The following is a 111,633-nucleotide window of genomic DNA, read 5'->3' on the forward strand; positions in this document are numbered from 1 at the left end:
GTCCGACAGCAGGTAGGCGTTGCCCGAAATGCGGGTCAGCCCGTCCGGGTTCGGGAAGGTCGCGACTGGGAGCTGGAAGACAGGGCGGGTCACGCCATTGTCGAACACCGCGCTGAGCACACCCGCTTCCGACACCTGGATCGAAGCGATGTTGCCGAGGACGCCGCCATCGGTGGTCGCCGCGATCATCGCCGATTCCGAACCGAACTGGCTGAGGCCGCTGATCGTGCCATTGTCGCCAAGGCCCAGGCGCAGCGGAACCGATCCCGCGCCATTGGACCAGGTGATCGCAACCGGATCGAAAAAGCCCGAGGTGTAGACGGCATCGTCCCGGATCAGGCTGCCATCGGGGTTGAAGCGCAGTTCGCCACTGGCGAGCACGCCATTGGCGGCGGTGACGTCGGTCGCCGGCTCGGCGTACAGCTCACCCTGCCACGTGTTCGCGCCGGTGCGGACATAGGCCATGGTCACGCGGTGCGACGTGCCCTGCGCGTCGTAAATGTCGAACGAGCGGCTGAAGCTCGGCTCGACCGTGCCGTTAGCGATGTCGCCCGACGCATAGGCGCCAGTGTGCATCGGCGCGGTCGACTGAAGGTTGGCGCGGATGTCGATCTTGGTCGACGGCGCGGCGGCGCCGGTCAGGTCGCTGACGCGCACCGGAGTTAGTGCCGCCACATTGCCCGTGTTGGTGAACTCGCCAAAGCTGTCGAGACGCCAGCCCTGCAGATACATGCCGGCGGCATTGCGCAGGAAGCCGAACTCGTCCGGGCGGAACGAACCGGCGCGGGTGAAGGCAACGTCATTGCCGTCCAGCGTTTCGCGCACGACGAAGAAGCCGCCGCCCTCGATGCCCAGATCGGTGGTGTTGCTCGACGCCTGCAGCAGGCCCTGTTTCGAGATCAGCGCCTGCGGAGCCGCCATCACGCCGCCGGCGGTATAGGCCGACCGGGCGCGGCCATCGCTAACCAGCGTGCGGAACTGAATGTCGTTCCCCTTGTACCCGATCGTATTGATGTTGCTGATGTTGTCGGCAACGACGGCCATCGCAGTCGCTTCGGCGCCGAGACCGGCGACACCGGCATAAAGTGCGGAATAAAGGCTCAAGGACTGTCTCCGGTTCGTGCCCCTGTGGGCTGACATGGCCATGATAGGAGAGCGGCGACCCGATCGGTCCGCAGGGGCGCGCAATTTTTGCTGGGCGGCAATTTTTTCCGGGTGCGGGACCGCGCCCTCCCCCGCCCTTCTATGATGCAGCAACGCACTAGATGAGGACGTGACGATGCTGCGAATTTCCCTGCGCGATGGCGAGGCGCTGGTGGTCAACGGGGCGATGCTGCGCGCAAAGGGCCGCACCGAACTGGTGATCGAGAACAAGGTCGCGCTGCTGCGCGGTCGTGAGATCATGGCGCCGGAAGAGGCGACGACCACCGCGCGGCGCCTCTATTATGCGACGATGATGGCGTATCTCGGCGACGATCCCGAAGCGCACAAGAACCAGGTCATCGATGAGCTGACGCTGCTGATCCCGGCGATGGCGACCGACGAGGGCCGCGCCGCATGCGTGCGCTTTGCCCGGCAGGTTGCCGAGGGCAGCTTTTACCGCGGTCTCATCACCTGCCGTGCCCTGATCGAGCTTGAAGACGCGGCCACAGCCCCGGCGAACGAAGCGGCCTGAGAGCAGACCGGTGCACAACCTGTCCTCCACCGCCCGAACGATTGCCACGCTGCCGCTGGAAACGCGCTATGGCCGCGTGACTGCGGTGCGCGGCGCGCTGATCGAGGTCGAGGGCCTGGCCGGCGCGGCACAGATCGGCGCGCGGATCGACATCGACACGCCCGACGGGATGATCCCGTCGGAGGTGACGGGCATCGAAGCCGGGCTGGCGCAGTGTATGCCATTCCGCGAGCCACAGGGCCTGAAGTCGGGCACGATCGCCTGGCTGCACCCCGGTGCGCTGTCGCTGCGCCCGTGCGACGCCTGGCTCGGCCGCATGGTCGACGGCCTGGGCCGTCCGGTCGATGGCAAGGGCGAATTGCCGCTGGGCGCCACTCGCCAGCCGATCAAGGCACCCCCGCCCCCGGCCGCGTCGCGCGCGCGGGTTGGCGACCGGATCGAAACCGGCGTGCGCGCGCTCGACCTGTTCGTGCCGTTGTGCACCGGCCAGCGGCTCGGCCTGTTCGCCGGGTCGGGCGTCGGCAAGTCGGTGCTGTTGTCGATGCTGGCGCGTTGGACCGAGTGCGATGTCGCGATCATCGGGCTGATCGGCGAACGCGGCCGCGAGGTGCAGGAGTTCGTCGAGGATGATCTGGGGCCGGAGGGCTTGGCGCGCAGCATCGTCGTCGTGGCGACGTCGGACGAACCCGCGCTGATGCGGCGTCAGGCGGCCTGGACCACGCTCGCGCTGGCGGAGCATTTCCGCGACCGGGGCCTGCGCGTGCTGTGCCTGATGGACTCGGTCACACGTTTTGCGATGGCGCAGCGCGAAATCGGTCTTGCCAATGGCGAGCCGCCCGCGACGCGCGGCTATACCCCGACCGTCTTTGCCGAGCTGCCGCGCCTGCTCGAACGTGCCGGTCCCGGCCTGCCCGGACAGGGGTCGATCACCGGACTGTTCACCGTACTGGTCGATGGTGACGACCATAACGAGCCGGTCGCCGACGCAGTGCGCGGCATCCTGGACGGTCACGTCGTCATCACCCGACGCATTGCCGAGCGCGGACGCTATCCCGCGATCGACCTGCTCAAATCGGTGTCGCGTACCCTGCCCCGCTGCTTGAACGAGGATCAGAACGCGACCCGTCTCGCCGCGCGGCGCGTGCTCGGCACCTATGCCGATATGGAAGAGATCGTCCGGCTTGGCGCCTACAAGGCGGGATCGAACGCCGAAGTCGATCGCGCCGTCGCCATCGCCCCGCAGATCGAGGCGATGCTGACCCAGACCAAGGGCGATCGCGGTCATGCCGACCAGGCGTTCGCGGATTTGGCTGCACTGGTGGAGGAAACGCATGCGCACGCCCTATGACGCCGCGCTGCGCGCGCTCGATCGCGACATCGATGCGCTCAAGACGCTGATCGTCGATGCGACGATCCGGCTGGACGAGATGCAGTCGTTGCACGAAGCACTCAGCGCCAAGATCGTGCGCGAGCGCGAACTGAGCGCAATGGACTGGCAGCTTTATGCCGAATCCTATCTCGACCGCGCGCGCGCCGAGCGCCGCCGGCTGGAGCAGCTGCGCCACGATGCCGAAGTCGAACTGACCTTGCTGCGGCGTCAGGCGGCTCAGCAATATGCGTCGATGAAAGCGATCGGCAATGCCGCCGACCAGTATCGCGCCGACGCCGAGCGCGTCGCGCAGACCGCCGAACAGGCGATGCTCGACGATCTCACCGCCGCGCGCTTTGTACGCCGCGCCCGCGACCTGCGCAGGAGCAATCGCACATGACGATCCAGACCCGTCCGCTCGGCTCGCCCGATACCGCCGCAACCGCCGCCGCGATCCATCGCAACGCGCTGGGATCGGCGCAGAAGCGTTTGTGGCAGGCCGCGATCGGGACGATGGCCCCGGACGCTGAGGCCAAGCTGCCGCAAAATCCCGACATGGAGAAGCTGGACCTCGACACCCTGCTCGAACTGTCGGGTCAGGCGACGCAGCCGCGTCCAATGGCAGCGATCCTGCACAGCCCGGAATTCCGCGACATCGACTTGCGCAGCCTCGAAGCCAGCCAGCCTGAAGCCCCCGACGCGGCAACGCTCGATCCAGCACGGCTCGGCGCCAATGCGCGCCATGCGCCGGCGCTGGAGCGCGCTGCCGAGCGCACGGGCATTCCCGCCACCGCGCTGGCCGCCATCGTCAATGCCGAGGCGGCAAAGGATTCCGCCGGCCAGTGGAATACCTATTCGCGCAACAGCCGCTCGTCAGCTGCCGGGCTGGGCCAGTTTCTCAGCCGGACGTGGGAAGGCATGGCAGAAACGCGCGGCACCTGGCTCAACCAGACGGCGCAAGCCAAGGGCTGGCTCGACCGGTCCGGACAGGTGCGCACGGCGGCGCGCGCCGAGCTGCTGCAGCTGCGCTACAACGCGACCGCGTCGATCGAGACGACGGCCGATTATGCGCGCGTCAATCTCAAGACACTGCAACGCTCGGGCGTGCCCACCGGCGAGGATCCATCCGCCGTCGCGCGAACTGCCTATCTCGCTCACCATCTGGGCGCGGGTGACGCGATCAGATATCTCAAGACCGGATTGACCGATGAACGCGCGAGCATGCTGCTGCGCGCCCAGATCGGCGGCGGCCGCGCCAGTCAGGCCATCGCCCGCACAGGCGACGCCAGCGCCGCGCACCGCGCCTGGTTGGACAATTATGTCGGCACCCGCGTGCGCCCGGAGCGCTTTGCTTAACAGCTACGTAAGAACGCAGTACCGACCAACCCTCCAGTATTTCTCCTATATGAGTAAGGAACGAAGTTGGGATGGAAGTTCCTGCCATGAGCGTCAGCGCTGAACTTATCGAACGCCTTGCCTTTGCCGGTTTCACGGACAGCCAGCGCGCGACATTGACCAAGTTCGGCCCCACGCTCGAGCGCGAGCTGCCCGGGATTCTCGACAAATTCTACACCAACCTGCGCGGCTGGCCGCAGCTGGCAGCGATGTTCAAGGGTAGCGACGCTATGCCGCGTGCCGCGAACGCCCAAGCCGAGCATTGGAAGATGCTGTTCAGCGGCCGGTTCGATGACGCCTATGTCGCGTCGGTCAAGAAAATCGGCCTGATGCACAGCAAGATCGGGCTCGACCCGCAATGGTATATCGGCGGCTACACCTTCATCCTGCGCCATTTGTTCGAGCTGGCTGCACAGAGCAGCGGACGCAGCCTCAGCCCCGCCGCCGCGCGCCGGACGGCGGAGCTGTGCACCGCGATCAACATGGCGGTGATGATCGATATGGACCTCGCCATCTCGGGCTACATTGTCGAGAACAAGATCACCTATGACGAGAAGCTCGCCCGGCTGGCGGAAGACTTCCAGGCCCAGGTCGCCGGTCTCGTCGAACAGCTGAGCGTTGCGTCGAACGAGCTGGAAGCCAGCGCCCAATCGATGACCAGCAATACCGGTCAAGCCAATCAGCGCGCGCTCGCGGTCGCTGCAGCGGCGGAACAGGCGAGTGCCGGGGTGCAAACCGTCGCATCGGCTGCGGAGGAACTGTCGGCGTCGATCCAGATGATCGCTGGACGGGTGACCGAATCCGCCCGCACCACCGAGCGCGCGGTGACCGACGCCCAGCAAACCGACCAGACGGTCCGTGCGCTCGATGAGGCTGCGGAACGGATCGGTACGGTCGTTGGTCTGATCGGCCAGATTGCGGGCAAGACCAACATGCTGGCGCTCAACGCCTCGATCGAGGCGGCCCGCGCGGGCGAAGCGGGCAAGGCCTTCGAGGTCGTCGCCGCCGAGGTGAAGGCGCTCGCCAGCCAGACCGAGCGGATGACCGAAGAGGTCGAGGCCCAAGTGCGCGAGATTCAGCAAGCGACCCGGCAAGCGGTCACGGGCCTGAGCAACATTACCGAAACGATCGGGAAGGTCGCCGAGATCAGCACGAGCATCGCGAGCGCCGTTAACCAACAGAACAGCGCCACCGCCGACATCAGCCGCAACATCCAGCAAACCGCACAGGCGGCGCATGAAGTGTCGGCCAACATCGTCGGGGTCAGCCAGGCGTCGGAAGCTACCGGAAGCGCAGCGAGCCAGATATTCTCCTCAGCCAGCGCGCTGTCGGGACAGGCCAGCACCCTCTCCGATCAGGTCCATCGGTTCGTCGATCAGGTGCGCGCGGCCTGAGACAGAATCACCGTAGATTTACCATATTGTGGAATTACGTATAGGAGCAGTTTAATCCTATTTACCGCAATCGGCGATCATTCCCCTGCAGCCGGAGCAGACATCGCGACGGCAAGACGATCGAGGGGACGATCATGTCGAACACCACTGCCGCGCTTGAAGTTGCCGTTGCCGCCGTTATCGAGAACATGGCGAAGGACGGCCAGCCGCAGACCAACCGCCAGCGCGTGTATGGCGAGCGCGCCTTCGCCCAGGTGCTGAAGCTGCTGGCGCCGCGTATCCGCCACTTCATCCGCCAGTATGGCCTTGCCGCCCATTGGGACGACGCCGAACAGTGCTGTGCGATCGGTGTCCACCGCGCGATCCAGGCCTATGACTCCGAGCGTGCGCAGTTCACGACCTTCGTCAACTGGCAGCTGCGCGGCGAACTGCAGAGCCTGCGCTTCCGGGTCATGACCGACCAGCGCCCGTCGGCGAAGAAGGTCGAGGCGACCACCGTCTCGCTCCATGCGATGAGCCTGGGCGCGGAAGGCGAGGCCAATACGCTGGAGAGCATGATCGAGGACGAATTTGCCCTGGAGCGCACCGAAGCGGCGGCCGGCGAGCATCTCGCGGTCAAGACCCGCGAAGCACTGCTCGACGCCTATGTCGATCATCTGCGCGGCGTGGCGATGGAACAGCTCAAGCGCCGTGCCCGCAACACGCGGTCGGTGCAGGTGCAGGACCCCCGCCTCCCCCGCTACCGCGCCGGTGCCGCGATCATCGATCCCGCCGAGATCGCTGAGCTGGAGGAGAAGCTGGAGGCACAGCGCCGCACCGTCGCACGCCGCCTGTCCGATGATGCCGCCGATATCGAGCTGGAAGCCGATCCGCAGGAGCGCGAACGCCAGCGTCAGGTCGCCAAGCGCGCCGCCAAGACGATCGCCGACATCGCCGCCAACGACCCGCGTTTCGGCGGGATGTTTGAACGGCCCAAGGCGGCCCCGCGTCGTCGGGCGACCGATCTTCCCGCCGCTGCGCCGGTCGGCGTACTGCCGGATCACAACGCACCGCATAATCGCCTGAGCCGCGTGATCGCGGTCGATCCGGTCGCAATCGAGGAGACCCCGGCGGTCGAGCAGGACGCGCGCGAACCCGCGCTGGTCCGCGGCACCACCCGTTCGCACTGAGCATCACCCCGTGATCCGCGAGAGCATCATGACCGCTCAGAGCAGCGCCGACGGCCTTATGCCGTTCATCGATCCGGGCCTGGACGACCTGACCCGGGAATTCTGTCACGCCGCCCGCTACTGGTTCGACCAGTCGGGGCATCTGGTCGCCGTTTGGGGCGTCGGGACCAATGGACATTTCGGGGTCAGCTGGGACCGCTGGCTGAAGCGCCAGGACATCGCCCCGCTGCGCGCCGCGCGGAGCTGTGAGCGCCTTGCCGGGCAGTTGCTCGAACGGGTGCGCCAGCGTTGGCCGCTGGGCATGGCCCCGCACAGCATCGGGCTGATCACCGATGGCAGCGGCGTTGCCGTTGCCCCCGAAGATCCCTGGCCGCTCGCGCCGGGCTGGCTCGACCGCCGTATCGCGCGTCCCGGCAGCCTGGTCGCGCTGCGCCGTTTCGATCCCGCCGGCAACTGGGCGCTGATCTCCCAGCCGTCGCGTTCAGTCGCCGCACGCCGGGCGAGCTGACCACGGCGCGGCTAAAGGGCTGGAAATATTCAGGATGCATGCTATCCTATACCAAAATGGGTATAGGAGATCGGGGCATGGACGCGCCCGTCATATTGCGGCCTGGCGTTGCTTCAGGGTCGGTCCCGATCGACCCCTATCGCGCGTTCATCTTTCCCAACGCGATCCGCGAACTGCGTCGGCGGGCCGGGTATCAGAAGCTGATCGGCCTTGCCCACCGCCTTCCGGGGCTGACCTATATCCGGCTGTCCAAGATCGAGCGCGGCGAGGTTACGGCCCGCGCGCATGAACTGACCGAAGTCGCTGCGGTGCTTGGCGTCGCGCCGGAAGCCTTGCTGGTCGATGTCGATGCACCGGGTTTCTCGATCGAGCAATGGGCAATGCCCTTCGTCAGCGCGCCGATGCTGGACCTGGAGCGCGAAGAGTTCGCCGTCCTGCTGGCCGCCGCAGTGCGCCACCTGCGCTCCACCGACCGCGCGCTGACGATTCAGGCGATCGGTGAACGGCACGGCATCGCTCCGGTCAACCTGTCGCGCATCGAAAATGCACAGCGCAGCTTTGAAGAATGGAACGCGCCGACCCGGTTGGCGATCGCCGCGCTGTTCGGTGCCCCAACCGAAGCGGCGTTGCGCGCGCGGATCGACCAGCTGCACCGCGCGGGCGATCTTGGCCCATGGATGGCATCGGTCAGCGATCCCGAAGCGCGGATGCGGCGGACACGCGAACGGATTGCGGCGTTGCGCGCGGAGCTGCGCGGCGAGGCGACCGTTGTTCCGGCCGCGCCAACCGCGATTGCCATGGTCGGCGATCCCACTGCGACCATTCCCGTCCGCGGGGTCGCTGGAGCCGATGGGCTGGTCATCGACCAAGAAACCGGTGAGCGCATCCCGCCCCCGCCCGGATGCGGTGCACAGGTCATCGCGTTGCGGCTGTGTCGCGCCACGCTCGGCGCCGGGCTGCCCGGTCAGGCAATCCTGTTCATCGACCCGGATCGTTATCCTGTTGCGGGCGGGCTTGCCGCAGTGCGCGAACCGGGCGGCTTTCGCATTCTGGCCGTCGCAGTGGGCATGGACGGCGCGCTGGTGGGACACAGCCAATCGCCGCAGAAGTCTCTGCCGCTCAATGACATGACGCAGGATGAGGTGCATGCGGTCGTCGCCGCGCGTTTCGTCTAACCGGTTGTAACGTCATTCATTATGGGTAAACTCGGTATTAGGAACCGGGTAGCGGCCGTAATGGGGGGAGCGTGGCACCAGGCCGTCTCTGGTTTCCGATGGAATCGATCCGCGGACGACTGGCCGCCAGTTGCTTCACCCTGGCCGCGCTGGTTTGTCTGGCCGGTCTTCTTGGCTGGGTCCTGAACTACCCGCCCCTGCGCACTACCCTTGTTGGCTTTCCGTCAGCCTGGCCGCCTACCCTTGCCGCAAATCTAGTTCTCGCCGTGACGCTGGTTGCCGCCAGCCTGCCCCGGGCGTTGCCCCGGCGTCGTGCCGCAGTCGTCGGAAGCGGCGTTGCGGCGGTCGCGTTGGCCCTGCTCGCGATGTCGATGTTGAGCGAGCAGGGCGGCAGCCCGGTGTCGTGCCTGCTCATCCTGCTGCTGGGAATTACCACGCAAATCCTGTTCCGCAGCGACCGCGATGGCGCACCGATCGCGGCGATGATTGCGGCGCTGGTGATCAGTTTTGCGCTGCTGATGCTGGCTGGCCAGATCCTGGCCACCGAGGTCCGCGGCGGGGCGGTCCAGCCCTGGCACATTCCGATCCTGACCAATGTTGCCGAGCTGCTGCTGGGACTCGGCCTGCTATTGACCGCGACCGACCGGACGCTGGCGGAATATCGGGCCAGCGGCGACGAACGCTGGCCGATGCCGCTGCGCGCAGTGCCGGCGCTGATGGTCGCGCCGGCCCTGGTGCTTGCTGCCGACCTGATCCTGTTCGGCAGTCCGGAGTTTCCCGAGACGACCGAAATCTGGGGCATGCTGGCGAACACGCTGATCGTCGGGTCGGTGCTGTTATGGGCGATCGCGCGGCTGACGCGTCAACGCTCGACGCTGCGCATGTATGCCGCGACGCTCGACGCCCAGCCGATCGTGATGACCGACCGCGCGGGGCGGATCATTCACTGGTCGCGGGGCTGCGCGGACCTGTTTGGCTTCACCGCCGAAGAAGCTTTGGGGAAGGTCAAGGCAGAGCTGCTGCAGACCCGGCCGGTCGAGGGGGTTACCGAAGATGCGCTGGCCGCAGACACCAGCGGCGTTTGGCGCCAGCGGCGGTGGGTTGAAACCGCGCGCGACGGCGGCAGGGTACAGGTGCTCGAGCACGCCCATGAGGTCGAGGATCGCGAGCATGGCAGCGTCACCGTGCTGTCCATCACCGACCTTGGCCCGATGCTACGCGCACAGAGTGCCATTGCGGAGAGCGACGATTGCCTACTCCTGGCCGCCGAAGCGCACAAGATCGGCATCTTCGAATGGGATGTGGCGTCGGGCAAGCTGACCTGGTTTGCGAATACGGAGCCGCTGCTGGGCGTGCCGCTGGGCACGCTCACGGACTATGCGTCGTGGCAGGAGGTCGTATTTCCCGAAGATCGCGACCTGATGGCCAAACGGCTGGACGCGGCGGTGTGGAGCAAGGCCGACCAAATCAGCCTGTCCTACCGTTTGCGCCTGCCCGACGGGTCGATACGCGCGATCGAAGGGTCGGCGCGCTGCTTCTATGACGAAGCCGGGGCGCTGATCCGCACGGTCGGCGTCAATATCGACGTCACCGACCGCGTGCAGCAGACCGCGCAGCTGGCCGCGCGTGAGGCGCAGATGCGCTCGATCCTCGAAACCGTGCCCAGCGCGATGGTCGTGATCGACATCCATGGGCGGATCCTGAGCTTCAGCCCGGCGGCCGAACGGCTGTTCGGCCACAGCGCCAATGACGTCATCGGCTCCAATGTCTCGCTGCTGATGAATGACGAGTTCGGGCTGCGGCATGACGGCTTTCTGGCCCAGTATCTGCGCACCGGCCAACGGCGGATCATCGGACGGCCACGCATGCTGACCGCGCGGCATGCCGATGGCAGCGAATTTCCGATCGAGCTGCATGTCGGGGAAGCGGTGTATCAGGACAACCGCGTCTTCACCGGCTTCATCACCGATCTGTCCGAACGGCTGCGCAACGAAGAGCAGTTGGCGCAATTGTCGAGCGAGTTGACGCAGATCGGCCGGATCAATGCGATGGGCGAACTCGCCGCGGCGTTGGCGCATGAAATCAATCAGCCGCTGTCGGCGATCGCCAACCATATCGCGACGGCCGAGGTCATTCTGGAGAGCGAACAGATTTCCGATCCGCTGCACGAGCGGCTGTTCAACCAGTTGCGCGCAACGCGGGAACAGGCGTTGCGTGCCGGCGAGATCATCCGGCGTCTGCGCGATTTCGTGGCCCGCCGCGATATCGATCTACGCGTCGAACCCGTCGAAGCCGCGATCCGCGAGGCCAGTGCATTGGTACTTGTCGGAGCACAGCGATTGGACGTATCGATAGACTATGATCTTGCACCAGAGGCGCCCTTCATGTTCGCCGACAAGATCCAGATCCAACAGGTTCTGGTCAATCTGATGCGCAACGCGCTGGAAGCCCTGCGCGCGATTGCGGCAGACCAGCGCACCATCCGCGTCGCGACCCGCAAGCTGGACGGCGACCGGATCGAATTTTCGGTGTCCGACAATGGACCAGGTCTGGCCAAGCCGATCCTCGACCGCATGTTTCTGCCGTTCAATTCGAGCAAGGGCGAAGGCAGTATGGGGATCGGCCTGTTGATCTGTCGCCGGATCGTCGAGGCGCATGGCGGCAAGATGTCAGCGGAGAATAATGAGCACGGCGGTGCGACGTTCCGCTTCACCGTTCCGGGTGGCGAGCGGACATTGGGGGAGTATTGAAGCAGAGTGTGTATATCGTCGACGATGACCAGGCGGTCCGTCAGTCGCTCCATGGGCTGCTGTCCGAGCGTCCCAATCTGGTGATCCGCGTCTTCGCCTCGGGGGATGCGTTTCTCGACAATATCGAAGCCAGCGACGGCGGCGTGCTGTTGCTCGATTTCCAGATGCCGGGACGCAACGGGATCGAAGTGATGCAGGCGCTGCAGCAACGCAGTGCCAAATTCCTGACGATCATGCTGACCGGTCAGGGCGACATTTCGCTGGCGGTGCAGGCGATGAAGGCCGGGGCGACCGACTTTCTCGAAAAGCCGTACGACCCCCACCATCTGCTCAACCTGCTTGACGAGGCGTTCACGCGGTTCAGCGAGACGAGCGGGATCGCACAGCGCCGCGAACAGGCACGCGAACGGATCGCACGCCTCTCCCCGCGCGAGCATGAGGTGCTGATGGGGTTGATCGAGGGGCGCCCGAACAAGGTCATCGCCCACCAGCTCGACCTGTCGCCGCGCACGGTGGAAATCTACCGCGCCAACATGATGGAGAAGCTGGACGTCAGCAGCCTGTCGGAGGCGCTGCGGCTGGCCTATGCGGCGGAGGTTGCGGTGCCAGTCTAGGCAGCCGGCACAGACATTCAGGCGGCCATGCGGCCTTCGCCCAATCCCTCAAGCAACGAGCGGTTGACCTCGATCAGCGGATCGATTTCTTCACGGCCCTTCATCACCTCGCTGGCGTGACGATTGACCCACAGCGCGATCGAGATGATCGACGCGCGCAACGCATCGGGCAACTCATTGCCGGGCGCTCCACAGGCGCTGGCGAACGCATCCCACATCTCGCGATTCCAGTGCAGCGCTTCCATCAGCCGACCGCCGGTATAGGCCAGGTCGCGCGCCTCCATCAGTGCCGCCGTCACGTCCCGGATCAATCGCTGTTCCGTCGCACGGGGCGTTTCGACGAGCGTGCGGGCACGTTGGTAGGCGTTGAGCGACATGCGGGTTCCTCGTTCGCGTTTACACTTATCTAGGATGGTCTTTGCCGGTCCGGTCGCGTGCGCATCGGTACCGAAAACAAATATCGAAAAGACGCGCCCCGCGTCCGCCGCCCCCCTGCCCCGCCTATAATCGACGGGACCATCACTACCGGCAGGGGACCGCCACCAACATGCTTAACGGCGTCGGATTCGTCATCATCATGATTTGCGTGTTCGGCAGCTACATCATGGCTGGCGGCAAGATGGAGGTCATTCTCCACGCGCTGCCGCATGAAATGATGGCGATCGGCGGCGCGGCGATCGGCGCCTTTCTGGTGTCCAACCAGATGGCAGTCGTGAAAGCGGCCGGCAAGGGCATCGCCAAGTCGTTCAAGGGCAGCCGCTGGAAGGACAGCGACTATCGCGATCTGCTGACGCTGATGTTCGGCCTGTTGTCCGCATTCAAGAAGGGGGGCGCGACCGCGATCGAGCCGCATCTGGATTCGCCCAAGGACAGCCCGATCTTCAGCCGCTACCCGCGCCTGATCGCCGACCATCACCTGACCGAGTTCATCTGCGATTATCTGCGCATGATGACGGTGAATTTCGAGGATCCGCATCAGATCGCCGAAGCGATGGAAAACGACATCGAGGCGCATCACCATCACGAGATGCATCCGCAGCACGCGCTGCAGCAGATGGCCGACGGCCTGCCCGCGATCGGCATCGTCGCCGCGGTGCTGGGCGTCATCAAGACCATGGGATCGATCGACCAGCCGGTCGAGATCCTGGGCGGGATGATCGGCGGTGCGCTCGTCGGCACCTTCCTGGGCGTGCTCCTGTCCTACTGCTTTGTCGGCCCGCTGGCCGCCAAGCTGGGTCAAGTTATCGAAGCGGACGGCAAGCCGTTCGTCATCGCCAAGACCGCGATCGTCGCGCATGCCCAGGGCATGCCGACCCAGGTCGCAGTCGAAATCGCCCGCCGGGCGACGCCTTCGGACAAGGCGCCGACCTTCCAGCAACTCGAAACCGCGCTCGAGGAGGCAAAGAGTGACTTCGCAGCCCAACCCGCCTGAACTGGCACCGTCGCCGGGAGGGATCATCGAACTTCCCACGCATGGCGTCACCGTGACCGCAGAAGAGCTGAAGGTGCGCCTCGTGCTCGCCGCCGACGCCCGGGACGACATCGTCGTCGATGCCGGCGCGGTGGAGAGCGTCGGTCAGGCCGTGCTGCAGCTGCTGCTGGCCGCCCGCATTGAAGCCGAAGCGCATGGCCATCGCTTCATCATCCAAAACCCCAGCCCCGCCTTCCTGGCCAGGACCGAGGCGCTTGGTCTGACCGACCGTTTGGGCCTGAGCCACCAAGAGGAACTGCAATCGTGAGCAAGCTGATTCTTACCGTCGACGATTCCGCGAGCATGCGCATGCTGCTCAAGGCGTCGCTCACCGCCCAGGGGTTCAAGATCGAGGCGGCCAATGACGGCCGCCACGGTCTGGAGCGGATGCAGGAGGTCAAGCCCGACCTGCTCATCACCGACATCAACATGCCCGAAATGGACGGCTTCGAGCTGATCGAAGCGGTACGCGGCCTGCCCGAGTTCCGCGGCACGCCAATCCTGGTGCTGTCGACCGAATTCTCTGACGAGAAGAAGGCGCGCGCCCGCTCCGCCGGCGCGACCGGATGGATCACCAAGCCGTTCGAGGCCGAAAAACTGGGAGCGGCGATCCGCCGCGTCTGCCCATGAGCGACGATATGGACGATATCCAGGCGATCTTCTTTGAAGAATGCGCCGAGGGTCTGACCGCTGCCGAGCAGGGCCTGTCCGCGATGCAGGCGGGCGACGTGTCTGCCGGCACGATCGCGGCGGTGTTCCGCGCGGTCCATTCGATCAAGGGCGGCGCGGGCGCGTTCGGCCATGTCGCGCTGACCGCCTTTGCGCACAAGTTCGAGAATCTGCTCGACGAAGTGCGCGCCGGCCGCATTGACCCGACCCCGGCAACGGTGGGCGTCATGCTCTCCGCGCTCGACATCCTGTCGGATCATGTCGGCGCGTCGCAGGGCACCGTTCCCCTGCCCGACGACAGCGCGTCGTTGGCGGCGATCCAGGCGATTCTCGACGCCGACCATTCGGCCCCTGCTCCTGCCCCCGAAGCGCCCGTGGCGCAGCCGGAAGCGGCGGTTGAAGCGGAGCCGGATCCGTTCGGGTTCGAGCCGGTCGCGGTCGCGCTGGATTTCGACTTCGACACGCCGGAAGAGGCAGCTGCCGAGCCCGAAGAGCCCGCCGCCGAAGCGGTGTGGCGCGTCGAATTCGGCCCGTCGCGCGACGCGATGGCCGCCGGGGCCGAACCGGTGCTGGTCATTCGCGAGCTGGAGGACAATGGCGGGCGCGTCGTCGCGGTCGATTGCGACACCCTGCCCCCGTTGCGCGACCTCGATCCCGAACAGGCCTATCTGCGCTGGACGATCGAACTGCCCGGCTGGACCGCCGAGGCGCGGATCAACGACGCGTTCGATTTCGTCGCGCCGGACTCGCATATCGCGATCACCCGCGTCGAGCCGAGCGCAGTCGCGGCAGAACCCGTCGAAGCCCGCACCGAGCGTCTCGACGATGCGCGTGCGCTGATCGAGCAGGTTGCGGCAGCCACCACGGCTGCGCCGACGCTGACCGCCGTGCCGTCCGCGCCTGCGCCGACGAGCGACGGTGGATCGCAGACGATCCGCGTCGACCTGGTCAAGCTCGACATGCTGCTCAACCTGGTCGGTGAGCTGGTCATCCGCAACTCGATCCTGTCCGATCGCCTGAGCGCCAAGGATCAGGAGCGCGTCGAGCTGCCCGAACTCGCCCGCCTGACGCGCGAGATTCAGGACAATGTGATGAGCCTGCGCGCCCAGCCGATCAAGCAGGCGTTCAGCCGCGTGCCGCGCATGCTGCGCGACCTGATGGCCGAGACCGGCAAGCAGGTCCAGCTGCACACCCATGGCGAGATGACCGAGGTCGACAAGGGCGTGATCGAGAAGATCGGCGACCCGCTGACCCACCTCATCCGCAACGCGGTCGACCATGGCCTGGAGAGCACCGAAGAGCGCCTGCGCGCCGGCAAGCCGCCGCAGGGGACCATCGTGCTGTCGGCCGAGCAGAAGGGCGCCCGGATCATCGTCACGGTGTCGGACGACGGCAAGGGCATCGACCGCGCCCGTGTCCGCGCCAAGGCGGTGGAGAAAGGTATCATCCCCGCCGACGCGGTGCTGAGCGACGAGGAAATCGATCAGCTGATCTGTGCCCCCGGCTTCTCGACCGCGGCGACGATCTCGAACATCTCGGGTCGCGGCGTCGGGATGGACGTGGTCCGTTCCAACGTCGAGGCGCTCGGCGGCCGCGTCGAGATCGCGTCGGTTCCGGGCAAGGGCACCAGCTTCACGCTCGTCCTGCCGCTGACCCTCGCGATCCTGGACGGCATGGTCGTCCGCCTCGCCGGACAGCGCTTCGTGCTCCCGCTCGCCACCGTGATCGAGGCGATCCGCCCCGAACCGGGCCAGGTTAGCGCGACCACGCCGGGCAGCGAAGTGATCGAGATCCGTGGCGATTACCTCCCGGTGCGCCGCCTGACCCAGGTGTTCGGGCTGCATGCCAATGAGGATCGCCCGGTGCACGAAAGCCTGGTGATCATCGTCGAGAGCGAGAGCGCCGGCCGCGTTGGCCTGTTGGTCGACACGATCGACGACCGCCGCGAGGTGGTGATCAAGAGCCTGGAGCAGAACCTCCACCCGATCCGCGGTCTGGGCGGCGCCACCATCCTTGGTGACGGTTCGATCGCACTCATCCTCGACGTCGAGGCGCTTGTCGCCCCGGCCGGGCAGACCCGCAACCTTCTGAGAGGACTGGCAGCATGAACGAGCAAGAGACCCCCGTCGACGAGATCAAGATCGTCACCTTCACCTTGGGCAGCCGCCATTTCGGCATCGACATGCGCTCGCTGATCGAAATCCGCGAATGGGCCGAGCCGACCCCGCTCCCAAGCGTGCCGGGCTATATCCTGGGCGTGACCAACCTGCGCGGCACGGTGGTGCCGGTGATCGGCCTCGCCGACCGGTTGGGCTGGACGCCGAGCGATATCCATGCGCGCTCGTGCGTGCTGGTCGTCAACATTGCGGGCAAGCAGGCCGGCTTCCTGGTCGACGAGGTCGATGACATCGTCGCGATCCAGGAAAGCGCGATCCAGCCGGCCCCGGATGTCGAGCTGCAGGAAGCGTCGGTGATCTCGGGCCTAGTCCAGATCAACGCCCGCTCGCGCGATGGCAGCGAGCCGAGCGCCCAGATGGTGCTGCTGCTCGACCTCGACGCGCTTTCGATCACCCGTCACCTGGACCTGGCCGCATAATGAGCATGTCGCTGGCGCCTGCGCCCATGAGCCCGCTGCTGTCCGACGGCGCCCCGCCGCTCGGCGACAGCGAGTTCGCGGCGATCGCGCGGATCATGATGACTGAGGCACGCATCAGCCTGCCGACGACGAAGAAGGTGCTGGTGCATTCGCGCCTGTCGCGCCGTCTTCGCGAACGCAGACTGGCGTCGTTCAAGGACTATATCGCCTTTGCCGAGAATGACGCGGAAGAGTTGCGGCTGCTGGTGACGGCGCTGACGACCAACCACACGCATTTCTTCCGCGAGAGCCATCACTTCGACCATCTGCGCGACGTGCTGATGCCGAAGCTGAAGAGCGACCCCAGCCGCGCGCCAGTGCGGATGTGGTCGGCCGGCTGCTCGAGCGGCGAGGAAGTCTACACGCTGGCGATGACGCTGCTGGGCACCGACCGCCAACAGGCGGAATGGATGCGCAACCGCGATGTACGCCTGCTCGCGACCGATATCTCCGAGCCGGTGGTCAACGCGGCAGCGGAAGGCTTCTACGCTGCCGGCGGCGTCGACGGCGTGCCCGAGGCGTATCGCAAGGCGTGGATGGTGCCGGAAGGCAATGGCTATCGTATGGCCGAGGCGGCGCGCGCGCTGGTGACGGCGCGTCCGCTCAACCTGTTCGGCGAATGGCCGATGCGCCAGCGCTATGACGCGATCTTCTGTCGCAACGTCATGATCTATTTCGACGACAGCGCGAAGGAAGAGCTGGAGGCGCGACTGGTCGATCTGCTCAAGCCGGGCGGCTACCTCTACATCGGGCACAGCGAGCGGCTGATCGGCCCGGCGGTGTCGCGGATGAAGAGCTGTGGCAACACCATCTATCAGCGCACGGACGGTGCCGCATGAGGCCCGTTCGCGCCCTGATCGTCGATGACAGCCCGTCGATGCGGGCGGCCCTGACGCGCATCCTGTCCGGCGATCCCGAGATCGAGGTCGTCGGAGCAGCCCCCGAACCGCACACCGCGCGCGAAATGATCAAGGAACTCAATCCCGATGTCCTGACGCTCGACGTCGAGATGCCGGGGATGGACGGTCTGTCCTTCCTTGAGCGGATCATGCGGCTGCGCCCGATGCCGGTCGTCATGTGCTCGTCGCTGACCGCGGCAGGCGCGGAAGTGACGATTGAGGCACTGCGCCTCGGCGCGGTCGACTGCATCGCCAAGCCATCGGGCGGCCCGGTCGAGCTTGCGCTGGGTGCCGAACAGTTGCGCGCCACGGTCAAGGGAGCAGCGCGCTCCCAGGCACGGCGCGGCCTGTCGTCAGTGGCGCCCGTGTCGCACACGCCCGCTCCGGCGGCGAGCCAGGCACCGTTCCGCGACGTCGTGATCGCAATCGGCGCATCGACGGGCGGCGTGGAAGCCTTGTTCCGCGTGCTCGGGGAACTGCCGACCGATTGTCCGCCAGTGCTCGTCGTTCAGCATATGCCGGCCGCATTCACCGCCAGCTTCGCCGCCCGGCTCGACCGCGGCTGCGCGGTCCGCGTGGTGGAGGCGACGGACGGTGCACGGCTGCAGCGCGGCACGGTCTATATCGCGCCCGGCGGGTCGCATCACATGGTGCTCGAGGGCGGCACGACCGGCCGGATCAAGCTGGTCGCCGCCGACCCGGTCAACGGCCACCGCCCGTCGGTCGATATGTTGTTCGATTCCGTCGCCAAGCTGGGCAAGGGTGCCGTCGCCGCGATCCTGACCGGCATGGGCAGCGATGGGGCGAGCGGCATGCTGGCGATGCGCCAGGCCGGCGCGCGCACCTTTGGCCAGACCCGCGAAGATTGCGTCGTGTGGGGGATGCCGCGTGCGGCCCTTCAGCTCGGCGCGGTCGAAACCGAAACCAGCCTGTCAGCCATGGCAGGTGCCATCCTCGCCGCTTCGCGCGGCAAGTATCAGGAGCGTTAAATGCCCGCCGCGTCAGCTATCCGAGTCATGGTCGTCGACGACCAGACCAGTATGCGCGCGATGATTCGTCGCGCCCTTCAGGATTTCGGGTTCAAGGACATTCGCGACAAGGCGACCGCGCCCGAAGCGCTGTCGGCGATGCGTGTCGATCGCGTCCACCTGATCATCTCGGACTATAACATGCCCGAGATGGACGGACTCGAGTTCCTGGAAACGGTCCGCAACGATTCCGTGCTCGCCAAAACCGTGTTCATCATGCTCACCGGCTCGTCCGACCGCGAGGTCGTGGCGAAGGCGGCGGCATTGGGCGTCAACAACTACCTCGTGAAGCCGTTTGCGCCCGCCGCGCTCAAGGAAAAGATCGAGCGCGTCTTCGGTGATCTGTCATGAGTGTTGCGACCGCCGGCAAGATTTCGATCATTCAGGGTGAGTTCGCCGTGATCGCGAAGCCCGACATGGTGATCTCGACCCTGCTGGGGTCGTGCATCGCCGTGTGCCTGCACGATGCGCGCTCGCGGATCGGCGGGATGAATCACTTCCTGCTGGGGGAGCCGAGCCCGGACCACAAGGTCAGCCAAGCCGAGCTGCAGCGCTATGGCGTGCACGCGATGGAACTGCTGATCAACGGCATGATGAAGGCCGGTGCCGAGCGCTCGCAACTGCGTGCGCACATGTATGGCGGCGCCAACATCATCGCCGGGCTTGGCGGGATCGGCACGGCCAATGCCGCCTTTGCGCTGCGCTTTCTGCAGACCGAAGGCATCGCCATCGGCCACAACGACACTGGTGGGACACAGCCGCGCAAGGTCGAGTTCCGCCCCTATGACGGGAAAATTCGATGCACCTATGTCGCGGAGCCGCCGCCCGTCACCGTCCCGCCGAAGATGCCGGCGCATGGCGGCGAAATCGACCTGTTCTAAAGGGGTTAGCAATGCAAGAACACAACGCCCCAGCCTCCGGAACCGACCCGCTGGTCGGCGCGCTGCACAGCGCGGTCGCCGGCGAGCTGCGTCATGTCCGCGCCATGATTGAGGAACTCGCCGAGGTGCTGGTCGGCGACGAACATTTCGTCGACCGCTATCTCGACAAGCTGCAGGCATTCGATCTGCTCGTCCAGAGCACCGAAGAAAGCGCAGCCGTGCTCGACCGTCTCGCGGCGGGGGCCTGCACGCACACCGCGATCGCGCCGGTGCGCCTGGGCCAGATCCATGAGCGGCTGCACACGGCGCTGAAGGCGGCGCACTGACCATGGCCAGCCAGGCACCCAACGCGCGGCCCATCGTGATCCGCAAGGTCAAGAAGGTGGTCGGCGGCCATCATGGTGGTGCGTGGAAGGTTGCCTATGCCGATTTCGTGACTGCGATGATGGCGTTTTTCATGCTGCTCTGGCTGATCAGCAATCCCGACAAGGAAACGCTGAAGGGCTTGGCCGACTATTTCTCGCCCGGCCCGCCGATGGTGGGCGCGGCCGGTAGTGCTGCCGGCGGTGCCCAGGCAGGCTCGGGGGGACACGGCCGCGCGAAGAATGCCGATCAGGCGCAGGCCAAGGGCGTTCCCGCGATGGACGCGCAAAGCGTCGGCACCGCGCGCGGCGGGTCGGCGACGATCCCCGACGCGACGCTGCGCGTCCTGGCGCAGGAGCTGCGCGTCTCGCTCGATGCGATCGCCAGCGACACGAGTGCCCAGCAGAAGATCGAGTCGGACGAGGACGGTCTGCGCATCACGCTGATGGACAGCGTGCGTCAGCCGATGTTCCGCCCCGGCACCGCGCAGCTCAACGATCGTGCCCGCCGTCAGCTCAACACGGTTGCCGAGAAACTCGCCCGGTCGGGCGCGCGCCTGACGGTCGAGGGGCATACCGATGGCGCGGGCGGGGACAATGAAGCCAATTGGCGGCTGTCGGGAGAGCGCGCGCTGGCCGCACGGTCGACGCTGCTGAGCGGCGGCATCACCGCTGACCGCATCGCCGGCGTCATGGCGCGCGGCGCGAGCCAGCCGCTCTACCCGGGCGAGCCCGACCGCGCGGAAAACCGCCGCATCACGATCATCGTCAAAGGCGAGTCCCCCGCCACCCCCGCCGATTCAAGCTTCAAGCTGTGAGCCGACGACCATGAAGAAGATCCTCTTCCCTCTGATCCTCCTGATCACCGGCGGTGCTATCGGAGCCGGCAGCGGCTATGCGACCAACTTCTTCCTCGGCGCGCCGGCCGGCGCCACCACGGCAAAGCCCGAACCGGTCGAGGAAGAGCCGGGCAAGTTCGTGACCGTCCCGCCGATGACGGCCCCGCTGGTGCTCAAGGACGGAAAGCTGTCAGGCTATGCCACGTTCGAAATCCAGCTGGAGGTCGATGAAAGCCAAGTTGACGCCGTGACTGCGCGCCTGCCCTTCCTGCAGCACGCGATCAACCTGCGCACGTTCAAGGTGCCGCTGGCCGCCGGCAACGATGGGATGTTGCCCGACCTCGACAATTTCCGCCGCGTGGTGATCGAGGCCGCGCGTGAGGCGATCGGCCCCGACAAGGTGCGCAAGGTCGCGATCACAAAGGCGGAGCCAGCCTGATGTATAGCGAGCACCCTGAGCGCTGGAAGACTGCGCCAACCGCGATCGACGACCGGCGTAGTGGCGGCGAGACTCGCCTCGTCACCACCCTGCTCGTCGGGCGTCTGGTGACGCCGCACGGCGATGTCGTGTGCCGGGTCCGCAACATTTCGGAGAGCGGCGCCCGCGTGGAATGCCCGATCGCGCTGGCGCGCGGCGACGCGGTGCAGCTCGAACTGCGCGGCGCCCCGCTGCTTGATGCCGAAATTGCATGGTCGCAGGGCGGGGCTTCGGGCCTGCGCTTTCTGTCCCAGGTTCCAGCAGAGGTCATTCTCAAGCCCGAGCCGTGCAAACAGGGCTGGCACAACCGCCTGCCCCGGCTCGATGCCGAATGCGGGGTGCTGGTGACGTGCGACGGTCGGCGCATCGCCGCAACGCTGCGCGACATCAATCAGCGCGGGATGCGGGTCGATGGGCTCAATCGCACGTTGACCCAAGGCACGCTGTCGGTGCACATCCCCCAGCTGGGCACGGTGAACGCCGCAGTGCGCTGGCAGCGCGAGGATGCGGCGGGGCTGCAGTTCCTGACGCCGCTGCGCTTCGAAGTCCTGTCGGCGTGGTTGATCGATCCCAGCAGCCGGTTCGGGCGGCGAACTTGAGCTAACCCGATCCGAAACTTCGGATCAGGCTGCCCGCGACCAACGCCCAACCATCGACCAGCACGAAGAAGATGATCTTGCACGGCAACGCGATCGTTGTCGGTGGCAGCATCATCATACCCATCGCCATCAGCACCGCCGACACGGCCAGGTCGATGACGAGGAACGGCAACAGCAGCAGAAAACCGATCTCGAACGCACGGCGCAGTTCGGAGATCATGAAGGCCGGAATCAACGTGCCCAGCGGCACTTCGGCCCGCGTCTTGGCGGGCTGGGCGGCAAGTCCGTTGAACAGGGCGATGTCGTCGTCGCGCACCTGGCTCAGCATGAACTTGCGGAACGGCGCCGCGGTCTTTTCGAATGCCACGTCCTCGCTGATCTTGCCCTCGGTATAGGGCTTGATGCCTGCGGTCCACGCCGCCTCCAGCGTCGGCGTCATCACGAACATCGACAGGAACAGCGCCAGGCTGATGATCACCGGATTCGGCGGCACACCCTGCGCGCCAAGGCCGGTGCGCAGCAGCGACAGCGCGACGACGATGCGGGTGAACGACGTCACCGTCATCAGGATGCCCGGCGCCAGGCTGAGCACGGTCAGCAGCGCGACCATGCCGATCGCCTTGCCGCTCAGGGACCCGCTGACCGCCTCCAGCGCCGATCCCCCTGCCCCGTCGCCGCCCGTTGCGGCCGCAGCCGTCAGCGGGGCAAACAGCAGGACAGCCGTAAGGCCGTAGCGCAACAGCTTAGGCATGACGCGCGATCCGGGCATTGGCGAAGCTGTGGAACCGTTCGAGGTTGCTGAGGAATGCGGTCGATCCGGCGGTGTCGCCGCCGTCGCGCGCTGCGTCGAACGTCGCGACCGGTTCGGGCTCGACCAGCGCCGCAAAGGCGGGCGCGGCCTTGGGCGCAGGCGTATCGATCACGCGCAGCGCCGGGGCATCGGTGCGTGCCTCATGCAGCACGACATTCCCCTCCGGCGCCATCAGCACGAGATGTTCGACATTGTCGCGACGGACGAGCAGCAGCGAGCGCTTCTGATCGACGGTCAGCCGCTCGACCACTTCGAGCCTTTTGTCCGGCGCGCCACCCGCGCCGAGGCGTCCGGGCAAGCGAATGTCGAAGCGGCGGACCGCCCACAGCGCGCCGGCCAGCAGGCCGAGCACGATCGCGAGCGCGCCGAACATGCGCAGCAGGGCAAGGATCGTCATGCCACGGCACTCGCGGGCAGGACTTCGGAGATTTCGATCGACATATGCTCGCCGCTCACGATCACACGGCCCTTGGCGACCAAGGTATCGTTGACATAGATCAGCGTCGGGTCGGCGTCGGTGCTGTCGAGCGCGACGATCGCGCCGCGGCTCATCTTCAGCACCTGTCGGATCGGCAGCCGGGTGGAGCCCAGCACGATCGACAGTTCAACCATGATATCGTTGAGCACGGCGTTCCCCTGCGTGGTCGTCATACCGTGTTTATAGGGGGCAGATTTTGCCCCCGGTCCGACCGACCCGGAAAAACTTGCCTATAAGAAAGCTGTCGGGGGCAATTCCTGCCCGCCGCGCCGGATTTGGGATCATGGACCTCAAAACTGCCGTCTCTGTCTCCGCCTCGGGCTTGCGCGCGCAATCGCTGCGGATGCGCGTGATTGCGGAGAACCTCGCCAATCAGAGTTCGGTGTCGCAGACGCCGGGCGGCGACCCTTATCGCCGCCGTGTGGCAACTTTTGCCGCCGAGGTCGATCGCGCGACCGGCGCGACCAAGGTGTCGGTCAAGGGCGTCGCGACCGACAAGTCCGCATTCCAGCGCGTCTACCAGCCGGGCAACCCCGCTGCCGACGCCAAGGGCTATGTGAACATGCCGAACGTCAACGGCCTCGTCGAGACCGCCGACCTCAAGGCCGCGCAGCGTTCGTACGAAGCCAATCTCAGCGCCATCGAAGCCGCCAAGGGCATGACGATGCGCACCATCGACCTGCTGAAATAAGGGAAGCATCCATGTCCATCGGAGCACTTGACGCCGCCACCGCCTATGGCCGGGCCGCCGGCGTATCGCCGCTCTCACGCGGTCCCGGCATTGGTGGCCCCGGCGCGACCGAGGCCCCGGCCGCGGGCGGCTTCGGCCAGCTCGTCCAGGGCATGGTCGGCGAGGCGTCGTCGAGCCTGAAGGCCGCCGAAACCGCTTCGACGCGCCAGATCGCCGGTAAGGGCGACCTGATCGACGTGGTGACCGCGATGGGCGCCGCCGAAGTCGCGCTCGACACCGTCGTCGCCGTGCGTGACCGCGTCGTCAACGCATACTCCGAAATCATGCGGATGCAGATCTAGGCCCGCGCGATGGACGCCAACTCCGCCATCGAACTCGCGCGCGCCGCGCTGATCCTGACGCTGACCGTCGCCGGGCCGCTGCTGTTCGCCGCGCTGTTCACCGGCCTCATCATCGGCCTGCTCCAGGCGCTGACGCAGATTCAGGAACAGACGCTGACCTTCGTGCCCAAGATCATCATCATGGGGATCACCCTGCTGCTCAGCTTTCCGATGATCGGCGGCGCACTCGGCGACTTCATGCGCGTGCTGAGCGACAAGATCGTGCAGGGCGGCTGACCGCAACATGATCGAAGACCTGCCGCTGCACGCCACCGCCTTTCTGATCCTGTTCGCAAGGGTCGGATCGGTGCTGATGCTGCTGCCGGTCTTTTCCGAAGATGCGGTCCCCGCGCAGATACGCCTGTTCGCGGGCCTTGGCATGACGCTGGGCCTGTGGAGCTTCCTGTCGGCCAAGGTGATCCCGATGGCCGATGTCACCGACATTCAACTTGCGGGTATTCTGGTCGCCGAACTCGTCGTCGGCATCGCGCTCGGCCTGATCATGCGGATCATGTATCAGGCAATCTCGATCGCCGGGTCGCTGATCAGCCTGCAGATCGGCCTGACCTCCGCGATGGTGTTCGACCCCGGCCAGTCGGGCCAGGCACCGATCCTGTCAAAGTTCGTCGGCGTTGCCGCCGCGGTCGTGTGCTTCGCGATGGCGGTCCACCATCTGTGGCTGGGCGCTCTGATCAAATCCTATGGCCTGTTCCCGGTCGGGGTCATTCCGAACACGCAGGATTTTGCCCAGCTGGCGGTGAAGGTCGCGGGCAATTCGCTCGCGCTCGGCGTATCGCTCGCCGCGCCGCTGCTGGTCTATGGCATCGTCTTCAACACCGTCCTCGGCCTGGTCGCGCGCGTCGCGCCGGCGCTGCAGGTGTTCTTCATCGCCCAGCCGCTCAACCTGTTGCTGGGTGTCACCATCACCGCCGCGACGCTGGGGGCGACGCTCGTCACCTTCGCGAACAGCATCGCGACGTGGCTGAACATGGGCTGGAGCTGACGCGATGGCCGATGAGTCGGAGGACAAGGACTCCAAGACATTCGCCCCGTCCGAAAAGCGCATCGAAGATGCGCGGAAAAAGGGCGATGTGCCGATGGCGCCGGAGATGCGTCAGGCGGCGATGTTCGTCGGCCTGATCATCGTCACCGGCGGCCTGGGCGCACAGGCAGCGTCCGCCATGGCCGGATCGCTCGCCCGCATCTGGGGCCGCGCCGACGACTTCATGTTCACCCCGGACGGCGCGCAGGTATTCGGCGGATATATCCTAGCCGAGCTGGCTGCTGCGTTGCTGCCCTTGCTCGGCGCATTGTTCGGCTGCGCGCTGATCGGTGGCTTTGCTCAGGGCCGGCCGATGCTGAGCTTCAGCCGCATCACACCCAAATTGTCGAAGATCAATCCGGTGTCGGGGCTGAAGCGGATGTTCGGCGCGCAGGGGCTGTTTGAATTCGCCAAGACGCTGGCCAAGCTAATCGTGGTCGGCACGATCGGGACGATCATCCTGTGGCCCTTCCTGCCGGGTTTCGAGACGATGGTGGGTGTCGGCCCGACGACCATCGCCGATCTGTCGCAACAGATGATCATGAGCGTGCTGACCATCGTCGTGGTGCTGGTCGCGGTGATCGCGGGCGCCGACTTCGTCTACCAGCGCTATAGCTGGACGAAGAAGAACATGATGTCGCTCAAGGACATGAAGGACGAGCACAAGGAGCAGGAGGGCGACCCCAAGATCAAGGGCAAGATGCGCCAGATCGGCCTCAAGCGCTCACGCCAGCGGATGATGCAGGCCGTCCCCTCCGCCACGGTCGTCATCACCAACCCGACCCACTACGCCGTCGCACTGAAATACGACCATGGCGCAATGAACGCGCCGATCGTGGTTGCCAAGGGCACCGACGCGATCGCGCTGAAGATTCGCGAGATCGCGACCGCCAACGGCGTGCCACTGGTCGAAAACCGCCCGCTCGCCCGCGCGCTGCACGCCAGCGCGGAGATCGATCACCCGATCCCGCTGGAACATTATCAGGCGGTGGCCGAAGTCATCAGCTATGTGATGAAGCTGGCGAAGGGCGGACAGTAAAGGCAGGTTCGACAGGCACCGGACCGGAAAAATCGCCGATCCGCGCTGTTAACCATGTCCATTCAGAATCTGAATCAAACGGTGCGGTCGTGCTTGGCCAGTTCGACGCGCACGCGCAGTTCGATGTCGCGCGCGATTTCAGCGAGCTCGGGATCGTCCGGCATTTCGAACAGCGCGGCCCATTGCGACAGCGCGTCGAGTGCCGCCGCGTCGGGCAATCCCTTGACCTGCGCGGCGTGCAGCTGCTCGAGGATCTCGAGCCCGCGTGCCGCCGGGCGTGCCTCATGCCGGCGCTTGTCCTTAGGCGTTTCCAGCGCTGTCGCGGCGGCAAGCAGCACGTGAACCGTGGTCGCAGCCTGCAGCGTCGGGGCCGCCTGAGCCCCCTGTCGCGGGGCTTCGGGCATCTCCATTTTCGGGATGGCCAGGCGCAGGGCGGCGTCGGATTTGGACAGCGCGCTGAGCACCATCTGCACCGGCATCGGAACGCCCTCGATCCGCACTGCTTCTCTTCTCCACGAAGACCGGAACGGCCTTCCTCTTTCTATAAGAGGATTAACGGCGTTCCGGAGACGATGGACAGGTTTATGCACATTTTGAGGTTCCTGTTGCTGGCTTTGGTGCTGGCCTTGCCCGGCACCGCCGCCGCAAACAGCGCGCATCGCATCAAGGACATTGTCGATATCGAAAATGTCCGCCCCAACCAGCTGGTCGGATACGGCCTGGTCGTCGGCCTGCCCGGCACCGGCGACCGCACGCGCAACACGCCCTTCACCGAGGAATCGATGCAGGCGATGCTGGAGCGGATGGGCGTCAATGTGCGCGGGTCGCAGCTCAAGACGATGAACGTCGCCGCCGTGTCGATCACCGCGACCATGCCGCCCTTTGCCCGCGCCGGATCGCGGATCGACGTGACCGTATCGGCGATCGGCGATGCCACCAGCCTGCAGGGCGGCACGCTGATCGCGTCTTCGCTGCGCGCGCTGGATGGCGAAATCTATGCCGTGGCCCAGGGCCAGGTCTCGGTCTCCGGCTTCAAGGCGCAGGGCGCGGCAGCGAGCATCAGCCGGGGCGTCTCCACCTCGGCTCGCATCGCCGATGGCGCGATCATTGAGCGCGAGGTGCCGTTCGCGCTGCGGAGCGCGACCAGCCTCAAGCTGGCGCTGAAAAACCCCGATTTCACCACTGCGAACATGATTGCGGGCACGATCAATTCGACCTTTGCCGGCACTGCCGAAGTACTCGACCCCGCCACGGTCGAGTTGAAACCCGGCCCCGGCTTTCCCGGATCGGTGGTCGATCTGGTCGCCCGCATCGAAAACCTGCCCGTCACCGTCGATCAGCCAGCCAAGGTGATCGTCAACGAAGCATCGGGAACGGTGGTGATGGGCGCCAATGTCCGGATCAGCCCGGTCGCGATCGCGCAGGGCGGCCTGACCATCAGCGTCGCCGAAACGCCGCAGGTATCGCAGCCAGCACCGCTGTCGCAGGGGCAGACCCAGGTCGTTCCCCGCACCCAGGTCACGGTCGATGACGGCACCGGCCGTTCGCTCGGCACGCTGGGCGGCGAAACCTCGCTCGCCTCGCTCGTCGCCGGCCTCAACGCGCTCGGCGTCAGCCCCCGCGACCTGATCACCATTCTTCAGGCCGTGAAGAGCGCCGGCGCGCTCCAGGCCGATATCGAGGTGCAGTGATGAGCCCCCTCTCCACCCCCGCCACCGCCACGACCGGCGCCGCGCCGAACATTCCGACGCCAAAGAGCAAGGAAACCGCGCAGGCGTTCGAGGCGACCTTTATCGGCCAGATGACCCAGCTGATGCTGGAAAGCGTCGAGGAGGGTGAATTTTCGGGCGGTCATGGCGAACAGATGTTTCGCGGTGTGCTCGCCGAAAATCTCGGCACCGCCATCGCGGCGAAGGGGGGCATCGGCCTAGCCCCGGCCGTGATGGACCAGATCATCAAGTTGCAGGGGGGCAACCCGCATGGAAACTGAGCTTCTCGACCTGTTTCGCTCGCTGGCGTCGATCAGCGAGGAGGAAACGATGCTGCTGGCGCACGGCCGTCGCGGCGAGATCGCCGGGCTGGTGCAGGCCAAGACCCGACTGGTCGGCGCGGTCGATCATGAAGTGGCGCGGCTCGACCGGACCAACCCGGGCTGGCGCGACACGCTCGCCCCCGAGACGCGTTCGGAACTTGGCGAGCTGGCCGCGCGGCTGCGCGACATCTGCGCCGCCAATGGCGCGGCGCTCAAGCGCCAGATCGATCTGTCGAATGACATGATGGCGGAAATCGCCGCCGACGCCCGCCGCCGGCGCGGCACGGGCAGCGGAGCCTATGGCGCATCGGGCGGCCTCGCCTTTACCGGGATGGCGGTGCCGATCTCGGTCAACGCAAGCTTTTGAGGGCGGGCCTCGCCCTCGCAGTGGCAGTGCCACTGGCAGTACCGGTGGGGGCATCGATCATGCCCCCGCCGGACGGCGCGATGCTGATCGCACCCATCGTCCCGGTCCGACAGGCCGAGATGATCGACTGGATCGCGCGCGCCGACGCCGGACTGATCGGCACCGGGCCGCTGCCCGGATCGCTGGTTGTCATCGGCAAGCGCGACACCGTGGTGCGCGAAAGCTGGCGTCACGGCGCGATCGTGCTCGCCGCACGACCGCAGAGTTGTACTGGAAGGAAGAGTTGGGATGAGTGAGTTGACGCTGGACGGCATTCGCAAGGCGGGCCTGACGCTGGTCATGGCGGTCGCGGGGGTCCTGTCGGTCGCGGTGCTGGTCGGCATGCTGGTGACTGGCGCGGACGGAGTCGTGACCGTCGCGCTCGCCCTCGCCGCTTTACTCGCCTACCCTAGCTGGCTGTGGCGGCGCGGCGAGATCGACAGCACTGCGCGCATCGCTGCGAGCATGGCACTGGTCGCGATTCCGGCGGTGATGCTCTACGCGTTTCGCGGCATGGCGTGGCAGGTCGACCTGCACATGGCTTTCTTTGCCGCGCTCGCGATCACGGCGGTGCTGTGCGACTGGCGCGCGATCATCGGGGCCACGGTCGTCGTCGCGGTCCACCACCTGTTGCTCGGCATGGCGGTCCCCGATTGGGTGTTTCTGGGGGAAGCATCGTTCGCGCGGATCCTGCTGCACGCCGTGATCCTGCTTGGCGAGGCCGGGGCGCTGGTCTTTATCTCCGCGCAGGTCGTCGCACTGCTCGACGCCATCGCGGACAAGGACGCTGCGCAGCGCGCGACCGAAGCGGCGATCACCGCCGAGCGCGAGCAGCGCATGCGCGAGCTGGAGAGCGCATCCACCGCCCTTGCACGCGGACTAGAGGGCTTGAGCCGCGGCGAGCTGCATCACCGCATCACGGGCGCGATGCCAAGCGGCTATGCGGCGATCCAGGCGCACTTCAACGAGGCGGTCCAATCGCTGCGCTTGCTGGTGCAGGCGGTGTCGAGCGGCGCTCTCGAGCTGGAAAACAACTCGTCTCAGATCGCCCAAGCGGCGGAGGATCTGGCAGCCCGCAGCGAGCGCACCAGCGCGCGGATCGACGAGGCCTCCGCCGCGATCGGTCAGATCGACGCGCGGCTCCGCGATGGCAACGGCACCGTGCGCGAGACCGTCGCGCGCGCCGATGAAGCGATCACCAGCGTCCGTCGCGGACGCGGCGTCACTGACGATGCGGTCCAGCGCATGGAGCAGGTGGCGGAAAGCGCGGCCGGTATCGACGCGGTGATCGAGGGCCTCGACAAGATCGCGTTCCAGACCCGCGTTCTGGCAATGAACGCAGCGGTCGAGGCCGGACGCGCCGGGGAAGCGGGACGCGGCTTTGCCGTTGTCGCCGACTTGGTCGGCCAGCTTGCCATGCGCTCCGAAGAAGAGGCTAAGCGCGCCCGCGAACAGCTCACTTCGACCCAGGATCAGGTCGCCAATGCCGTGACCGCGATCGGCCAGGTCGATGGCGCGCTCAACGGGATCGAGCAGGTGGTGGAGGGCGTCCACCAGCTGCTGAATGGCCTTGCCCAGGATTATGGATCGCACGCCGGCGCGTTGACCGAGGTCAGTGCGGCGTTTGCGACGCTCAACGAGTTCACCCAGCAGAATGCGGCGATGGTCGAGGAGAGCAACGCCGCCGCCCGCGCGCTGTCGGACGAGGCACGCGCCTTGGCTCGGCTGACCGAGCGGTTTGCGCTCGATGACACGCCGCCGCTGCGCCGGGCGGCCTGACCCAGCGCGATTGCCAACGAAAAGGGGGGGCGTCCCGGCCGGGACGCCCCCCCTTTTTTAACGCGCGGCGCGTGGCGTCAGCCGCCGCCCTTGCGTCCCAGCGCCGACTGCATCAGCCCCTGGCTCTTACGGTATAGGCTGGTCATCGCGGCGAAGTCCGCCTGGACCTGGCCCATTTTGAGCAGCTGATCTTCGAGCGTGACATTGTTGCCGTCGGGCTTGGTCTCGCTGGTGTCGGCGTCGAGCATGACGCTCCCCGCCGAGATCGGCGCGCGCGCGCCGAGCGCCGCCATGCTCCCGGTCAGCTGGACCCGTGGCCGCGCGATCGATGCGCTGCTGTTCCCGGTGTTGATCAGATCGCTGAAGTCGGGTGCGCGCACGTCGCGCGCCTTGAAGCCCGGCGTTTCGCTGTTGGCGATATTCTCCGAAATCACGCGCTGGCGTTCCGAGAGATGCTTCATGTTGCGGGCAATCCCGCCGATCAGATCACTCATGCTGTCAGAACCCTATGGATGTCGACGGACCCGAGGCGAGACGGCTGAGCGCCGCCTGATAATTCGCCATCTGGGCCTGTTCGCGCGCAGTGCTCCCGCCGCCACGCGCGCCTTCGACCAGTGCCTGTTTGCCATCGTCCCAATAGAGCGAGCGGTAACCCGTCTGCGCGACCGAGAGGGCGGACTTGAGCTTGGCGAGCGCGGCGGTCGCCGACTTCTGGTCCGCGATCGCCAGACCCGGATTGAGGCCCAGACCGAAACTGCCGCCCGGACGGACGCGCGGGGCGTCCTTGTCGATCGGATCATAGCCGGAAACGCGTGCCGCCGGCAGGCCGAGCTTTTCCAGCGCATCGCGACCCGCCGGTCCGGCGACGAACTCGATATCGATCCCCGCCTTGGGTGAGACCCGCAGCTGCGCGCCATCGTCCTTCTTGGGGGTGGTCACCAGCGCCTTGGATCCGGTGATCTTGCGCACCTTGTCGGCCAAGCTGGCCAGCGTCTCTTCCTTGGCGATGGTGATCGTGCGGAGCGGGCCGCCAGCCACGCGCATCTGGAACGTATCGCCTTCGCGCAGGGTGGACCCGGTGGTCAGGCGCAGCGAGCCTTCCGGCGTCGCGACGCCGCGACCAAGGCCGAGCGCGTCGACCTTGCTCGACCCGCCATCGGAAGCGGCGACGCGAACCGGTTCGGTGCGCAGGGTGGGCTGCCCGAACTGGCTGATCTTCTCAATCCCGCCGCTGGCCGGATCAAGCCGTGCAACGAAACCGTCGGTCGGGCCGACGCGCGTGCTGCCCAGGTCGCCGGTCGTGCGACCGCCGACGTAAAGCTTGCCATTGCTGAAGGCGAGGCTGTCCACCTGTTCATTGCCCGCCGTACCGAGATAGGTGGTGGCCATGCCGCTGCCGTCTGCGGCGAGGCGCATCACGAACCCGTCGCGTCCGCCGGTAATGCTGTTGACCTGCGTCCCGGGCAGCGCCGTGAGCGTCGTGCCCCCGATCGCGATCGATCCGTCGGACGCAATCGCGATGGCGCGCGCGTCGGCAGTGCCCAGATCGACGGTATCGAGCACCGTACCGGGGCTGGCCGGATCGAGGAAGCGCAGCTTCGACGTCGCGCCCTCCTTGGTCAGCGCGGCGAGGCGACCGTCGGCGGTCATCGTCATCGCCGTGATGCTCTCATCGCCGCTGGTGCCGGGCAGCTTGACCCGCTGCGTCACCGCGCCGGTTCCGTTGAGCCGGGCGACAAACGCGTCGCCCCCACCCTGCGCCGCGCGCCCGCCGACCAGGATCGCGCCGTCATCGGCGACGGCGATGCTCGTGGCGCGGTCATCACCTGACGATCGGATGCGGCTGGCGAACATCTCGTCGCCATTGTTAGCACAGCGGGCGACCAGCATGTCGGCGTCGGCATTGGTGCCGCCGAAATTCCCCGACACGGTTCCGGCCACGACGATGTCGCCATTCTGGGCCACTGTCACGGCAGCCCCGGACGCACTGTCGGCAGCGCCCAGCGCGCGCTGCCACACGACATTGCCGACACTGTCCATCTTGGTGAGATACAGGTCCTGCGTGCCCGCAGCGCGCAGCTCGTCGAGATCGCCCGACGCGGTGCCCACGACATAGGCAAAACCATCGGCATCGGTCGCAACCGCATCGGTGGTTGTCGCCACCGCCTTGGTCGTCAGCCGGTCCTTGGCCTCGATCGTCGCCAGCGTCTTGTTGGTCATCGCGGCTTCGGGATCGTCGATCCGCAGCACACGGGCGGCGGTCGGCGTTTCCAGGCCAGTGCGGCCGGTTGCGACGATCAGCGCATCGGGGGCATCGACCTGATCGATCGACACGCTTTCCAGCCCCTGACGGTTGATGCCCATCGTCCAGCCGTCCTTTTCGGTCTTCTTCGGCTCGAACGAGGCCTTCCATTTGGGCGCAGGCGTTCCATCGTCATTGAGCACGATATTGCCGCCGGCATCGCGCAGCGGGATATTGGCGATCGCCTGATTGACGAGGTTGGCGACGCTGTCGAGCGTCGGCGGTTCGGGCAGCGAGCCCAGATCGATTACCACGGTATCGACCGAGCTGCCGCGCTCCAGCGTAACCCGGAAGCGTTCGGTCCCCGACATCTGCGACAGCACCTCGTCACGCTTGGCCACGACGCCCTTGCCCGACACGCTCACCGTCAGCCCGCCTGTGCCCGGCGCGACGACCGTGCTCTCGGCACGGCGCACCGGCTGGCCGAAGGACAGCTCCAGCTTGTCGGACGGCGCAGTGCCCATATAGGTCTGCAGGTCCGCCAGCCCCTTGGCGAAGGTGGCGGCGAGTTGGCCGCGTTCGGTTGACGAGAGGCCCGGCTTGGCCGCACTTTCGGCAAGCACATTGAGGCGGTCGAGCGCTTTCCACGTAGTGAAGGCCGATTGCACATCGGTCGGCAGCGCGCGCACGCCGGTCAGCGGCTTGTCGATGATCGTCGCAAGGCGGCGGATCGTGGCGATCTGGGTCGAGATCGAACCGGTGGCACCGGCCTCGCGCCAGGGAGGGGTCGTTTCGGGCAGGGTGAACTGAGCCTTGGCCTCACGCACGGCCTTGCTTTCCACCGTCAGGCCCGCGCCCGAGGTCGAATACCAGCTCGTATCGGCACCCAGCAGGGTCAGCCCCGCTAATCCCGAATTGATGTTCATGTTCCTGTCCTCACGCGACCGGGAACCCCCTTTCCTGTCCATAATAGAGGGGTCGTGCGCGAAACCGACGGGTTAACCACGAATAAATGCAGGGGAACTAGACGATGATGATGACTCCGGTCGCGGAACCGCCAGAATATAAGCGGCTGAACCAGCGGGAGCGCGCGGCTGCGCTGATGCTTGCGCTGGGCCAGGAGCATGGCGCCCCGATCTGGGAACAGCTGTCGATCGACGAGGTCAAGGAGCTGTCGCAGAGCATGTCGCAGCTCGGCCGGATCCCGTCGAACCTGGTCGAATATCTGCTCAACCAGTTCCAGGTCGAAATGTCGTCGATGAGCTCGTGCCACGGCTCGTACGAAACGACCGAACGCCTGCTCAACAGCGTGCTCGACGCCGAACGGGTGAAGGAGATCATGGAGGATATCCGTGGTCCGTCGGGCCGGACGATGTGGGACAAGCTGTCCAACGTCAACGAAGGCGTGCTCGCCGGATACCTCCGCAACGAATATCCGCAGACCATTGCCGTGATCCTGTCCAAACTCAGGTCGGACCATGCCGCACGCGTGCTCGGCGCACTGCCCCGCGACATCGCGGTCGATGTGGTGCAGCGGATGCTGCGCATGGAAACGGTGCAGAAGGAAGTGCTGGCACAGGTCGAAGCGACGCTGAGGACCGAGTTCATGGCCAATTTCGCGCGCGCCCAGCGCCGCGATCCGCATGAGGCAATGGCCGAAATCTTCAACGCGATGGACCGCTCGACCGAGGAAAGCATGCTCTCCGCACTCGACGCGCGCTCGCCCGATGCGGCTGATCGCATCCGTTCGCTCATGTTCACCTTCGAGGACCTGGGTGGGCTGCTGCCAGCCTCGATCGCGGTCATCGTCCGCCAGGCCGACAAGCGCCAGATGGCGCTAGCGCTGAAGGGCGCGCCGGAGAATATCCGTTCGCTGTTCTTCTCCACCATGACCGAGCGCTCGGCGAAATTGCTGCGCGAGGACATGGCGTCGATGGGGCCCGTGCGCGCGCGCGATTGCGAAGAGGCGCAATCCGCCCTTGTCCGCCTCGCCAAGAACCTCGCCGATATGGGGGAGATCGTGTTGGTCGATCCCAAGAGCGACGACACGATGATCGTCTAGGGGACGGCCGATGGACCTTTCGTTCAGCACCAAGCCGTTCGGCTTCGACCGCGTGTTCACCGCGCCAAAAGCCGCGCGCACCGTCGAGCACGACGACACCATCTCGCTCGTCATCAAGATCGAAGCGCTCGAGGACGAGCTGGCGCATCTGCGCAAGATGCAGAATGAGGAGCTGGCGCGCGCGCGTGCCGACGCGTTTCAGGCCGGGCTCGACGCCGCGCGCTCGGATCGCGAGACCGCACTGCTCGCCGCGATGGACGCACTGCACTCCGAGGTCGAGGGCATGGTCGAGGACCGCGCCGGCTTCCGCGCCGACACCGCGCGCGAGGCGGCCGAGCTGGTGCTCGCCGTCGCCCAGCATCTGGCCGGCCACCCGCTGCTCGCCTCCCCCGCGCAAGCAATCGACGACGCGATCAGTCGCGCTTTGTCACAGGTCGCACGCGGCACCGAACTGATCGTGCGGGTCCATCCCGACATGGCCGAGCAGATCGAGGAGCGGATCGCGACGCGTCAGGCCAATGACCGCCGCCGCCTGAACCTCCACGTCACCCACGACCCCTCGCTCGCCAGCGGCGATGCACGGATCGAGTGGGACGAGGGCGGTCTGACGCTGGATCGTGCACTGCGCGAGGAAGCGGTGCTACGCGAACTCAACAATCTTTTTCCGGTCGACGACGGTCCAGCCAAATGATCCTCTATTAATAGCGTGTCGGACGGCCCGGCTCCCCTGCCCGGCCCCCTCCGCAAATCGGCGCCCCCGGACTCCCCCGTCCGGGGGCGCTTTTGGTTTTACGATCCAGCAGCTGGATCGGTGCGGCACCGGCCCGCTCCCCTAACCCGGCCACCCATAGGATGCTGTCGCTGGATGTCCGGGTGGGAGAGCGGTCCGGTGCCGTAGAACTCCACTCGGCAATTTTTTCCCACCGGCAAAACCTGCCGTCGGCGCGGCATCTATAATTGACCTGAGGAACAGGCAGTTCCGGTTGGTTGATAGGGTGCCGCTTGGAGCAGGTTAAAGGGCTGATCGCGCAATTGGGGGCCAAAAGGCTCATCATCATGGGCGGCGTCGCGGCATTGATCATGGCGGCGCTGGCGATGGTCGCGCTGCGTGGCGAGAACACCACCATGGGGTTCCTCTACACCGATCTCGACCCGTCGGCCGCCGCGGCAATCTCCGAAAAGCTCAAGTCGCAGAACGTCCCCTTTGAACTGTCCGCCGACGGCACCGCCGTGATGGCGCCCGTCGACAAGCTCGCCGAGCTGCGCATGGCGATGGCGGGCGAGAAACTGGGCGGCAAGATCGGTTATGAGGTACTGGACGAGGAACAGCCGTTCGGCGTCTCCGCCAGCCGCGCCAAGATGAACGAGACGCGCGCGATCGAGGGCGAACTGGTCCGATCGATCCAGAGCCTCGACGCCGTGTCGGGCGCGCGCGTCCATATCGTGATGCCCGAACGCGCGATGTTCGCTGCCGAGGCACGCCCCGCGACCGCATCGGTCACAGTCAAGACCAAGGGCCGCCTGCCGGCCGAGACGATCCAGGCGATCCGCTACCTCGTCTCGTCCGCAGTCCCCGAATTGTCGCCCGAATCCGTGTCGATCGTCGATCAGTCGGGCGCGTTGCTCGCGCGCGCCGGCGAACAGGGCGCGGCGGGCGGCGGCAGCATCGACGAACGCCAGGCGCAGATCGAGGCGAAGATGCGCGAAGAGATCATCGCGCTGCTCGAGCCGATCGTCGGCCAGGGCAAGGTCCGCGCCGAGGTCGCCGCGCAGATCGATCGCGATGCGACGCGCGAAGAATCCAACGTCTATGACCCCGACAAGCAGGTCATTGCGCGCCAGGTGACGGTCGAAAGCGACGACCAGAGCAACGAGAATAGCGGCGAACAGGCCGCGACCGTCGGCAACCAGCTGCCCGAAGCGCAGCAGCAGCCGGTCGGTGCCAATGGCGGAGACCGGCGGCAACAGGCACGCAAGGAAACGTCGGAAGACGTCACCTATGCCAACAGCGCCACCCGCAGCGTGGTGACGCGCGAACCGGGCAAGCTCACCCGTCTGTCGGTCGCGGTGACCGTCGATGGTGGCGCGCAGGGCCTGCCCGAAGCGCGCAAGCAGCAGCTGACCCGACTGGTGGAAAATGCCGTCGGCATCGATACCGAACGCGGTGACAGCGTGGTGGTCGAAAGCCTGGCCTTCGCGACCCCGGCGGAACCCGCCGACGCGCAGGCCGCCTGGTACAGCTTCTTCACTTCGGATCAGGTCGTCGGCCTGCTCAAGATCCTGCTGGTGGGCGTCATTGGCCTGATCGTGCTGCGCATGCTCCGCTCGCGCGCCAACAAGGAAGCCGAGGGCGAAGCCGGTCCGCCAATGCTGCCCAGCGATCAGAATGCCGAAATGCTGGCGATCGCGCAGCAGGCGGCAGAGGGCGACCCGGCAGCACTCAAGCAACTGGAATCGATGCAGGGAAACGGGTCGAACGTCCCGCTGCTCGACCATGATGTCCAGCTCAACAATGTCGATGGCCAGATCAAGGCGTCGCATCTGCGCAAGGTCGGCGACATGGTCGCCAGCAACGCGCCCGAAGCGACTGCCGTGATCCGCCAGTGGATGAACGCATGATGGAGACCCCGATGTCCGAACCCGGCGAACCGATCGAGAGCCACGAAAGCGGCGCGATGATCGAGACCGACGCGCCGCCGTCGTTCGAGGAATTCGCCACGGATGGCCCCGCAGCCGATACCGGCCCCGCCGGATCGCTGTCCGCCGTCAACGAGGTGCCGGTGCGCGTCCAGGCCGTACTCGGCCGCGCCCGCGTGCCGGTCGGCGAGCTGATCCGGATGAAGTCGGGCATGGTGCTGGAACTCGACCGCCGCGTCGGCGAGCCGGTCGACGTCTATGTCAACAACCGGCTGGTGGCGCGCGGCGAAGTGATGCTGGTCGACCATGCGCTTGGCGTCACGCTCACCGAAATCGTGCGCCAGGACGGCTGATCATGCAGCTTCGCCTGATGATCGTCGGTGCCAGCAGCGGCCCCTTTGGCGAGGCTGCGCGCATGGCGCAAAGCCTGGGCGCCGAGGTCAAGATCGCCGAAACGCCGACGGCCGCACTCGAACATCTGCGTGAGGTTGGCGCGGGGCTGGTGATGATCGACGTCGACAGCGACGTGCCGGGATTCATGCGCGCGCTGATCGCCGAACGCTTTGCCGTGCCGGTACTCGCCTGTGGCATCGACGCTCCTGCCGAGCGCGCGGTCGCCGCGATCCGTGCCGGCGCGCGCGACTATATCCCCCTGCCCCCCGATCGCGAGCTGATCGCCGCCGCGATCGCGCAGATGGCGCAGGCCGATTTCGCACCGATGGTGGGTGAAGATCCCGCCTGGCTGCGCGCGCTCGACTTCGCCCGCGCCATGGCCCCGGCGCATGCCCCGATCCTGATCAGCGGCGAGCGCGGCACCGGCAAGGAACGCGTCGCGCACGCCACCCACGCCGCGTCGGGCCGCTCCGGCTTCGTCACGATCGAATGCACCGGCGTCGCGCCGGAAGTGCTGCACTCCGAACTGTTCGGCCATGCCGCCGGTGCGTTCGAGGGCGCGCTGGCCAGCCGTCGCGGCGCCTTCGTCACTGCCAGCGGCGGGACGCTGTTCCTGCGCGACATCGACCGCCTGCCCGCCGCGCTCCAGCTCGACGTGCTCAAGGCAATGTCGGCGCCGGGCGCGCCCAACGTGATCGCGAGCACGCGCCGCGACCTGTCCGTCCTGGTCGACGCAGGGCAGTTCCGCAGCGACCTGCTCGCCCGCTTCGCACTGGCAACAGTGGCGCTGCCCCCGCTGCGCGCGCGCGGCGGCGACATCCGCCTGCTCGCGGCGACCTTTGCCGCGCGCTTCGCGGCGATGCAGTGCCTGCCGAGCCCGCTGATCGATCCGGCGACCGAAACGCTGCTGACCAGCTATGAGTGGCCGGGCAATGTCGCCGAACTGCAGGATGCGATGCACCGCGCGGTGCTGCTGTCGCCAGATGGCTATATCGGGCCGGAGGCGATCGTGCTGGCCGACGGGTCCCGGCTCGCGCCGCCCGCCCCGGTCGCGGGCAAGCCGGTCATCGCCTCGCTCGTCGGTCAGACGGTCGAAGAAGTCGAACGCCAGCTGATCCTGGAAACGCTGGAGCGGTGCCAGGGCAATCGTACCTCGGCCTCGCAGATCCTGGGCATTTCGGTCCGCACGATGCGCAACAAGCTCAAGGCCTTTGTCGAGGCCGGTATCGCCGTCGTTCCGGCAACCTGACGCGGAAATCACTCGATGAACGGACTCAACGGCTTCCTCTCCCGCCTCGGCAATGGTCGCGACATCGCGCTCGCGATCGGCGTGCTGGCGATCATCGGCACGCTCGTCCTGCCGATGCCCGGCTGGATGCTCGACCTGGGCCTCGTCCTGTCGATCACCCTGTCGGTGATGATCCTGATGACCGCCCTGTTCATCGAAAAGCCGCTGCAGCTGTCGGCATTCCCGACGATCCTGCTGATCGCGACGATGCTGCGCCTCGGCCTCAACATCGCCTCGACCCGCCTGATCCTGGCGCATGGCCATGAAGGCGCGCATGCCGCGGGCGGCGTGATTGCGGCGTTCGGCGAGTTCCTGATCGGCGGCGAGCCGGTGATCGGCATCACCATCTTCGCGATCCTGATCGTCATCAACTTCGTCGTCATCACCAAGGGTGCGGGCCGCATCGCCGAAGTCGCCGCACGCTTCAGCCTCGACGCCATGCCCGGCAAGCAGATGGCGATCGACGCCGACCTGTCGGCCGGCATGATCACCGAGGAACAGGCGCGCAGCCGCCGTCAGGAAGTGGAGGCCGAAAGCGGCTTCTTCGGCGCGATGGACGGTGCGTCCAAGTTCGTGAAGGGCGACGCGATCGCCGCGCTGCTGATCACCGCGATCAACGTGATCGTCGGCCTGATCATCGGCGTCGCCGTCCATGGCGTTCCGTTCGGCGAGGCGTTCCACAGCTACACGCTGCTGACCGTCGGCGAAGGGCTGGTCAGCCAGGTCCCGGCGCTGGTGATCTCGATCGCCGCCGGCCTGATGGTGTCGAAGGGCACGCAGGCGGGCAAGACCGGCGCGGCGCTGGGCGAACAGCTTGGCCGCTATCCGCAGGCGTTCGGCATGTCCGCCGTGCTGCTCGGCGCGCTGGCGCTGATGCCGGGCCTGCCGTTCCTGCCGTTCGCGATGTTCGCCGCGGGCACCGGCTATGCCGGCTGGTATCTCGCCAAGAAGACCAAGGAACGCGCCGCCCTCGCCGAGCGCATCGCGCAGGTCGAGGAGGCCGAAGCCGCCGCAGTGGTCGAGGAGCCGATCTCGCGCACGCTCGCGATCGACGCGGTGCGGATCGAGATCGGCTATGGCCTGTTGCCCATCATCAACGATGCCGCGCGCGAACCGCGCCTCGACGATCAGGTTCGCGCACTGCGCCGCCAGATGGCGACCGAGTACGGCTTCGTCCTCCCCTCGGTCCGCATCATCGACAATATGGGGCTGCAGGCGAACCAATATGTCATCTACATCAAGGAGACTGAGGCGGCGCGCGCCGACATTCGCCTCGATCGCCTCCTCGTCATCAACCCCGGCGACGGCCCCGCGGGCATTCCGGGCGAGCCGACGCGCGAGCCGGTGTTCAACCTGCCCGCTTTGTGGATCGACCGCGAACTGCGCGAGGAAGCGGGCTTCCGCGGTCTGACCGTGGTTGATGCCGGCACGATCATCACCACGCACCTGACCGAACTGGTCAAGGACAATATCGCCGACATGCTGAGCTACACCGAGGTGCAGAAGCTGTTGAACGAGGTGCATACCGACTCGTCCAAGCTGGTGGCGGAAATCATCCCGTCGCGCATCTCGATCTCGGGGGTGCAGCGCATCCTGCAGAACCTGCTGGGCGAAGGCGTGTCGATCCGCGATGTGCCGACGATCCTGGAGGGGATCGCCGAAGCCGCGCCGATCACGACCAACCTGACCCAAATCACCGAACATGTCCGCGCGCGCCTCGCCCGGCAGATTTCGGCGACCCAGTCGCGCGAGGGGGCGATCCCGATCGTCACCCTCTCGCCCGAATGGGACGCCGCTTTTGCCGAGAACATCATGGGCCAGGGCGACGAGCGCCACCTCGCCATGGCGCCATCGCAGCTGCAGGGCTTTATCGCCGCCGTGCGCGATACCTATGACCGGATGGCGAGCAGCGGCGAAATCCCGTGCCTCCTCACCAATCCGACGATCCGCCCCTTCGTGCGCAGCGTGATCGAGCGGGTGCGCCCGGCGACCGTGGTGCTGTCGCAGAACGAAATCCACGCCCGCGCCCGCGTGCGCGCGCTCGGCACGATTGGTTAAGCCATGCGACCGGACGGCACCCCGCACCTCTATGAAACGCCTATGGTGCCGAACCTTCTGCCCTTTTCCGCCGCCGTAACGACTGGCAGCGGACCGACCCCGACGCTTGGCGGGACGCCCTTGGCAGATACCGGCTTTGCCGCAATGGTGGCGCCGGAAGCCTTCCCGACGATGCAGGAGCCGCTCGGCAAGGGCGTTGCGGTGCTGCCGCTGACTGCCCCGCGACTGCTCGGCCTCAACGACGGCGTCGGCGTCGCGCCGATCGATGTCGCGCTGCCGGAGTTGGTCGAGATCGGCGATCCGCTGGCGGTGCCGGTCGTGCCGGTCGTCGAGGCCGCGCCGGTGGCACCCCAACCGATGCCGGCTGCAGCGAATGACGGCGACACGCCCGCGCTGCCAGCCGCACCGATCGTCAAGGCAACCGAGCCCGCCCCCGCGCCCGAAGGTGGCAGCGTGACGGTGACCGACGGGCCGGACAAGGCCGTGCTTTCGGTTCTGCCCCCTGCGTTCGACGCGGAAAGCGGCACGCAGGCACCGCAGGCTCCGGCCCCGATCACCAAGCCTGCACCGGCGCCTGCTGGCGTCGGTGGCACGGTCACCACGGTGGATCGCCCCGACAAATCGGCCCTGCCCCAGCCGCCGACCCTGCCCGACGCACCCGCCGTGCCGGTCGCGAAGCCGGTCGCACCCGCGCCGGTCGCCGGCCCTCAGGATGGCAGCGTCACCATCGTCGAGCCGGTGAAGAAATCGGCAATCCCGACACCCACCGGTCCGAAGACGCGCGCGCTGCCCGAAGACGGCGGCGTGACGGTGACGGATGGTCCGGACAAGGGTGTCGTCGCTCCGATCCTCGAAGCCCCGCTCGAAACCGCGCCGGTCGCCACGGCACTGATTACGGTACCCGTCACGGCAAGCCCGGTCGCGGAAGCGGTGGCGCAATCCGATGTTCCCGCCGAACCGAACCAGGCTCAGCCGCAGATCCCGGTGATCGCAGCCGTGACTGCGGCCCCGGGCGCCCCGGTGGTCGTGACCGCCCCGGCGGAAGCACCCGCTCCGCCACAAACTGAGACCGAGGCGCCCGCCGCCGCTGCCCCGGTCGCGCTGCGCGTGGTCGAACCTGCCCCCGCTGAGATCGCGAGCGACGCGCCCGCCGATGATGGCGCGTTCGACACGCTCGTCACCGCCAAGAGCGACGCCGAGACCGATGCGCTGAAGACCACCAGCGACACCGGCGGCGATGCGATGAACCGCGACGGCAACCGCCAGTCGACGCCGCAGCCAGCTGCACCGGCTCCGGCAGCGGCTCATGCAGCAGCGGCGACGCTTCCCGCCTTCGATCCGCTCGCAGCTGCCACCGCTCATGGCGCGACGCACACGGCTGATCCCGCCGCCACCGAACACCGCGCCCGCGCGAGTGCGATCGGTGAGGATGTCGGCATCGCCATCGTCCGCCACGCCGATAGCGGATCGGGTGACGTGCTCGTGATCCGGCTCGACCCCGCCGAACTCGGCAAGATCGAGGTGCGGCTGCGCATGGACGAAGCGCGGCAGCTGAGCGCCGAGGTCACCGCCGATCAACCCGCGACGCTCGACCTGCTGCGCCGCGACTCCGACAACCTCACCCGTGCGCTCAACGATGCCGGCTTCCGCGCCGACGATCAGAGCCTGCGCTTCGACAGCCGTAGCTTTGGCCAGAGCGACCAGCAGGCCCAGCAGGGCCGCCGCATCGCCAGCCGCGCCTATCTGAACGATGGCGATGTCGCCAACGCTCAGTCCACCCCCACCCCCGTCCAGGTCCGCAGCTCGGGCCGGGTCGATCTCGTCGCCTGAAGGAGCCGATCATGGCCGTCGACGCCGCCTCCGCCGCCACTGCCGCGACCAACACCAATTCGACCAACGCGCTGGGCAAGCTCGCCACCGACGCGACGATGTTCCTGCGCCTGCTGACGACGCAGATGCAGAATCAGGACCCGCTCGATCCGATGGATACGTCGGAATATACCCAGCAGCTCGTCCAGTTCTCGCAGGTCGAACAGTCGATCCAGCAGAACGCCTCACTCAAGTCGATCCTGACCGCGCTGACGTCCGACAATCTGGTCGGGGCGGCGTCGGTGGTCGGCAAGGTCGCGAGCTTTGGCAGCGACCAGGCGGGCCTGACCGCGACCAGCCCGGCGCAATGGACCTATGCCACCAGCCGCCCGGCGGAGTCGGTGGTCGCGACGATCAAGAACGCATCGGGTGCCACCGTCCATACGGTCACCCTGACCGGGTCGGAAGGCGAACTGGTCTGGGACGGCACGCTGGACAATGGCACGCGCGCGCCCGACGGTGCCTATACCCTGGAAATCGCAGCGAAGGACACGACCGGCGCGAGCGTACCGGTGTCGATCTCTGCGCGCGGCCTGGTCAAGGAAGTCGCACAGGACGCGTCGGGCATGACGTTCCAGGTCAACGGCGTCTTCTACAATTCGGCGACGCTGATCCGCCTGACGCAGTAAAGCGTCAGGCCTCCCGCGCCTCCAGCATCTTGATGATGCCGGAGAAGTCCATGCCGGCATGGCCTTCGTCGGCGAACTTGCCGTAAAGCTCGGCGGCGCGCGCGCCCATCGGCGTGTCGGCGTGAACGGTTTCCGCCGCCTCCATCGCCAGCTTCAGATCCTTGAGCATCAGCCCGACTGCGAAGCCGCCCTGATAGTCGTTGTCGGCGGGGGATTTGGGGCCGACGCCGGGCAGCGGCGCATAGCTGGTCATCGACCAGCTCTGCCCCGACGAGACCGAGCTGATGTCGTAGAAGGTCTGCGGATCGAGCCCGAGCTTGCGCGCGAGCAGGAAGGCCTCACAGGTCGCGACCATGGTCGCGCCGAGCAGCATGTTGTTGCAGATCTTCGCCGCCTGCCCCGCGCCATTGCCGCCGGCATGGATCACCGCCTTGCCCATGTCGGACAGGAACAGCTCGGCACGTTCGAACGCGGCGTCGCTGCCGCCGACCATGAAGGTGAGCGTGCCGCCCGCCGCCGCCGCGATGCCGCCGGAGACGGGGGCGTCGACCGCCATCAGCCCCTTGGTCGCCGCCGCATCGGCAACGCGGCGCGCGGTATCGACGTCGATGGTCGAGCAATCGATCAGGATCGCGCCGGTATCCGCCGCGCCGAACACGCTGTCGGCATAGACCTGTTCGACATGCTTGCCGGCGGGGAGCATGGTGATGACGGCCTCCGCCCCCTGCGCCGCTTCCGCCGCGCTGGCGACGGGCAGGCAACCGGCAGCCTTGGCGCGGGCCAGCGCCTCTTCACTGAGATCATAGGCGCGCACGTCATGCCCCGCCTTCGCCAGGTTCGCGGCCATGCCGCCGCCCATATTGCCGAGACCGATAAATCCTACGCGGGCCATTGCGGCGCTCCTCTCATTTTCCGTCACCCCAGCGAAAGCTGGGGTCTTCTGCCGCACGAGACCCCAGCTTCTGCTGGGGTGACGGCAAGGCTATTTACCCGTCCAGTTCCCCGGACGCTTCTCGACAAACGCGGCCATGCCTTCCTTCTGGTCGGCGCTGCCGAACAGGCCGTGAAACAGCCGGCGCTCAAACTGAACGCCCTGCGCCAGCCCGGTTTCAAACGCAGCGTTGACCATTTCCTTGTTCGCCAGCACTGCCAGCGGGGCCATCGATGCGATCGTCGCGGCGGTCTTGAGCGCTTCGTCGAGCAGTTCGGCGGCGGGAACGATGCGGCTGACAAGGCCGGCGCGCTCCGCCTCCTCCGCGCCCATCATGCGGCCGGTGAGGCACATTTCCATCGCCTTGGCCTTGCCCACCGCGCGGGTCAGGCGCTGCGATCCGCCCATGCCGGGGGCGACCGCGAGCTTGATCTCCGGCTGGCCGAATTTGGCGGTGTCGGCGGCGAGGATGAAGTCGCACATCATCGCCAGCTCGCACCCGCCGCCCAGAGCGAAGCCCGAGACGGCGGCGATGATCGGCTTGCGCGTGCGGGTGAACTGGTCCCAGCCGGCGAAGAAGTTGTGGCCGTACATGTCGGCGAAACCCTGCGCCTGCATCTCCTTGATGTCGGCCCCGGCCGCGAACGCCTTCTCGCTGCCGGTGAGCACCGCGCAGCCCTGTGACGGGTCGGCGTCGAATGCGGTCATGGCGGCAAGGAGTTCGGACAGGACTTCGCTGTTGAGCGCGTTGAGCGCCTGCGGGCGGTTGAGCGTCACCAGCGTGACGGCACCGCGCTGTTCGACGAGGATGGTGTTGTAATTGCTCACGAAACGCTCCGGAAGTTTACACTAGCTTTACACTGTCGCCGATGTTTGGCGGTTCAGACTGTTCGGTTCGATTCACGGCGATCGCACGCGCCCGCCACGGCAGCCGCGTTCGCACAATGTTCTGCCACGAACGCCATGTTGTAGGAAAGCCCCAATCACGCCGGGTTCCATGCCGCATCCTCGGGCAGCGGGGCGAAGATCTGGTCGATCAGATGGTCGCTCACCCCATCTGGCGTGGCGGGATCCCAGCGCGGGTGGTTGTCCTTGTCGATGATCAGCGCGCGCACGCCTTCGATGAAGTCGTGGCGCTGCACGACGCGGGTGGCGACGGCATATTCCTGCCGCATCTCGTCCTCGAAGGTCGGCATCGTCGCGCCATCGAGGAGGAGTTTAAGGCTGACCTTCATCGATTGCGGGGATTTGCCCGCGATATCGGCGCGCTGCTGCATCGCCCATTCGCCCGGATCGGCTTCGAGCGCGGCGATGATGTCTTCGAGGCGATCGCTGGCGAACAGGCGATCGATGGCGTCGCGGAGGGCGAGGATGCCGGCCTCGGGCGTCGGCGTGGCGAGATCGGTCAGCACCGCTTCGATGGCCTGCGGATCGGCGAGGATGCGCGCCTTGGCATCGTCGAGCCGGTCCGCCGCCAGATAGTGGGTGGCCAGGCCGAGCGCTACGCACTCCGCCCCATCGAGCCGGTGGCCGGTGACCGCGAGATACTGGCCGATACGACCCGGCAAGCGCGAGAGATACCAGCCGCCGCCGACGTCCGGGAACAGGCCGATGCCGGTTTCGGGCATCGCGAACTTGGTATTCTCGGTCGCGACGCGGTAGCGCGCGGGCTGGCTGAGGCCGACGCCGCCGCCCATCGTGATGCCGTCCATGAACGCAACGATCGGCTTGGCGCAGGTGAACAGCGCGTGGTTCATCTGATATTCGACGCGGAAGAAGTCCCGCGCCGCCGCGCCATCGTCCGCGCCGCTGGTGGCGAGCATGCGGATGTCGCCGCCGGCGCAGAAGCCGCGACCCTCGGCATGGTCGATCATCACCGCTTCGATCGCAGTGTCGCTGCGCCACGCAGTCAGCGCGTCGAGGATCGCGGCGCACATATCGGTGTTGAGCGCATGGATCGCCTTGGGCCGGTTGAGCCGGATGCGGCCGACCTTGCCCTCGACGGAGATCAGGACGTCTTCACTCATTGCCGCACCAGTTCCCGGCCGACGATCATCCGCATCACCTGATTGGTCCCTTCCAGAATCGAATGGACGCGCAGGTCGCGCCAGAAGCGTTCGATCGGGTAATCCATCAGATAGCCATAGCCGCCATGCAGCTGGAGCGCGCGGTCGACCACCGACGAACCGGTGTCGGTGGCGAAGCGCTTGGCCATCGCGGCGAACTTGGTCTTGTCGGGGGCGTTGGCTGTGACCTTGGCGGCGGCGAGGTAGAGCAAGGCGCGTGCCGCCTCGAGCTCGGTCGCCATGTCGGCGAGCATGAACTGGGTGTTCTGGAACTCGGCCACGGCGGTGCCGAACTGCTTGCGGTCTTTTGTATAGACAATTGCCTCGTCGAGGCACCGCTGCGCCCCGCCGAGCGAACAGGCGCCGATGTTGAGGCGGCCGCCGTCGAGGCCCATCATCGCGATGCGGAAGCCCTCGCCTTCGCCGCCGATCATGTTTTCGACCGGCACGCGGACATTGTCGAACATCACCTGCCGCGTCGGCTGCGCGTGCCAGCCGAGCTTGCGCTCGTTCGCGCCGAAGCTGACGCCCGGCATGTCCTTTTCGATGGCGAGGCAGGAAATGCCCTTGGGGCCATCCACGCCGGTGCGGACCATGGTGACGTACAGCTCATTCTCACCCGCGCCGGAGATGAACTGCTTGGACCCGTTGACGATGAAGTGATCGCCGTCCCGCTTCGCCGTGGTCTTGAGCGCGGCGGCGTCGGAGCCGGAGGACGGCTCGGTCAGGCAATAGCTGGCCAGCCAGTCGGCGGTGACGAGCTGCGGGAGATATTTGTCCTTCACCCCCTGCGACCCGAAGCGGTCGATCATCCATGCGGCCATGTTGTGGATCGAGATAAACGCGCTGGTCGCGGGGCAGCCATAGGCCATCGCCTCCATGATCAGCGCGGCTTCGAGCCGCCCGAGGCCGATCCCGCCGCTTTCCTCGCTGACATAGATCGCGCCGAAGCCGAGTTCGGCGGCGGCCTTCACCGTCTCACGCGGGAAGATGTGCTTCTCGTCCCACTCCGCCGCATGCGGGGTGATCGCGTCGGCGGTGAAGCGCTGCGCCATCTCCTGAATCGCGCGCTGGTCGTCGGTGAGGTCGAATTGCTGGTCCATCATTCTCTCTGTCTGATCCTGTCGGAGGAACGCCGCGCCGCGACGTGCAATCCGGGTGGCATCAATCGGGGGTCGTCACATGAAACTTCGTCTGCTGCTCGTCGCGCCGCTGCTGCTCGCCGCCGCCTGCACCTCGGCAGAGGGGCTCAATACTTTTGCCGCTGGCGTGTGCGAACAAAGCGCGACCTGCACCGTGCGCGACCAGACGCCGCGCTACGGATCGCCGCAGCAGCGCGCGGTCGAGGATGTGATGCGCGGGCGGCAGGAGCCGATGTAAGTCGATACTCACGCAGTTTCCCTCGCTGATGTGCTGCGAGGCTTTCCAAGCCACTCGGGCTTCAGAACCGAAATTAGGCCGAGGACACATCCTGAAGCCAACGCAGCCATCCAGAGGTAAAAGCCGGCATCAAAGCGTTCGATCGGATACGGCGTCGGAGCAGTCCCGTTTATCCAAGAATCCCGAAACAGATTTTTGAAGAAGATTGACGAAACAGCCAACATAAGCATCCAAGAAACCTTAGGATAACCTTCCTCGTCCCAGATTATCAACATCAAGAAAATCAATGCGGGATTAGCAACCCAATCATATTCCGCCATCAATATTCCCATCCATCCCCCGACGAGGACGAACAGACCGGGGCCTATAACTTGCTGCTCACCCCCGCCGACGTGAGCGACATCGAAACAAAGGGAAAGAGCCCAGAGCAGCCCGACAACGGTGACCAGTAGCCGCCGCCCTCGCTTACCCAGATCATGCTTCAAAAGGGTCACTCCGCCTCCCCCAGCACCCGCCGTGCAAACAGGGGGTTGGCGATGCGCAGGTCGTTGCGGTCGTACCAGCGTGGTGCGGGGAGACCCTTTTCCCATGCCAGCGCTTCGATCAGCGTGCCCTGCGCAAACGGCGTGTCGGGGGCGGCGTCGCGGAGCGGGTCGGCATAGGCCTCGTCAGCGGTGATGATGGTCCAGCCCCTGGCCTTCAGCGCCTTGACCAGATCGCCGATGAACAAGGCGGCGATGTCGGTTTCGTGGAGCAGCATGACGTGGGCGGGGGAGCGGCCCAGCGTTTTGACCGCGAGTGCGTCGTAGAACTCCGCCGCCTCGACATGGCTTTCGACATAGAGGTCGCGCAGCGCCTTCATGTCGATCGGCTTGCCGGCCTGTTTCGCGGCGATGGTCAGGCTTTCGATGTTCCAGTCCGAGGATTCCGCGGTGACATAGCCGTTGATCAGCCCGCGCGCCTTCAGCCCAGCGCGGATCGCATCGCGCTTGACCTTGTCCTTGCCGCCCTCGTCGAGGAACGGAAAGCGGAACCACGGGCGGTAGCCGGGGCGCGGCTTGAGCCAGGCTTCGGCGCGGTCGAGATCGGCGAGATAGGTGTCGGCGTCGGTGTTGCCGAGCTTGGGGTGCGACCAGCTATGGTTGGCGAGGACATGGCCCGCCTTCACATAACGGTCGAGATTGGCGATGCCGTCGCCATGGCCGGGCTGGCCGATATTGCCGGGGTTCACGAAGAAGACCGCCTGTTTGACGCCTGCGCGCTTCAACGCGGCGGTCAGCTTCTTCGCGCGGTCGTCGGGGTCGAGGAACGCCCCCGCCCCGCGCGGCGCGTCGTCGAAGCTGAGCGCGATCCGCTTCTGCGCTGCTGCGGGCAGCGCGAGCAGCAGGCAGGCGAGCAGGGCCGCGACGATCCTCACTGGATGCTCGCCCCTTGCATCACCCGCTCCTCGAACAGGCGGTCGGCGACCGGGCCGTCGGTGCGGTCGTACCAGCGCGATCCTTCCAGCCCCTTTTCCCAGGCGAGCATCTGGATGCGGGTGCCGTTGGCGAAATCGACCTGCGGCGTGCGGCGGGCGATCGGGTCGTCGAACGCTTCGTCGGCGGTGACGATGGTCCAGCCGGCCTTGCGCAGCGCCGCGACCATATCGGGCAGGAACAGCGCGGCGAGGTCGGTTTCGTGGAGCAGCAGCACCTGTGCCGGGTGGCGACCGGTGGCGCGGAGCGCGAGGGCGTCGGCGAACTCGGCCGCGCCGACATGGGTTTCGACATAGAGGTCGCGCAGCCGCGCCATGTCGATCGTCCGCCCTGCCCGCTTCGCCTCGATCGTCAGCCGCTCCATGTTCCAGTCATAGCCATCGGCGGTGACATAGCCGTTGATGAGGCCGCGCGCGGTGAGGCCGTCGCGCACCGCCTGCGCCTTTGCGGCATCGCTCCCGCCCTCGTCGAGGAAGGGGAAGCGGAACCATGGGCGATAGGTCGGGCGGCCGCGCAGCCACGCCTGCGACTGGTCGATATCCGCGAGGTAGAACGCCGCGCTGACCCGCGACAGGCCGGGATGGGTGCAGGTGTGATCGGCGAGGACGTGGCCCGCAGTTTCATAGGCGCGGACCAAAGCGCCATCGCGCTCGCTCTGGATCCTACACGGGTTGATGAAGAACGCGGCTTGCCGCACGCCCGCCGCCCCCAGCGCCGCAATCAGCCGTGGTCCGCGCTCCTCCAACGTCAGGAACGCCCCGGCCCCGCGCGGGGTGTCGTCGAAGGTGATGGCGATGCGCTTGTCCACGCGTTCAGGCTCGTTCGCCGACAGCGCCAGCGGCGCGGCCCACGCGATGCAGGTCAGCGCCGCGACCGCCACCATGATTCGAAACAGCCAGACCATCGCGCATCCCCTGCTGCGTGCAGGAGATGGTTAGCACGGACTTAAGCGATTCTCGAACGCGGTGACGCATCCGCATCATCCCATGGTGGGAATGACGAAGGCATTGGCGGCGTCGCCGACCCCGCCGTCCGGCCAACGCTGGGTGACCGTTTTCACCTTGGTGAAGAACTTGACCCCCTCCATGCCGTGCTGGTTGGTGTCGCCGAACGCGCTGCGCTTCCACCCGCCGAAGGTGTGGTACGCGACCGGCACCGGGATCGGCACGTTGATGCCGACCATGCCGACATTGACGCGCGCGGCGAATTCGCGCGCAGCGTGGCCGTTGCGGGTGAAGATCGCGACGCCATTGCCGTACTGATGGTCGCTCGGCAGGCGCAGTGCCTCCTCGAAGCTGTCGGCGCGGACCATCTGGAGGACCGGGCCGAAAATCTCTTCCTGATAGCTGCGCATCTGCGGGGTGACGCGGTCGAACAGGGTCGGGCCGACGAAGAAGCCGTCTTCATGCCCCTGCAGCGTGAAGCCGCGCCCGTCGACGACCAGCTCGCCGCCCTCATCGACGCCCATCTGGATGTAGCTTTCGATCTTTGCCTTGTGCGCGGCGGTGACGACAGGGCCGTAATGCGCGTCGGCATCGGTCGAGACGCCGACGCGCAGCCCCTGGATCGCGGGCAACAGCTTCTCGCGCAGCGCGATCGCGGTCTTCTCGCCCACCGGCACGACGACCGGGAGCGCCATGCAGCGCTCACCCGCTGATCCGAAGGCGGCACCGGCGAGGTCGTTGACGACCTGATCGAGGTCCGCGTCGGGCATGACGATGCCGTGATTTTTCGCGCCGCCCATCGCCTGAACGCGCTTCCCCGCCTCGACCCCGCGGCGATAGACATAATGCGCGATGTCGGACGAACCGACGAAGCTGACCGCCTTGATCTCCGGATGGTCGAGGATCGCGTCGACCATCTCCTTGTCGCCCTGCACGACCTGAAGCACGCCGTCGGGCAGGCCGGCTTCCTGCATCAGTTCGGCGAGGCGCACCGGGACGCTCGGGTCCCGCTCGCTGGGCTTCAAAATGAAGGCGTTGCCGCAGGCGATGGCGACGCCGAACATCCACATCGGGATCATCGCCGGGAAGTTGAACGGCGTGATGCCCGCGACGACGCCGAGCGGCTGGCGCATCGAATAGACGTCGATGCCGGGGCCGGCGCCCTGGGTATATTCGCCCTTGAGCACATGCGGGATGCCGCAGGCGAATTCGATGACTTCGAGGCCGCGCTGGATATCGCCCTTCGAATCCGCAATCACCTTGCCATGTTCGGAGCTGAGCAGATGCGCCAGTTCGTCCATATGCTTCTCGACCAGCGCCTTGAACGCGAACATCACGCGCGCTCGGCGCTGCGGGTTGGTCGCGGCCCATGCGCCCTGCGCGGCCAGCGCCTTCTGCATCGCGGCTTCGAGATCGGCCGGGCTGCCCAGCGTCACCTGCGCCTGTACCGCGCCGCTATTGGGGTCGAACACGTCCGACCGGCGCGTGCCGGTGCCGGCGGTTGCCGCGCCGCCGATGAAATGGGTGATCTTGCGAACTGCCGTCGCCATGATGCCTCTCCTTGTTGCCGCGCTCATGCACCCGCAACACCGCCGCGAGCAACCCAGAAAGTTTCAATCGTTACCGGTTCGCGACCAATGCAATCGCTTCGTCGATCACGGCATAGACCCGTGCCAGGTCATCGTCGGTGATGCTGTAGGGCGGCATCACATAGACCGTGTTCCCCAGCGGTCGCAGCAGCACGTCACGCTCGCGGAAGAACGCCATCAAATGCGGGCCGAGCGCAGACATATAGCTGCCCGTGCGATCCTCCAGCTCCATCGCGACGATCGTGCCGATCTGACGGAGGTTGGACACTTTGTCGCGCAGCGGCGCACTGAGGTCGGTCTGGCGCAGAACCAGCCGGTCGATGCGTTCCAGCACAGGCTCGTCGCGCCAGATCGCGAGATTGGCGACCGCCGCCGCACAGGCGATCGGGTTGGCGGTGTAGCTGGACGAATGGAAGAACATCCGCGACCGGTCCTCGGACAGATGCGACGCGAAGATCTCCTCGGTCGCCAGCGTCACCGCCAACGGAAGCGAACCGCCGGTCAGCCCCTTCGACAGGCACAATAAGTCCGGCACGATCTGCGCCCATTCGCACGCGAGCAGCGCGCCGGTGCGGCCCCATCCGGTCATCACCTCATCCGCGATGAACAACACGCCATGCGCGGCGCAAATGTCGCGCATCGCGCGCAGCACGCCGGGCAGGTAGATGCGCATGCCCCCCGCCCCAAGAATCATCGGCTCGACGATCAGCGCGGCGGGTGGCGGCGATTGTGCGCAATATTGTTCGAGCGCCGCCATCGTCTGCGCCTCCTTCCCGCGCTCCGGGAAGGGGATGACGTCGACGTCGAACAGCAGCGGCGCGTAGCTCTTGTTGAACACGCCGCGCGCGCCGACCGACATGCCGCCGATCGTGTCGCCGTGATAGCTGCCCTCCATCACGATGATCCGGCTGCGATCCTCGCCGCGATTGGCGAAATGGCCGAGCGCCATCTTGAGCGCCACCTCGACACTGGTCGATCCGCTGTCGGAGAAGAAAACCCGGGTCAGCGCGGGCGGCATCATCGCGACGAGTTCGCGCGCCAGCGTTTTGGCGGGTTCATGGGTCCAGCCGGCGAAGATGAGCTGATCGAGCTTTTCAGTCTGCGCGCGGATCGCCGCCATGATGGCGGGGTGGCAATGGCCGTGCGTCGTCACCCACCAGGAGGAGATGGCATCGATCACGCGGCGGCCATCGGCGGTGTGCAGGATTGCGCCCTCGGCATGCGTGACCAGCGGCACCGGCTCGTTCAGGCCATGCTGGGTGAAGGGGTGCCAGACGGGCGACGTCATGCGATCGGCCCGAGATCAAGCTGCGCCGCCGCCGCGCGGAGGCTGTCCGGGGTCAGCGGGTCGAGGCGCGGCAGGCGGCCGAGCGAGGCGACGCGACCCATGGCGCAGATCGTCGCCTGGCTATCCGGGACTTCATCGCCCGAGAACAGGATACCCGCGACGGTCACGCCACGCGCGCGCAGCACTTCGATCGTCATCAGGCTGTGGTTGATCGTGCCGAGTGCGGTCCGCGCGACGATCACCACCGGCAGCCCCCAGCGCGCGAATAGATCGGCGTAGAGCAGGTCGCGGGTCAGCGGCACCAGCGCGCCCCCCGCCCCCTCGACCACCAGCCGCCCGGCGGGCGGGGTGAGGCGCGCGGGGTCGATCGTGACGCCATCGATCTCCGCCGCGCGGTGCGGGGAACAGGGGGTTTCAAGGAAATAGGCTTCGGGCAGGGTTTCCACGCCTGCGAGGCGCCCGACCGCCTCCCGGTCGCTCTCCGCATCCTCGCGCCCGGCCTGGACCGGCTTCCAGTAGGTTGCGCCCAGCCGCCAGGCGAGCGCCGCGGATGCGACGGTCTTGCCCACTCCGGTATCGGTGCCGGTGACGACGATCATGCCAATGCCTCTGCCAGTGAATCAATGTCTTGCGCGGTGACGTTCAGCGTCAGCGTGATGCGCAGCCGAGCGGTGCCGGGGGCGACCGTGGGCGGGCGAATGCCGCGCACGTCGAAACCGCGCGCCTGCACCGCCGCCGCGCGCGCCATCGTCGCCGCATCGTCGCCGATGATCAGCGGCAGGATCTGCGTCCCCGTCGGCGTCACGCCATGCGGGCCGAGCACCGTTTCGGCATGGGCGATCAGCGCATGGAGCCGCGCGCGCCGCTCCGGCTCCTCCGCCACGATGCGCAGCGCCGCGCGGACTGCGCTGGCGAGCAAGGGCGATGGCGCGGTCGAAAAGATGAAGGGGCGCGCGCGGTTGATCAGGAAGTCGATCAGCACGCGGGGGCCGGTGACCAGCGCGCCCTGACAGCCCAGCGCCTTGCCGCAGGTGTGGAGTGCGACGACATTTTCCGCGCCCTCCAGCTCCTCCGCAAGTCCGCGTCCATGCGCGCCCCACACGCCGGTGGCATGCGCCTCATCGACCAGCAGCATGGCGTCATGCCGCGCCGCCACCGCCGCCAACTCGGCCACCGGAGCGCAATCGCCATCCATCGAGTAGAGCGTTTCGAACGCGATCCATGGCGTCCCCGTCCCGCCCTGCGCGCGCCAGGCGCGGATGGCGTCGTCCACTGCCTGCGGATCGTTATGCCCCGCCGCCACCGCCGGGGCGCGGGCGAGGCGCAGGCCGTCATGCATGCTGGCATGAATCATGGCGTCATGGACGATCAGGTCGCCCGGCTGCGGCAGCGTCGCGAGCAGCGCGACATTGGCGGCAAAACCGGTGGCGAAGTAAAGGCATGCTTCCGCGCCAAACAGTGCGGCGGCGTCAGCCTCCAGCGCCGCAATCTCAGGGTCGTTGCCGCGCAGCAGGCGCGAACCACCCGATCCCACTGCGACACCACGCGCAACCGCATCGGCCACGGCATCGCGCAGCCGCTGATCATTGGCGAGGCCGAGATAGTCGTTGGATGCAAAATCCAGCCCGGTGCGCGGGCTGAGCGACCGCAGCCGCCCTGCCCGCTCCAGCCGGCTCAGGTCGTCGCGGTGAAAACCTGCGGTCATGCCGCTCCCGCACGGGCGAGCAGCGCCTGCGCCTGCTTAAGGTGCGGGGCGTCGATCATATTGCCGTCGAGTTGCAACGCCCCCGCGCCCGGATTGGCGGCGAAGGCGGCAACCACCGCCTGCGCATGCGCGATCGCGGCTTCGCACGGGGTGAAGGCGGCGTTGATCACCGGCACCTGCGCCGGGTGGATCGCCATCATGCCGGTAAAGCCGTCACGCATCGCCCGCGCGCAATAGGCGGCGAGGCCGTCGAGGTTGCGGAAATCGGGATAGACCGTCTCGATCGGCGCAACCCCGGCGGCGTGCGCGCCGAACAGGGTCAGCGCGCGGATCATCTCGTATGGCGGGGTGTAGCGCCCGTCCGCCTCACGCGAGGATTGCGCGCCGATCGCGGCGGGCAGATCCTCCGCGCCCCAGGTGATGCCCGCAAGGCGCGGCGAGCAGCCGGCATAGCTGCCCAGCCCAAAGATCGCGGCGGGCGTCTCGGTCGCGATCGGCAGGATGCGCGCGGCCAAGCCAGCGAGCATCGCGTCGAGCGCGGCGACATCCTGCCCGCTCGCCGATTTGGGCAGCACGATGCCATCCGCACCGCGCGCGGCGGCAAGGTCATCCTGCGTCATGCCGCTGTCGAGCGGGTTGATGCGGACCCAGAGCGCCGGGCCGCCATGCTGCTTGGCGAGGAACGCCGCCACCGCCGCGCGCGCCTCCCCCTTGCGCTCCGGCGTCACCGAATCCTCAAGGTCGAGGATCAGCGCATCGGCACCGCTGGCCAGCGCCTTTTCCATCCGGTCGGGCCGGTCACCAGGGACGAACAACAGCGAACGCAGGCGCATCGGGGATTCCTCTCTCGTGTCCCGCGCCATGCCTTTGCCGCGCGCTGTCTGCAAGCGCAGCCCTTGCAGACATGGCACGGTAACCCTAGCCTCGACCTATGAGCGAGCAATCGAACATGCCGCCTGCCAAGCGCTGGCCTTGGTGGCTTTACGTGATGGGTGCCGCATTAGGTGCCGGCGCTTCGCGCGTGATGTCAGCATTTTGGTCCAACATGAGTGCGGCGGGCCGGGAGACATTCATAGGCATCGCTGCGATTATCATCGCAGGAATTCTCTCCTACGCTGTCTATCGCTTCATCCGTACGTGGTAGAGAAGAAGGCTCGCTAATCGCCCAATCCAAGCTGTCGCGCAGGAAACCGCCCACCTACCGCACCGGCCGTTTCTCCAGCTTCCGCGCCAGTGTGCGGCGATGCATCCCCAGCCGGCGTGCGGCTTCGGAGATGTTAAAGTCGGTCTCGACCAACGTCTGGTGGATATGTTCCCACTCGACCGTCTTGATCGATGAGGTGCGGCCATCGACCGGGGCGTCGACATCGCCGTCGACGCGGGCGAACGCGGCCTCGATATCGTCGGTGTTCGACGGCTTGGCGAGATAATGGTTTGCGCCCAGCTTGATCGCCTCGACCGCGGTCGCGATGCTGGCGAAGCCGGTGAGGACGACGATCTTCATGTCCGCATCGCTCGCCCGCAGCGTCTGCACGCACGCCAGCCCCGATGCGCCGCCGAGCTTCAAATCGACCACCGCGAAATCCGGCGCATGGTCGGTCAGCAGCGCCGCGAGCTCGTCATGGTTCGCCGCCCATAGCACGGTGTAGTCGCGCCGCTCGAACGAGCGTTTGAGCGTCCGCGCGAACGCCTCGTCATCCTCGACGATGATCAGCAGCCGGTCGCTCATCGCGGTGCCGCCATCGCCAGCGCCGCGAGCGGGAGGATGATGCGCACCCGCGCGCCGCCGTCCAGCCGGTTCTCCGCGCTCGCCTCCCCGCCCAGCTTGCGCAGGACGTTGACCAGCAGGAACAGGCCGAGCCCCCCGCCCGGCTTGCCCTTGGTCGAGCGATAGGGCTGGCCGAAGGTGGCGAGGATTTCGGGGGCGAAGCCGGTGCCGCGATCGGCGATCTCGATCACCAGCGCGTCCCCCTCGCGCAGTGCCGTGAGGGTCACGGTGCCGGGCGAGACCTCGATCGCATTGTCGATGACGTTGCCGATGACCTGGCGCAGCGCGGGGTCGGACACGATGGTGACATCCGCGCCGAAGCGGTCGTCGAAATCGAGCGTGCCGGGGAGCAGGCTGGCGCGATAGTCCGCGACGATTTCGGTCAAAAACCGGCGCACGCTCGTCACTTCGGGCGCCACGCCGCGCGCCTCGCCCGCCGACATCAGGATGCCGCTGACGATTGCCTTGCAGCGGCGGACCGCGCCGTCCATCTCGGCCAGTTCCTGCTGCAGCTCGACATCGTCCTTCAGTCGCGGCATCGCGCGCCAGTCGCCGATCGCGACCGACAGCAGCGAGAGCGGCGTGCCCAGCTCATGCGCAGCGCCCGAGGCGAGCAGGCCCATACGCACGATATGATCCTCCTCCGCCGCACGCTGGCGGACGGCGGCGAGCGCGGCGTCGTGGCTGCGCAGATTGCGGCTGATCTGGCCGATGAACACCACCAGCAGGACGGCGATCAGCACGAAACAGACGAACCCGCCGAACAGGTAGAGATTGACCGGATCGACCGGCAGATCGGCGGGCAGCACCAGGGGCGTCGGATCGAGCGACAGGATGCCGAGCGCGATCAGCGTCGCGGCGACGATGGTCCACGGGTAATGCGGCCGCAGCAGGACTGCGCCGAGCACGATGTGGAGCAGGAACAAAGCCGCGAACGGGTTGGTAATGCCGCCCGACAGGCTGAGCTGCACGGTCAGCGCGCCGACATCGAACAGCAGGGCGGCGGCCAGTGCCCCGTCGCTGAAGCGCGCGCCGCTGGCGATCAGCACATGACTGGCGATGTTGAGTGCGGCGAGCGTGGCGGTGGACATCAGCAGCTGCGTCATCGGCAGGTCGATGCCGAGCGCGAACTTGACCACGGCGACAGTAACGAGCTGTCCGCCCACCGCCAGCCAGCGCAATTGCGTGAGCAGCAGCATGTTGCGTCGCCCTGCATCCGCCGGCTGAAAGGCGGGCTCAAGGATTTGCCGGTTCACGAATCCTTGTTGGGCGCAACCGCCGCTTTGCGCAACACCAGCCAGATGGCGCCAAGCGATAGCAGCGCCAGCGCGAACCAGGTCAGCGCATAGCCCAGATGATTGTCGGAGAAGCGCAGCACGGTCAGCCCGCCACGCGGCCAGCCACCCGGATTGGGCGCGGCGTCGGCGTCGATGAAATAGGGTGCGGGGTTGCTGAGGCCCCGCGCGGCGGCGATCGCGGCGACGTCGCGCGAATACCAATTGTCCGCTGCGGGATCGTTGCTGCGCAGGAAGCCACCGCCCGGCTCGGTCACGCGGAGCAGGCCGGTGACCGTCACCTGCCCGGCCCCATTCCCCGCCGCGCGGCTGGCCGGATCGCGCCGCTCGGGGGGCACGAAGCCACGATTGACCAGCACGGTGAACCGCCCGGTGTCGAGCGGGGTCACGACCCAATAGCCGCTGCCCAGATCGCTGACCGCGCGGACCAAAGTCTCGCGATCGTGCAGGAAGCGGCCAGTCACCCGGACGCGGCGATAGGCGTCGGCCTCGGCGGTCACCGCAACGCCCGGAGCCGGGGCGGCGACCGGCCCGGCGGTGCTGCGCGTTGCGACCGCCTCGATCAGCGCATGCTTCCACGCCCACCGCTCGAGCTGCCAGATGCCCAGCGCCACGAACCCGGCCGCGAGCAACAGCAGCAGCGCCGCAGGGACGGCGCGCCGGAGCTTCACGGGACCTGCTGCTCCAGATGCTGCGGCATCATGTTGCTGTTGAGATGGTGCATGACCCACAGCGACCCGGCGAGCATGATGAAGATCACGATGACGGTGAACACGAGCGAGGTCAGCGTCCAGCCGCCTTCGGACTTGGGATTCATGTGCAGGAAGAAGATCATGTGAACGATGATCTGCACCACCGCAAAGCCCATGATGACGGCTGCCGTCACCCCCGGGCTGAGCGGCATCGTCATCACCAGCCAGAACGGGATCGCGGTCAGGATCACCGACAGGACAAAGCCGATCACATAGTCGCGCAGCGTCGCGTGCGGCAGTTCGGCAACGGCGTGGTGCTCGTCATGATGCGCGCTCATCACAGCATCCCCATCAGATAGACAAAGGTGAAGACGCCGATCCAGATGACGTCGAGGAAGTGCCAGAACATGCCGAGGCACGCGACCCGGCGCTGATTGGCGGGGATCAGGCCCGTGCGCCCGAGCTGCACCATCAGCGTCACCAGCCAGATCAGGCCGAAGGTAACGTGCAGGCCATGCGTGCCGACCAACGTGAAGAAGGCCGACAGGAACGCGCTGCGCTGCGGCGTCGCGCCCAGTTCGATCAGGTGGTGGAACTCATAGAGTTCGATCCCCAGGAACGCCGCACCGAACAGGCCGGTGACGGCCAGCCAGCCCTGGGTCGCGCGAACCTTGCCCAGCTGCATCGACAGCATCGCAAAGCCATAGGTGATCGACGAGAACAGCAGCATCGCGGTGTTGAGCGCGATCAGCTTGAGGTCGAACAGGTCCTTTGGCCCCGGACCGGCGGCGAAATTGCCGCCGAGCACTGCGTAACAGGCAAACAGGATCGCAAAGATGAGGCAGTCGCTCATCAGATAGATCCAGAAGCCCAGCATCGTGCTGTGCCCCTCGGGGTGCGGATGCTCTTCCAGCTCGTAAAAGACGGGGGGCGTATTGGGGTCTGCGGTCACGGCGGTCATGCGGCGGCTCCGGCGGCCAGCTGGCGGGTGCGCGCGTCCTCCACCGCGGCGACGGTCGCCGCCGGGATGTGGAAGTCGCGGTCATAGTTGAAGGTGTGGATGATCGCGGTCGCCAACAGCGCGACGAACGCCGCGATCACCAGCCACCAGATATGCCACACCAGCGCGAAACCGATCACCAGGCTGATGCCCGACAGGATGATCCCCGCACCGGTCGGGCGCGGCATATGGATGTCGCGGAACCCCTCGACCGGACGCGCGGCGTTGCGCTTCTTCATGTCGTACCACGCGTCGAGGTCGTGGATGCGCGGGGTGAAGGCGAAGTTGTATTCCGGCGGGGGCGAGCTGGTCGCCCATTCCAGCGTGCGACCGTTCCACGGGTCGCCATCGACCTTCAGCTCCTCGCGCTTCCAGATGCTGACCGCGAACTGGACCAGCATCGCGAAGATGCCGACCGCGATCGTCGCGGCGCCGATGCCGGCGATGATGAACCAGATCTGCAGGCTGGGATCGTCGAACACCCGCATCCGGCGCGTCACGCCCATCAGGCCGAGGATGTAGAGCGGCGCGAAGGCGAGCCAGAAGCCGACGACCCAGCACCAGAAGGATACCAGGCCCCACTTCTTGTCCAGCTTGAACCCGAACGCCTTGGGCCACCAGTAATTGATCGCCGCGAACAGGCCGAACAGCACGCCGCCGATGATCACATTGTGGAAATGCGCGATCAGGAACAGCGAGTTGTGCAGCACGAAGTCCGCCGGCGGCACCGCGAGCAGCACACCGGTCATGCCGCCAATGGTGAAGGTCAGCATGAAGGCGATCGTCCACATCATCGGCAGCTCGAACCGGATGCGCCCGCGATACATGGTGAACAGCCAGTTGAAGAGCTTCGCCCCCGTCGGGATCGAGATCACCATGGTGGTGATGCCGAAGAAGCTGTTGACGCTGGCCCCCGACCCCATGGTGAAGAAGTGGTGGAGCCACACGACGTAGGACAGGATGGTGATGACCACCGTCGCATAGACCATCGAGGTATAGCCGAAGAGCCGCTTGCCCGAGAAGGTCGAGGTGACTTCGCTGAACACGCCGAACAGGGGGAGGATCAGGATGTAGACCTCAGGATGGCCCCAGATCCAGATCAGGTTCACGTACATCATCGACGATCCGCCGAAGTCGTTCGTGAAGAAGTTGGTCCCGGCGTAGCGGTCGAGCCCGAGCAGCGCGAGCACGGCGGTCAGCACCGGGAAGCTGGCGACGATCAGGATGTTGGCGCACAGCGACGTCCAGGTGAACACTGGCATCTTCATCAGGCCCATGCCCGGCGCGCGCAGCTTCAGGATGGTGACGATCAGGTTGATGCCGGACAAGGTCGTGCCGACGCCCGCTATCTGGAGCGACCATATGTAATAATCGACGCCGACATTGGGGCTGTAGGTGATCCCCGACAGCGGCGGATAGGCGAGCCAGCCGGTCTGTGCATATTCACCGACGAACAGCGACACCATCGTCAGCGCCGCGCCCGCCGCGGTCATCCAGAAGCTGAAATTGTTGAGGAACGGGAAGCTGACGTCGCGTGCGCCGATCTGGAGCGGAACGACATAGTTCATCAGGCCCGTGATGAACGGCATCGCCACGAAGAAGATCATGATCACGCCGTGCGCGGTGAAGATCTGGTCGTAGTGGTGCGCGTTCAGATAGCCTTCGGACCCGCCGAACGCCATCGCCTGCTGCAGCCGCATCATGATCGCGTCGGCAAAGCCACGCAGGAACATGATGAGGCCCAGGACCATGTACATGATCCCGATCTTCTTGTGGTCCACGGTCGTGAACCACTCCTTCCACAAATAGCTCCACAGGCGATATTTGGTGAGCAGCGCCAGCATCGCGATGCCGCCGATCGCGACCACCGCAAAGGTGACGATCAGGATCGGTTCGTGCAGCGGGATCGAATCGAGCGACAGGCGACCGAAAATCGGATCGACCGACGGGGCGGGATGCGCAATGGGATCGGACACGGGCTTGCTCAGCTTTCCGGTAGGGCGGGAATGTCGGTCATCGCGGTCCGCGCGACCGGCGGGGTCGACTGGCGCACGCGCGACAGGCCGGCGCCGGTCAGCGGGGCGCTGTCCACCGGCTTGGGATCGGGACCGGTCATCGGCACCATCGGCGTGGTGCAGACGGCGGCGACATAGCGGGTGTTGAGCGTCGGCAGCGTGCCGCGCGCGGCAAACTTGTCATAGGCGAGGTCGCGGACATTATAGGTGCCGGCAAGGCCCAGCCCGCCGCGCGCGTCGATCGCCATCATGTCGTGCATGCACATCTTGCCAGGCTCGACGCACAGGTTGACGACGCGGTCGAACAGGTTCGGCTCGACCTGGGCGAAGCGGCGCACCGGCTCCTTCTCGCTCGGCTTTTCGAGCTTGAGATAGGTCGCGCGGTCCAACGGCGTGGCATTGCCCTTTACCTGCGCCACCCAGGCGTCGAACTGGCCGCGCTCCATGCTCTTCGCGGCGAAGCGCATGTTGGAGAAGCCGGCGCCCGAATAATTGGCGGAGAAGCCGACGAAATTGCCGGTTTCGTTGAAGATGCCGTGCAGCTTGGTCTCCATGCCCGGCATCGCGTAAATCTGCCCCGCCAGCGCCGGGATGTAGAAGCTGTTCATCACCGTCGAAGACGCGATGCGGAAGCGGATCGGGCGATCCACGGGAGCCGCGAACTCGTTCACCGTCGCAATCCCCTGTTCGGGGTAGATGAACAGCCATTTCCAGTCGAGCGCGACGACCTGCACCTCCAGCGGCTTTTCGCGGTCGGTCTCCGGCGCGCCCGGTCCCTTGGCTTCGGGCGCGGCGAGCGGGCGATAGGGGTCGAGCAGATGCGTGCCGACCCAGGTCAGCGCGCCGAGGCAGATAATGATCAGCAGCGGCGCCGCCCAGATCACCAGCTCCAGCTGGGTCGAATGGTCCCAGTCGGGATCATAGGGCGCATCCTGGTTCGCCGCGCGATATTTGAACGCGAAGAACACCGTCAGCGCCATCACCGGTACGATGATCAGCAGCATCAGCGCGGTGGAGATCATCACCAGATTGCCCTGTTGCCGCGCCACTTCACCGGCGGGGTCGAGGACGATCAGCCCGCAGCCGGACAGCAAAGGCAGCGCGGCGAGCGCCAGCAGGGGGCGGAGGCGATGGCGGAATCGGACAGGGTTCTGGGCCATGATGCGCGCCTACGCCCCCGCCCCCGGCGCGCACATAGGACATTTTGTCCAATCCCTTGATGCCCATCAATGCAGCAGTGCGTTTCTGCTGCGGGAAGCCGACACTGTTCCGCATGAGTGAGTCGCGCCGCGTCTGCGGGGCAAGCCGGGAAGACTGGAATGAGCGCCGAAACCGTCCCCACGACCGAAGCCGAGCGCGATGCGCGCGCGGTCAATTCCGATGGCCCGCGGGACGGGCACAAGATCGCGCCGGGCGAGATTGCGATCGGTGTCGTGATCGGACGCACGTCCGAATTTTTCGACTTCTTCGTCTATGCCATCGCGTCGGTGCTGGTGTTCCCGTCGCTGGTGTTCCCGCATCTCGACCCGCTGCAGGGCACGCTCTGGTCGTTCGCGATCTTCGCGCTTGCCTTTGTCGCGCGGCCGGTCGGTACGATGATCTTCACCGCGATCGACCGCGCCTATGGCCGCGGAGCAAAGCTCACCATCGCGCTGTTCCTGCTCGGCGGATCGACCGCCGCGATCGCCTTTCTGCCCGGCTATGCCTCGATCGGCGTCGGATCGGCGCTGCTGCTCGCGCTGTTCCGCATGGGTCAGGGCGTCGCGCTGGGCGGATCCTGGGACGGCCTCGCCTCGCTGCTCGCGCTCAATGCGCCGGAGGGCAAGCGCGGCTGGTATGCGATGGTGCCACAGCTGGGCGCGCCACTCGGCCTGATCGTCGCCAGCCTGCTCTTCATGTTCCTGATCGCCGCCCTACCCGCGCAGGATTTCCTCGACTGGGGCTGGCGCTACCCGTTCTTCGTCGCGTTCGCGATCAACGTCGTCGCCCTTTTCGCGCGCCTGCGCATCGTGGTGACGCCCGAATATGCAACGCTGTTCGAACGGCGCGAGCTGCAGCCGGCGCCGATGACCGAAACGATCCGGTCGGAATGGCGTACGATCATCCTCGGCGCGTTCGCCCCGCTGGCGAGCTTTGCCATGTTCCACATGGTCACCGTGTTCCCGCTGTCCTGGGTGTTCCTCTACACCGAGGAATCGCCAGTCCGCTTCCTCGCGATCGAGGCAGTCGCCGCAGCACTCGGCGTCGGTGCGATCATCGCTTCGGGCTATCTGGCCGACCGCGTGGGGCGCCGCACCGTGCTGGCCGCCACTGCCGCCGCCATCGCCGCGTTCAGCGGCTTCGCGCCGCAGCTCCTCGAGATGGGCGAAGCGGGCGAAGCGGCGTTCATGCTGCTCGGCTTTGCCCTGCTTGGCCTGTCGTTCGGCCAGTCGTCGGGCGCGCTGTCGGCCAGCTTCCAGCAGCGGCACCGCTATACGGGATCGTCGCTGACCTCCGATCTCGCCTGGCTGTTCGGCGCGGGCTTCGCGCCGCTCGCTGCATTGTGGCTGTCGGCCGAGTTCGGCCTGCTCGCGGCGGGTGCCTATCTGCTATCCGGTGCAGTCGGCACGCTGGTAGCACTGTGGCTCAACCGCGAGCTTGGCCGCACGATCGACTGAGCGCGATCACGCGGCGTGGACGTTCCCGGCTTCCGCGCCGTGACTCGCGATCCATTGTGCCAGGCGCGCCAGTCGCAGCGCACTGGTGAAGACCAGCCCGATCCGCTCACCGCGAACCCAGCGGACATGCGCGCCCAGCGTGCCGATGCCGGCAATGTCGATCTCCACCCCCTGCCCCAGTTCGACGGGCAGGTCGGTTTCGACCTTTGCGCCGCCCTGTGACAGGTCGATCAGCGGCACCAGATGCCAGACCGCACCGATCCGCAACCGCGCGCGCAGCTGCGTCGTCACGCGGGGACAACGCGGCAGCTGGTCGGGGAGCAGCACATGATGGGTGTGCAAATAGTTGTGCACGTCAATCGGCGCGTCAAAGGCGATCCCCGCCTGCCCCGCCTGCGCCCAGCGCACCACCCCGCCTACGGGATCGCACACCTTGGGCTCGATCCGCACCCGCGTGCCGGGTTCGAGCGGGGCGTAGAGTTCGAGCATCATGCCGCCCGACCCGATGTTGCGGATCAGGCAAAGATGCTGCGCACCCTGATCGGTCAGCAGGCGTGCCACCTGAAACAAGGTGGTCATGCGTTCGTCAGCGCGGCGATCTTCGCCAGCGTGCAGCGTCGGATCCGACACAGTATCGACGGTCACGGGCAGTGCTCCCGCGAGCATGCGTTCACCGAAGAAAGAGTGCTCGCAGCTCCAGCTCCGGCCCTATAGCTCCCGGCAATAGGCTACCCACAACATCGCTAGCGAAGCGTCACCGGAACTGGATAAGGCCAGATTAGCGATACAACCCACGCTGCACCGGCACCGCAATAACGCGATCCGGCTTGACAATGCCGAGCAAACCCCCGATCTCGGCGCGCCTCGCGGGTGTAGCTCAATGGTAGAGCAGGAGCTTCCCAAGCTCACGACGAGGGTTCGATTCCCTTCACCCGCTCCAATCTTGCATCGCTGTCGGAATTGCCCCTACCAAGTAGCGCACTTGGGGGAGATATGACGATGCGCACGATGCTGCTGGCGACGACCGCTCCGGCTCTTGCGCACCGGCACCCCGATCCCGCCCCGCCGACACAGTCGAAGCCGGTTCCAAAGGAAGAGTTGCTCAAGCCCCCAGCCGATGCCGCCGAATATGCCGTGGTATCCGAAGCTGGGCAGCATGGCAGCCAGTGGCGCTGGCAGCTGCCGGACGGGCGCGTCGCCTATCGCTGGTCGCAGGAGTTGCGCGGCTGGATCACCGAGATGGATCAGGTCACGACCTTCGCCAAGGACGGCAGCATCAGCGCGCTGACGGTGCGCGGCGTCACCATGTCGGGCGACGCGGCGGAGGAGTATCGCGTGACGGGCGGCCGCGCGACGTGGAAGACCGCGACCGATGCCGGTGAGGCGGCCGCGGGCGGCTGGTACATCCCGGCGGGCGGGGTCGGCATCGCCTCAGCGCCGATCATCGATGCGCTCGCGGCGGCGGGCGATGGGGGGGTCGCGTTCCTCCCCGGCGGGCGCGGGCGCATGACCTTTGGCGGTACGCAGGTGATCCAGGGGCCGGCCGGACCCAAGACTGTCCAGCTCGCCTTTGTCAGCGGCATCCTGCCCTCCCCCGTCCCCGTCTGGCTGGACGACAAGAAGCGCTACTTCGCGGACATCGGGTTCATCTCGGTTATTCCCAAGGGCTATGAAGGCGCGCTCAAGCAGCTGCGCGACGCACAGGATGCCGCGACGGCACAGGCGGTGACGACCATCGCCAAACGCTTTCTCGATCCCGCTGCCAAGGCGCCGGTGCTGTTTGACAACGTCCGCCTGTTCGACGCGGACAAGGGCGTGTTCCTGCCCGACCGCGCGGTGCTGGCACAGGACGGCAGGATCGCGGCGATCGGCGCGGCAGGGTCGCTCACTGCACCTGCCGGCGCGCGCACGATCGATGGGCGCGGCAAGACATTGGTGCCCGGCATCTGGGACAGCCACCTCCATATCGGCGATGACTGGAGCGTGCTGTCGAACATGGCGAACGGCATCACCAGTTTCCGCAGCCCCGGCACCAATTTCGACCGCGCGGTCGAGGCGACCAAGCGGCGCGGGGACGGTACGCTGCTGATGGGCGAGCCGTTCATCTCGGTCATCATCGATAAGAAGGACCCGCTCGCGGCGCAAGGCGCAGAGGTGGTCAGCAGCGTCGAGGAGACGATCGCCACCGTCCGCCGGATCAAGCAGGCCGGGCTGTGGGGCGTCAAATTCTATACCTCGATGAACCCGGCGTGGATCGCGCCTGCGGCGGCCGAAGCGCACCGGCTGGGCCTCCACGTCCACGGCCATGTCCCGGCGACGATGAAGCCGAGCGAGGCGGTCGCGGCGGGCTATGACGAACTGACTCACCTCAACTTCGTGGTGATGGAGTCGATGCCGAAGGACGTGATCGACAAGGCGAATACGCGGCAACGGATGGAGGGGCCGGCGCGCTACTTCAAGGATGTCGACCTGAACGCACCGCTGATGACCGGCTTTGTCGCCGATCTGGCGCGGCGCAAGACGGTGGTCGATCCCACCATCGTCATCTTCGAGGGCATGCTGACCCAGGACGGCGGCACGCCGCATCCGGCCTATGCCCCCTATATGGGGATCATCTCGCCCGTCATCGAGCGTTCGGCGTTCACCAGCGGCGGCTATCCGCTGGTCGAGGGGCTGACGCGGGACGATTACCGCAAGAGCTATGCAAAGATGGTCGAGCTGGTCGGGCGGCTGCACAAGGCGGGGGTGACCGTGGTCGCGGGCACCGATGGCTGGGGCATCGAACTGGTGCGCGAGCTGGAAATCTATCAGCAGGCCGGGTTCAGCGCCGCCGAGGCATTACAGAGCGCGACCATCGTCCCCGCGCGCGTGGTTGGTGCCGATAAACGGACCGGATCGATCGCGGTGGGCAAGGAGGCCGACATGGTGCTAGTCGACGGCGACCCCTCGACCGAGCTGGGCGCGCTGCGCCGCGTCGTCACCGTGGTCAGCGACGGCTATGTCATGGATGCCGCCGAACTGCGCAAGGCGGCGGGGTATAGCGGGATGCCGAAGTAACGATGGCAGCGGGGGCGGGTTGCCGCCCCCGCTGAGCTCACTCCACCGTGACCGACTTGGCGAGGTTGCGGGGCTGGTCGACATCTGTGCCCTTGGCCACCGCGACGTGATAGGCGAGCAGCTGCACCGGCACCGCATAGACGATCGGTGAGATCAGCGGGTGGACGCGGGGCATCTCGATCGTCGCGAGGCAGTTGTCGCCCGCTGCGGCGATCCCTTCGGCGTCGGAGATCAGCACCACCTTGCCGCCCCGCGCCTGCACTTCCTGCATGTTGCTGACGGTCTTTTCGAACAGCGGGCCGCTCGGCGCGATGACGATGACCGGCACGTTCTCGTCGATCAGCGCGATCGGGCCGTGCTTCATCTCGCCCGCGGCATAGCCCTCGGCATGGATATAGCTGATTTCCTTGAGCTTCAGCGCGCCTTCCATCGCCAGCGGATAATCGGTCCCGCGCCCGAGATAGAGCACGTCGCGCGCGCCGGCGACGCTGCCGGCCATCGCCTCGATCGCCTCGTCGCGGCTGAGCGCGTCGTTGAGCGCGGCGGGGGCTTCGGCGAGGTGAAGGACGATCTCCTTCTCCTCCTCGCGCGTCATCCGGCCCTTGGCCTTGGCGAGGTTGGCGGCGAGCGCGGCAAGCACCGCGAGCTGGCAGGTGAACGCCTTGGTCGATGCGACGCCGATCTCCGGCCCGGCGTGGGTGGGGAGCAACAGGTCCGCCTCACGCGCCATGGTGCTGGTCGGCACGTTGACGACGGCGGCGATCGTCTGCCCCTCCGCCTTGGCGTGGCGCAAAGCGGCGAGCGTGTCGGCGGTCTCGCCTGACTGGCTGATGACGATCATCAACCCGCCCGGCTCCATTACCGGCGCGCGGTAGCGGAATTCGGATGCGACATCGATGTCGACGGCGACGCGGGCAAACTGCTCGAACCAGTATTTGGCGACCATCCCGGCATAGAAGCTGGTGCCGCACGCGACGATGGTGACGCGGCGGATCGCGGACAGGTCGAATTCGGGGATCGGAAGCGTCACTTCCTCCTCGAGCCGCTGGAGGTAGCCGCGCAACGTCTGTGCCACCACGATCGGCTGTTCGTAGATCTCCTTCGCCATGAAGTGGCGGTGATTGCCCTTGTCGATCAGCTGGCCCGATGCGCCGGAGTTGACGATCGGGCGCTCGACGGGGTTGTTCTCGACGTCATAGACCTGCGTGCCGTCGCGGGTGAGGACGACCCAGTCGCCTTCCTCCAGGTACGAGATGCGCTGCGTCAGCGGTGCGAGCGCGAGCGCGTCGGAGCCGAGATAGGTCTCCCCTTCCCCATAACCGACCACCAAAGGCGAGCCGAGCCGGGCGCCGATCAGCATGTCGGGATGGCTGCGGAACAGGATGGCGAGCGCGAAGGCGCCATGCAGGCGCGGGAGTACCGCCTTGACCGCCGCGACCGGGTCGAGCCCGGCCTCGACCTGCTCGCTCACCAGATGCGCGACGATCTCGGTATCGGTCTCGCTCTCGAACACGCGACCGCGCGCCAGCAATTCCTCGCGCAGCGGCTTGAAATTCTCGATGATCCCGTTGTGGACCAAGGCAACCTCGCCGGTCGCATGCGGGTGGGCATTGTTGGTGGTCGGGCCACCATGCGTCGCCCAGCGGGTATGCGCGATACCGACATTGCCGGGCAGCGGGTCTTCGGCCAGCACCTTGCCCAGGTTGACCAGCTTGCCAGACGCGCGGCGACGCGCGATGCCGCCATCGACGATGGTGGCGATGCCGGCTGAGTCATAGCCGCGATATTCGAGCCGCTTGAGGCCGTCGAGCAGCCGGTCGGCAACGTCGTCATTGCCCAGGATTCCAACGATTCCACACATGGGTCTGCTCTCGACTCTAAAGGGTGTAGGGGACGCGGATCCCCGGCATGTTGGCCGGGAAATCCTTGGTGTTACGGGTGACAAGGACGCGACCGCGGATCTGCGCGGTCGCAAGGATGATGGCATCGGGCGATTTGAGGCGCGGGCGCTCACGACGGAGCGCAGCTGCGCGATACGAAATCTCCGCGTCGATCTCGTCGAGGCCAAAGCGATCGACAAAAGTCATCACGTCGCGCACGGCGGCGTCGCTCCCCTTCGACAGCACCTCGATCCACGCCATCCGGCTGATCCACATCCGGGTCCCGCTTTGCGCGATCCGGCGCAATTCGTGATGCGCGGGTTCGTGGTTCAGCAGGGCATCGATGACGATGTTGGCGTCAAGGCTATAGCCGCTCATGTGCCGCCTTTGTCGCGCTCGGCCTCTGCCTTGCGCGTCAACGCCAGATAGTGCGCCCGTTCCTTGTCGTCATAGTCGTCGAAGCATTCGGGCGATTCCGCACGCACTTCTTCGTAATCATCATCCCACGGACGGGTCCATTCGGCCCGCCGATGTCGCTCATATTCATGCGGATCAGCCGCGATGCCGTGGCGCGCCCAGGCACCGAAACCGATGTCGAGCCAGTCCTTGGGCGCTTCCGACCGATACGCCGCGACCGCTTCCCGCAGCACTGCGGCGCGCGACTTGCCCTGCTCGGCCGCTTGGGCGTCGAGCCATTTGATGTCCTCATCGGGCAAATCGGCAAGGATGCGGGTCATTGATATACTGATATCATATCATGATATCATGTCAATGCGGGAACTTGCTGTCGACGAAGCTCCGCACGAATTCGACCGGGTCGGGTTCGTGGCCTTGCGCGGCGATGAATCGGGCGCGCCCCTTGGTCCAGACCTCGTTGATGGCACCGGCCATTCCTTCCGGAAACTGCATCCGCTGCACGACGATGCTGCGCCAGTCGCCGGTCGCGCCGAACAGTGCGTGGAAGGTCGGCTCCTGCGCGGCCAGCACCGCATCGCTTTCAGCGTCAAGCGCGCCGATCGCGTCGAGGACATAGGCGTCGAGCAGCTTCAGGAACGGCTTGCCTTCATAGATGTCGCTCATTTCGCCGCCTTTCGTGCCGCCATTGCCGCGCGGAAGCGTTTCGCCCAGCCAGCGCGCGCGGTCTGTTCGGGACGGACCAGCGCCAGCGCATCGGCCTCGACATCCTTGGTCACCACGCTTCCCGCACCGACAATCGCACCCTCGCCGATGTTGACCGGCGCAACCAGCGCGCTGTTCGATCCGATAAACGCCCCCGCGCCGATCACGGTCGGATATTTGAAGAAGCCGTCATAGTTACAGGTGATGGTGCCCGCGCCGATATTCGCGCCCTCACCCACCTGCGCATCGCCGAGATAGGTCAGGTGGTTGGCCTTGGCGCCCTTGCCCAGCACCGCCTTCTTGGTCTCGACGAAATTGCCGACCTTGCTCTTCTCGCCGAGCACCGTTCCGGGGCGCAGCCGGGCGTAGGGGCCGACTTCGGCGCCGGTCGCGATCTGCGCGCCCTCGATATGGCAGAAGGCGCGGATTGTGACGCCGTCCGCAACGGTGACGCCGGGGCCGAACACGACGTTGGGCTCCACCGTCACATCGCGGCCCAGCACCGTGTCGTGCGCGAACCACACGGTTTCGGGAGCGATCAGCGTCGCACCATCGGCCATCGCCTGCGCGCGGCGAGCCGCCTGCCAGCGGTCTTCCGCATAGGCCAGCTCGGCGCGGCTGTTGATGCCGATCACCTCGTCCGCATCGGTCTCGACCACCACCGCGCGGTCGCCATCGGCCAGTGCGAGCATGACGATGTCGGGGAGGTAATATTCGCCCGCCGCATTGTCGTTTCCGACCCGGTCGAGCAGCGGCCAAAGGTCCGTCGCGCGCACGGCGGTCACGCCCGAATTGCACAGATCGACCGCACGCTCCTCGGCGGTCGCGTCCTTATACTCGACCATCTTGGCAATCGCGCCGTCGGCATCGGCGATGATCCGGCCATAGGCCTTGGCATCGTCGGGCCGGAAGCCGAGCACCGCGACGCGCGGCGCATCCGCCGCTTCGAGCCGCGCCGCCATCGCCGCGATGGTCTGCGCCGACAGGAACGGCGTGTCGCCGAACGCCACGATCACCGTGCCGTCGAACCCCTCCAGCGCCTCACGCGCCATCAGTGCGGCGTGGGCAGTGCCGAGCTGCTCGACCTGATGCGCGATCTTGACACCGAGCCGCGCGACCGCCGCCTCGACCTGTTCGCGCCGCGCGCCGACCACGACGACCTTCTCCGCCGCGCCCGCCGTGGTGAAGGCGTCGGCCAGGTGCAGCAGCATCGGTTTGCCCGCAATTGGGTGCAGCACCTTATGCGTGTCGGACTTCATCCGCGTCCCGCTTCCGGCAGCAAGGATGATCGCGGCGATCGGCTTGGTCATCGAAACTGGACTCCCCTGAGCCGCGCCCCTGCCACGATCATGTTGCAATTTCCATAGCGGCACCGGCATTTGGCGCGATGACCGATTTTCCGTTCGATATCGTCGGGTTCGACCTCGACGGCACGCTGCTCGACACCAGCGCCGACCTGCTCGCCGCGACCAACCATGCGCTAGCGCTGGTGGATCGCCCCACCCTCGCGCCCGATCGGATCAGGACGATGATCGGCGGCGGGGCGAAGAACATGCTCAAGCAGGGGCTGGAGGAATCGGGCGGCTATGACGAGGAGGTCATGCGTCGGGCCTATCCTGCGCTGCTGGAGTTCTACGGCGAAAATCTGTCGCACGGCACCGTCACGTTCGCCGGGCTAACCGAAGCGCTCGACGATCTGCAGACGCGCGGCGTCAAGCTCGCCATCGTCACCAACAAGTTCGAGCGGTTCGCGACCCGGCTGGTGCGGGAGGTCGGCATCGACCACCGCTTTGCCTGCGTCATCGGCGGCGATACGATGGGGCGCGGCAATGCCAAGCCCTCGGCGGCCCCGATCCATGAGATGATCGCCCGCTGCGGCGGCGGGCGCGCGGCCTTTGTCGGCGATTCGATCTACGACATCATGGCCGCGAAGAATGCCGGCATCCCCAACATCGCGGTGAGCTTCGGCTTCCTGATGCAGCCGGTCGCGGAGCTGGACGCGGATGCGGTGGTCGATGGCTATGACGAGCTCGTGCCTACGCTCATCCGGCTGGGCGATAGCCTTTCCGCCACTTCGTCCACAAATGCTTCGCCAGCATGAGCGGCGGCATGCGCAACCAGTGGCCGCGCAGGTAAAATCCAAATTCGGTCAGCTTGCGCGTCCGCTGGCCCCAGCCGTCGCGGGCAAGCAGGCGGCGGACATAGACGCGGTCGGCGAGCGTCAGCGCGGCGCCGTCTCCGAACAGGTGCGCGGATAGCCGCAGCGACCGCTCGACCTCCCGCGTCAAGCCATGCTGCGCCGAGCAGGCCGCGAGACTGAGGTCGAACTCCACCCCGCCAAACTCGTCGCGCAGGCAGTGGATGTCCCACAAATTGCGCAATCCGCCCTGCAGATCGCCATCGGCGAACAGATGCGCCGCGGCGTGGACGACCATTCCCTCCGGCGGCAGCACCGACAGCCCATTGCCCAGCGGCACCGCGCTCGCAATCAGCGCCGCCGCATCGGGCGTCACCCGCGCGGTCAGCGGGAGGATCGTGTGGTGGACATCGATCATCCGGTCGCGCTCGCGGTGGATCAGCGGGGGCAGCTCGTGCATCCAGCGGCGATAATAGGCATCGTCATAGGGGTCGGGCTTCACCCACTCCCATCCGGCGGCGAGCAGCAGCGCCTCCGCCTCCTCGATCCGGTCACGCGGCACGAGGATGTCGAGATCGCCGATCTGTCGCCCCTGCCCCGCCGCGAGGCCGCTTGCGACAAAGGCGGTACCCTTGAGCAGCACCACCGGCATCCCGCTAGGCGCCAGCGCACGCCGCGCCATCTCCGCTTCCCACAGCGCCGCCATCCGTCCCTGCTCCGCCGCCGCGCGCGCGTCCGCCAGTACCCGCACCGCCGCTGCCGGGATCGCCAGCCCTTCTACGCGGTGCGCCAGGCTGCCGATCAGCGTCTCCGCCCGCGCCGCGCACAGCAGCTCCGTCCAGCCCGCAGCATCCAGCGCCAGCACCGACGCGGGATCGCGCAGCGCGCGGGCGACCAGCGCGCCGCTCATGCCAGATCTCCCCACAATCGCTCGACCAGCGCAATCGCACCATCCGTGTCGGGATAGTCGATCGCCCGCGCCGGCACCCCGCGCACCAGCCCGGTCAGCGCGTCGAACCCGGCCTCACCCAGCGCGACATAGTTGGTCGAGGCTTGCGTCAGCCGGACGAAACACTCGCTCGGTTCCACCGTCCGCTCGGCGACCCGATGGCCGAAGGCGGGGAACAGGATCAGCGCGGGCTTGGCCGGCGCGTCCATCGCGCCAATCGCGCGCGCGTCTGGGACAAGGTGGCGGATATCGCCCTTCGGCGTACCCTTGAGCAACGGCCCCCAGCGCGCATCGGGCAACGCCGCCTCCATCACCCCGATCGCCTCATTCTTGAGGCTGATCAGCCGCGGAAAGCCGTGCAGCATCCCCGTCGCCGGATCGAGCAGCGCGAACTCGTCCCCCATCAGCCGCCACCCCCGCGCCATCAGCAATGCCGCGAGCGTCGATTTGCCCGCCCCGCTTTCGCCGGTCATCACCAGCGCTCGCCCGTCCTTTTCCACCGCCGACGCGTGGAGCAACAGGTAACGCCGCTGGCCCAGCGCCATCTGCAGGTTCATCGCCATTTCCGCTGCCAGCACGCCTTGCGCGAGTGGCAAAGGCGCCGCCTCCGGGATTACGAAATCCCCGCCAAGATGCACCGCCGAACGAAGCCAGCGCCGCCACGGACGCGCGGCAAACAGACGCACCGTGAAATCGGGAATGCCGTCCCGGGGCTGCGGGTAGTCGCGGTAGAGATCGTCCAGCGCCGCGATCGGCGCGCGCCAGTCGCTGCCGATACGGAAGCCAACCGGGCCGATGCGGAGCGTGGTGGCATGGCGCATCAAACCCGCTCCACTAGACCCGACGCCACCAGCTCGTCGATCCGCGCGGCGAGTGCTTCACGATCCGGATCGATCAGATCGAAGCGCTCGGTCAGCGCCGCCAGCGCCTCATCCAGCGTCAATGGCTCCACAAGCAGTTCGAGCAGCTCGGGCACCGGCGAATCCACCAGATGCGTAATCCCCGAAGCGCGGTGATAGATCAGCGTGAGCGCATCGAGCGGTTCGATCCGCAGCGTCGCGGCGGGCGCGGCGCAGTACCGGCTCATGGGCACACCATCCTCGTCATCCCCGCGACAGCGGGGACCCATCTCCTGCCACACGTCCGCGCAACCCCAGCCGTGGGTCGCTGGGAAGGTCCTGGAGATGGGCCCCCGCTTTCGCGGGGGTGACGGCCAAGGAAAGGCGCATGGCGGGAATTACCCGCGCGGCATCTGAAGCGATGCGAAACAGGTAAAGCCGCTCGTCCCGCGCTGCAGCCGGCGGATGTAATTGGTATAGGCGCGGCTCTGGTCATAGGTGGTGCCGGGCAGGTTCGCGCCGTTGAGCGCCTGCTTGACCTCTTCGCCCTTGAAGTTGCGGCCGGCGGGCGGGAACGCGCCGGGCGTACCGGCCGGAACCAGCGAACCGTCGGCCGCGATGTAATTGCCCGCACGCCCGGCATCGGGCACCGGAATCTCGCAATTCAGCACCGACCCCGCGGTCTGCGCCAGCGCCGGTTTGATCGACACGATCGCCGATGCGCTGACGGCGCCCAGCATCAGCGCACGGCGGCTCGGGATGTTCGGCGATCCGTCCTTGGGGGGCGTCGTGTCGGCCATATCCGTTCTTCCCTCGCACAACGGCCTTTCACAAGTGTGAATCGCACGCATGATCGGTTAGGCAGGGGGCCATGCCCAGCCTGACCAATCCCCGCACCTTTGCCGCGCTCATCGCGGTTCTTGTCACCGCGATCGTCGCGTGGATCACCGCGGGCCCGCAAGCGGGCGGAATCGCGCTGGTCGGTGCGACCCTCGCGGCACTGATCGCCTCCCCCCCGCCCGAGGAGCCGGCCCATGAAATTCCTGGCCCCGACCCCGTCAGCACCGCGCCGGCCGGCGTCGCGGAAGCGATCGAGGCGGTATTCGAACCGATGCTGCTGGTCGAGGCGCAGCGGGTCGCGGCGGCCAACCGCGCGGCGCGCGCGCTGCTCGGCGAGCATATCCTGGGCGAGGATGTGCGCGTTGCGATCCGGCACCCCGCGGCGGCCGAACGGCTGCTCAATCCGGTCGATGGCGCCCCCGGCGGCCCGATCCACCTGGTCGGTCTTGGCACCCGCGACCAGCGCTGGGAGATGCGCGTGCGCGCACTGTCCGGCGGCGCGCGGGTGGTCCATCTGAGCGACCGCACCGGCGCGCATGCCGCGGACCGGATGCGCGTCGATTTCGTCGCCAATGCCAGCCATGAGCTGCGCACCCCGCTCGCCTCGATCCTCGGCTTTATCGAGACGCTGGAGGACGCTGCCGACGATCCCGAAACGCGCGCCCGCTTCCTCAAGGTCATGGATAACGAAGCGCGTCGGATGCGGCGGTTGATCGATGATCTCATCTCACTGTCGCGGATCGAGGCGGAGAAATATCGCGCGCCCGATGATGTCGTCGATCTCGCCGCGCTGCTCGCGCAGGTGCGTGACGAGCTGTCCGCGCTCGCACCGCCGCGCGCTGCGGACATCGCGCTGTCGGTCGAGGATCTGCCTGCGGTGCGCGGTGATAGGGTGCAGCTTTCACAGCTGCTGCACAATATCATCGGCAATGCGATGAAATATGGTCGGGCCGGGACGCCGGTGACCGTGTCGCTGGACGCAACCGATTCGGCGATGGTCCGCCTGAGCGTGCGCGACGAGAGCGAGGGCATCGCCCCCGAGCACCTCCCCCGCCTGACCGAGCGATTCTATCGCGTCGATTCGAGCCGGAGCCGCGCCGCCGGGGGAACCGGCCTTGGCCTTGCGATCGTCAAGCATATCGTCGAGCGGCATCGCGGCCGGCTCGACATCGCAAGCACCGTTGGGGAGGGAACGTCCGTCACCATCCTGCTGCCCACCGCGCCGGTTTCGGAGCCGCTGTCATCATAACGTCACGCAATTGAAACAGAGGGCCGGTCGCGGACAGGCCCGGCCCCCGTCCCGCGACTCGCAAGCAGGCCGAGGGGATTCAACGATGCGCAGCTTCACTCTGATCGCGCTTTCGGCGCTCACGCTTTCCGCCTGTGGCGGCAGCGGCGGCCAAGCTTCCCGCGACCAGATCAAGATCGTCGGTTCCTCGACCGTCTATCCCTTCACGACCATGGTCGCCGAACAGTTCGTGAATTCGGGCAGCTTCAAGGCGCCGGTGATCGAATCGACCGGTACCGGCGGGGGCATGAAGCTGTTCTGCGCCGGGGTCGGCCCGCAGCACCCGGACATGACCAACGCGTCGCGCCGCATGACCGCGTCGGAATTCGACCTGTGTCAGCGCAACGGCGTCACCGACATCCTTGAGGTGCAGGTGGGCATGGACGGCATCGCCTTTGCCGAAGCGATCAACGGCCCCAAGATCCAGCTGACGCTGGCCGAGGCGTATCGCGCGCTCGCAGCGACCCCGATGGGCAAGCCCAATACGGCAAAGCTGTGGTCGGACATCAACCCGTCGCTGCCAGCCGTGCCGATCTCGATCATGGGCCCGCCCGCGACCAGCGGCACGCGCGACTCGCTGCATGAGCTGATCATGCATCCGGGCTGCGAAGCGGCGTATCCTGAGGTCAAGGAAATCGAGAAGACCGACAAGGACAAGGCCAAGGAGCTGTGCACCCGCGTGCGCGAAGACGGCGTCTATGTCGATTCGGGCGAGAACGACAATCTGATCGTCCAGAAGCTCAGCGCCAATCCCAATGCGATCGGCGTTTTCGGCTATTCCTATCTGGAAGAGAACGCATCGCGACTGAAGGGCGTGCCGGTCAACGGGGTCGAACCCAGCTATGCGGCGATCTCGTCCGGCCAGTATCCGGGCGCCCGCGCGATGTTCATCTATGTCAAGAAACAGCATCTCAAGGCGGTGCCGGGGATCAACGAGTTTCTTGCGCAATATACCAAGATGTGGGCCCCCGAAGGTCCGCTGACGAAGCGCGGCATGATCGCGTCGTCCGATGCCGATCGCGCCAAGGCAAGCGACGTCATTGCACAGGGCGTGACGATGAAGCGCGACGGCCTGCACTGATCCGAACCGACATCAACTTCGCTCCCAGATAGGCGGCTTCGACCGGTGAATGTTTTCGCACTCCTGTTCCTGATCCTCGGCCTCGGCCTGATCGGCTGGTTGACGGCGCGCGCGCGCGCCGCGCGCATGGCGCGCGGGCTGTCGGCAAAGCGGCTGCACAGCCTGCCGAGCCAACATGGCTGGTATGTCGCGACTTGGGCTGTCGTCCCCGCGCTGATCTTCCTCGTCGTCTGGGTCAATGTCAGCCCGGCGCTTGTCACCGAAACGGTGCTCGTCAATCCGGCGGCGGCGCAGCTCCCGGCCTTCGGGTTCGAGCGGGAGACGATCCTCAACGAAGCGCGCAGCATTGCGGAGGGGGGCAGCCAGGGGGCGTTCTATCCGCTGGCCGAGCAGCTGGCGCCGGCCTATTCCGCCGCGCTGAGCCGCTATAACTGGATCGGCACGGCACTTGCGCTGATCCTCGCCTTTGCGTTTGGCGCCTTTGCCTTTACGCGCGTGAAGCCGGACTTTCGTGCGCGCACCAAGTTCGAGCGTGCGGTGATGATGGTGTTGCTCGTCGCATCGCTGATCGCGATCCTGACCACGCTCGGCATCTTCCTCTCGCTGATCTTTGAAAGCGTCCGCTTCTTTTCGATCGTGCCGGTCACCGACTTCCTGTTCGGCCTGAACTGGAGCCCGCAGGTGATCCGCGCCGACGATCCCGGCGCCAATCTGGGCGCGCTGCCGCTGTTCTGGGGTACCTTCTTCATCGGCGCTGTCATCGCGATGATCATCGCGATCCCGTTCGGCCTGATGAGCGCGATCTACCTCACGCAATATGCGCCGCGCAGCTTCCGCGCGTGGATGAAGCCGATCCTTGAGATCCTCGCCGGCGTGCCGACCGTGGTCTACGGCTATTTCGCGGCGCTCACCGTCGGGCCGCTGATCCGCGATTTCGCGGTGATGCTGGGCTTCCAGTTCGCCTCGGCCGAAAGCGCGCTGTCGGCGGGTCTGGTGATGGGCATCATGATTATCCCATTCGTCTCGTCGATGGCCGATGACTCGATCGCGGCGGTCCCGACCGCGATGCGCGATGGGTCGCTCGCCATGGGCGCGACGACCAGCGAGACGATCAAGCGCGTCCTGATCCCCGCCGCCCTGCCCGGCGTCGTTGCCGGCATCCTGCTGGCGGTCAGCCGCGCGATCGGCGAGACGATGATCGTCGTGATGGCGGCATCGGGCGCAGCGAACATCACGCTCAACCCGTTTGAAGGCGCGACGACCGTGACCAAGCAGATTGTCGACCTGCTGACCGGCGAAACCGCGTTCGACAGCCCCAAGACCCTTGCCGCGTTCGCGCTGGGTCTGACGCTGTTCATGATTACCTTCCTCCTCAACATCGTCGCGCTGCGCGTCGTCAAAAAGTATCGCGAAGCTTATGAGTGAGACCCTCATCCCGCAGCTGCCGACCAGCAACGCGGAGCCCACGACTGCGGCCCCAACCGGCTGGAAGACCGACGCGATGCAGAAGCGCATCCGCGCCCGCTATGCCAAGGAGCGTCGCTTCCGCATGTGGGGGCTGGCGGCGGTCATCGGATCGGCCAGCTTCCTCGCCTTCCTGCTCGTCACGATGCTGTGGCAGGGGATTGGCGGCTTTCAGCGCGCCGAGATCGCGCTGCCGATCGACTTCAAGGCCGCTGCGCTTGAAGTGACGCCGGAACAGCTGCGCGGCAAGGGTGCGGATCTAGCGCTGGCCAGCGCGGGGCTGAACGATGTCGTCGCCAATGCCGCCGTCGCGGCGTTCGGACCGGACGGCGCCGACTATATCTCCGAAAGCGCATGGGTCACCGTCCGCGACGAGCTGAAGGCCCGGCCGGAATTGCTGCAGGGCCGTGCCTCGATCGACGTGCCAGCCTCCTCCCCGATCGCGCTCGCGGCCAAGGGCGACGGCAACGATCCCGAAGTGACCAAGGTCGCGGCCCGGCTGCGCGACGAAGGCACGCTGACGCAGGGCTTCAACATCGACTTCCTGACCGGTTCCGACGCGACCGACCCGACCGGGGTCGGCATTTGGGGTGCGCTCAAGGGCTCGCTGCTGACGATGCTGGTGACGCTGCTGATCGCCTTTCCGATCGGCGTGTTCTCCGCTGTCTATCTGGAGGAATATGCACCGCGGAACCGCTGGACCGACCTGATTGAGGTGTCGATCAACAACCTGGCCGCAGTGCCGTCGATCATCTTCGGCCTGCTTGGCCTCGCCGTGTTCCTCAACTTCCTCCACCTGCCGCGCTCCGCGCCGCTGGTCGGCGGTCTGACGCTGGCGCTGATGATCATGCCGGTCATCGTCATCGCCGGCCGCAATGCGATCAAGGCGGTGCCGCCCTCGATCCGCGATGCCGCACTCGGCATCGGCGCAAGCCGCATCCAGGTGGTGTTCCACCACGTCCTGCCACTCGCGCTGCCCGGCATCCTGACCGGCACGATCATCGGGATGGCGCGCGCGCTCGGCGAGACGGCCCCGCTGCTGCTGATCGGCATGCGGGCGTTCATCGTCACCCCGCCGGGCGGCGTGTTCGATCCCGCGACGGTGCTGCCGGTGCAGATCTTCCTATGGTCGGATCAGGTGAGTCGTGGCTTTGTCGAAAAGACGAGCGCCGCGATCATCGTCCTGCTCATCTTCCTGCTCGCGATGAACGCCATCGCCATCTATCTTCGCAACAAATTCGAGACCCGCTGGTGATGACCCAAGTCGATTACGCAAGCACCGCCGCCGACAGCGCCGCGCCCGCCCGGGCCGGGGCCGCGCCCAAGATGTCGGCGCGCGGCGTCAACGTCTTCTATGGCGAGAAACAGGCAATCCGCGACGTGTCGATCGATGTCGACATGGAGAATGTCACCGCGTTCATCGGCCCGTCGGGCTGTGGCAAGTCGACCTTCCTGCGCACGCTCAACCGCATGAACGACACCGTCGCCAGCGCGCGCGTCGAGGGCAAGATCACGCTGGACGGCGAGGACATCTACGAAAAGTCGATGGACGTGGTGCAGCTGCGTGCCCGCGTCGGCATGGTGTTCCAGAAGCCCAACCCCTTCCCCAAATCGATTTACGAAAACGTCGCGTACGGCCCGCGCATCCACGGCCTGGCGCGCTCACGCAGCGACATGGACGCGATTGTCGAACGCTCGCTCAAGCGCGCCGGCCTGTGGGAAGAGGTCAAGGACCGGCTGCAGGACAGCGGCACCGCGCTGTCGGGCGGCCAGCAGCAGCGGCTGTGCATCGCGCGCGCGATCGCGGTCGATCCTGAAGTCATCCTGATGGACGAGCCCTGCTCGGCGCTCGACCCGATCGCGACCGCGAAGATCGAGGAGCTGATCCACGAGCTGCGCGGCAAATATGCGATCGTGATCGTTACCCACAACATGCAGCAGGCCGCACGCGTCAGCCAGCGCACCGCATTCTTCCATCTCGGCACGCTTGTCGAATATGGCGAGACGGACCAGATCTTTACGGCACCACGCCAAGAGCGCACGAAAGACTATATTACCGGAAGGTACGGATGATGGCGACGGGCCACGAACATACGGTCAAGGCGTTCGACGAAGACATCAAGCATCTTCGCGCGCTGATCTCGCAGATGGGCGGCCTCGCCGAAGAGGCGATCAGCGACGCGATGACCGCGCTGGAGCGCGGCGACGTCGCGCTCGCCAAGCAGGTCCGCGCCAAGGACAAGGCGATCGACGCAATCGAGGCCGAGGTCGAAAAGCTCGCCGTCCGCGTCATCGCCCTGCGCGCCCCGATGGCCGACGATCTGCGCGATTGCGTCGCGGCGCTCAAGATCGCTGGCGTGGTCGAACGGATCGGGGACTATGCCAAAAACATCGCCAAGCGCGTGCCGCTGATCCACACCAGCGGCAGTGAGCGGATCGAGGCGATTTCGGTGATCCCGGCGATGGCCCAGCTCGCCAGCGAGATGGTGCACGAAGTGCTCGACGCCTTCTCGGCGCGTGATGCCGAGGGTGCCATCCGCGTGATCGAGCGCGATAACCGGCTCGACGATTTCTACGACAGCATCTTCCGCACGCTCGTCACCTATATGGTCGAAAATCCGCGCACGGTGAGCGAGGTCGCCCACCTTCTGTTCGTCGCCAAGAATATCGAACGGATCGGCGACCATGCGACCAATGTCGCGGAAATGGTCTATTTCGCCGCGACAGGCCAGTATCTCGCCGATCGCGACCCCGTCGAGGTCCCGGAGGCCTGACATGAGCCGCGCCCGCATGCTGCTGGTCGAGGATGATGCGGCGCTCGCCGAACTCCTCACCTATCATTTCCGTCGTGAGGATTTCGAGGTCCGCCACACGCCCGATGGCGAGGAGGCGCTGCTGCTCGCCCAGGAATCGCCGCCGGACATCGTCCTGCTCGACTGGATGGTCGAAAGCCTGTCGGGGATCGAAGTGTGCCGCCGCCTGCGCCGGATGAGCGAGACCGCGAACGTGCCGATCATCATGCTGACGGCGCGCGGCGAAGAAGAAGATCGCGTCCGCGGTCTCGAAACCGGCGCGGACGATTATGTGACCAAGCCCTTTTCCCCGCGCGAGCTGGTTGCACGCGTCGGCGCCGTGCTACGGCGCGTCCGCCCGGCGCTGGCCGGGGAAGCACTGACCTATGCCGACATCGAAATGGACACGGTTGGTCATAAGGTGCGCCGCGGCGGCGAAGTCGTGCCGCTTGGCCCCACCGAATTCCGCCTGCTCAAGCATTTCCTGGAGCATCCGGGCTGGGTCTTCTCGCGCGAGCGGCTGCTCGACGCGGTGTGGGGCCATGACAGCGATATCGAAAGCCGTACGGTCGACGTCCATATCCGGCGGCTGCGCAAGGCGATCAACATCGGCAATCGCCCGGACATCATCCGCACCGTGCGCTCGGCCGGCTACTCGCTCGACGCAGGGCAGTAATCGGGCGGCCCGAGCCAAACCGGAAAGATTCTTCTCCTGACGCGTTGGCAGCGCGAGCAATTCGCTCCGAAGCGTAACAATGTCAGGAGAACGAAGATGAAGCTGATCGCACTCGCCGCCGCGCTTGCGGTGGCCGGCACTGCAGCCGCGCAGGACATGGCGGCCCCCGCTCCCACCGCGCCCGAAACTGCCACGACGACCGCGACGACCGAAGATCCGGTCGGCGGCTATCAGCCCGCAACTCCGCCATTGTCGGCCCCGGTCGCACCGGGCACGACGGTCGTGTTCCAGCAAGCACCCGCGCCGGACGTTGCCTATCCTGCCCCCGCGCCATTGGCGGAATATCCAATTTGCAAGAAGGGCCAGTACGACAATTGCCGCCAGCGCGGCGGTTGACCGGTCGGGGGCGGGTCTGACCCGCCCCCTCCCCGCTTGCCAGCCGCGCCGACCCGCCGCATAGCTTGACGGAAACGTCAATGCGGAGAGGGATATGAGCATCAATTTTGCAGGCCGCGTCGCGATCGTCACTGGCGCTGGCGGCGGTCTGGGTCGGGCCTATGCGCTTGAACTGGCACGGCGCGGCGCGCGCGTGGTGGTCAACGATCTGGGCGGGTCGCGCGATGGCAGCGGTGCATCCGATGCAGCCGAGCGCGTGGTCGGCGAAATCGAAGCGGCTGGCGGCGAGGCGATGGCCAATGGCGGCAGCGTCACCGACTATGCCCAGATGCAGGAGATGGTCGCCCGCGCTCAGGAGAAATGGGGCGGCGTCCATATCCTGATCAACAACGCAGGCGTGCTGCGCGACAAGAGCTTCGCGAACATGGAGCCGGAGGATTTCCGCTTCGTCATCGACGTGCACCTCAACGGATCGGCCAATGCGACCAAAGCGGTGTGGGCGACCATGCGCGAGCAGAATTACGGCCGCATCCTGATGACGGCGTCATCGTCCGGGCTGTACGGCAATTTCGGACAGGCCAATTACGGCGCGGCGAAGCTCGGCCTCGCGGGGCTGACCAAGACCCTCTATTTGGAGGGTGCCAAGTATAACATCCGCGTCAACACGCTGGCTCCAACTGCTGGCACGCGCATGACGGAGGACATTTTCCCCGAAGCCGCGTTCAAGGCGTTCACCCCCGAAAGCGTCGCTCCGGCCGCACTGTTTCTGGTCAGCGAAGACGCACCGACCAACGCCATCGTCGGCGCGGGCGCGGGCGTGTTCCAGGCCGCCTATGTCACGCTGACGCAGGGTGTGCGCCTGAGCGACACCGACATGAGCCCGGAGGGCGTCGCCGCCCACTGGGCGCAGATCACCGACCGCACTGGCGAGATCGTGCCGAAGTCGGGCGGGGAGCAGGCGATGACGATCATGGCCAAACTGCAGGGGTAATCTCTTTGTCCTCTCCCCTTGATAGGGGAGAGGATAGCGAAGCTTGGCAGCTTGCTGCCTAGTGTAGCTTGGAGAGGGGTAGAGCGGAGCTTCGCTCCGCGCGGCTACTGTGTAGCCGCCCACCCCTCTCCCAGCTCCGACTAAGGCCTTGCTTCGCAAGACCTAAGTCTGCGCAACCCTCTCCCCTCCTGCGGAGGGGCGAGGGGAGAAAATTGGCCGCCACCATACCGTATTGCATCACTAATACACTTATGGCAGTCTCTCCCGTACAGGAGGGACTGCCATGTATAGCGAAACGGATCTGAACAGCGCGGTGGAGGCCGGGGCGATCAGCCCGGAGGCCGCCGCCGCATTCCGCGACCATATCGCGTCGATGCGCTCGGCACCGATTGCGGATGAAGAGCATTTTCGGCTGCTGACCGGCTTCAACGACATTTTCGTGGCGATTGCCGCAGCGCTGATGCTGGTCGCGGTTGCCTGGATCGGGGGCGAGATCAAGCCCTGGCTCGGCGGCATCGCGGTCGCGGCGCTGGCGTGGGGGCTGGCCGAATATTTCACGCGCGTCCGCCGCATGGCGCTGCCCAGCATCCTGCTGCTGCTCGCCTTTGTCGGCGGCATCGCGGCGACCTTGGTCGGCGTCGTCGCCGACAATGTCGAATGGCTCGAACGCACGATCGGTCCGAACAATGAAATGCTGGCGCGGCAGGTTGGCGCGGCGATCGCGGCGACCGTCGGCCTTGCAACCGCGGCGGCGGCATGGGTTCACTGGCGGCGGTTCATGGTGCCGATCACCGTTGCGGCGGGGGCAGCGGCGGTGATCGGCGTGCTGATCGCGCTGATCATGATCGCCTTTCCCGCTGCCCATGACTGGGCCATGCCGATCGTGCTGGTCGGTGGCGTATTGATGTTCCTGTTCGCGATGCGCTGGGACATGTCCGACCGTGAGCGCAAGACGCGTCGCGCCGACGTTGCCTTCTGGCTCCACCTTGCCGCCGCACCGATGATCGCGCACCCGATCTTCCAGATGCTCGGCGTGTTCGACGGTGCGGTCCAGCCGGGTATCGCCGCAATCGTGCTGCTGCTCTATGTCGGCTTCGCGATCGTAGCGCTGGCGGTCGACCGCCGCGCGCTGCTCGTGTCCAGTCTCGCCTATGTGCTCTACGCCATGTACGCACTGCTCCAAACGGCAGGCGCGGTCGAGCTGGGCGCGGCGCTGACGGCGTTGGTCATCGGATCGGCGCTGCTGACGCTGTCGGCCTTCTGGCAGCCGATGCGGCGGCTGGTCGTCGGTCCGCTTGGTGGCCTGGGCGACCGGTTGCCGCCAGTGCCGGTGCGCGAAGCGGCTTATGCCTGATGCAGACCGGGGCGCGGATTTCACCGCGCCCCGGTTCCGCGCGTCCGGCAAGATTGCACCAATATGGTCACATCGGCGAAGCGACCCTCGATCCGGCGCAAAGCGACTCGATGTGACTTTTGGGTCGCAACTCCGCCGATTTCCTGACTGCAACGCCATTCGACGCGCAAAATGAGTAGCAGGCGCGTTGCGCCCTTGCCGCAGAGCGACCTTACTTCCCCCCAGTTTGGGGGAAATAGTGGCTTTGTTGCGTGCGAACTCTACATGCATCGACCGGCACTGCGGCCATGTTGTCTAGGCCCAGCAAGCAGCTTGAAGGATCGGCTCCGCTATGGGGGCCCGGGTTCGACCAGCACATCCTCGGCTTTGCCGTGTCGAGTCTGGCGCACGCGCTGAATGCCTTTGGCAATCTCAACAGCGCGATCCTCTTTGCGGCAACCGCGCGCGCCTGTGGCCCGTTCGACCAGACGCCGGGGTGCAAGCGACCGGTCAGCATCAATGCGCTGGCCGCGTCGATCGGGCGGCCCTTTGAAACGACCCGGCGCCACGCCACCGCATTGATCGAGGAAGGTCTGATCGATCGGTCCCCGAGCGGCCTGTCGGTAACGGTCGAGGCGATCGTCGAGCCGCGCATCGCTCAGTTCACCGACAGCTGCCACGACCTGCTCGTCCAGCTGGTCGAGGATCTGACGCGTAGCGGCTTTGCGTTGCCCGCACCGGGCGGCGATATCACCTATGATCCGCGATCCGGGATCGGCGTTGCGCTCGACCTGCTTCTCGCCGCGGTTGAAAGCCACGGCAAGCGAGAGGAGAACTTCACACGCCTCGCGCTGCTGCTGGCAATCGAATGGGCGCATGGCCGCCTTGCTGACAGCCGGCCCGATGGGGCGAGCGATCCAGTGATCCGGACCAGCACCGCTGCGCGCCTGCTCGGGCTGCCCTATGCGACCACGTCGCGCAATATCGATGCCTTGGTCGATCGCGGGCTGTTGCTCCGGTCGGGAGCAGGTCTGCGCGCGGCCGGTGCGCCATTGGCCTCCGCCGGGCGCGCCACATTCGCCGATCGCGCCCGTCAGTTGATCGGGCGGCTGGCGCAGTGCGGCTTTCCGATGGACCATCCCGGCACCGCCTATATTCGCGGTCGCATGCCGCCGTCTGACCTGGGGTAGCATCCAGCCGACGGAACCGCGCTGCGGCATCGTCCGTTCCCGCTGCAATCCCAACAATCAGGAGCAGCACGATGCCGACCCCACAGGAACTTGCCGACAAATTCTGGTCGGCGCTCGACAGCGACCGCACTCTCTTCCTCGGCCTTGACGGCGCGCGCGACGGCCATGCCCAGCCGATGACGGCACTGCGCGAGGACGGCCAGGACGGCGGCCCGATCTGGTTCTTCACGACCAAGGACAACAGCCTCGTCGCCGCGCTGAGCGAGAGCAACCGTGCGATGGCGCATTTCGTGTCCAAGGGTCATGATCTGTGGGCGACGATCCACGGCAATCTGGTCGCAGACAATGACCGCGCCACGATCGATCGGCTGTGGAACCCGTTCATCGCGGCCTGGTATGAAGGTGGCAAGGACGATCCTAAGCTCCAACTGCTGCGGCTCGACACCGAACATGGCCAGATCTGGCTGAACGAAAACAGCCTGTTTGCGGGCCTCAAGATGCTGCTCGGTTCCGACCCCAAGGCCGATTATCAGGACAAGGTCGCCGACGTTTCGCTCGCCTGACCTGCTCCAACCGTCGCGAACGCCGCGCGCAACGATTACTTCATTGCGCGATGCGTTCGCGACCTCCTAAGGCCGGTCCGTCCGCTGGTCATCGGGACCGGCGGCCGGACAGGAACGCATGGCCGCCCACCCCTTTTCCATCCATAATTACCGGGTCTACTGGATCGCGCGGCTAGCCTCGACGCTTGCCGGGCTGTCGATGGTCGTCGTCATCGGCTGGCAGGTCTATGACATCGCCCGCGCGACGATGAGCATCCGCGAAGCGGCGTTGCAACTCGGCTTTGTCGGGTTGGTGCAGTTCCTTCCGCTGCTCGCCCTCACGCTGGTTACCGGCTGGGTTGCCGACCGGCTCGACCGGCGCTGGATCGTGCGCGCGGCCATCGCGCTGGAGCTGGGTTGCGCCGCCGTGCTCGCGTGGCTGACGCAGACCGACACCATCACCCTGCCCGCGTTGTTCGGCATCGCCGCACTGCTCGGCGTCGCGCGCGCGTTCATCAGCCCGGCGCAACAAGCGCTCGCCCCCAACCTCGTCCCCGCCGCCTCGCTCCCCACCGCGATCGCGCTCAGCGCGCTGGCGTGGCAGGTCGGGTCGATCGGCGGACCGGCAATGGGCGGCTATCTCTACGCGGTCGGTCCCGCCGTCCCCTATTGGGTCGCGACCGCGCTGTTCGGCGTCGCCTTGGCGATGATGATGCTGGTCACGCCGGTGGCGCGCAGCACGATCGCGAAAGTCGGCAACCCGCTGATGCAGATGGTCGAAGGGCTGCGCTATGTCCGCCGCAACCGGCTCGTCCTCGGCGCGATTTCTCTGGATATGTTTGCCGTGCTGTTGGGCGGCGCCACTGCGATGCTCCCCATCTATGCCCGCGACGTCCTGATGATCGGCGCGGATGGCCTTGGCCATTTGCGCGCGGCACCGGCGGTCGGGGCAGTGGCGGTGGCGGTGGTGCTGTCCTGGCGCCCGCTCAAGACCAATGTCGGGGTCAAGATGCTGTGGGCGGTGATCGGCTTCGGCGCCGCGACCACGGTGTTCGGCTGGGCCGGGCCGCTGATGACGCGTTGGTTCGGGCCGAGCATGATCGGCAGCGAGCTCGCGCCCGCCGTGCTCGTCTCCATCGTCGCACTGATCGCGCTGGGCGGGTTCGACATGATATCGGTCTATGTCCGCTCCTCACTGATTCAGCTGCACACCCCAGACGCGATGCGCGGTCGGGTGGGTTCAGTCTCGACCCTGTTCATCTCCAGCTCGAACGAGCTGGGCGAGGCGCGGTCGGGTTTTCTCGCCTCACTGATCGGTCCGGTCGTCGCGACCGTAGGCGGCGGCATCGCAGCCATCTTGGTAACCGCGCTCTGGGCGCGTATCTTCCCCGAATTGCGACGTGCGCGGACCTTCGATCCGCCCGCATCGTTGGACAATCCCCCGCCAGAGGAGATCAAGGCATGAAGGCGAACAGCATCCTCGAAACGATCGGCAACACCCCGCATATCCGCGTGGCCCGGCTGTTCCCCGATGCCGAGGTGTGGATCAAGTCGGAGCGCACCAATCCCGGCGGGTCGATCAAGGACCGCATCGCGCTGGCGATGATCGAGGCGGCGGAGGCCGATGGTAGCCTCAAGCCCGGCGGCACGATCGTCGAGCCGACCAGCGGCAATACCGGCGTCGGCCTGGCGATGGTCGCGGCGGTGAAGGGCTACAAGCTGATCCTGGTCATGCCGGAGAGCATGAGCATCGAGCGCCGCCGCCTGATGCTGGCCTATGGCGCCAGCTTCGACCTGACCCCGCGTGAAAAGGGCATGAAGGGCGCGATCGAGCGCGCGCTTGAGATCGTCGAATCGACCCCCGGCGCATGGATGCCGCAGCAGTTCGAGAACCCGGCCAATGTCGATGTCCATGTCCGCACCACCGCGCAGGAAATCCTCAAGGACTTTGCCGACAGCCCGCCCGACGTGATCATCACCGGCGTCGGCACCGGCGGCCACATCACCGGCGTCGCCGAGACGCTCAAGAAGACTTGGCCGGGGCTCAAGGTCTTCGCGGTCGAACCTGAGCTGTCGCCGGTCATTTCGGGTGGTCAGCCGGGTCCGCACCCGATCCAGGGGATCGGCGCGGGCTTCGTGCCCAAGAACCTGCACACCGACGCCATCGACGGCGCGATCCAGGTCGATGCCGGCGACGCCAAGGAGTTTGCCCGCCGCGCAGCGCGTGAGGAAGGCATGCTGATCGGCATCTCGTCGGGCGCGACTCTGGCCGCGATTGCCAAGAAGCTGGGCGACCTTCCGGCGGGAACGCGGGTGCTCGGGTTCAATTATGATACAGGTGAGCGCTATCTCAGCGTTCCGGACTTCCTTCCGGAGGCCTGAAAGACTCGCATTCTGTCCCAAACCGGATAATCTGTCCTGAGTCGGGGAACACGGATTCCGGGGGGAAATCGTGCGTAATGCAATGATCTGCGTCAGCGTGATGCTGGCTATCTTTCTCGCGTGGCCGATGGTGTTCGGCAGCGAACAATCGTCCGCCGTGCGGGCCGCCGGGGCGAAAGTCGCAGCAGTTGCTGCGCCTTCCGCCAGTGCGCGGCTCGTCCAGACATCGGTCAAGCCGGCCGGGGCGCCGCAGGCTCAGGTGCTGGAAAGCTGCTTCAAACGCTATGAGCGCGAATATGCGCGCTGCAACGCGATCGACAGCAGCTGCCGGATGAAGGTCGCGGACCAGTGGGATTTGTGCGAGGCAACGGGCTTCTGGCCCTGAGCCCGGGCGGTTCGACGGCCTGAGACAAGCGCGCGGTTTGCCGCGCGCGCGTCTTGGGCTAAAGGGCGGTGGCCAGCGCCGCTGGCCTTTTGCCGCTGAAGGACCGCGCGCCCCCTGTGACCTCCTCTCCCGTTCCGGTAACCGCGCCACGATCTGCGCCGGGCCTGTGGATCGCGCTCGCGGCGATTGCGCTGTCGGCCATCGCGCTGCCGCTGCTCGCCGTGCTGTTCGCGCCGCCGCCGCCCGCCTCGCCGGTCCTTGCCGAGATTTCGCGGCCCAAGCGCGTCGTCCCCGCCGCCGAGCTCCCCGAGGTCGAACCCGTCCGCCTCGCCGCCCTGTCGATGGAGGACGCGCGCGCCTTCAACGCCGCCATCCCCTTTTCCACCGACCCGAACCCCGCCGCGCGCCCGCTGATCCTGGACGCTGGCGCAGAGGATTTCGGGCGCGCGGTCGACTGCCTTGCCGCCGCGACCTGGTATGAAGCGGGCGACGACCCGGTCGGCCAGCGCGCTGTGGCACAGGTGGTGCTCAACCGGATGCGCCATCCCGCTTTCCCCAAATCGGTCTGCGGCGTGGTGTTTCAGGGGCAGGAGCGGCGCACCGGCTGCCAGTTCACCTTCACCTGTGACGGCGCGATGCGGCGCACCCCCTCCCCCGTCGCCTGGGGCCGGGCGCAGACAATCGCGCGCCAGGCGCTGACCGGATCGGTCTTTGCCAAGGTCGGGCACTCGACCCATTATCACACCGACTGGGTCGTGCCCTATTGGAGTTCCAGCCTCGACAAGGTGGCGGAGGTGAATACCCACCTGTTCTTCCGCTGGACCGGCTGGTGGGGCACGCCGCCCGCCTTCCGCCGCGGCTATGCCGGGGCCGAGCCGGTGGTGGCGAAGATGGCGGCACTCTCGCCGTTCCATGGTGGCGGCGAGGTTGCGCTCGCCGCCACGGTTGATCCCGCGGCGATGCTGGACCCGGAGACGATCCCCGACTCTGCTGTTCCCAAGCCGGTCGCGGCGGGCGGCGACAGCTTCCATGTCGCGCTCGACAAGGCGCTGGGCGCCGACGCCTTTGCCGCGCTGGCAATTCGGACCTGTGGCGAGCGGGCCTATTGCAAGTTCCTCGGCTGGACCGATCGGACCAAGATCCCCGCGGTCGGCGTGGCGCTGACCCCGGCGCAGATCGAGGCGATGTCGTTCAGCTATCTGCGCGACAAGGATCAGGGGTTCGGCAAGGCGCTGTGGAATTGCGCCGAGTTCAAACGGCCGAGCCCGATCCAGTGCATGCGCCGGACGCCCGCTGCGGCGGTCGCTCCGGCCCCGGCTCCTTCACCGACGCCGGAGGTTCTGAGCGGGGTGCGGCGCAAACCGGCTCCGACGCCGACGCCTACCCCCAGCCCCGCCGCTAACTGACCGCGGCGGCGAGGTCGCGGGCCAGCGTTGCGCCGTCATCCAGGGCGACATCGACGACGGCGGGGGTGCTGGTGAGGCTTGCCCCGGCGGTGTCGACGTCGACCGTGACCAGGCCCAGCCAGCGCTGGATCAGGCCCTGGCGGATCGTCACCACCTGAACATTGTCGACGGGCACGATCCAGTCGCGCTGGGCCAATACGCCGCGCATCACCTGCAGGCTGGCGTTGTGGAGGGCGTAGCGGTGGAATTTGCGTTGCAGCAGGGCGGTGAGGACGGGGGGCAAGGTCAGGATCAGGCCGAGCCAGGCGAAGGGGGTGAGCAGCAGTGCGGCGGCGATGACCAGCAGGGGTAGCGGGACGGCCAACACCAATGCCCGGAGGATATGGGCCGGGGCTACGGGGCGGAGGGGTAGCCTTTCGAAGGGCGGCAGGCCGGCCCTGGCGACGATTCCGGCCACTTCATGTTCGCGGGCCAGCGGGGCGAGGACCTGGCGGCCGCTGGGGTCGTTGCTGCCGCCAAGCGTCTGGACGCTCAGCGCATTCCAGCCGAGCAGCCCCCGGAACGGGCCGCGCTGGATCAGCGCCAGCTGGATGCGGCGCATCGCCACGACCACTTCGCTGCGGGTCAGCAGGCCGCGGGTCCGGCGGAAGCGGCCGATCCCGGCGCGCAGCTTGAAGTTCCATTCACGCAATACCGTCCGGGCCACGCCGGTCACCACCCCCAGCAGCACCACCAGTCCGAACAGGCCGAAGCCGGTGGAGTAGTTGAGGCGGCTCGTCACTTCTCCCCGCGCCGTTTCCGCCAGATCGGCGATCTCGTCCCAGCCGAAGCCCATCGCGTCGCCGAGGAACTGGATCGCGGTGGCCAACGCGGCGATCCAGACCAGCGAGAAGCTGAACAGCCCCAACAGCAGCACCCGGCCGGGTGACATCGCGAACACCTCGGTCAGCGTGTCCTCGACCGGCGGGGCGTCTTCGCCGGTGTCCAGTCCGACCATCGGCCGGGCGGGTCCCCCTCTCAGGGCCCCGCGCAACCTGGCGGCTTCGGACAGGGAGACGCTGTCCAGCACCGCTTCATCCTTGTCGCCGCCGCCGGTTTCGACGCGGACTTCGGCGAGGCCGAAGATGCGGGACAGCGGCCCCTGTTCGATGCCGACGTCCTGAATGCGCTCCAGCGGGATCGAGCGGCGGGTGCGGTTGAGCAGGCCGCGTTCGATCACCAATTCGCTGTCGGTCACTTCATAGGTGAAGCGCCGCCAGTTGATCCACGTCCAAACCAGGCTGGCGACACCGATCCCTACCGCCGCCAGAGCGATCCAGCCGAGACCCCGGCCGGAGGTGACGCCGATGATCGCGGGCAGGCCGACGACATTCTGTGGCGCCTTTTTGAGGAACCAGATGACGACCGTCAGCGGGTGGACGCGGCGCGGTCCGTGGTCTTCCGCCTCCTCGCTCACCACGGGTCGACCGTCAGCTGATCGCGGATCGCGTCGCGAATCTCCTCCGCCGTCTCTCGCGTGATGCCGGGCAGGTCGACCTGGCTGTTCGCGGTCCCGGCGGTGTGCAGCACCAGCGTGGCGACGCCGAACATCCGCTCGACCGGCCCCTGCGTCACGTCGATATGCTGGACGCGCGCGGCGGGGACGATGGTGTGGCGGCGCGCGAGCCAGCCCGAGGCGACGTGCAACTCCCTCCCCGTCCACGCCCAGCCCCAGCGCGCCCAGCGCGCCGGGGTCGCGATCAGCACCGACCACAGGCCGAGCGGGGCGATGACCAGCGGCGGCGCCCAGAAAGGGAACCAGTCGAACGCGGTGCTGAGGCCGAAGCCCGGCCCGATCGAGACGAGCGTGGCGATCGTCCAGAAGACGGCGGCGGACAGGCGCATCGCCTTGAGCTGGCCATGTTCGAGCGGGTTCAGCGGCGTGTCCGGGAGTAGCATCCTCCTGTTATGGCGGGGTGGGCGAAAGGCTCAAGGGGGTGGCGAACTATTCCTCCCCGAGCTCGTCTCGGGGAGGGGGACCGCCGCGCAGCGGGGGTGGAGGGGCCGCCGACGTGGTCGGCGGGGGGCAGCTCGGCAAAATTCCGCCCTCTGCGAGGGCGGCCCCTCCGTCAGCGCTGCGCGCTGCCACCTCCCCTGCGGGGCAGGGGAGGAATTGCTCCTCCCCCTCCCCCTCCCCCGCCGCCGCGCGGGTTTGGGCGAGCCAGGCCTCGCGGGCGGCGTGGCCGGCGGCGATGAGGGGCGCGCGCAGGGCCGCGTCTTCGGCGGCGATGGCGTCTTCCTCTTCCTGTGTCAGTTCGCGCTCATAGTTTGCGGTGCCGGGTTCGCCCTCTTCGAAGCCGTCGAAACCGGCGGGCGGCGGGAAGCTGGTGCGCCAGGCGTTCCGTTCGTCGCACCACCAGATGGGGGGCGCAGTCGCGTCACTGTCCGGACGATCCTGACAAGAATCGCGTGTGTCGGACGGACTGTCAGGCTCCTCCTCCGGCGGGGCTTCGGATGCGAGCGCGACGAGGCCGATGGCTTCGGCGCGGCGCCATTGTTCGTCGGTCCAGGTCGCGCGGTCGGCGGGGTCGAGGTCGGTGGCGGGGACGGCGGCGCTGGCGTCGACATGGGTGCGCAGCCAGCGATCGGCGCGGGCGAGCGTGCGGATCGGGGCGAGGTCGTCCTCGCTCGCCACCCCCGCCGCCCCGAAGCGCGCGGCGAGGAACAGGCCGGCGCGGCCCGGTGCCGCCGATTGTTCGACCAGATCGAGATATTGTTCGAAGTCCGCCGCGGCGAGCCGGACGGCGGCGGCGTCGGTATCGGTGCAGGCGGCGTCGGCGCGCTTGTCGAGCCGGTTCAGCATCTTCCATGCCAGCTGGTTGTCATAGCGATGGCGGGTGGTGATCCGGCCATCGTCGCCGGTGACGGATTCCCGCACGCCGTTGAAGGCGCGGTCCATCAGTTCGTCGGCGAGGGAGTCGCGGGCGCGCAGCTGAGCCGCCTTCCATCCCAGCGCGAACGCCGCGCCGCGCGCGCTGTCGCGCAGGGCATAGGCGGTCTGGCGCGACATGCCGACGATGGCGCACGCCTTGGTGACGTTATGCCCGCGCGCGAGGGCGGTGAGGAAGCGCTTCTGCTTTTCGGGGGTCCAGCCGTCGTAACGCTGGGCATCGGGCACGCCGGGTTCGAGTTCGTGGAAGGCGGCGTGGTTGAAGGTGGAGACGTCGTAGGGCGCCGGTTCTGGCGTGGTGAAAGCGTTCATGTCTGCCGGTCCTTTGCTGATGTGATGCAGAGGACCGGTTAGGTATGCCGGAACGGGGGCTGTAGGAAAGTTCTATTTTTGTTCTAGTGCAGCGTGGCCAGCAGGACCGATCTACCATCCGCTTAACTATTGTGACACAGTGCGTTCAACGGTTTGGGAGGGCAGCGAATTGAAACCCGCGAAGAATGGATGGCCTGATGGCTCGGCCTCCAAAATGATGCTCTTTATCGCACAGTCTCTGCGCGAAATGCTCACGCCTACGAGCTACGAGAGTTTTCGGGTTTCAACTCTCGATCTCAAATCTCGGCTCATAGAACTTATCGTCCTTACGCGAGACGTATCACAGGAGCGCGTTCCTCCTGTCTCATTAGAACCAGCTCTGAAGGAACTCAAAACGTCTCTCTCTCATGACATAGTCGCCGAGGAGTTACTTAGCAATGAAATCGAGCTATTTAAACTAAAATGGCCAGCGGATATTAAATTGGGCGCCCATATAACTGAACTAGAGAGATTTCTTGTTTCACTAACCCGGAAAGTCGATGGCGCATACACTAAGTCCCTTCAACAAAAGATAATAGATCTTAGCGTCGATGCAAAAGATAAAGAAAAAATAAGATCCACACTCAATATTTTCTGCTCAAATTTAATAAACGAAGGATACTCTCGTCAGCATATACTTATGCAGGTCGAAAATAAATTTTTCTCAGGCGACATTAAAAAGATAGAGCGGCGAACGCTATCGTCATTCTTTTCAACATTTGACTTTCGGAAACGAAACTATGTTGTCACGGTGCCAGTTTCAACAAATCTAGCATCATACATAAGAAAGATTAGCTTAACCAATTTTGTTGTTACAAAATCTGATGAATTGGACGAAGGCACCAAAGCAAGTCTGCAGTCAAGGTCCCTCCTGACTGCACATAGGTATATCCAAATCAAAACTTCGCAACTTGACGAATACAGCGCTTTAAGATTTGCGAATGACGCCCTATCCTCAGTTGTTGCCATGACATACCTAGGCAAAAAGAACGTCATTCTAAATTGGGAACAATATGGACACATAAAAAAAGAGCGATCTCGCTCAGGAATATTACTGGACTTAGAAAATATCGCCCTTCAGAAGCATAGCCCCGTCTTAGGAAGAGGCTTAGCCAATACCCTGAAGACGCAGACGAAGCAAATTCTTCAATCGTTCACAACAGAGTCAACCGAGAGAGTATTTAACACAATTAATATGGCCTCTTTATCTCAGACTTTCCCTAGGCCGGAAAATCAGATTATTACACTATGGTCCGCAATAGAAACTCTTTTAAGCGACCCGCCTCGCGGAACTGCTCGCGTCGTACATTACGTCGATTCCCTAACGCCCTGCATTTGCTCAAAGTACGTTAGAAGGTATTTAATCGGCTTATTTGATGACCTGAGGGCAAACTACCCCAAACATACCAAAGCATTCTTCAGGAGGGGCGAGTTCGATCAAAATATAGACCCATATACCAATTTCACGAAGCTGATCTTCGATCCAGCGATGAAGGGTCTACACCGCCAATTTTGCGAGCCATTGGCACAAAATCCACTCGCACTTTACCGCCTGTGGAAGGCTGAAAAAAACTTCAACGATCCAAAATCTTTTCTAAAATCCCTAGAACAACACGAACTTAGAGTTCGATGGCAGCTCCATAGAATTTATCGCGTTAGGAATCACATAGTGCATAGCGGCCAGATTCCGAGATTTTTTGGACCCGATAGTTCTGAACACGTATGAATATCTCAGAAGCGCGATCGGGCCAATACTAGGGAGAGCGAGCAGCGCCGGACGACGCTCATCAATAAATCAGGTGGTCTCTGAAATCGGCTTTGAATATGCGATGATGAAATCCAGCCTTAAGTCTAAGGCTGAATTCTCCACTGACGATATTATCCGATATTACAAATAAGGGATCGGCATGCGTTTCACACTCATAAACCCACCCCAAACGCCTCCACCGGCAGCGCCATGATCGTCTCCGCGCCGCTTTCGATCTTGCGGCGCAGCGCGCCGGCGTTGGGCATGATGCGGTCGGCGTAGAAGCGGGCGGTGACCAGCTTGGCTTCGTAGAACGCCTTGTCATCATCGCCTTCGGCCAGTGCCGTCACAGCCGCGTCGGCCATGCGGAGCCACATCAGGCCGATCGCGACGGTGCCCATCAGCTCCATGTAGCTGTAGGCGCCGGCGCCGACCTGGTTGGGGTCCTTCATGCCGTTGGCCATGAACCACATGGTCGCGGCCTGAAGCTGGCCATTGGCCTTTTCGAGGGCTTCGGCGAGGTGGGTCAGTTCGGGCTTCGCCTTGGCGGCGGCGACCTCTTCGGCGACGATGCGGAACAGGGTCTGGACCGCGCGGCCGCCATTCTGGGCGAGCTTGCGGCCAACCAGGTCCATCGCCTGCACGCCGTTGGTGCCTTCATAGATCATCGCGATGCGGGCATCGCGGACATATTGCTCCATGCCCCATTCGGCGATGTAGCCATGGCCGCCATAGACTTGCTGGCTGTCGGTCGCGATGCGGTAGCCGGCGTCGGTGCCGACGCCCTTGATCACGGGGGTGAGCAGGCCGATCAGGTCGTCGGCGAGCTGACGCTCCTCCTCGCTCGCCGCCTTGTGCGCCAGGTCGACCTGGAGGCCGCCCCACAGGCACAGGGCGCGCAGCCCCTCGGTCATTGCCTTGGCCTCCATCAGCATGCGGCGGACATCGGGGTGGACGAAGAGGGTGTCGGCCTTTTCCTGTGGCTCGGCGGCGCCGGTGAGCGCGCGGCCCTGACGCCGATCGTGGGCGTATTGGACGGCGTTCTGGTACGCGACTTCGCCGATGCCGAGGCCCTGAAGGCCGACGCCGAGGCGGGCGGCGTTCATCATGATGAACATGGCGGCGAGGCCCTTCATCTCCTCGCCCACCAGCCAGCCGGTCGCGCCGTCATAGTTCATGACGCAGGTCGAGTTGGCGTGGATGCCCATCTTGTGCTCGATCGAGCCGCAGGAGACGGCGTTGCGCGCGCCCAGGCTGCCGTCGTCGTTGACGATGAACTTGGGCACGACGAACAGGCTGATGCCCTTGCTGCTCTCCGGCGCGCCCGGCGTCTTGGCGAGGACGAGGTGGATGATGTTGCTGGTGAGGTCATGCTCGCCGGAGGAGATGAAGATCTTGGTCCCCGTGATCGACCAGCTGCCATCGGCATTGGGGGTGGCGCGGGTCTTGATGAGGCCGAGATCGGTGCCGCAATGCGGTTCGGTCAGGTTCATCGTGCCGCCCCATTCGCCGCTGACCATGCGGGGGACGTACTTTTCCTGCTGCTCCGGGCTGCCCTTGGCGAGCAGCGCCTCGATCGCGCCATGGGTGAGGCCGGGGTACATGGCAAAGGCCATGTTGGCGGAGATCATATATTCCTGGAACGCGGTCGAGACGACGTGGGGCATGCCCTGGCCGCCGAACTGCTCCGGCGCGCTGAGGGTGCCCCAGCCGGATTCGACGAACTGGTTGTAGGCTTCCTTGAAGCCGTCGGGGGTGGTGACGCTGCCGTCCGCGTGGCGGGTGCAGCCCTGCTGGTCGCCGCTATGGTTGATCGGGAACAGGACCTCGGCGACGAACTTGCCGCCCTCTTCGAGCACCGCGGTGACGGTGTCGGGGGTCGCGTTGGCGAAACCGGGGAGGTTGGCGTAGCGGTCGATCTTGAGCACGCGATCGAGCACGAAGCGGGTGTCGCGGACGGGGGGATTGTAGCGGGGCATCTCTCTATCCTGTTCTTATTTGATCGGTGCGGCGCGGCCTTCGAGGACCGCGATGAAATCGTCGAGTTCGGCAATCGCGGCGTCGATATCGACCTTTTGCCGTTCCAGCAGCGCGATGCGCGCGCGGCATTTGTCGAGCGTGACCTGATGCTGGGTGCGGCGTTCGTCGCCGACATCGTAGAGGTCGATCATCTCGCGAATCTCGGCGAGGCTGAAGCCGACGCGCTTGCCGCGCAGGATCCAGGCGAGCCGGGCGCGGTCGCGGTGCGAGTAGATGCGCTGGAGCCCGCGGCGCTCGGGGCTGATCAGCCCTTCATCCTCGTAGAAGCGCAGCGCGCGTGCGGTCACCTCGAACTCGGCGCACAGGTCCGAGATCGAGAAACTCTCCTTGTCCGGCCGCGCTTCGATCGGGGCGAAGCTGGCGACGGCTTTCAGTTTCGTTGCCATGCGGGCGAATTTAGTCGCGGTTGACGTTAACGTCAACTACCGCAGAGACGGACTCCTTCTGCGCTTCTGAGTGCCTCTGCTTCTGCCGCCGATTCACTCAGGCGTTCGACTTCCAGCGCCGCGAACGACGCACGCGGGCCACACAGTTTCGCGCAGGCGTCGGGGACGTTGGCGGGGAAGGTGATGCGGTCGCCGTCGAACTTGGCGTCGAAGCTGCAGGTTTCGCCGTTGCGCCCCTTGAACTCGATCGCGAGGGTGGAGCCGGAGCGGGCGGCGGTGCCGCGGCCGGTGCAGCTGACCTTGTCGCCATAATCGACGAACGCGCCGACGCGATAAGCAGTGCCGTCGGGCACGACGCACAGCCGGTCGGTGTCGCGGGCATAGAGGCCGGTGACGTCGCTCGCCTTGGGATCGCGGACGAGGCCGCGCTCGATCGCGGCGGCTTCGAGGCTGGGCGGCGTGGGCGATGCGCCAGGCTGCGGCGCGCCGCCCGAGCAGGCGGCGAGGAGGAGGGTGGCGAGGATCGCGGAATTCCTCCCCCAACGGGGGAGGTGGCAGCGCGCAGCGCTGACGGAGGGGCCGCCGCGAAGACGGCGGAATTTTGCCGAGATGCTGACCGCCCTCTGCGGGGCGGCCCCTCCACCACCGCCTTCGGCGGCGGTCCCCCTCCCCCAGCAAGCTGGGGGAGGATTGAAGAGAGCCCCTCCCCTCACCCGCGCACCAGCTTGCCGTTCTCGATGCGGCGGAAGAAGCAGCTCGGTTCGCCGGTGTGGCAGGCGGGGCCGGCGGGGTCGACCTTGAGCCACAGCGCGTCCTGGTCGCAGTCGATCCGCGCCTCGACCACGCGCAGGACGTGACCGCTGCTCTCGCCCTTTTTCCACAGCCGCTGCCGGCTGCGCGACCAGAACCACGCCTCGCCGGTGTCGAGCGTCTTCGCCAGCGCATCGGCGTTCATGTGCGCGAGCATCAGCAGCTCGCCGGTCGCGGCGTGCGTCGCGACAGCTGTGATCAGCCCGTTGGCGTCGTAATTCGGGTTCAGGTCGAGCGTGGAATCGCGGGGGTCGGACATGGCGATGTGCTTACCCCCTCCCCCGTCGTCCGTCACCCCGGGCCGTGGCGTTCGCGCGGCTCGCAGGTTCTACATTCGCTTGCTGGGCGATCGTCGCCTGTATCTCCCGTGCCTGCATTAGCCGCCAGGCCGCTTTCCACGGCCCGCAAGCCCCCGTCAGATCCGCATCATGTCGAGCCAGCCGGGTTTACCCTGCCACACCGTCGCGAAGGCGCGATCGGCGGCGGCGGCTTCGACGACATTGCCGAGTTTGCGTTCGGTCTGGGCGAGGCCGTAGAGCGCGAGGCCGTTGTTCGGGGCTTCGAACAGGGCGGCGAGGAAGGCACCCTTTGCCTCGGAATAGCGGCCCGCCTGATAATAGGCCGCGCCGAGCGACTGGGTGACAGGGTAATACCAGAAGGGCGGCTCGCTATAAGGGATCGCCTTTTGCAGCTCCGCCGCGCGGGCGAAATGGGCGATGGCGGCGTCGGGATCGGACTGTGCCATCGCGCGGCGGCCCTTTGCGACGTCGATCGCGAGGCGGACGATGAGCGGCGCGGGGAAGCCGCCCGCCTCCATCTTCACCACATCGGGGCTGGTGGCGAGGCGCTGCATCGCCGCGATCTCGGTGTCGAATGCGGTGGCGTCGGTATCGGGCGCGTGGGCGACGGCGCGGGCGTAGCGGCGCATCGCCTCCACATAGGCGAGCGGGTGCAGACTGGCGGTGCGGGCGAGCGCCTCGGCGCGCGGCGCATATTGTGCGAGCGCGAAATAGGGCGCGGCGTAGATCGCCTGAACCCAATAGAGTTCGCGGCCGCTGTCGATATCGACGATCTCGGCCAGCCGGGCGGTCTGGCGCAGGATGGTGGCGGCGTCGCCGGTCATCTGGGCCGAGGCGAGCAGGAAATGGACGTTGTGCGGATAATAGCCGTAGCGGACGAGGCCATCGTCGCCGGCTTCGCGCAGATAGGCCTCATCCGCCGCGACCGCTTCGGCATTGGCAGCGATCGAATCGGCGTAGCGCCCGAGGCGGTAATAGATATGCGCGGGCATGTGGACGAGGTGGCCGAGCGCGGCGGGGCCAGAGGTGCGCAGGCGATCGGCGGCGGCCTCCGCCTTCTTCGGCTGGGGCAGTTCGAGCAGGTGGATATAGAGGTGTGACGCCTGGGGGTGGCGCGGGCTGCGCGCCATCACGGTTTCGATCAGGGCGACGGCGTCGCCGATCAGCGGGCGCGGCTTACCGGCCGCGTCCTCCCAATAGTTCCAGGGGCTGGTGTTCATCGCGGACTCGGCGGCGAGGACGGCGAGGTCGTCGCTCCTGGGATAGGCACGGGCGGCAGCGAGCATCGCCTTTGCATACGCCATGTCGAGCGCGGCGCGGTCGGCACCGGGCGCACTGGAGTAGCGCGCGGCCTGTGCGGCGATCAGCTGGCGGATCGCGGGGTTGGCGGTAGCGGCGAGCTGCCGCGCTTTGGCGATGGCCCTGAGTGCGGCACGGTTCTGGGCGTCATCCATGCCGGCGTTGATGTTGGGGCCGTTGGCCATCGCCTCGCCCCACCAGCACATCGCGCAGGACGGATCGAGCTGTTGCGCGCGCCGAAAGGCGCGGATCGCGGCGGCGTGGTTGAAGCCATAGGACAGCGCCAGCCCCTGATCGAACCATGCGCGGGCGGCGGAAGAGATATCGCCGAGCGGGAGATCGGAGGGGGCGATGCCCGAATAAAGGCCGGGCGTGCGGGTTGCGCCGGGATGGGTTTCGGCGAACGCTCGGGCGAGTGCGAGGCGGCTGGCGAGCACCGATTTGCTGGCGTCGAGACCGCGACAGGCGAGCCGACCCGCGCGGGTCGGATCGAGCGCGGCGAGCATGGCGTCGGACAGCGGCGCCGGGCTGCGACTCGCCGATGCGCTGCCGAGCGTGAGCAAGGCGCCGATGACGGCGGTGGCCTTGAGATGTCGGCGCATGGTTCCCCTCCCCCGATGTCGACCGGGCGGAGGGTATCAGATGCGGGCGGGGGGTGGAATGGCGGGATCTACCGTCTCAATCCTTCCCCGCCCAGGCGGAGGATTGGCGAACGGAGGAGTGGGCTTAGCCCCCGATCCCCACTTCCCCCGGCGCGGGCGTGTTGACGTGGCTCCAGATCGCGCTGACCACGACCGAGCCTTCGCCGACGCTGCTGGCGACGCGCTTGACCGAGCCGGAGCGGACGTCGCCCACCGCGAAGATGCCGGGGCACGAGGTGGCGTAGCTGGACGCTGCCCCGACTTCCGCACCGGTGCGGACGAAGCCGTGGCTGTCGAGTTCGACCAGGCCGGACAGCCAGTCGGTGTTGGGCGCGGCGCCGATCATGATGAACAGCGCGCGGCAATCCACCGCGTGGCTGCCCGCGGGTCCGGTGAACACGACGCGCTCGAGATGATCGTCGCCGTCGAGCCGTTCGAGCTGGCTGTGCGTGTGGATGACGATGCGCGGGTCGGCTTCGAGCCGGTCGCGCAGATAGGCGCTCATCGTGTCGGCCAGACTGGCACCGCGCACGACGACATGGACGCGTTTGGCGACGCGCGAGAGATACATCGCCGCCTGCCCCGCGCTGTTGCCGCCACCGACGACGACCGCTTCGGTCTGCGCGCAGAGGCGCGCCTCCATCTCGGTCGCGGCGTAATAGATGCCGGCGCCTTCGAACGTTTCGAGCCGGTCGAGCGGGAGGCGGCGATATTGCACGCCGGTGGCGACCAGCACCGCGCGGGCGCACAGCTCCTCACCCCCGTCGAGCGTGGCGCAGAAGCCATCGTCGCGGCGGGCAAGCGCCTCGACCCGGCGCGGCATCGCGAAGCAGGTGCCGAACTTCATCGCCTGAACCTGTCCGCGAAAAGTGAGGTCCGCGCCGGAAATGCCGGTGGGAAAGCCCATATAGTTTTCGATGCGCGAGCTGGTCCCGGCCTGTCCGCCGATCGCGCAATCCTCGATCACCAACGCACGCAGCCCTTCCGACCCGGCATAGACGGCGGCGGCGACCCCGGCCGGGCCGGCACCGACGATCAGCAGGTCGAACGGCTCGGTCGAGCTGGCGGTGAGGTCGAGGCCGAGATGGCCGGCGACCGCGCGCGGCGTGGGATCGGGGATCGGATGGCCCGACCAGCTGACCTGCGGTTCGCCCTCCGCCTCTTCATGGAACGGGATGCGGTTGCGGTGGAGGAAACTGGCGACGCGCGCGACCGCGGGATCGCGATCGGCCCCGCGCACGACGAGGCTGCTGTCGCCCGCCTCGAAGATGCGGCGGCGGCGCGCGGAGAAGACGGTGAGGATATGGTCGCCGATCTCGGGGACCGCGCTCATCAGGCGGAGCATGTCCGTGCGCGGAGCTTCGAGCGTGCGCGTGGCGACGCTGGCGCGCATCGTCAGCGTCAGCGGGCCGCCGTTGAGAAAGGCGAGTTCGCCCATGAACTGGCCGGCGCGCAGGCTGCCCGGGCGGAGGCGTTCACCCGTGGCTGGGTCGGCGATCTCAATCTCGCCCTCTTCGACCAGCACGAAGCGGTCCTGCGGCGCACCGGCCGGCAGCACGATGTCGCCCGGTTGATAATGGCGGGTGGTGGAGATCGCCCGGATGGCGGCGAGATGGGCGTCCGCAAAGGGACGCGGGGCCATGGTGCTGAGGTCGCCGCCGATCGATTCCATGGGGGGAGTGTATCGGGGCGCGGCGGGGGTGCCAACGGGGCTTGATGCGGGTTTGCTTCACCGAGCTCGTCACCCCGGCCTTGGGCCGGGGTCCACCGGGAGGCGGGACCGGGAGTTGAGGCTTGATCGATGCGCTTGGGGTGGAGTGGACCCCGGCACGGGGGCCGGGGTGACGATGCATTTGTGACGGCGGCAAGAGCGAGAACGACCGCGGCGGGGTGTCCCGGCGCGGCCGTGTCTCTGCGAGGCATTGACTGCCCCACCCCAACCCCTCCCCTGAAGGGGAGGGGCTTTCTTTCTGCTTTACGCCTTCAGGTCGAAGCGGTCGGCGTTCATCACCTTGGTCCAGGCCGCGACGAAGTCCTTGACGAACTTCTCCTCATGGCCGTTTTCGGCATAGACTTCGGCGACGGCGCGCAGTTCGGAGTTGGAGCCGAAGATCAGGTCGGCGCGGGTCGCGCGCCAGGTTTCGTGGCCGCCCTTGCGGTCGGTCGCGATGAATTCCTGATCGTCCGATCCTTCGGCAGCCTTCCAGACATTGGTCATGCCGAGCAGGTTGACGAAGAAGTCGTTGGTCAGCTGGCCCGAGCGCTTGGTGAAGTGGCCATGGCCACGCTCGCCATGATTGGCACCGAGCACGCGCAGTCCGCCGATCAGCACGACCAGTTCGGGGACCGAGAGGCCGAGCAAAGACGCGCGGTCGAGCATCATTTCCTCGGTCTTCACCGCCAGCTTCTTCTTGCCGAGATAGTTGCGGAAGGCGTCGGCCTCCGGCTCCATTACGGCGAAGCTGTCGGCGTCGGTCTGCTCCTCGGTCGCATCGCCACGGCCGCCGGTGAAGGGAACGGGGACGTTGTGGCCCGCATCCTTGATCGCCTTTTCGAGACCGACCACGCCGCCGAGCACGATCGCGTCGGCCATCGACAGCGACCCGCGCAGCCCGTCGAGCGTGCTCAGCACCTTGGCCAGCATCTCCGGCTCGTTGACCTCCCAGTCCTTTTGCGGAGCCAGCCGCACGCGCGCGCCGTTCGCGCCGCCGCGATGGTCGGACTTGCGATAGGTGCTGGCCGATGCCCAGGCGGTCTTGATCAGCTGGCTGACGGTCAGGCCGCTGTTTGCGATCTTTTCCTTCACCGCCGCGACCTCCGCATCGCTCGGCATGGTGCCGGCGGGGATCGGGTCCTGCCAGATCAGGTCCTCTTCGGGCACTTCCGGGCCGAGATAGCGGACCTTGGGGCCCATGTCGCGATGGGTCAGCTTGAACCAGGCGCGGGCAAAGGCGTCCTTGAACGCTTCATGGTCGTTGCGGAACTTCTCGCTGATGACGCGGAATTCGGGGTCCATCTTGAGCGCCATGTCGGCAGTGGTCATCATGGTCGGAACCTTGATGTTCGGGTCCCATGCCGCCGGGGCCATGTCCTCTTCGCGCTGGTTGATCGGCTGCCACTGCTGCGCGCCGGCGGGCGAGTGGACCAGCTCGTAATCATAGTCGAGCAGCAGGCGGAAATAATTCTCCGACCATTGCGTCGGCGTGTTGACCCACGACCCTTCGATCCCGCTGGTCACGGTATGCTCGCCGATGCCGCCGCTCTCATGGCTGCTGACCCAGCCGAAGCCGAGCGCGGTGATGTCGCCGCCCGCGGGGGCGGCGCCGAGCAGCGACGCGTCGCCATTGCCATGCGCCTTGCCGAAGGTGTGGCCGCCGGCGGTAAGCGCGACGGTTTCCTCATGGTTCATCGCCATCCGCTCGAACGTCGCCTTCATGTCGCGCGCCGACAGCAGCGGATCGGGGTTGCCGCCCGGCCCTTCCGGGTTGACGTAGATCAGGCCCATCTGGATCGCGGCGAGCGGGCCTTCCAGCTCGTGCATGCCATGTTCGGGGCTGATGCGGGTCTGAACACCCTCGTTCACCCACTTGTCTTCGCTGCCCCAATAGATGTCGCGCTCGGGCTCGTACACATCGGCGCGGCCGCCGCCGAAGCCGAACACCGGGCCGCCCATGCTCTCGATCGCGACGTTGCCGGTGAGGATGAACAGGTCGGCCCAGCTGATCGCCTGGCCATATTTCTGCTTGATCGGCCACAGCAGGCGGCGCGCCTTGTCGAGATTGCCGTTGTCGGGCCAGCTGTCGAGCGGGGCGAAGCGCTGCTGCCCGCTATTGGCGCCACCGCGACCGTCGGCGGTGCGGTAGGTGCCGGCGGCGTGCCAGGCCATGCGGATGAAGAAGGGGCCGTAATGCCCGTAATCGGCCGGCCACCAGGGCTGGCTGTCGGTCATCAGCGCAGTCAGGTCGGCCTTGAGCGCGGCATAGTCGAGCGTCTTGAACGCCTCGGCATAGTCGAAGTCGGGGCCCATCGGGTTGGACGGACCATTGGGGTTGAGGATTTCGGTCGCCAGCATCTCCGGCCACCAATCCTTGTTGGTGCGGCCGAGCAGCGCGCGAACGCCGCCATTGCCGTGCACGGGGCAGCCGCCGCCGTCGATCGATCCGGTCTTTGCGTCCATCGGGAATCCCTCCTTGCGTGATTGGTCTTGGAGGGAGGCTATCGGAGCGGGGCGCGCGGCGGAAACGGGATAAACCGGTCAGTGCGAGTGAGGAAATCGATTATGTCGCGGTTTTGTCATCGATTAGGGCGAACGAGGTGGGGATTGCATCCATTCGTCACCCCGGCCTCGTGCCGGGGTCCACCCAACCTCAAGCGCGGCGATTGAGCCGCTTGCTTCGCGCCAGCCTCCCAGTGGACCCCGGCACAAGGCCGGGGTGACAAGATCAATTCGAGCGAATCGCGTCGATGAGTTCGTCCTTGGTCATGTCGGAGCGGCCTTCGATGCCGATCTCCTTGGCCTCGTCGTACAGTTCTTCCTTGGTGCGATCCTCGAGCCGGGTGCTCTTGTGGTCGAGCGAGCCTTCCGCCTTGGCGTTGGCGATGCGCGCGGCTTTCTCCTTCGACGCGCCGTCCTTGCGCAGCTCTTCGTAGAGTTTGTCGTCCTTGATCTGAGGTCCGTGGTCCTTGGCCATGATACGTCTCCTGCCGATCTCAAGAAAACCTACGGGGAAACACAATGATCCCGGATTTGATGTGACAAACAGGCGACAAAGCCGGATCGACTGCCTATATGCCCGCGGATCGACCAACGACTCCCCCGAAGGGCCGATGCTGACCACACATCCGTTCGATGACGACAAGCTGCGCGAAGAGTGCGGCGTATTCGGTGTTTCCGGTGCCGAGGGCGCAGCCGCGCTTGTCGCGCTGGGCCTCCATGCACTCCAGCATCGCGGGCAGGAGGCCGCCGGCATCACCAGCTTTGACGGCGCGCATTTCCATACGCACCGCGCGATGGGCCATGTTGCGGGCAATTTCGACCGCGATGAGGTGATCCGCGCGCTGGCCGGCGATGTCGCGTGCGGCCATGTCCGCTATTCGACCACCGGCGAGACCGCGCTGCGCAACGTCCAGCCGCTCTATGCCGAGCTGGCGAGCGGCGGGTTCGCGGTGGCGCATAACGGCAATATCTCAAACGCGATGCATCTGCGCCGCGAGCTGATCCGGCGCGGTTCGATCTTCCAGTCGACGTCGGATACCGAGACGATCATCCATCTGGTCGCGACCAGCGGCTTCAAGGACCTGCTCGACCGGTTCATCGATGCGCTCAAGCAGGTCGAGGGCGCCTATTCGCTGATCTGCATGACGCAGGAAGGCATGATCGCGTGCCGCGACCCGCTGGGCATCCGTCCGCTGGTGATGGGCCGCCTTGGCGACAGCTTCATCTTCGCGTCGGAGACGGTGGCGCTCGACGTGGTCGGTGCGACCTATGTCCGCGATGTCGAGCCGGGCGAGCTGGTGATCGTCAAGGACGGCGCGATGCGATCGATCCGCCCGTTCACGGCGATCGCGCCGCGCCCGTGCATCTTCGAATGGGTGTACTTCAGCCGCCCGGATTCGATCGCGCAGGACCGATCGGTCTATACCGTGCGCAAGGGCATCGGCGCCGAGCTGGCGATCGAATCGCCGGTCGAGGCGGATCTGGTGATCCCGGTGCCGGATTCGGGCGTCCCTGCCGCGATCGGCTATGCCCAGCAATCGGGCATTCCGTTCGAGCTGGGCATCATCCGCTCGCACTATGTGGGGCGGACGTTCATCCAGCCGAGCGCGGAAGTGCGGCGGCTGGGCGTCAAGCTCAAGCACAATGCCAATCGCGCGCTGATCCAGGGCAAGCGGATCGTGCTGATCGACGATTCGATCGTGCGCGGCACGACCAGCCTGAAGATCGTCGAGATGATGCGCGAAGCGGGTGCTGCGGAAGTGCATATGCGCATCGCCAGCCCGCCGACGACGCATAGCTGTTTCTATGGCGTCGACACGCCCGAGCGCTCGAAGCTGCTCGCCGCGCAGCATGACGTGGCCGGCATGGCCAAGTTCATCAAGGCCGACAGCCTGGCGTTCGTGTCGATCGACGGGCTGTATCGCGCGCTGGGCGAGGCGCGGCGCGGCGACGTGCTGCCGCGCTACTGCGACGCGTGCTTTACCGGCGAATATCCGACCCAATTGACCGACCATGACGAGCAGGCAATCGGCCAGCTCGCGTTGCTCGACGAGAAGCGCTGATCGCATGACAGAACAGGCACTTGCCGGGCGCATCGCGCTCGTCACCGGCGCGAGCCGTGGGATTGGCGCGGCGACCGCGATCGCGCTGGCGGCACAGGGCGCGCATGTCGTGCTGACCGCGCGCACCGCCGGCGGTCTTGAAGAGGTCGAGGAAGCGATCTTCGCGGCGGGAGGATCCGCGACGATCGCGCCGATGGATCTGATCGAGACGGATTCGATCCCGCGCCTCGCCGCCGCGGTGGCGGAACGCTGGGGCAAGCTCGACATCCTGGTCCTGAACGCCGCCGCGCTCGGCACGCTGTCGCAGATTTCGGCGTTCGACCCCAAGGAAGTGGCCAAGGTGCTGGCGCTCAACGTCAGCGCCCAGGCGGCGCTGATCGGGGCATTCGACGGCCTGCTGCGCAAGTCCGACGCGGGCCGCGTGATCGGCGTGACGTCAAAGGTCGGGCGCCAGCCACGCGCCTATTGGGGCCTGTATGGCGCGACCAAGGCGGCGTTCGAGAATCTGCTGCTGAGCTATGCCGATGAGGTACGCAACCTGACCAAGGTGCGCGTGGCGCTGCTCGATCCGGGCGCGACGCGGACCAAGATGCGCGCGCGGGCGTATCCGGGCGAAGCACCCGAGAGCGTCAAGCCGCCGGAAGACGTGGCGGAACGGATCGTCGCGATGCTGGCCGAGGATTTCGAGACGGGGGCGTTTGAGGCGCTGGGGTGATCCCTCCCCTATCACCCCGGGCTTGACCCGGGGCGGGGCTTCTTACTTCTGCTCGCGACGCACGCCAAGACAGCCCTGCCCCGGGTCAAGCCCGGGGCGACGAAATTTAGGTGATCGCTGGCTGCCCCCTCGACTTCCGTCATGCTGAACTTGTTTCAGCATCCACAGCGCAGCAGGCGACTGAGCCGCTGGTGGAGACGCGGATCCTGAAACGAGTTCAGGATGACGGTGGGGTGGTTGATCGCGGCCCTATCCAACAGGAGTTTAGCTGTCTGACCGGACAAACTGGCTTGCGAACTGCGTGTTATATGCGTGGAACTCGCCTTCTGGCGTGATCACCAATTCGGTCACATTTGATCGCTGAAAATCATCCTCACCCGCTGGGTCGTTGATTTTCAAGCTCACGGTCAGCGCACCATCGTCCGTCCCCAGCAATTTGAAGTCGTAGGCGACTAGCTTGCCGAAGCAGCTAACCTCGCCACCCGAAACAACCAACTCAGACGTCGAATCTTCGGCGTCGACCCATCGACCTTGCATTTGCGTGGGAAGCGATACGCTTCGGTCCTGTCGTTCCATCCCTCTACTCCCCCGCCCCTTCGATCCCCAGCAACTCCACCGTGAACAGCAAGGTCGCGCCGCCCGGGATCGGGCCGCGGCCGGCGGGGCCGTAGGCGATGTCAGAGGGAATCGCGAACTCCACCTTGTCGCCGACGCCCATCAGCTGGACGCCCTCGGTCCAGCCGCGGATGACGCGGTTGAGCGGGAAGGTGATCGGCTGGCCGCGCTTGATCGAGCTGTCGAATTCGGCGCCGTCGGTGAAGGTCCCGACATAATGCACCGTCACGCGGTCGGTCGGTCCGGGATGCTGGCCGGAGCCGTTGCCCGCGATCAGCCGCCAGCGCAGGCCGCTTTTCGTCACGTTCCAGCCTGCGCCGCCGTGCCGCTGCGCGAGCGCGAGCGATTGCTGATTGTGCCAGGCGACGTCCTGCGACCGGTCGGGCGCGTCCTGCGCGGCGGCGGGGAGCGCGATCAGCGCGGCGGCGATTGCGATGATGGGCTTCATGCTGCGAGGAACGCCTTGACCTGTGCCTGGAAGAAGGGGGCGTTGTCCCACATGATGAAGTGCGCGGAAGACGGCACGCGCACCAGCTTCGCGCCTTTGATCGGGGCGAAGGATGCCTGATAGAAGCCGTCCATCTGCGCGTCGGTGACCGGTGCGCCACGGGGCGTCACATAGAGCACCGTGGTCGGCGCGGTGATCTTGCCGAGTTCGGGCATCAAATTGGTCATGATCAGTTCGCCATAGGCGCGCGCGGAGACGTCGCGGTCGGACTTCATCGCGTCCTCCAGCGCGGGCGCGCGCATGGCTTCGGTCGCGACCATCGACGCGATCGTGCCTTCAAGCTGCTTGGCATAGGCATCCTGCGGGCTGTTACGCATCCCGGCCATGATCTGGTCGGCGATCGGCTTGAGCGTCTCCGGCGTCGCCTGCGGGCCGCCAAACATCGCGCCGAGGAAGGGGAGCATGTCGACGACCATCAGCTTGCCGACCTGATCCGGGTGGCGCGCAGCGAGCATCATCGCCATCGTCCCGCCCATCGAATGGCCGATCACCGCGACCTTGCCGAGCTTGTTCTCCGCGATGTAGCGCGAGATTTCCTCGGCCACCGGTGCGGCGACATTGCCTTCAGTGTTCCCACCCTTGTCGAGCCCACCGAACCCGCGCACCTGCACCTTGTGGTAACGATAGCCGGGGAGCGCTGCGGTCATTTCCGCCCAGACGCGGGGGCTGGAGGACAGGCCGGGGATCAGGATGACATCGGCACCCTTCCCCTCCACCGTCACAACGATGCGGTCGGAGGCGAAGCCCTTCGCCGCGGCGGGCGTGGGGAGCAGGGCTGCGGTCAGCAGCATCGCCAGTGTCGCGAACAGGCCGCGGCGGTTCATCATCTAATCCCTCCCAAATGACAGGCGCCATGCCGGCGGTGCCGGGTCGCCCAGTTCGATGACCAGTTCTTCGTCCACCACCGCGTCTTCGTCCAGTTCCTCGGCGCTGAAAATCTCGCGATTCATCACGAAGCTGCCGTGATAGCCCGAGAAGCGCCAGTCGCCAGTCACTTCGGTGCCGTCCGCGCTGATCCGGCCCGAATAGGCAACGCTGTGCGCCAGCGGGCCAGCCGGGTCATATTGTTTGGTGAAGACCAGCGTATCGGCGCTGCGTGTTCCGGACACGAAGGCGCGTCGGATGTCGGACAGGCCGGTATCGTCGGGTTCGGTGATCGTCCCCTCCACCGCGCCGCCAAACTCCTCGAGATGCGCGATGAAGCTGTTTTCGGGCACGTCCCAGCCGGTCGCGAAATAGCGGCCATACCAGACGCCGGTCGCGTCGCGGGGGTCGTTCATGCAGGGTCCACCAGGGCAATAAGTTCGGGAAGGGTCAGCGGCTCGGCGCAGAGATAGCCTTGATAGGTCTGGCACCCCTCCTTGGCCAGCAGGTCGAGCTGTTCGGGGGTCTCCACCCCTTCGGCGATCACGGTCAGGCCGAGCGAGCGCGCCATATCGATCACGCCGCGCACGACGATACGGTCGCGCGCGCTGCCGGTGATGTCCTGCGTCAGCTTGCGGTCGACCTTGAGGTAATCGAGCGGGAGGGCTTTCAGATAGGCGAGGCTGGAATAGCCGGTGCCGAAATCGTCGATCGCGACGCGGCAGCCCGCCGCGCGCAACTCGCTGAGCAGGCGTGAGGCTTCGCCGAGATCGTCGATCAGCCCGCTTTCGGTAATCTCGACGGTCAGGCGCGCGCGCGGAAAGCCGCTGCTGTCGACCCAATCGAGGAACA

General features: G+C 66.3%; 118 protein-coding genes and 1 tRNA gene (2 of these 119 running past the window's edge). 66 read left to right on the plus strand and 53 right to left on the minus strand.

Annotation, left to right across the window (positions count from 1 at the left end; genetic code table 11):
* On the minus strand, positions 1-1,104 hold the 5' portion of the coding sequence (locus KYX69_RS01875; RefSeq protein ID WP_300493024.1) for a flagellar hook protein FlgE. It extends 201 nt beyond the left edge of the window; 1,104 of the gene's 1,305 nt are visible here — the first part of the coding sequence; its start codon is at positions 1,102-1,104; the stop codon falls past the left edge of the window.
* 175 nt (positions 1,105-1,279) lie between these two features.
* On the opposite strand from KYX69_RS01875, the gene KYX69_RS01880 reads away from it, so the two are divergent.
* The 10 genes from KYX69_RS01880 (at position 1,280) to KYX69_RS01925 (ending at position 12,049) form a co-directional block, all read left to right on the plus strand.
* The gene (locus KYX69_RS01880; RefSeq protein ID WP_300493026.1) at positions 1,280-1,675 is read left to right on the plus strand and encodes a flagellar biosynthesis repressor FlbT; all 396 of its coding nucleotides are present in this window, start codon (positions 1,280-1,282) and stop codon (positions 1,673-1,675) included.
* Between the two features lie 10 nt (positions 1,676-1,685).
* Positions 1,686-3,023 carry a flagellar protein export ATPase FliI gene (fliI, locus tag KYX69_RS01885; protein WP_300493029.1) on the plus strand — a complete coding sequence of 446 codons (1,338 nt, stop codon included), beginning with the start codon at positions 1,686-1,688 and terminating at the stop codon, positions 3,021-3,023.
* On the plus strand, positions 3,007-3,444 hold the full coding sequence (locus KYX69_RS01890; RefSeq protein WP_300493032.1) for a hypothetical protein: 438 nt from the start codon (positions 3,007-3,009) through the stop codon (positions 3,442-3,444). Before fliI ends, KYX69_RS01890 begins: the two co-directional genes overlap by 17 nt.
* Positions 3,441-4,400, plus strand: coding sequence for a peptidoglycan-binding protein (locus KYX69_RS01895; protein ID WP_300493035.1), 960 nt, complete (start codon positions 3,441-3,443; stop codon positions 4,398-4,400). The genes KYX69_RS01890 and KYX69_RS01895 overlap by 4 nt, the downstream gene beginning before the upstream one ends.
* Positions 4,401-4,486: 86 nt before the next feature.
* Positions 4,487-5,833: a globin-coupled sensor protein gene (locus KYX69_RS01900; protein ID WP_300493038.1), complete on the plus strand. Its 1,347-nt coding sequence runs from the start codon at positions 4,487-4,489 to the stop codon at positions 5,831-5,833.
* A 134-nt stretch (positions 5,834-5,967) separates the two neighbouring features.
* On the plus strand, positions 5,968-7,002 hold the full coding sequence (locus tag KYX69_RS01905) for a sigma-70 family RNA polymerase sigma factor (RefSeq protein WP_300493041.1): 1,035 nt from the start codon (positions 5,968-5,970) through the stop codon (positions 7,000-7,002).
* 28 nt (positions 7,003-7,030) lie between these two features.
* Positions 7,031-7,510 (plus strand): hypothetical protein, encoded by a 480-nt coding sequence (locus tag KYX69_RS01910; RefSeq protein WP_300493043.1) that lies wholly within the window; start codon positions 7,031-7,033, stop codon positions 7,508-7,510.
* Positions 7,511-7,587: 77 nt separating this feature from the next.
* Positions 7,588-8,685 carry a helix-turn-helix transcriptional regulator gene (locus tag KYX69_RS01915; RefSeq protein WP_300493045.1) on the plus strand — a complete coding sequence of 366 codons (1,098 nt, stop codon included), beginning with the start codon at positions 7,588-7,590 and terminating at the stop codon, positions 8,683-8,685.
* A gap of 98 nt (positions 8,686-8,783) precedes the next feature.
* Positions 8,784-11,435, plus strand: coding sequence for a PAS domain S-box protein (locus KYX69_RS01920; protein WP_300493047.1), 2,652 nt, complete (start codon positions 8,784-8,786; stop codon positions 11,433-11,435).
* Positions 11,436-11,443: 8 nt separating this feature from the next.
* A complete protein-coding gene (locus tag KYX69_RS01925; RefSeq protein WP_300493049.1) occupies positions 11,444-12,049 on the plus strand; it encodes a response regulator in 606 nt (201 codons plus the stop codon).
* Positions 12,050-12,066: 17 nt separating this feature from the next.
* On the opposite strand, the gene flaF is transcribed toward KYX69_RS01925, so the two are convergent.
* Positions 12,067-12,426: a flagellar biosynthesis regulator FlaF gene (gene flaF, locus KYX69_RS01930; protein ID WP_300493052.1), complete on the minus strand. Its 360-nt coding sequence runs from the start codon at positions 12,424-12,426 to the stop codon at positions 12,067-12,069.
* 170 nt (positions 12,427-12,596) lie between these two features.
* On the opposite strand from flaF, the gene motA reads away from it, so the two are divergent.
* The 13 genes from motA to KYX69_RS01995 are packed head-to-tail and all read left to right on the plus strand — an operon-like array spanning position 12,597 to position 21,910.
* A complete protein-coding gene (gene motA, locus KYX69_RS01935) occupies positions 12,597-13,481 on the plus strand; it encodes a flagellar motor stator protein MotA (RefSeq protein ID WP_300493054.1) in 885 nt (294 codons plus the stop codon).
* On the plus strand, positions 13,456-13,788 hold the full coding sequence (locus tag KYX69_RS01940) for an STAS domain-containing protein (protein WP_300493055.1): 333 nt from the start codon (positions 13,456-13,458) through the stop codon (positions 13,786-13,788). The genes motA and KYX69_RS01940 overlap by 26 nt, the downstream gene beginning before the upstream one ends.
* The gene (locus KYX69_RS01945; RefSeq protein WP_224922395.1) at positions 13,785-14,150 is read left to right on the plus strand and encodes a response regulator; all 366 of its coding nucleotides are present in this window, start codon (positions 13,785-13,787) and stop codon (positions 14,148-14,150) included. The genes KYX69_RS01940 and KYX69_RS01945 overlap by 4 nt, the downstream gene beginning before the upstream one ends.
* Positions 14,147-16,297 carry a chemotaxis protein CheA gene (locus KYX69_RS01950; RefSeq protein WP_300493057.1) on the plus strand — a complete coding sequence of 717 codons (2,151 nt, stop codon included), beginning with the start codon at positions 14,147-14,149 and terminating at the stop codon, positions 16,295-16,297. Before KYX69_RS01945 ends, KYX69_RS01950 begins: the two co-directional genes overlap by 4 nt.
* Complete coding sequence (locus KYX69_RS01955) at positions 16,294-16,785, plus strand: chemotaxis protein CheW (RefSeq protein ID WP_300493059.1); 492 nt, start codon at positions 16,294-16,296, stop codon at positions 16,783-16,785. The genes KYX69_RS01950 and KYX69_RS01955 overlap by 4 nt, the downstream gene beginning before the upstream one ends.
* Positions 16,785-17,663: a protein-glutamate O-methyltransferase CheR gene (locus KYX69_RS01960; RefSeq protein ID WP_300493061.1), complete on the plus strand. Its 879-nt coding sequence runs from the start codon at positions 16,785-16,787 to the stop codon at positions 17,661-17,663. Before KYX69_RS01955 ends, KYX69_RS01960 begins: the two co-directional genes overlap by 1 nt.
* Positions 17,660-18,712, plus strand: coding sequence for a chemotaxis response regulator protein-glutamate methylesterase (locus KYX69_RS01965; RefSeq protein WP_300493063.1), 1,053 nt, complete (start codon positions 17,660-17,662; stop codon positions 18,710-18,712). Before KYX69_RS01960 ends, KYX69_RS01965 begins: the two co-directional genes overlap by 4 nt.
* Entirely contained in the window at positions 18,713-19,102 is a 390-nt protein-coding gene (locus tag KYX69_RS01970; protein ID WP_294017182.1) for a response regulator, read from the plus strand.
* Positions 19,099-19,632: a chemotaxis protein CheD gene (locus KYX69_RS01975; RefSeq protein ID WP_300493065.1), complete on the plus strand. Its 534-nt coding sequence runs from the start codon at positions 19,099-19,101 to the stop codon at positions 19,630-19,632. Before KYX69_RS01970 ends, KYX69_RS01975 begins: the two co-directional genes overlap by 4 nt.
* An 11-nt stretch (positions 19,633-19,643) precedes the next feature.
* The gene (locus KYX69_RS01980) at positions 19,644-19,958 is read left to right on the plus strand and encodes a hypothetical protein (RefSeq protein WP_300493067.1); all 315 of its coding nucleotides are present in this window, start codon (positions 19,644-19,646) and stop codon (positions 19,956-19,958) included.
* A 2-nt stretch (positions 19,959-19,960) separates the two neighbouring features.
* The gene (locus KYX69_RS01985) at positions 19,961-20,812 is read left to right on the plus strand and encodes a flagellar motor protein MotB (RefSeq protein WP_300493070.1); all 852 of its coding nucleotides are present in this window, start codon (positions 19,961-19,963) and stop codon (positions 20,810-20,812) included.
* A gap of 10 nt (positions 20,813-20,822) precedes the next feature.
* Positions 20,823-21,272, plus strand: coding sequence for a hypothetical protein (fliL, locus tag KYX69_RS01990; protein WP_300493073.1), 450 nt, complete (start codon positions 20,823-20,825; stop codon positions 21,270-21,272).
* Positions 21,272-21,910 (plus strand): PilZ domain-containing protein, encoded by a 639-nt coding sequence (locus KYX69_RS01995; RefSeq protein WP_300493076.1) that lies wholly within the window; start codon positions 21,272-21,274, stop codon positions 21,908-21,910. The genes fliL and KYX69_RS01995 overlap by 1 nt, the downstream gene beginning before the upstream one ends.
* A 1-nt stretch (position 21,911) precedes the next feature.
* Here KYX69_RS01995 and fliP read toward each other — a convergent pair whose 3' ends face one another.
* From fliP to KYX69_RS02010, 3 genes are read right to left on the minus strand one after another with little or no spacing between them, the layout of a single operon-like run.
* On the minus strand, positions 21,912-22,661 hold the full coding sequence (fliP, locus tag KYX69_RS02000) for a flagellar type III secretion system pore protein FliP (protein WP_300493079.1): 750 nt from the start codon (positions 22,659-22,661) through the stop codon (positions 21,912-21,914).
* Complete coding sequence (locus KYX69_RS02005) at positions 22,654-23,118, minus strand: flagellar biosynthetic protein FliO (RefSeq protein ID WP_300493082.1); 465 nt, start codon at positions 23,116-23,118, stop codon at positions 22,654-22,656. Before KYX69_RS02005 ends, fliP begins: the two co-directional genes overlap by 8 nt.
* Complete coding sequence (locus KYX69_RS02010; protein WP_300493084.1) at positions 23,115-23,372, minus strand: FliM/FliN family flagellar motor switch protein; 258 nt, start codon at positions 23,370-23,372, stop codon at positions 23,115-23,117. The genes KYX69_RS02005 and KYX69_RS02010 overlap by 4 nt, the downstream gene beginning before the upstream one ends.
* Before the next feature lie 110 nt (positions 23,373-23,482).
* On the opposite strand from KYX69_RS02010, the gene flgC reads away from it, so the two are divergent.
* The 5 genes from flgC to flhB are packed head-to-tail and all read left to right on the plus strand — an operon-like array spanning position 23,483 to position 26,351.
* The gene (flgC, locus tag KYX69_RS02015) at positions 23,483-23,890 is read left to right on the plus strand and encodes a flagellar basal body rod protein FlgC (protein ID WP_300493087.1); all 408 of its coding nucleotides are present in this window, start codon (positions 23,483-23,485) and stop codon (positions 23,888-23,890) included.
* A gap of 11 nt (positions 23,891-23,901) precedes the next feature.
* Positions 23,902-24,231, plus strand: a complete 330-nt coding sequence (locus KYX69_RS02020; RefSeq protein WP_300493090.1) for a flagellar hook-basal body complex protein FliE — start codon at positions 23,902-23,904, stop codon at positions 24,229-24,231.
* A 9-nt stretch (positions 24,232-24,240) separates the two neighbouring features.
* The gene (locus KYX69_RS02025; RefSeq protein WP_300493093.1) at positions 24,241-24,507 is read left to right on the plus strand and encodes a flagellar biosynthetic protein FliQ; all 267 of its coding nucleotides are present in this window, start codon (positions 24,241-24,243) and stop codon (positions 24,505-24,507) included.
* A gap of 7 nt (positions 24,508-24,514) precedes the next feature.
* Positions 24,515-25,273 carry a flagellar biosynthetic protein FliR gene (fliR, locus tag KYX69_RS02030; protein WP_300493096.1) on the plus strand — a complete coding sequence of 253 codons (759 nt, stop codon included), beginning with the start codon at positions 24,515-24,517 and terminating at the stop codon, positions 25,271-25,273.
* 4 nt (positions 25,274-25,277) lie between these two features.
* On the plus strand, positions 25,278-26,351 hold the full coding sequence (gene flhB / locus KYX69_RS02035; protein WP_300493098.1) for a flagellar biosynthesis protein FlhB: 1,074 nt from the start codon (positions 25,278-25,280) through the stop codon (positions 26,349-26,351).
* Between the two features lie 74 nt (positions 26,352-26,425).
* Here flhB and KYX69_RS02040 read toward each other — a convergent pair whose 3' ends face one another.
* Complete coding sequence (locus KYX69_RS02040; protein WP_300493101.1) at positions 26,426-26,851, minus strand: flagellar assembly protein FliX; 426 nt, start codon at positions 26,849-26,851, stop codon at positions 26,426-26,428.
* A gap of 84 nt (positions 26,852-26,935) precedes the next feature.
* Between KYX69_RS02040 and KYX69_RS02045 the strand changes: the two genes are divergently transcribed.
* Genes KYX69_RS02045 through KYX69_RS02065 form a run of 5 tightly spaced genes read left to right on the plus strand, consistent with a single transcriptional unit; the run spans position 26,936 to position 30,568 of the window.
* Entirely contained in the window at positions 26,936-28,042 is a 1,107-nt protein-coding gene (locus tag KYX69_RS02045) for a flagellar basal body P-ring protein FlgI (protein WP_300493104.1), read from the plus strand.
* The gene (locus KYX69_RS02050; RefSeq protein ID WP_300493107.1) at positions 28,042-28,341 is read left to right on the plus strand and encodes a rod-binding protein; all 300 of its coding nucleotides are present in this window, start codon (positions 28,042-28,044) and stop codon (positions 28,339-28,341) included. The genes KYX69_RS02045 and KYX69_RS02050 overlap by 1 nt, the downstream gene beginning before the upstream one ends.
* Complete coding sequence (locus KYX69_RS02055) at positions 28,331-28,750, plus strand: flagellar biosynthesis protein FlgN (protein ID WP_300493109.1); 420 nt, start codon at positions 28,331-28,333, stop codon at positions 28,748-28,750. The genes KYX69_RS02050 and KYX69_RS02055 overlap by 11 nt, the downstream gene beginning before the upstream one ends.
* A gap of 59 nt (positions 28,751-28,809) precedes the next feature.
* Complete coding sequence (locus tag KYX69_RS02060; protein ID WP_300493112.1) at positions 28,810-29,046, plus strand: hypothetical protein; 237 nt, start codon at positions 28,810-28,812, stop codon at positions 29,044-29,046.
* Positions 29,039-30,568, plus strand: a complete 1,530-nt coding sequence (locus KYX69_RS02065) for a methyl-accepting chemotaxis protein (protein ID WP_300493114.1) — start codon at positions 29,039-29,041, stop codon at positions 30,566-30,568. Before KYX69_RS02060 ends, KYX69_RS02065 begins: the two co-directional genes overlap by 8 nt.
* 77 nt (positions 30,569-30,645) lie before the next feature.
* Here KYX69_RS02065 and KYX69_RS02070 read toward each other — a convergent pair whose 3' ends face one another.
* Together KYX69_RS02070 and KYX69_RS02075 are read right to left on the minus strand one after the other, a co-directional pair.
* Positions 30,646-31,062: a flagellar basal body protein gene (locus KYX69_RS02070; protein WP_294017202.1), complete on the minus strand. Its 417-nt coding sequence runs from the start codon at positions 31,060-31,062 to the stop codon at positions 30,646-30,648.
* Positions 31,063-31,066: 4 nt separating this feature from the next.
* The gene (locus KYX69_RS02075; RefSeq protein WP_300493116.1) at positions 31,067-33,736 is read right to left on the minus strand and encodes a hypothetical protein; all 2,670 of its coding nucleotides are present in this window, start codon (positions 33,734-33,736) and stop codon (positions 31,067-31,069) included.
* 104 nt (positions 33,737-33,840) lie between these two features.
* On the opposite strand from KYX69_RS02075, the gene KYX69_RS02080 reads away from it, so the two are divergent.
* The 8 genes from KYX69_RS02080 to KYX69_RS02115 all read left to right on the plus strand — a co-directional run bounded on the left by KYX69_RS02080 (position 33,841) and on the right by KYX69_RS02115 (position 43,746).
* Positions 33,841-34,872, plus strand: coding sequence for a flagellar motor switch protein FliG (locus tag KYX69_RS02080; RefSeq protein WP_300493118.1), 1,032 nt, complete (start codon positions 33,841-33,843; stop codon positions 34,870-34,872).
* A 10-nt stretch (positions 34,873-34,882) separates the two neighbouring features.
* Positions 34,883-35,563 carry a FliH/SctL family protein gene (locus tag KYX69_RS02085; RefSeq protein ID WP_300493121.1) on the plus strand — a complete coding sequence of 227 codons (681 nt, stop codon included), beginning with the start codon at positions 34,883-34,885 and terminating at the stop codon, positions 35,561-35,563.
* A gap of 311 nt (positions 35,564-35,874) precedes the next feature.
* The gene (gene fliF / locus KYX69_RS02090; protein WP_300493124.1) at positions 35,875-37,491 is read left to right on the plus strand and encodes a flagellar basal-body MS-ring/collar protein FliF; all 1,617 of its coding nucleotides are present in this window, start codon (positions 35,875-35,877) and stop codon (positions 37,489-37,491) included.
* A gap of 11 nt (positions 37,492-37,502) precedes the next feature.
* Positions 37,503-37,862, plus strand: a complete 360-nt coding sequence (gene fliN / locus KYX69_RS02095; protein ID WP_300493127.1) for a flagellar motor switch protein FliN — start codon at positions 37,503-37,505, stop codon at positions 37,860-37,862.
* Positions 37,863-37,864: 2 nt separating this feature from the next.
* Entirely contained in the window at positions 37,865-39,151 is a 1,287-nt protein-coding gene (locus KYX69_RS02100; protein ID WP_300493129.1) for a sigma 54-interacting transcriptional regulator, read from the plus strand.
* Between the two features lie 15 nt (positions 39,152-39,166).
* On the plus strand, positions 39,167-41,248 hold the full coding sequence (flhA, locus tag KYX69_RS02105) for a flagellar biosynthesis protein FlhA (RefSeq protein WP_300493132.1): 2,082 nt from the start codon (positions 39,167-39,169) through the stop codon (positions 41,246-41,248).
* Positions 41,249-41,251: 3 nt separating this feature from the next.
* Positions 41,252-43,078, plus strand: coding sequence for a flagellar hook-length control protein FliK (locus tag KYX69_RS02110; RefSeq protein WP_300493135.1), 1,827 nt, complete (start codon positions 41,252-41,254; stop codon positions 43,076-43,078).
* An 11-nt stretch (positions 43,079-43,089) separates the two neighbouring features.
* The gene (locus KYX69_RS02115; protein ID WP_300493137.1) at positions 43,090-43,746 is read left to right on the plus strand and encodes a flagellar hook capping FlgD N-terminal domain-containing protein; all 657 of its coding nucleotides are present in this window, start codon (positions 43,090-43,092) and stop codon (positions 43,744-43,746) included.
* 4 nt (positions 43,747-43,750) lie between these two features.
* On the opposite strand, the gene mmsB is transcribed toward KYX69_RS02115, so the two are convergent.
* The 4 genes from mmsB to KYX69_RS02135 all read right to left on the minus strand — a co-directional run bounded on the left by mmsB (position 43,751) and on the right by KYX69_RS02135 (position 47,846).
* Positions 43,751-44,638 (minus strand): 3-hydroxyisobutyrate dehydrogenase, encoded by an 888-nt coding sequence (gene mmsB, locus KYX69_RS02120; RefSeq protein ID WP_367280171.1) that lies wholly within the window; start codon positions 44,636-44,638, stop codon positions 43,751-43,753.
* Positions 44,639-44,728: 90 nt separating this feature from the next.
* Positions 44,729-45,505 carry an enoyl-CoA hydratase gene (locus KYX69_RS02125; RefSeq protein ID WP_300493139.1) on the minus strand — a complete coding sequence of 259 codons (777 nt, stop codon included), beginning with the start codon at positions 45,503-45,505 and terminating at the stop codon, positions 44,729-44,731.
* Between the two features lie 155 nt (positions 45,506-45,660).
* Positions 45,661-46,704 carry an enoyl-CoA hydratase/isomerase family protein gene (locus tag KYX69_RS02130; protein WP_300493142.1) on the minus strand — a complete coding sequence of 348 codons (1,044 nt, stop codon included), beginning with the start codon at positions 46,702-46,704 and terminating at the stop codon, positions 45,661-45,663.
* The gene (locus KYX69_RS02135) at positions 46,701-47,846 is read right to left on the minus strand and encodes an acyl-CoA dehydrogenase family protein (protein ID WP_300493144.1); all 1,146 of its coding nucleotides are present in this window, start codon (positions 47,844-47,846) and stop codon (positions 46,701-46,703) included. The genes KYX69_RS02130 and KYX69_RS02135 overlap by 4 nt, the downstream gene beginning before the upstream one ends.
* Before the next feature lie 79 nt (positions 47,847-47,925).
* Between KYX69_RS02135 and KYX69_RS02140 the strand changes: the two genes are divergently transcribed.
* On the plus strand, positions 47,926-48,123 hold the full coding sequence (locus tag KYX69_RS02140; RefSeq protein WP_300493146.1) for a hypothetical protein: 198 nt from the start codon (positions 47,926-47,928) through the stop codon (positions 48,121-48,123).
* Between the two features lie 8 nt (positions 48,124-48,131).
* On the opposite strand, the gene KYX69_RS02145 is transcribed toward KYX69_RS02140, so the two are convergent.
* The 8 genes from KYX69_RS02145 to KYX69_RS02180 all read right to left on the minus strand — a co-directional run bounded on the left by KYX69_RS02145 (position 48,132) and on the right by KYX69_RS02180 (position 55,957).
* A complete protein-coding gene (locus KYX69_RS02145; RefSeq protein WP_300493148.1) occupies positions 48,132-48,608 on the minus strand; it encodes a hypothetical protein in 477 nt (158 codons plus the stop codon).
* A gap of 5 nt (positions 48,609-48,613) precedes the next feature.
* Positions 48,614-49,540 (minus strand): polysaccharide deacetylase family protein, encoded by a 927-nt coding sequence (locus KYX69_RS02150; RefSeq protein ID WP_300493151.1) that lies wholly within the window; start codon positions 49,538-49,540, stop codon positions 48,614-48,616.
* Positions 49,537-50,502 carry a polysaccharide deacetylase family protein gene (locus tag KYX69_RS02155; protein WP_300493154.1) on the minus strand — a complete coding sequence of 322 codons (966 nt, stop codon included), beginning with the start codon at positions 50,500-50,502 and terminating at the stop codon, positions 49,537-49,539. The genes KYX69_RS02150 and KYX69_RS02155 overlap by 4 nt, the downstream gene beginning before the upstream one ends.
* Positions 50,503-50,577: 75 nt before the next feature.
* The gene (locus KYX69_RS02160) at positions 50,578-52,092 is read right to left on the minus strand and encodes a CoA-acylating methylmalonate-semialdehyde dehydrogenase (RefSeq protein WP_300493157.1); all 1,515 of its coding nucleotides are present in this window, start codon (positions 52,090-52,092) and stop codon (positions 50,578-50,580) included.
* Positions 52,093-52,162: 70 nt separating this feature from the next.
* The gene (locus KYX69_RS02165; protein WP_300493160.1) at positions 52,163-53,419 is read right to left on the minus strand and encodes an adenosylmethionine--8-amino-7-oxononanoate transaminase; all 1,257 of its coding nucleotides are present in this window, start codon (positions 53,417-53,419) and stop codon (positions 52,163-52,165) included.
* Positions 53,416-54,018 carry a dethiobiotin synthase gene (gene bioD / locus KYX69_RS02170; RefSeq protein ID WP_300493163.1) on the minus strand — a complete coding sequence of 201 codons (603 nt, stop codon included), beginning with the start codon at positions 54,016-54,018 and terminating at the stop codon, positions 53,416-53,418. The genes KYX69_RS02165 and bioD overlap by 4 nt, the downstream gene beginning before the upstream one ends.
* A complete protein-coding gene (locus KYX69_RS02175) occupies positions 54,015-55,124 on the minus strand; it encodes an 8-amino-7-oxononanoate synthase (protein ID WP_300493165.1) in 1,110 nt (369 codons plus the stop codon). Before KYX69_RS02175 ends, bioD begins: the two co-directional genes overlap by 4 nt.
* On the minus strand, positions 55,121-55,957 hold the full coding sequence (locus tag KYX69_RS02180) for a CoA ester lyase (RefSeq protein ID WP_300493168.1): 837 nt from the start codon (positions 55,955-55,957) through the stop codon (positions 55,121-55,123). The genes KYX69_RS02175 and KYX69_RS02180 overlap by 4 nt, the downstream gene beginning before the upstream one ends.
* Before the next feature lie 98 nt (positions 55,958-56,055).
* Between KYX69_RS02180 and KYX69_RS02185 the strand changes: the two genes are divergently transcribed.
* The gene (locus tag KYX69_RS02185; protein ID WP_300493171.1) at positions 56,056-56,268 is read left to right on the plus strand and encodes a hypothetical protein; all 213 of its coding nucleotides are present in this window, start codon (positions 56,056-56,058) and stop codon (positions 56,266-56,268) included.
* A gap of 54 nt (positions 56,269-56,322) precedes the next feature.
* Here KYX69_RS02185 and KYX69_RS02190 read toward each other — a convergent pair whose 3' ends face one another.
* From KYX69_RS02190 to cyoA, 7 genes are read right to left on the minus strand one after another with little or no spacing between them, the layout of a single operon-like run.
* On the minus strand, positions 56,323-56,853 hold the full coding sequence (locus KYX69_RS02190; protein ID WP_300493173.1) for a response regulator transcription factor: 531 nt from the start codon (positions 56,851-56,853) through the stop codon (positions 56,323-56,325).
* A complete protein-coding gene (locus tag KYX69_RS02195; protein WP_367280172.1) occupies positions 56,850-58,148 on the minus strand; it encodes an ATP-binding protein in 1,299 nt (432 codons plus the stop codon). The genes KYX69_RS02190 and KYX69_RS02195 overlap by 4 nt, the downstream gene beginning before the upstream one ends.
* A complete protein-coding gene (locus KYX69_RS02200) occupies positions 58,145-58,858 on the minus strand; it encodes an SURF1 family protein (RefSeq protein ID WP_300493175.1) in 714 nt (237 codons plus the stop codon). Before KYX69_RS02200 ends, KYX69_RS02195 begins: the two co-directional genes overlap by 4 nt.
* Positions 58,855-59,217 (minus strand): cytochrome o ubiquinol oxidase subunit IV, encoded by a 363-nt coding sequence (gene cyoD, locus KYX69_RS02205; RefSeq protein WP_300493178.1) that lies wholly within the window; start codon positions 59,215-59,217, stop codon positions 58,855-58,857. Before cyoD ends, KYX69_RS02200 begins: the two co-directional genes overlap by 4 nt.
* A complete protein-coding gene (gene cyoC, locus KYX69_RS02210) occupies positions 59,217-59,840 on the minus strand; it encodes a cytochrome o ubiquinol oxidase subunit III (protein ID WP_300493180.1) in 624 nt (207 codons plus the stop codon). The genes cyoD and cyoC overlap by 1 nt, the downstream gene beginning before the upstream one ends.
* Positions 59,837-61,855, minus strand: coding sequence for a cytochrome o ubiquinol oxidase subunit I (gene cyoB, locus KYX69_RS02215; RefSeq protein ID WP_300493183.1), 2,019 nt, complete (start codon positions 61,853-61,855; stop codon positions 59,837-59,839). The genes cyoC and cyoB overlap by 4 nt, the downstream gene beginning before the upstream one ends.
* Before the next feature lie 8 nt (positions 61,856-61,863).
* Positions 61,864-63,054: a ubiquinol oxidase subunit II gene (gene cyoA / locus KYX69_RS02220; RefSeq protein ID WP_300493186.1), complete on the minus strand. Its 1,191-nt coding sequence runs from the start codon at positions 63,052-63,054 to the stop codon at positions 61,864-61,866.
* A 159-nt stretch (positions 63,055-63,213) separates the two neighbouring features.
* Between cyoA and KYX69_RS02225 the strand changes: the two genes are divergently transcribed.
* Positions 63,214-64,551 (plus strand): MFS transporter, encoded by a 1,338-nt coding sequence (locus KYX69_RS02225; protein ID WP_300493188.1) that lies wholly within the window; start codon positions 63,214-63,216, stop codon positions 64,549-64,551.
* 6 nt (positions 64,552-64,557) lie between these two features.
* On the opposite strand, the gene KYX69_RS02230 is transcribed toward KYX69_RS02225, so the two are convergent.
* Entirely contained in the window at positions 64,558-65,196 is a 639-nt protein-coding gene (locus KYX69_RS02230; protein ID WP_300493191.1) for a PilZ domain-containing protein, read from the minus strand.
* Positions 65,197-65,417: 221 nt separating this feature from the next.
* On the opposite strand from KYX69_RS02230, the gene KYX69_RS02235 reads away from it, so the two are divergent.
* Both KYX69_RS02235 and KYX69_RS02240 read left to right on the plus strand, forming a co-directional pair.
* Positions 65,418-65,491 (plus strand) — tRNA-Gly (locus tag KYX69_RS02235).
* A gap of 59 nt (positions 65,492-65,550) precedes the next feature.
* A complete protein-coding gene (locus KYX69_RS02240) occupies positions 65,551-67,608 on the plus strand; it encodes an amidohydrolase family protein (RefSeq protein WP_300493194.1) in 2,058 nt (685 codons plus the stop codon).
* 37 nt (positions 67,609-67,645) lie between these two features.
* Here KYX69_RS02240 and glmS read toward each other — a convergent pair whose 3' ends face one another.
* Genes glmS through glmU form a run of 5 tightly spaced genes read right to left on the minus strand, consistent with a single transcriptional unit; the run spans position 67,646 to position 71,917 of the window.
* Positions 67,646-69,469 carry a glutamine--fructose-6-phosphate transaminase (isomerizing) gene (glmS, locus tag KYX69_RS02245; RefSeq protein WP_300493197.1) on the minus strand — a complete coding sequence of 608 codons (1,824 nt, stop codon included), beginning with the start codon at positions 69,467-69,469 and terminating at the stop codon, positions 67,646-67,648.
* 16 nt (positions 69,470-69,485) lie between these two features.
* Positions 69,486-69,866, minus strand: coding sequence for a PIN domain-containing protein (locus tag KYX69_RS02250; protein ID WP_300493200.1), 381 nt, complete (start codon positions 69,864-69,866; stop codon positions 69,486-69,488).
* Entirely contained in the window at positions 69,863-70,225 is a 363-nt protein-coding gene (locus KYX69_RS02255) for a ribbon-helix-helix protein, CopG family (RefSeq protein WP_300493203.1), read from the minus strand. Before KYX69_RS02255 ends, KYX69_RS02250 begins: the two co-directional genes overlap by 4 nt.
* A 31-nt stretch (positions 70,226-70,256) precedes the next feature.
* A complete protein-coding gene (locus KYX69_RS02260) occupies positions 70,257-70,568 on the minus strand; it encodes a hypothetical protein (RefSeq protein ID WP_300493206.1) in 312 nt (103 codons plus the stop codon).
* Complete coding sequence (gene glmU / locus KYX69_RS02265) at positions 70,565-71,917, minus strand: bifunctional UDP-N-acetylglucosamine diphosphorylase/glucosamine-1-phosphate N-acetyltransferase GlmU (RefSeq protein ID WP_300493207.1); 1,353 nt, start codon at positions 71,915-71,917, stop codon at positions 70,565-70,567. The genes KYX69_RS02260 and glmU overlap by 4 nt, the downstream gene beginning before the upstream one ends.
* 77 nt (positions 71,918-71,994) lie before the next feature.
* Between glmU and KYX69_RS02270 the strand changes: the two genes are divergently transcribed.
* Positions 71,995-72,708 carry an HAD-IA family hydrolase gene (locus tag KYX69_RS02270; RefSeq protein ID WP_300493208.1) on the plus strand — a complete coding sequence of 238 codons (714 nt, stop codon included), beginning with the start codon at positions 71,995-71,997 and terminating at the stop codon, positions 72,706-72,708.
* Here the strand turns inward: KYX69_RS02270 and KYX69_RS02275 are convergent.
* The 4 genes from KYX69_RS02275 to KYX69_RS02290 form a co-directional block, all read right to left on the minus strand.
* Entirely contained in the window at positions 72,650-73,654 is a 1,005-nt protein-coding gene (locus KYX69_RS02275; protein ID WP_300493210.1) for a nucleotidyltransferase family protein, read from the minus strand. The two genes, KYX69_RS02270 and KYX69_RS02275, sit on opposite strands and share 59 nt — an antisense overlap.
* Positions 73,651-74,514 (minus strand): HprK-related kinase A, encoded by an 864-nt coding sequence (locus tag KYX69_RS02280; RefSeq protein ID WP_300493212.1) that lies wholly within the window; start codon positions 74,512-74,514, stop codon positions 73,651-73,653. The genes KYX69_RS02275 and KYX69_RS02280 overlap by 4 nt, the downstream gene beginning before the upstream one ends.
* Positions 74,514-74,780, minus strand: coding sequence for an HPr-rel-A system PqqD family peptide chaperone (locus KYX69_RS02285; protein ID WP_300493214.1), 267 nt, complete (start codon positions 74,778-74,780; stop codon positions 74,514-74,516). The genes KYX69_RS02280 and KYX69_RS02285 overlap by 1 nt, the downstream gene beginning before the upstream one ends.
* Positions 74,781-74,930: 150 nt before the next feature.
* The gene (locus KYX69_RS02290; protein WP_300493216.1) at positions 74,931-75,332 is read right to left on the minus strand and encodes a hypothetical protein; all 402 of its coding nucleotides are present in this window, start codon (positions 75,330-75,332) and stop codon (positions 74,931-74,933) included.
* 71 nt (positions 75,333-75,403) lie between these two features.
* On the opposite strand from KYX69_RS02290, the gene KYX69_RS02295 reads away from it, so the two are divergent.
* From KYX69_RS02295 to KYX69_RS02370, 16 genes are all read left to right on the plus strand, one after another.
* On the plus strand, positions 75,404-76,621 hold the full coding sequence (locus KYX69_RS02295) for an ATP-binding protein (RefSeq protein ID WP_300493218.1): 1,218 nt from the start codon (positions 75,404-75,406) through the stop codon (positions 76,619-76,621).
* Positions 76,622-76,706: 85 nt separating this feature from the next.
* Positions 76,707-77,741 carry a substrate-binding domain-containing protein gene (locus tag KYX69_RS02300; RefSeq protein WP_300493220.1) on the plus strand — a complete coding sequence of 345 codons (1,035 nt, stop codon included), beginning with the start codon at positions 76,707-76,709 and terminating at the stop codon, positions 77,739-77,741.
* A 45-nt stretch (positions 77,742-77,786) separates the two neighbouring features.
* On the plus strand, positions 77,787-79,166 hold the full coding sequence (pstC, locus tag KYX69_RS02305) for a phosphate ABC transporter permease subunit PstC (protein ID WP_300493223.1): 1,380 nt from the start codon (positions 77,787-77,789) through the stop codon (positions 79,164-79,166).
* Entirely contained in the window at positions 79,159-80,460 is a 1,302-nt protein-coding gene (pstA, locus tag KYX69_RS02310; RefSeq protein WP_300493225.1) for a phosphate ABC transporter permease PstA, read from the plus strand. Before pstC ends, pstA begins: the two co-directional genes overlap by 8 nt.
* Positions 80,461-80,531: 71 nt before the next feature.
* Complete coding sequence (pstB, locus tag KYX69_RS02315; RefSeq protein ID WP_300493556.1) at positions 80,532-81,278, plus strand: phosphate ABC transporter ATP-binding protein PstB; 747 nt, start codon at positions 80,532-80,534, stop codon at positions 81,276-81,278.
* Positions 81,278-81,979 (plus strand): phosphate signaling complex protein PhoU, encoded by a 702-nt coding sequence (gene phoU, locus KYX69_RS02320; protein WP_300493228.1) that lies wholly within the window; start codon positions 81,278-81,280, stop codon positions 81,977-81,979. Before pstB ends, phoU begins: the two co-directional genes overlap by 1 nt.
* Before the next feature lies 1 nt (position 81,980).
* Positions 81,981-82,673 (plus strand): phosphate regulon transcriptional regulator PhoB, encoded by a 693-nt coding sequence (phoB, locus tag KYX69_RS02325; protein WP_066662523.1) that lies wholly within the window; start codon positions 81,981-81,983, stop codon positions 82,671-82,673.
* A 96-nt stretch (positions 82,674-82,769) separates the two neighbouring features.
* Positions 82,770-83,069, plus strand: coding sequence for a hypothetical protein (locus KYX69_RS02330; protein WP_300493230.1), 300 nt, complete (start codon positions 82,770-82,772; stop codon positions 83,067-83,069).
* Between the two features lie 94 nt (positions 83,070-83,163).
* Positions 83,164-84,060, plus strand: coding sequence for an SDR family NAD(P)-dependent oxidoreductase (locus KYX69_RS02335; RefSeq protein ID WP_300493232.1), 897 nt, complete (start codon positions 83,164-83,166; stop codon positions 84,058-84,060).
* Positions 84,061-84,343: 283 nt separating this feature from the next.
* Entirely contained in the window at positions 84,344-85,414 is a 1,071-nt protein-coding gene (locus tag KYX69_RS02340) for a hypothetical protein (protein WP_300493235.1), read from the plus strand.
* A 287-nt stretch (positions 85,415-85,701) separates the two neighbouring features.
* The gene (locus tag KYX69_RS02345; protein WP_300493238.1) at positions 85,702-86,583 is read left to right on the plus strand and encodes a hypothetical protein; all 882 of its coding nucleotides are present in this window, start codon (positions 85,702-85,704) and stop codon (positions 86,581-86,583) included.
* Positions 86,584-86,654: 71 nt separating this feature from the next.
* Positions 86,655-87,146 carry a pyridoxamine 5'-phosphate oxidase family protein gene (locus KYX69_RS02350; RefSeq protein WP_300493240.1) on the plus strand — a complete coding sequence of 164 codons (492 nt, stop codon included), beginning with the start codon at positions 86,655-86,657 and terminating at the stop codon, positions 87,144-87,146.
* A 118-nt stretch (positions 87,147-87,264) separates the two neighbouring features.
* Positions 87,265-88,590 (plus strand): MFS transporter, encoded by a 1,326-nt coding sequence (locus tag KYX69_RS02355; RefSeq protein WP_300493241.1) that lies wholly within the window; start codon positions 87,265-87,267, stop codon positions 88,588-88,590.
* Positions 88,587-89,507: a cysteine synthase A gene (gene cysK / locus KYX69_RS02360; protein WP_300493243.1), complete on the plus strand. Its 921-nt coding sequence runs from the start codon at positions 88,587-88,589 to the stop codon at positions 89,505-89,507. Before KYX69_RS02355 ends, cysK begins: the two co-directional genes overlap by 4 nt.
* Before the next feature lie 70 nt (positions 89,508-89,577).
* Positions 89,578-89,892 (plus strand): hypothetical protein, encoded by a 315-nt coding sequence (locus KYX69_RS02365; RefSeq protein WP_300493245.1) that lies wholly within the window; start codon positions 89,578-89,580, stop codon positions 89,890-89,892.
* Between the two features lie 68 nt (positions 89,893-89,960).
* Positions 89,961-91,298 carry a cell wall hydrolase gene (locus tag KYX69_RS02370; protein WP_300493247.1) on the plus strand — a complete coding sequence of 446 codons (1,338 nt, stop codon included), beginning with the start codon at positions 89,961-89,963 and terminating at the stop codon, positions 91,296-91,298.
* On the opposite strand, the gene KYX69_RS02375 is transcribed toward KYX69_RS02370, so the two are convergent.
* Genes KYX69_RS02375 through KYX69_RS02385 form a run of 3 tightly spaced genes read right to left on the minus strand, consistent with a single transcriptional unit; the run spans position 91,291 to position 94,539 of the window.
* Positions 91,291-92,754: a PH domain-containing protein gene (locus tag KYX69_RS02375; protein WP_300493249.1), complete on the minus strand. Its 1,464-nt coding sequence runs from the start codon at positions 92,752-92,754 to the stop codon at positions 91,291-91,293. The genes KYX69_RS02370 and KYX69_RS02375 overlap by 8 nt on opposite strands.
* Positions 92,751-93,236: a PH domain-containing protein gene (locus tag KYX69_RS02380; protein ID WP_300493251.1), complete on the minus strand. Its 486-nt coding sequence runs from the start codon at positions 93,234-93,236 to the stop codon at positions 92,751-92,753. The genes KYX69_RS02375 and KYX69_RS02380 overlap by 4 nt, the downstream gene beginning before the upstream one ends.
* A gap of 46 nt (positions 93,237-93,282) precedes the next feature.
* Positions 93,283-94,539, minus strand: coding sequence for a hypothetical protein (locus KYX69_RS02385; RefSeq protein ID WP_300493253.1), 1,257 nt, complete (start codon positions 94,537-94,539; stop codon positions 93,283-93,285).
* A 169-nt stretch (positions 94,540-94,708) separates the two neighbouring features.
* Between KYX69_RS02385 and KYX69_RS02390 the strand changes: the two genes are divergently transcribed.
* On the plus strand, positions 94,709-96,304 hold the full coding sequence (locus tag KYX69_RS02390; RefSeq protein ID WP_300493254.1) for a hypothetical protein: 1,596 nt from the start codon (positions 94,709-94,711) through the stop codon (positions 96,302-96,304).
* Positions 96,305-96,498: 194 nt separating this feature from the next.
* Here KYX69_RS02390 and KYX69_RS02395 read toward each other — a convergent pair whose 3' ends face one another.
* The 8 genes from KYX69_RS02395 to KYX69_RS02430 all read right to left on the minus strand — a co-directional run bounded on the left by KYX69_RS02395 (position 96,499) and on the right by KYX69_RS02430 (position 106,491).
* Entirely contained in the window at positions 96,499-98,304 is a 1,806-nt protein-coding gene (locus KYX69_RS02395) for an acyl-CoA dehydrogenase C-terminal domain-containing protein (protein ID WP_300493255.1), read from the minus strand.
* A 15-nt stretch (positions 98,305-98,319) separates the two neighbouring features.
* Entirely contained in the window at positions 98,320-98,751 is a 432-nt protein-coding gene (locus tag KYX69_RS02400; RefSeq protein ID WP_066664722.1) for a MerR family DNA-binding transcriptional regulator, read from the minus strand.
* Positions 98,752-98,783: 32 nt separating this feature from the next.
* Complete coding sequence (locus KYX69_RS02405; protein WP_300493257.1) at positions 98,784-99,464, minus strand: hypothetical protein; 681 nt, start codon at positions 99,462-99,464, stop codon at positions 98,784-98,786.
* Positions 99,461-99,820 carry a phosphoribosyl-AMP cyclohydrolase gene (hisI, locus tag KYX69_RS02410; RefSeq protein ID WP_066661593.1) on the minus strand — a complete coding sequence of 120 codons (360 nt, stop codon included), beginning with the start codon at positions 99,818-99,820 and terminating at the stop codon, positions 99,461-99,463. Before hisI ends, KYX69_RS02405 begins: the two co-directional genes overlap by 4 nt.
* A 156-nt stretch (positions 99,821-99,976) precedes the next feature.
* Positions 99,977-101,761, minus strand: a complete 1,785-nt coding sequence (locus KYX69_RS02415; protein WP_300493260.1) for a hypothetical protein — start codon at positions 101,759-101,761, stop codon at positions 99,977-99,979.
* 124 nt (positions 101,762-101,885) lie between these two features.
* On the minus strand, positions 101,886-103,472 hold the full coding sequence (locus KYX69_RS02420; RefSeq protein WP_066661605.1) for an FAD-dependent oxidoreductase: 1,587 nt from the start codon (positions 103,470-103,472) through the stop codon (positions 101,886-101,888).
* A gap of 303 nt (positions 103,473-103,775) precedes the next feature.
* The gene (gene katG / locus KYX69_RS02425; protein WP_300493261.1) at positions 103,776-105,977 is read right to left on the minus strand and encodes a catalase/peroxidase HPI; all 2,202 of its coding nucleotides are present in this window, start codon (positions 105,975-105,977) and stop codon (positions 103,776-103,778) included.
* Positions 105,978-106,242: 265 nt separating this feature from the next.
* Positions 106,243-106,491 (minus strand): Rho termination factor N-terminal domain-containing protein, encoded by a 249-nt coding sequence (locus KYX69_RS02430; RefSeq protein WP_066661204.1) that lies wholly within the window; start codon positions 106,489-106,491, stop codon positions 106,243-106,245.
* Between the two features lie 136 nt (positions 106,492-106,627).
* Here KYX69_RS02430 and purF point away from each other — a divergent pair, with 136 nt between their 5' ends.
* Both purF and KYX69_RS02440 read left to right on the plus strand, forming a co-directional pair.
* Positions 106,628-108,079 (plus strand): amidophosphoribosyltransferase, encoded by a 1,452-nt coding sequence (gene purF, locus KYX69_RS02435; RefSeq protein ID WP_300493265.1) that lies wholly within the window; start codon positions 106,628-106,630, stop codon positions 108,077-108,079.
* 4 nt (positions 108,080-108,083) lie between these two features.
* Positions 108,084-108,794 carry an SDR family NAD(P)-dependent oxidoreductase gene (locus KYX69_RS02440; RefSeq protein WP_300493268.1) on the plus strand — a complete coding sequence of 237 codons (711 nt, stop codon included), beginning with the start codon at positions 108,084-108,086 and terminating at the stop codon, positions 108,792-108,794.
* 264 nt (positions 108,795-109,058) lie between these two features.
* Here KYX69_RS02440 and KYX69_RS02445 read toward each other — a convergent pair whose 3' ends face one another.
* The 5 genes in view from KYX69_RS02445 to KYX69_RS02465 are tightly spaced (at most 4 nt apart) and all read right to left on the minus strand, a layout consistent with a single transcriptional unit that may run on beyond the window.
* Complete coding sequence (locus tag KYX69_RS02445) at positions 109,059-109,370, minus strand: hypothetical protein (protein ID WP_066661193.1); 312 nt, start codon at positions 109,368-109,370, stop codon at positions 109,059-109,061.
* A 4-nt stretch (positions 109,371-109,374) separates the two neighbouring features.
* Entirely contained in the window at positions 109,375-109,857 is a 483-nt protein-coding gene (locus tag KYX69_RS02450; RefSeq protein WP_300493271.1) for an FKBP-type peptidyl-prolyl cis-trans isomerase, read from the minus strand.
* Positions 109,854-110,744 (minus strand): alpha/beta hydrolase, encoded by an 891-nt coding sequence (locus KYX69_RS02455; protein ID WP_066661185.1) that lies wholly within the window; start codon positions 110,742-110,744, stop codon positions 109,854-109,856. The genes KYX69_RS02450 and KYX69_RS02455 overlap by 4 nt, the downstream gene beginning before the upstream one ends.
* Complete coding sequence (locus KYX69_RS02460; protein ID WP_066661183.1) at positions 110,745-111,197, minus strand: hypothetical protein; 453 nt, start codon at positions 111,195-111,197, stop codon at positions 110,745-110,747.
* Positions 111,194-111,633, minus strand: the final stretch of a protein-coding gene (locus tag KYX69_RS02465; protein ID WP_300493275.1) for a bifunctional diguanylate cyclase/phosphodiesterase. 1,540 nt of this gene lie beyond the right edge of the window; only the last 440 of its 1,980 coding nucleotides appear in the window; the start codon falls outside the window, past its right edge; its stop codon occupies positions 111,194-111,196. Before KYX69_RS02465 ends, KYX69_RS02460 begins: the two co-directional genes overlap by 4 nt.

This window comes from Sphingomonas sp., assembly GCF_030145815.1.
Taxonomy (GTDB): Bacteria; Pseudomonadota; Alphaproteobacteria; order Sphingomonadales; family Sphingomonadaceae; genus Sphingomonas.

Coding starts and splice junctions, on each gene's coding strand:
- KYX69_RS01880 (WP_300493026.1), top strand. CDS start 1,280: ATGCTGCGAATTTCCCTGCGCGATGGCGAGGCGCTGGTGGTCAACGGG.
- KYX69_RS01890 (WP_300493032.1), top strand. CDS start 3,007: ATGCGCACGCCCTATGACGCCGCGCTGCGCGCGCTCGATCGCGACATC.
- KYX69_RS01895 (WP_300493035.1), top strand. CDS start 3,441: ATGACGATCCAGACCCGTCCGCTCGGCTCGCCCGATACCGCCGCAACC.
- KYX69_RS01900 (WP_300493038.1), top strand. CDS start 4,487: ATGAGCGTCAGCGCTGAACTTATCGAACGCCTTGCCTTTGCCGGTTTC.
- KYX69_RS01905 (WP_300493041.1), top strand. CDS start 5,968: ATGTCGAACACCACTGCCGCGCTTGAAGTTGCCGTTGCCGCCGTTATC.
- KYX69_RS01910 (WP_300493043.1), top strand. CDS start 7,031: ATGACCGCTCAGAGCAGCGCCGACGGCCTTATGCCGTTCATCGATCCG.
- KYX69_RS01915 (WP_300493045.1), top strand. CDS start 7,588: ATGGACGCGCCCGTCATATTGCGGCCTGGCGTTGCTTCAGGGTCGGTC.
- KYX69_RS01920 (WP_300493047.1), top strand. CDS start 8,784: ATGGAATCGATCCGCGGACGACTGGCCGCCAGTTGCTTCACCCTGGCC.
- flaF (WP_300493052.1), bottom strand. CDS start 12,426: ATGTCGCTCAACGCCTACCAACGTGCCCGCACGCTCGTCGAAACGCCC.
- motA (WP_300493054.1), top strand. CDS start 12,597: ATGCTTAACGGCGTCGGATTCGTCATCATCATGATTTGCGTGTTCGGC.
- KYX69_RS01950 (WP_300493057.1), top strand. CDS start 14,147: ATGAGCGACGATATGGACGATATCCAGGCGATCTTCTTTGAAGAATGC.
- KYX69_RS01955 (WP_300493059.1), top strand. CDS start 16,294: ATGAACGAGCAAGAGACCCCCGTCGACGAGATCAAGATCGTCACCTTC.
- KYX69_RS01960 (WP_300493061.1), top strand. CDS start 16,785: ATGAGCATGTCGCTGGCGCCTGCGCCCATGAGCCCGCTGCTGTCCGAC.
- KYX69_RS01965 (WP_300493063.1), top strand. CDS start 17,660: ATGAGGCCCGTTCGCGCCCTGATCGTCGATGACAGCCCGTCGATGCGG.
- KYX69_RS01970 (WP_294017182.1), top strand. CDS start 18,713: ATGCCCGCCGCGTCAGCTATCCGAGTCATGGTCGTCGACGACCAGACC.
- KYX69_RS01975 (WP_300493065.1), top strand. CDS start 19,099: ATGAGTGTTGCGACCGCCGGCAAGATTTCGATCATTCAGGGTGAGTTC.
- KYX69_RS01980 (WP_300493067.1), top strand. CDS start 19,644: ATGCAAGAACACAACGCCCCAGCCTCCGGAACCGACCCGCTGGTCGGC.
- KYX69_RS01985 (WP_300493070.1), top strand. CDS start 19,961: ATGGCCAGCCAGGCACCCAACGCGCGGCCCATCGTGATCCGCAAGGTC.
- fliL (WP_300493073.1), top strand. CDS start 20,823: ATGAAGAAGATCCTCTTCCCTCTGATCCTCCTGATCACCGGCGGTGCT.
- KYX69_RS01995 (WP_300493076.1), top strand. CDS start 21,272: ATGTATAGCGAGCACCCTGAGCGCTGGAAGACTGCGCCAACCGCGATC.
- fliP (WP_300493079.1), bottom strand. CDS start 22,661: ATGCCTAAGCTGTTGCGCTACGGCCTTACGGCTGTCCTGCTGTTTGCC.
- KYX69_RS02005 (WP_300493082.1), bottom strand. CDS start 23,118: ATGACGATCCTTGCCCTGCTGCGCATGTTCGGCGCGCTCGCGATCGTG.
- KYX69_RS02010 (WP_300493084.1), bottom strand. CDS start 23,372: ATGACGACCACGCAGGGGAACGCCGTGCTCAACGATATCATGGTTGAA.
- flgC (WP_300493087.1), top strand. CDS start 23,483: ATGGACCTCAAAACTGCCGTCTCTGTCTCCGCCTCGGGCTTGCGCGCG.
- KYX69_RS02020 (WP_300493090.1), top strand. CDS start 23,902: ATGTCCATCGGAGCACTTGACGCCGCCACCGCCTATGGCCGGGCCGCC.
- KYX69_RS02025 (WP_300493093.1), top strand. CDS start 24,241: ATGGACGCCAACTCCGCCATCGAACTCGCGCGCGCCGCGCTGATCCTG.
- fliR (WP_300493096.1), top strand. CDS start 24,515: ATGATCGAAGACCTGCCGCTGCACGCCACCGCCTTTCTGATCCTGTTC.
- flhB (WP_300493098.1), top strand. CDS start 25,278: ATGGCCGATGAGTCGGAGGACAAGGACTCCAAGACATTCGCCCCGTCC.
- KYX69_RS02045 (WP_300493104.1), top strand. CDS start 26,936: ATGCACATTTTGAGGTTCCTGTTGCTGGCTTTGGTGCTGGCCTTGCCC.
- KYX69_RS02050 (WP_300493107.1), top strand. CDS start 28,042: ATGAGCCCCCTCTCCACCCCCGCCACCGCCACGACCGGCGCCGCGCCG.
- KYX69_RS02055 (WP_300493109.1), top strand. CDS start 28,331: ATGGAAACTGAGCTTCTCGACCTGTTTCGCTCGCTGGCGTCGATCAGC.
- KYX69_RS02060 (WP_300493112.1), top strand. CDS start 28,810: ATGCCCCCGCCGGACGGCGCGATGCTGATCGCACCCATCGTCCCGGTC.
- KYX69_RS02065 (WP_300493114.1), top strand. CDS start 29,039: ATGAGTGAGTTGACGCTGGACGGCATTCGCAAGGCGGGCCTGACGCTG.
- KYX69_RS02070 (WP_294017202.1), bottom strand. CDS start 31,062: ATGAGTGATCTGATCGGCGGGATTGCCCGCAACATGAAGCATCTCTCG.
- KYX69_RS02075 (WP_300493116.1), bottom strand. CDS start 33,736: ATGAACATCAATTCGGGATTAGCGGGGCTGACCCTGCTGGGTGCCGAT.
- KYX69_RS02080 (WP_300493118.1), top strand. CDS start 33,841: ATGATGATGACTCCGGTCGCGGAACCGCCAGAATATAAGCGGCTGAAC.
- KYX69_RS02085 (WP_300493121.1), top strand. CDS start 34,883: ATGGACCTTTCGTTCAGCACCAAGCCGTTCGGCTTCGACCGCGTGTTC.
- fliN (WP_300493127.1), top strand. CDS start 37,503: ATGTCCGAACCCGGCGAACCGATCGAGAGCCACGAAAGCGGCGCGATG.
- KYX69_RS02100 (WP_300493129.1), top strand. CDS start 37,865: ATGCAGCTTCGCCTGATGATCGTCGGTGCCAGCAGCGGCCCCTTTGGC.
- flhA (WP_300493132.1), top strand. CDS start 39,167: ATGAACGGACTCAACGGCTTCCTCTCCCGCCTCGGCAATGGTCGCGAC.
- KYX69_RS02110 (WP_300493135.1), top strand. CDS start 41,252: ATGCGACCGGACGGCACCCCGCACCTCTATGAAACGCCTATGGTGCCG.
- KYX69_RS02115 (WP_300493137.1), top strand. CDS start 43,090: ATGGCCGTCGACGCCGCCTCCGCCGCCACTGCCGCGACCAACACCAAT.
- mmsB (WP_367280171.1), bottom strand. CDS start 44,638: ATGGCCCGCGTAGGATTTATCGGTCTCGGCAATATGGGCGGCGGCATG.
- KYX69_RS02130 (WP_300493142.1), bottom strand. CDS start 46,704: ATGAGTGAAGACGTCCTGATCTCCGTCGAGGGCAAGGTCGGCCGCATC.
- KYX69_RS02135 (WP_300493144.1), bottom strand. CDS start 47,846: ATGGACCAGCAATTCGACCTCACCGACGACCAGCGCGCGATTCAGGAG.
- KYX69_RS02140 (WP_300493146.1), top strand. CDS start 47,926: ATGAAACTTCGTCTGCTGCTCGTCGCGCCGCTGCTGCTCGCCGCCGCC.
- KYX69_RS02155 (WP_300493154.1), bottom strand. CDS start 50,502: ATGGTCTGGCTGTTTCGAATCATGGTGGCGGTCGCGGCGCTGACCTGC.
- KYX69_RS02160 (WP_300493157.1), bottom strand. CDS start 52,092: ATGGCGACGGCAGTTCGCAAGATCACCCATTTCATCGGCGGCGCGGCA.
- KYX69_RS02165 (WP_300493160.1), bottom strand. CDS start 53,419: ATGACGTCGCCCGTCTGGCACCCCTTCACCCAGCATGGCCTGAACGAG.
- bioD (WP_300493163.1), bottom strand. CDS start 54,018: ATGATCGTCGTCACCGGCACCGATACCGGAGTGGGCAAGACCGTCGCA.
- KYX69_RS02175 (WP_300493165.1), bottom strand. CDS start 55,124: ATGACCGCAGGTTTTCACCGCGACGACCTGAGCCGGCTGGAGCGGGCA.
- KYX69_RS02180 (WP_300493168.1), bottom strand. CDS start 55,957: ATGCGCCTGCGTTCGCTGTTGTTCGTCCCTGGTGACCGGCCCGACCGG.
- KYX69_RS02185 (WP_300493171.1), top strand. CDS start 56,056: ATGAGCGAGCAATCGAACATGCCGCCTGCCAAGCGCTGGCCTTGGTGG.
- KYX69_RS02190 (WP_300493173.1), bottom strand. CDS start 56,853: ATGAGCGACCGGCTGCTGATCATCGTCGAGGATGACGAGGCGTTCGCG.
- cyoD (WP_300493178.1), bottom strand. CDS start 59,217: ATGAGCGCGCATCATGACGAGCACCACGCCGTTGCCGAACTGCCGCAC.
- cyoC (WP_300493180.1), bottom strand. CDS start 59,840: ATGACCGCCGTGACCGCAGACCCCAATACGCCCCCCGTCTTTTACGAG.
- cyoA (WP_300493186.1), bottom strand. CDS start 63,054: ATGGCCCAGAACCCTGTCCGATTCCGCCATCGCCTCCGCCCCCTGCTG.
- KYX69_RS02225 (WP_300493188.1), top strand. CDS start 63,214: ATGAGCGCCGAAACCGTCCCCACGACCGAAGCCGAGCGCGATGCGCGC.
- KYX69_RS02240 (WP_300493194.1), top strand. CDS start 65,551: ATGCGCACGATGCTGCTGGCGACGACCGCTCCGGCTCTTGCGCACCGG.
- glmS (WP_300493197.1), bottom strand. CDS start 69,469: ATGTGTGGAATCGTTGGAATCCTGGGCAATGACGACGTTGCCGACCGG.
- KYX69_RS02250 (WP_300493200.1), bottom strand. CDS start 69,866: ATGAGCGGCTATAGCCTTGACGCCAACATCGTCATCGATGCCCTGCTG.
- KYX69_RS02255 (WP_300493203.1), bottom strand. CDS start 70,225: ATGACCCGCATCCTTGCCGATTTGCCCGATGAGGACATCAAATGGCTC.
- KYX69_RS02260 (WP_300493206.1), bottom strand. CDS start 70,568: ATGAGCGACATCTATGAAGGCAAGCCGTTCCTGAAGCTGCTCGACGCC.
- glmU (WP_300493207.1), bottom strand. CDS start 71,917: ATGACCAAGCCGATCGCCGCGATCATCCTTGCTGCCGGAAGCGGGACG.
- KYX69_RS02270 (WP_300493208.1), top strand. CDS start 71,995: ATGACCGATTTTCCGTTCGATATCGTCGGGTTCGACCTCGACGGCACG.
- KYX69_RS02275 (WP_300493210.1), bottom strand. CDS start 73,654: ATGAGCGGCGCGCTGGTCGCCCGCGCGCTGCGCGATCCCGCGTCGGTG.
- KYX69_RS02280 (WP_300493212.1), bottom strand. CDS start 74,514: ATGCGCCATGCCACCACGCTCCGCATCGGCCCGGTTGGCTTCCGTATC.
- KYX69_RS02285 (WP_300493214.1), bottom strand. CDS start 74,780: ATGAGCCGGTACTGCGCCGCGCCCGCCGCGACGCTGCGGATCGAACCG.
- KYX69_RS02290 (WP_300493216.1), bottom strand. CDS start 75,332: ATGGCCGACACGACGCCCCCCAAGGACGGATCGCCGAACATCCCGAGC.
- KYX69_RS02295 (WP_300493218.1), top strand. CDS start 75,404: ATGCCCAGCCTGACCAATCCCCGCACCTTTGCCGCGCTCATCGCGGTT.
- KYX69_RS02300 (WP_300493220.1), top strand. CDS start 76,707: ATGCGCAGCTTCACTCTGATCGCGCTTTCGGCGCTCACGCTTTCCGCC.
- pstA (WP_300493225.1), top strand. CDS start 79,159: ATGAGTGAGACCCTCATCCCGCAGCTGCCGACCAGCAACGCGGAGCCC.
- pstB (WP_300493556.1), top strand. CDS start 80,532: ATGTCGGCGCGCGGCGTCAACGTCTTCTATGGCGAGAAACAGGCAATC.
- phoU (WP_300493228.1), top strand. CDS start 81,278: ATGGCGACGGGCCACGAACATACGGTCAAGGCGTTCGACGAAGACATC.
- phoB (WP_066662523.1), top strand. CDS start 81,981: ATGAGCCGCGCCCGCATGCTGCTGGTCGAGGATGATGCGGCGCTCGCC.
- KYX69_RS02330 (WP_300493230.1), top strand. CDS start 82,770: ATGAAGCTGATCGCACTCGCCGCCGCGCTTGCGGTGGCCGGCACTGCA.
- KYX69_RS02335 (WP_300493232.1), top strand. CDS start 83,164: ATGAGCATCAATTTTGCAGGCCGCGTCGCGATCGTCACTGGCGCTGGC.
- KYX69_RS02340 (WP_300493235.1), top strand. CDS start 84,344: ATGTATAGCGAAACGGATCTGAACAGCGCGGTGGAGGCCGGGGCGATC.
- KYX69_RS02345 (WP_300493238.1), top strand. CDS start 85,702: ATGTTGTCTAGGCCCAGCAAGCAGCTTGAAGGATCGGCTCCGCTATGG.
- KYX69_RS02350 (WP_300493240.1), top strand. CDS start 86,655: ATGCCGACCCCACAGGAACTTGCCGACAAATTCTGGTCGGCGCTCGAC.
- KYX69_RS02355 (WP_300493241.1), top strand. CDS start 87,265: ATGGCCGCCCACCCCTTTTCCATCCATAATTACCGGGTCTACTGGATC.
- cysK (WP_300493243.1), top strand. CDS start 88,587: ATGAAGGCGAACAGCATCCTCGAAACGATCGGCAACACCCCGCATATC.
- KYX69_RS02380 (WP_300493251.1), bottom strand. CDS start 93,236: ATGCTACTCCCGGACACGCCGCTGAACCCGCTCGAACATGGCCAGCTC.
- KYX69_RS02385 (WP_300493253.1), bottom strand. CDS start 94,539: ATGAACGCTTTCACCACGCCAGAACCGGCGCCCTACGACGTCTCCACC.
- KYX69_RS02395 (WP_300493255.1), bottom strand. CDS start 98,304: ATGCCCCGCTACAATCCCCCCGTCCGCGACACCCGCTTCGTGCTCGAT.
- KYX69_RS02400 (WP_066664722.1), bottom strand. CDS start 98,751: ATGGCAACGAAACTGAAAGCCGTCGCCAGCTTCGCCCCGATCGAAGCG.
- hisI (WP_066661593.1), bottom strand. CDS start 99,820: ATGTCCGACCCCCGCGATTCCACGCTCGACCTGAACCCGAATTACGAC.
- KYX69_RS02415 (WP_300493260.1), bottom strand. CDS start 101,761: ATGCGCCGACATCTCAAGGCCACCGCCGTCATCGGCGCCTTGCTCACG.
- KYX69_RS02420 (WP_066661605.1), bottom strand. CDS start 103,472: ATGGAATCGATCGGCGGCGACCTCAGCACCATGGCCCCGCGTCCCTTT.
- katG (WP_300493261.1), bottom strand. CDS start 105,977: ATGGACGCAAAGACCGGATCGATCGACGGCGGCGGCTGCCCCGTGCAC.
- KYX69_RS02430 (WP_066661204.1), bottom strand. CDS start 106,491: ATGGCCAAGGACCACGGACCTCAGATCAAGGACGACAAACTCTACGAA.
- purF (WP_300493265.1), top strand. CDS start 106,628: ATGCTGACCACACATCCGTTCGATGACGACAAGCTGCGCGAAGAGTGC.
- KYX69_RS02440 (WP_300493268.1), top strand. CDS start 108,084: ATGACAGAACAGGCACTTGCCGGGCGCATCGCGCTCGTCACCGGCGCG.
- KYX69_RS02445 (WP_066661193.1), bottom strand. CDS start 109,370: ATGGAACGACAGGACCGAAGCGTATCGCTTCCCACGCAAATGCAAGGT.
- KYX69_RS02450 (WP_300493271.1), bottom strand. CDS start 109,857: ATGAAGCCCATCATCGCAATCGCCGCCGCGCTGATCGCGCTCCCCGCC.
- KYX69_RS02455 (WP_066661185.1), bottom strand. CDS start 110,744: ATGATGAACCGCCGCGGCCTGTTCGCGACACTGGCGATGCTGCTGACC.
- KYX69_RS02460 (WP_066661183.1), bottom strand. CDS start 111,197: ATGAACGACCCCCGCGACGCGACCGGCGTCTGGTATGGCCGCTATTTC.